Origin of the sequence: Yokenella regensburgei ATCC 49455 (assembly GCF_000735455.1) — a bacterium.
In the GTDB taxonomy this organism is placed as follows: Bacteria; Pseudomonadota; Gammaproteobacteria; order Enterobacterales; family Enterobacteriaceae; genus Yokenella; species Yokenella regensburgei.
On the sequence record NZ_JMPS01000087.1, the window covers coordinates 57,672 to 173,014 of the forward strand.

At 55.1% G+C, this 115,343-nt stretch carries 97 protein-coding genes and 3 pseudogenes (2 of these 100 cut by a window edge); 41 read left to right on the forward strand and 59 right to left on the reverse strand.

What is annotated here, in order from left to right; all coding sequences use genetic code 11:
- The 15 genes from GYRE_RS22115 to serC form a co-directional block, all read right to left on the reverse strand.
- Positions 1-495, reverse strand: partial view of an AbrB family transcriptional regulator gene (locus tag GYRE_RS22115; protein WP_006819320.1) — the start only. The gene continues 531 nt to the left of window position 1, outside the view; 495 of the gene's 1,026 nt are visible here — the first part of the coding sequence; its start codon is at positions 493-495; the stop codon falls past the left edge of the window.
- Positions 492-1,904 (reverse strand): FAD/NAD(P)-binding protein, encoded by a 1,413-nt coding sequence (locus tag GYRE_RS22120; RefSeq protein ID WP_038258566.1) that lies wholly within the window; start codon positions 1,902-1,904, stop codon positions 492-494. The genes GYRE_RS22115 and GYRE_RS22120 overlap by 4 nt, the downstream gene beginning before the upstream one ends.
- 12 nt (positions 1,905-1,916) lie before the next feature.
- On the reverse strand, positions 1,917-3,134 hold the full coding sequence (locus GYRE_RS22125) for an ATP-grasp domain-containing protein (RefSeq protein ID WP_038258568.1): 1,218 nt from the start codon (positions 3,132-3,134) through the stop codon (positions 1,917-1,919).
- Positions 3,131-3,772, reverse strand: a complete 642-nt coding sequence (locus tag GYRE_RS22130; protein WP_038258571.1) for a 2OG-Fe dioxygenase family protein — start codon at positions 3,770-3,772, stop codon at positions 3,131-3,133. Before GYRE_RS22130 ends, GYRE_RS22125 begins: the two co-directional genes overlap by 4 nt.
- Positions 3,773-4,025: 253 nt before the next feature.
- Positions 4,026-4,772: a 3-deoxy-manno-octulosonate cytidylyltransferase gene (gene kdsB / locus GYRE_RS22135; protein WP_038258574.1), complete on the reverse strand. Its 747-nt coding sequence runs from the start codon at positions 4,770-4,772 to the stop codon at positions 4,026-4,028.
- Entirely contained in the window at positions 4,769-4,951 is a 183-nt protein-coding gene (gene ycaR, locus GYRE_RS22140; protein WP_038258577.1) for a protein YcaR, read from the reverse strand. Before ycaR ends, kdsB begins: the two co-directional genes overlap by 4 nt.
- A gap of 54 nt (positions 4,952-5,005) precedes the next feature.
- Entirely contained in the window at positions 5,006-6,235 is a 1,230-nt protein-coding gene (locus tag GYRE_RS22145) for a winged helix-turn-helix domain-containing protein (protein ID WP_038258580.1), read from the reverse strand.
- A 40-nt stretch (positions 6,236-6,275) separates the two neighbouring features.
- On the reverse strand, positions 6,276-7,259 hold the full coding sequence (lpxK, locus tag GYRE_RS22150) for a tetraacyldisaccharide 4'-kinase (RefSeq protein ID WP_038258583.1): 984 nt from the start codon (positions 7,257-7,259) through the stop codon (positions 6,276-6,278).
- Entirely contained in the window at positions 7,256-9,004 is a 1,749-nt protein-coding gene (gene msbA / locus GYRE_RS22155; protein ID WP_038258586.1) for a lipid A ABC transporter ATP-binding protein/permease MsbA, read from the reverse strand. The genes lpxK and msbA overlap by 4 nt, the downstream gene beginning before the upstream one ends.
- Before the next feature lie 36 nt (positions 9,005-9,040).
- Positions 9,041-11,311, reverse strand: a complete 2,271-nt coding sequence (locus GYRE_RS22160; RefSeq protein ID WP_038258589.1) for a ComEC family protein — start codon at positions 11,309-11,311, stop codon at positions 9,041-9,043.
- A 205-nt stretch (positions 11,312-11,516) separates the two neighbouring features.
- Positions 11,517-11,801, reverse strand: a complete 285-nt coding sequence (gene ihfB / locus GYRE_RS22165; protein WP_006819309.1) for an integration host factor subunit beta — start codon at positions 11,799-11,801, stop codon at positions 11,517-11,519.
- A 153-nt stretch (positions 11,802-11,954) separates the two neighbouring features.
- On the reverse strand, positions 11,955-13,628 hold the full coding sequence (gene rpsA, locus GYRE_RS22170) for a 30S ribosomal protein S1 (RefSeq protein WP_006819308.1): 1,674 nt from the start codon (positions 13,626-13,628) through the stop codon (positions 11,955-11,957).
- A 124-nt stretch (positions 13,629-13,752) separates the two neighbouring features.
- A complete protein-coding gene (cmk, locus tag GYRE_RS22175) occupies positions 13,753-14,436 on the reverse strand; it encodes a (d)CMP kinase (RefSeq protein WP_038258592.1) in 684 nt (227 codons plus the stop codon).
- A 186-nt stretch (positions 14,437-14,622) separates the two neighbouring features.
- Positions 14,623-15,906: a 3-phosphoshikimate 1-carboxyvinyltransferase gene (gene aroA / locus GYRE_RS22180; RefSeq protein ID WP_038258595.1), complete on the reverse strand. Its 1,284-nt coding sequence runs from the start codon at positions 15,904-15,906 to the stop codon at positions 14,623-14,625.
- Positions 15,907-15,976: 70 nt separating this feature from the next.
- On the reverse strand, positions 15,977-17,062 hold the full coding sequence (gene serC / locus GYRE_RS22185) for a 3-phosphoserine/phosphohydroxythreonine transaminase (RefSeq protein WP_006819305.1): 1,086 nt from the start codon (positions 17,060-17,062) through the stop codon (positions 15,977-15,979).
- 288 nt (positions 17,063-17,350) lie between these two features.
- Here serC and ycaO point away from each other — a divergent pair, with 288 nt between their 5' ends.
- The 4 genes from ycaO (at position 17,351) to pflA (ending at position 23,655) form a co-directional block, all read left to right on the forward strand.
- Positions 17,351-19,117: a 30S ribosomal protein S12 methylthiotransferase accessory factor YcaO gene (gene ycaO / locus GYRE_RS22190; RefSeq protein ID WP_006819304.1), complete on the forward strand. Its 1,767-nt coding sequence runs from the start codon at positions 17,351-17,353 to the stop codon at positions 19,115-19,117.
- Positions 19,118-19,516: 399 nt separating this feature from the next.
- Positions 19,517-20,374 (forward strand): formate transporter FocA, encoded by an 858-nt coding sequence (focA, locus tag GYRE_RS22195; RefSeq protein WP_038258598.1) that lies wholly within the window; start codon positions 19,517-19,519, stop codon positions 20,372-20,374.
- 51 nt (positions 20,375-20,425) lie between these two features.
- The gene (pflB, locus tag GYRE_RS22200; protein WP_006819302.1) at positions 20,426-22,708 is read left to right on the forward strand and encodes a formate C-acetyltransferase; all 2,283 of its coding nucleotides are present in this window, start codon (positions 20,426-20,428) and stop codon (positions 22,706-22,708) included.
- A gap of 206 nt (positions 22,709-22,914) precedes the next feature.
- Positions 22,915-23,655 (forward strand): pyruvate formate lyase 1-activating protein, encoded by a 741-nt coding sequence (gene pflA / locus GYRE_RS22205; RefSeq protein WP_006819301.1) that lies wholly within the window; start codon positions 22,915-22,917, stop codon positions 23,653-23,655.
- Positions 23,656-23,706: 51 nt separating this feature from the next.
- On the opposite strand, the gene GYRE_RS22210 is transcribed toward pflA, so the two are convergent.
- From GYRE_RS22210 to lrp, 10 genes are all read right to left on the reverse strand, one after another.
- Positions 23,707-25,125 carry an APC family permease gene (locus GYRE_RS22210; protein ID WP_006819300.1) on the reverse strand — a complete coding sequence of 473 codons (1,419 nt, stop codon included), beginning with the start codon at positions 25,123-25,125 and terminating at the stop codon, positions 23,707-23,709.
- Between the two features lie 214 nt (positions 25,126-25,339).
- The gene (locus GYRE_RS22215; protein ID WP_038258849.1) at positions 25,340-26,497 is read right to left on the reverse strand and encodes an MFS transporter; all 1,158 of its coding nucleotides are present in this window, start codon (positions 26,495-26,497) and stop codon (positions 25,340-25,342) included.
- A 270-nt stretch (positions 26,498-26,767) separates the two neighbouring features.
- Positions 26,768-27,631, reverse strand: a complete 864-nt coding sequence (locus GYRE_RS22220) for a dimethyl sulfoxide reductase anchor subunit family protein (protein WP_038258601.1) — start codon at positions 27,629-27,631, stop codon at positions 26,768-26,770.
- 1 nt (position 27,632) lies between these two features.
- Complete coding sequence (locus tag GYRE_RS22225) at positions 27,633-28,250, reverse strand: DMSO/selenate family reductase complex B subunit (RefSeq protein ID WP_006819297.1); 618 nt, start codon at positions 28,248-28,250, stop codon at positions 27,633-27,635.
- Positions 28,251-28,260: 10 nt separating this feature from the next.
- Complete coding sequence (dmsA, locus tag GYRE_RS22230) at positions 28,261-30,702, reverse strand: dimethylsulfoxide reductase subunit A (RefSeq protein ID WP_038258604.1); 2,442 nt, start codon at positions 30,700-30,702, stop codon at positions 28,261-28,263.
- A gap of 203 nt (positions 30,703-30,905) precedes the next feature.
- On the reverse strand, positions 30,906-32,195 hold the full coding sequence (gene serS, locus GYRE_RS22235; protein ID WP_038258607.1) for a serine--tRNA ligase: 1,290 nt from the start codon (positions 32,193-32,195) through the stop codon (positions 30,906-30,908).
- Between the two features lie 91 nt (positions 32,196-32,286).
- Positions 32,287-33,630 carry a replication-associated recombination protein RarA gene (gene rarA, locus GYRE_RS22240; RefSeq protein WP_038258611.1) on the reverse strand — a complete coding sequence of 448 codons (1,344 nt, stop codon included), beginning with the start codon at positions 33,628-33,630 and terminating at the stop codon, positions 32,287-32,289.
- Between the two features lie 8 nt (positions 33,631-33,638).
- A complete protein-coding gene (gene lolA, locus GYRE_RS22245) occupies positions 33,639-34,250 on the reverse strand; it encodes an outer membrane lipoprotein periplasmic chaperone LolA (RefSeq protein ID WP_006819293.1) in 612 nt (203 codons plus the stop codon).
- Between the two features lie 118 nt (positions 34,251-34,368).
- The gene (locus GYRE_RS22250; protein ID WP_038258614.1) at positions 34,369-38,052 is read right to left on the reverse strand and encodes a DNA translocase FtsK 4TM domain-containing protein; all 3,684 of its coding nucleotides are present in this window, start codon (positions 38,050-38,052) and stop codon (positions 34,369-34,371) included.
- 135 nt (positions 38,053-38,187) lie between these two features.
- Positions 38,188-38,682 (reverse strand): leucine-responsive transcriptional regulator Lrp, encoded by a 495-nt coding sequence (gene lrp, locus GYRE_RS22255; RefSeq protein ID WP_000228469.1) that lies wholly within the window; start codon positions 38,680-38,682, stop codon positions 38,188-38,190.
- A 548-nt stretch (positions 38,683-39,230) separates the two neighbouring features.
- Between lrp and trxB the strand changes: the two genes are divergently transcribed.
- The 6 genes from trxB (at position 39,231) to GYRE_RS22285 (ending at position 45,980) form a co-directional block, all read left to right on the forward strand.
- Positions 39,231-40,199: a thioredoxin-disulfide reductase gene (trxB, locus tag GYRE_RS22260; RefSeq protein WP_038258620.1), complete on the forward strand. Its 969-nt coding sequence runs from the start codon at positions 39,231-39,233 to the stop codon at positions 40,197-40,199.
- A gap of 114 nt (positions 40,200-40,313) precedes the next feature.
- Entirely contained in the window at positions 40,314-42,080 is a 1,767-nt protein-coding gene (gene cydD / locus GYRE_RS22265; protein ID WP_038258622.1) for a heme ABC transporter permease/ATP-binding protein CydD, read from the forward strand.
- On the forward strand, positions 42,081-43,802 hold the full coding sequence (gene cydC / locus GYRE_RS22270) for a heme ABC transporter ATP-binding protein/permease CydC (RefSeq protein WP_006819289.1): 1,722 nt from the start codon (positions 42,081-42,083) through the stop codon (positions 43,800-43,802).
- A 47-nt stretch (positions 43,803-43,849) separates the two neighbouring features.
- A complete protein-coding gene (gene aat / locus GYRE_RS22275) occupies positions 43,850-44,554 on the forward strand; it encodes a leucyl/phenylalanyl-tRNA--protein transferase (protein WP_006819288.1) in 705 nt (234 codons plus the stop codon).
- A gap of 272 nt (positions 44,555-44,826) precedes the next feature.
- The gene (gene infA / locus GYRE_RS22280; protein WP_001040187.1) at positions 44,827-45,045 is read left to right on the forward strand and encodes a translation initiation factor IF-1; all 219 of its coding nucleotides are present in this window, start codon (positions 44,827-44,829) and stop codon (positions 45,043-45,045) included.
- Between the two features lie 164 nt (positions 45,046-45,209).
- Positions 45,210-45,980 carry a bestrophin-like domain gene (locus GYRE_RS22285; protein ID WP_038258631.1) on the forward strand — a complete coding sequence of 257 codons (771 nt, stop codon included), beginning with the start codon at positions 45,210-45,212 and terminating at the stop codon, positions 45,978-45,980.
- 41 nt (positions 45,981-46,021) lie between these two features.
- Here the strand turns inward: GYRE_RS22285 and clpA are convergent, their stop codons facing one another.
- Both clpA and clpS read right to left on the reverse strand, forming a co-directional pair.
- Positions 46,022-48,298, reverse strand: a complete 2,277-nt coding sequence (gene clpA / locus GYRE_RS22290) for an ATP-dependent Clp protease ATP-binding subunit ClpA (RefSeq protein ID WP_006819286.1) — start codon at positions 48,296-48,298, stop codon at positions 46,022-46,024.
- Positions 48,299-48,328: 30 nt separating this feature from the next.
- The gene (gene clpS, locus GYRE_RS22295; RefSeq protein WP_006819285.1) at positions 48,329-48,649 is read right to left on the reverse strand and encodes an ATP-dependent Clp protease adapter ClpS; all 321 of its coding nucleotides are present in this window, start codon (positions 48,647-48,649) and stop codon (positions 48,329-48,331) included.
- Positions 48,650-48,974: 325 nt separating this feature from the next.
- On the opposite strand from clpS, the gene cspD reads away from it, so the two are divergent.
- Positions 48,975-49,196 (forward strand): cold shock-like protein CspD, encoded by a 222-nt coding sequence (gene cspD / locus GYRE_RS22300; RefSeq protein ID WP_006819284.1) that lies wholly within the window; start codon positions 48,975-48,977, stop codon positions 49,194-49,196.
- Between the two features lie 71 nt (positions 49,197-49,267).
- On the opposite strand, the gene macB is transcribed toward cspD, so the two are convergent.
- The gene (gene macB, locus GYRE_RS22305) at positions 49,268-51,211 is read right to left on the reverse strand and encodes a macrolide ABC transporter ATP-binding protein/permease MacB (protein ID WP_038258634.1); all 1,944 of its coding nucleotides are present in this window, start codon (positions 51,209-51,211) and stop codon (positions 49,268-49,270) included.
- Entirely contained in the window at positions 51,208-52,323 is a 1,116-nt protein-coding gene (gene macA, locus GYRE_RS22310) for a macrolide transporter subunit MacA (RefSeq protein WP_038258637.1), read from the reverse strand. The genes macB and macA overlap by 4 nt, the downstream gene beginning before the upstream one ends.
- A gap of 165 nt (positions 52,324-52,488) precedes the next feature.
- Here macA and GYRE_RS22315 point away from each other — a divergent pair, with 165 nt between their 5' ends.
- Complete coding sequence (locus GYRE_RS22315; RefSeq protein ID WP_038258640.1) at positions 52,489-53,445, forward strand: VirK/YbjX family protein; 957 nt, start codon at positions 52,489-52,491, stop codon at positions 53,443-53,445.
- On the opposite strand, the gene GYRE_RS22320 is transcribed toward GYRE_RS22315, so the two are convergent.
- Positions 53,442-55,100 carry an ATP-dependent endonuclease gene (locus tag GYRE_RS22320; protein WP_038258643.1) on the reverse strand — a complete coding sequence of 553 codons (1,659 nt, stop codon included), beginning with the start codon at positions 55,098-55,100 and terminating at the stop codon, positions 53,442-53,444. The genes GYRE_RS22315 and GYRE_RS22320 overlap by 4 nt on opposite strands.
- A 372-nt stretch (positions 55,101-55,472) precedes the next feature.
- Between GYRE_RS22320 and aqpZ the strand changes: the two genes are divergently transcribed.
- From aqpZ to GYRE_RS22360, 8 genes are all read left to right on the forward strand, one after another.
- A complete protein-coding gene (gene aqpZ / locus GYRE_RS22325; RefSeq protein WP_006819278.1) occupies positions 55,473-56,168 on the forward strand; it encodes an aquaporin Z in 696 nt (231 codons plus the stop codon).
- 132 nt (positions 56,169-56,300) lie between these two features.
- Positions 56,301-57,200: a LysO family transporter gene (locus GYRE_RS22330; RefSeq protein ID WP_006819277.1), complete on the forward strand. Its 900-nt coding sequence runs from the start codon at positions 56,301-56,303 to the stop codon at positions 57,198-57,200.
- A gap of 144 nt (positions 57,201-57,344) precedes the next feature.
- Positions 57,345-58,997, forward strand: a complete 1,653-nt coding sequence (gene hcp, locus GYRE_RS22335) for a hydroxylamine reductase (protein ID WP_038258646.1) — start codon at positions 57,345-57,347, stop codon at positions 58,995-58,997.
- Between the two features lie 10 nt (positions 58,998-59,007).
- Positions 59,008-59,976, forward strand: a complete 969-nt coding sequence (gene hcr / locus GYRE_RS22340; RefSeq protein ID WP_038258649.1) for an NADH oxidoreductase — start codon at positions 59,008-59,010, stop codon at positions 59,974-59,976.
- A gap of 124 nt (positions 59,977-60,100) precedes the next feature.
- The gene (gene poxB, locus GYRE_RS22345; protein WP_006819274.1) at positions 60,101-61,819 is read left to right on the forward strand and encodes a ubiquinone-dependent pyruvate dehydrogenase; all 1,719 of its coding nucleotides are present in this window, start codon (positions 60,101-60,103) and stop codon (positions 61,817-61,819) included.
- Positions 61,820-61,857: 38 nt separating this feature from the next.
- Entirely contained in the window at positions 61,858-62,856 is a 999-nt protein-coding gene (gene ltaE / locus GYRE_RS22350) for a low-specificity L-threonine aldolase (protein WP_038258653.1), read from the forward strand.
- Between the two features lie 10 nt (positions 62,857-62,866).
- A complete protein-coding gene (locus GYRE_RS22355; protein ID WP_038258852.1) occupies positions 62,867-64,309 on the forward strand; it encodes an SDR family oxidoreductase in 1,443 nt (480 codons plus the stop codon).
- Between the two features lie 85 nt (positions 64,310-64,394).
- Entirely contained in the window at positions 64,395-65,408 is a 1,014-nt protein-coding gene (locus GYRE_RS22360) for an NAD-dependent epimerase/dehydratase family protein (protein ID WP_038258655.1), read from the forward strand.
- 82 nt (positions 65,409-65,490) lie between these two features.
- On the opposite strand, the gene GYRE_RS22365 is transcribed toward GYRE_RS22360, so the two are convergent.
- Positions 65,491-66,315: an N-acetylmuramoyl-L-alanine amidase gene (locus GYRE_RS22365; RefSeq protein ID WP_038258658.1), complete on the reverse strand. Its 825-nt coding sequence runs from the start codon at positions 66,313-66,315 to the stop codon at positions 65,491-65,493.
- Positions 66,312-66,635 carry a heavy metal-binding domain-containing protein gene (locus GYRE_RS22370; RefSeq protein ID WP_006819269.1) on the reverse strand — a complete coding sequence of 108 codons (324 nt, stop codon included), beginning with the start codon at positions 66,633-66,635 and terminating at the stop codon, positions 66,312-66,314. The genes GYRE_RS22365 and GYRE_RS22370 overlap by 4 nt, the downstream gene beginning before the upstream one ends.
- 106 nt (positions 66,636-66,741) lie before the next feature.
- Between GYRE_RS22370 and GYRE_RS22375 the strand changes: the two genes are divergently transcribed.
- The 7 genes from GYRE_RS22375 to GYRE_RS25385 all read left to right on the forward strand — a co-directional run bounded on the left by GYRE_RS22375 (position 66,742) and on the right by GYRE_RS25385 (position 71,516).
- Entirely contained in the window at positions 66,742-67,257 is a 516-nt protein-coding gene (locus GYRE_RS22375) for a lipoprotein (RefSeq protein ID WP_006819268.1), read from the forward strand.
- Between the two features lie 234 nt (positions 67,258-67,491).
- Positions 67,492-68,220 carry an arginine ABC transporter ATP-binding protein ArtP gene (artP, locus tag GYRE_RS22380; RefSeq protein ID WP_006819267.1) on the forward strand — a complete coding sequence of 243 codons (729 nt, stop codon included), beginning with the start codon at positions 67,492-67,494 and terminating at the stop codon, positions 68,218-68,220.
- 19 nt (positions 68,221-68,239) lie between these two features.
- A complete protein-coding gene (gene artI, locus GYRE_RS22385; RefSeq protein WP_038258661.1) occupies positions 68,240-68,971 on the forward strand; it encodes an arginine ABC transporter substrate-binding protein ArtI in 732 nt (243 codons plus the stop codon).
- 7 nt (positions 68,972-68,978) lie between these two features.
- Positions 68,979-69,695, forward strand: coding sequence for an arginine ABC transporter permease ArtQ (gene artQ / locus GYRE_RS22390; RefSeq protein ID WP_006819265.1), 717 nt, complete (start codon positions 68,979-68,981; stop codon positions 69,693-69,695).
- Positions 69,695-70,363, forward strand: coding sequence for an arginine ABC transporter permease ArtM (gene artM / locus GYRE_RS22395; RefSeq protein WP_006819264.1), 669 nt, complete (start codon positions 69,695-69,697; stop codon positions 70,361-70,363). Before artQ ends, artM begins: the two co-directional genes overlap by 1 nt.
- Positions 70,364-70,539: 176 nt before the next feature.
- On the forward strand, positions 70,540-71,271 hold the full coding sequence (artJ, locus tag GYRE_RS22400) for an arginine ABC transporter substrate-binding protein ArtJ (RefSeq protein WP_038258664.1): 732 nt from the start codon (positions 70,540-70,542) through the stop codon (positions 71,269-71,271).
- A gap of 59 nt (positions 71,272-71,330) precedes the next feature.
- Positions 71,331-71,516 (forward strand): hypothetical protein, encoded by a 186-nt coding sequence (locus GYRE_RS25385; RefSeq protein WP_373896509.1) that lies wholly within the window; start codon positions 71,331-71,333, stop codon positions 71,514-71,516.
- Positions 71,517-71,612: 96 nt separating this feature from the next.
- Here the strand turns inward: GYRE_RS25385 and GYRE_RS22405 are convergent, their stop codons facing one another.
- From GYRE_RS22405 to GYRE_RS22425, 5 genes are all read right to left on the reverse strand, one after another.
- The gene (locus GYRE_RS22405; RefSeq protein WP_038258667.1) at positions 71,613-73,097 is read right to left on the reverse strand and encodes a sulfatase; all 1,485 of its coding nucleotides are present in this window, start codon (positions 73,095-73,097) and stop codon (positions 71,613-71,615) included.
- A gap of 10 nt (positions 73,098-73,107) precedes the next feature.
- Entirely contained in the window at positions 73,108-73,431 is a 324-nt protein-coding gene (locus GYRE_RS22410; RefSeq protein ID WP_038258670.1) for a PTS sugar transporter subunit IIB, read from the reverse strand.
- Between the two features lie 24 nt (positions 73,432-73,455).
- Positions 73,456-74,781, reverse strand: coding sequence for a PTS sugar transporter subunit IIC (locus GYRE_RS22415; RefSeq protein ID WP_038258673.1), 1,326 nt, complete (start codon positions 74,779-74,781; stop codon positions 73,456-73,458).
- 310 nt (positions 74,782-75,091) lie between these two features.
- Positions 75,092-76,564 (reverse strand): sensor histidine kinase, encoded by a 1,473-nt coding sequence (locus GYRE_RS22420; RefSeq protein WP_006819259.1) that lies wholly within the window; start codon positions 76,562-76,564, stop codon positions 75,092-75,094.
- Complete coding sequence (locus tag GYRE_RS22425; protein WP_006819258.1) at positions 76,561-77,283, reverse strand: response regulator transcription factor; 723 nt, start codon at positions 77,281-77,283, stop codon at positions 76,561-76,563. Before GYRE_RS22425 ends, GYRE_RS22420 begins: the two co-directional genes overlap by 4 nt.
- A gap of 142 nt (positions 77,284-77,425) precedes the next feature.
- Here GYRE_RS22425 and GYRE_RS22430 point away from each other — a divergent pair, with 142 nt between their 5' ends.
- The 3 genes from GYRE_RS22430 to GYRE_RS22440 are packed head-to-tail and all read left to right on the forward strand — an operon-like array spanning position 77,426 to position 79,080.
- Positions 77,426-78,025 carry a cytochrome b/b6 domain-containing protein gene (locus GYRE_RS22430; protein ID WP_038258677.1) on the forward strand — a complete coding sequence of 200 codons (600 nt, stop codon included), beginning with the start codon at positions 77,426-77,428 and terminating at the stop codon, positions 78,023-78,025.
- A 9-nt stretch (positions 78,026-78,034) separates the two neighbouring features.
- Positions 78,035-78,805, forward strand: a complete 771-nt coding sequence (locus tag GYRE_RS22435) for a molybdopterin-dependent oxidoreductase (RefSeq protein ID WP_006819256.1) — start codon at positions 78,035-78,037, stop codon at positions 78,803-78,805.
- Between the two features lie 29 nt (positions 78,806-78,834).
- The gene (locus GYRE_RS22440; protein WP_038258680.1) at positions 78,835-79,080 is read left to right on the forward strand and encodes a pentapeptide MXKDX repeat protein; all 246 of its coding nucleotides are present in this window, start codon (positions 78,835-78,837) and stop codon (positions 79,078-79,080) included.
- 42 nt (positions 79,081-79,122) lie between these two features.
- Here the strand turns inward: GYRE_RS22440 and rlmC are convergent, their stop codons facing one another.
- From rlmC to nfsA, 9 genes and pseudogenes are all read right to left on the reverse strand, one after another.
- The gene (rlmC, locus tag GYRE_RS22445; protein ID WP_038258683.1) at positions 79,123-80,250 is read right to left on the reverse strand and encodes a 23S rRNA (uracil(747)-C(5))-methyltransferase RlmC; all 1,128 of its coding nucleotides are present in this window, start codon (positions 80,248-80,250) and stop codon (positions 79,123-79,125) included.
- Between the two features lie 42 nt (positions 80,251-80,292).
- Entirely contained in the window at positions 80,293-80,766 is a 474-nt protein-coding gene (locus GYRE_RS22450) for a YbjO family protein (protein ID WP_038258686.1), read from the reverse strand.
- A gap of 63 nt (positions 80,767-80,829) precedes the next feature.
- A complete protein-coding gene (gene potI, locus GYRE_RS22455; protein ID WP_006819252.1) occupies positions 80,830-81,675 on the reverse strand; it encodes a putrescine ABC transporter permease PotI in 846 nt (281 codons plus the stop codon).
- On the reverse strand, positions 81,672-82,625 hold the full coding sequence (gene potH, locus GYRE_RS22460) for a putrescine ABC transporter permease PotH (protein ID WP_038258688.1): 954 nt from the start codon (positions 82,623-82,625) through the stop codon (positions 81,672-81,674). Before potH ends, potI begins: the two co-directional genes overlap by 4 nt.
- A gap of 9 nt (positions 82,626-82,634) precedes the next feature.
- Positions 82,635-83,767, reverse strand: a pseudogene (gene potG / locus GYRE_RS22465) (putrescine ABC transporter ATP-binding subunit PotG).
- Positions 83,768-83,861: 94 nt separating this feature from the next.
- Positions 83,862-84,974, reverse strand: coding sequence for a spermidine/putrescine ABC transporter substrate-binding protein PotF (gene potF / locus GYRE_RS22470; RefSeq protein WP_006819249.1), 1,113 nt, complete (start codon positions 84,972-84,974; stop codon positions 83,862-83,864).
- A 296-nt stretch (positions 84,975-85,270) separates the two neighbouring features.
- Positions 85,271-85,753, reverse strand: coding sequence for a type III secretion system chaperone family protein (locus GYRE_RS22475; protein WP_006819248.1), 483 nt, complete (start codon positions 85,751-85,753; stop codon positions 85,271-85,273).
- An 87-nt stretch (positions 85,754-85,840) separates the two neighbouring features.
- Positions 85,841-86,743: a 30S ribosomal protein S6--L-glutamate ligase gene (gene rimK / locus GYRE_RS22480; protein WP_038258690.1), complete on the reverse strand. Its 903-nt coding sequence runs from the start codon at positions 86,741-86,743 to the stop codon at positions 85,841-85,843.
- A gap of 99 nt (positions 86,744-86,842) precedes the next feature.
- Entirely contained in the window at positions 86,843-87,565 is a 723-nt protein-coding gene (gene nfsA, locus GYRE_RS22485) for an oxygen-insensitive NADPH nitroreductase (RefSeq protein WP_038258693.1), read from the reverse strand.
- 217 nt (positions 87,566-87,782) lie between these two features.
- Between nfsA and GYRE_RS22490 the strand changes: the two genes are divergently transcribed.
- A complete protein-coding gene (locus tag GYRE_RS22490) occupies positions 87,783-88,046 on the forward strand; it encodes a GrxA family glutaredoxin (RefSeq protein ID WP_006819244.1) in 264 nt (87 codons plus the stop codon).
- A gap of 27 nt (positions 88,047-88,073) precedes the next feature.
- On the opposite strand, the gene ybjM is transcribed toward GYRE_RS22490, so the two are convergent.
- On the reverse strand, positions 88,074-88,448 hold the full coding sequence (ybjM, locus tag GYRE_RS22495; protein WP_038258698.1) for an inner membrane protein YbjM: 375 nt from the start codon (positions 88,446-88,448) through the stop codon (positions 88,074-88,076).
- A gap of 277 nt (positions 88,449-88,725) precedes the next feature.
- Here ybjM and GYRE_RS22500 point away from each other — a divergent pair, with 277 nt between their 5' ends.
- From GYRE_RS22500 to GYRE_RS22515, 3 genes and pseudogenes are all read left to right on the forward strand, one after another.
- On the forward strand, positions 88,726-90,411 hold the full coding sequence (locus GYRE_RS22500) for an aspartate:alanine antiporter (RefSeq protein WP_006819242.1): 1,686 nt from the start codon (positions 88,726-88,728) through the stop codon (positions 90,409-90,411).
- Positions 90,412-90,775: 364 nt separating this feature from the next.
- The gene (locus tag GYRE_RS22510; protein ID WP_006819200.1) at positions 90,776-91,729 is read left to right on the forward strand and encodes an acyltransferase family protein; all 954 of its coding nucleotides are present in this window, start codon (positions 90,776-90,778) and stop codon (positions 91,727-91,729) included.
- A 146-nt stretch (positions 91,730-91,875) separates the two neighbouring features.
- Positions 91,876-92,671, forward strand: a pseudogene (locus GYRE_RS22515) (SDR family NAD(P)-dependent oxidoreductase).
- A gap of 2 nt (positions 92,672-92,673) precedes the next feature.
- On the opposite strand, the gene GYRE_RS22520 reads toward GYRE_RS22515, so the two are convergent.
- On the reverse strand, positions 92,674-93,213 hold the full coding sequence (locus GYRE_RS22520) for a TetR/AcrR family transcriptional regulator (RefSeq protein WP_038258703.1): 540 nt from the start codon (positions 93,211-93,213) through the stop codon (positions 92,674-92,676).
- A gap of 81 nt (positions 93,214-93,294) precedes the next feature.
- Between GYRE_RS22520 and GYRE_RS22525 the strand changes: the two genes are divergently transcribed.
- The gene (locus GYRE_RS22525; protein WP_038258707.1) at positions 93,295-94,497 is read left to right on the forward strand and encodes an MFS transporter; all 1,203 of its coding nucleotides are present in this window, start codon (positions 93,295-93,297) and stop codon (positions 94,495-94,497) included.
- The gene (locus GYRE_RS22530; RefSeq protein WP_006819196.1) at positions 94,497-95,309 is read left to right on the forward strand and encodes a Cof-type HAD-IIB family hydrolase; all 813 of its coding nucleotides are present in this window, start codon (positions 94,497-94,499) and stop codon (positions 95,307-95,309) included. The genes GYRE_RS22525 and GYRE_RS22530 overlap by 1 nt, the downstream gene beginning before the upstream one ends.
- Before the next feature lie 45 nt (positions 95,310-95,354).
- Here the strand turns inward: GYRE_RS22530 and GYRE_RS22535 are convergent.
- Positions 95,355-96,589: pseudogene (locus tag GYRE_RS22535) on the reverse strand (MdfA family multidrug efflux MFS transporter).
- 305 nt (positions 96,590-96,894) lie between these two features.
- On the opposite strand from GYRE_RS22535, the gene ybjG reads away from it, so the two are divergent.
- Positions 96,895-97,503: an undecaprenyl-diphosphate phosphatase gene (gene ybjG / locus GYRE_RS22540; protein WP_038258710.1), complete on the forward strand. Its 609-nt coding sequence runs from the start codon at positions 96,895-96,897 to the stop codon at positions 97,501-97,503.
- Positions 97,504-97,575: 72 nt separating this feature from the next.
- On the forward strand, positions 97,576-98,334 hold the full coding sequence (gene deoR / locus GYRE_RS22545; protein ID WP_038258714.1) for a DNA-binding transcriptional repressor DeoR: 759 nt from the start codon (positions 97,576-97,578) through the stop codon (positions 98,332-98,334).
- Positions 98,335-98,362: 28 nt separating this feature from the next.
- Here the strand turns inward: deoR and dacC are convergent, their stop codons facing one another.
- Positions 98,363-99,565: a serine-type D-Ala-D-Ala carboxypeptidase gene (gene dacC / locus GYRE_RS22550; RefSeq protein ID WP_038258717.1), complete on the reverse strand. Its 1,203-nt coding sequence runs from the start codon at positions 99,563-99,565 to the stop codon at positions 98,363-98,365.
- Positions 99,566-99,795: 230 nt separating this feature from the next.
- Here dacC and GYRE_RS22555 point away from each other — a divergent pair, with 230 nt between their 5' ends.
- Positions 99,796-100,422, forward strand: a complete 627-nt coding sequence (locus GYRE_RS22555; RefSeq protein WP_006819191.1) for a glutathione S-transferase family protein — start codon at positions 99,796-99,798, stop codon at positions 100,420-100,422.
- Between the two features lie 50 nt (positions 100,423-100,472).
- On the opposite strand, the gene bssR is transcribed toward GYRE_RS22555, so the two are convergent.
- The 4 genes from bssR to GYRE_RS22575 all read right to left on the reverse strand — a co-directional run bounded on the left by bssR (position 100,473) and on the right by GYRE_RS22575 (position 106,303).
- Positions 100,473-100,856 (reverse strand): biofilm formation regulator BssR, encoded by a 384-nt coding sequence (bssR, locus tag GYRE_RS22560; protein ID WP_038258720.1) that lies wholly within the window; start codon positions 100,854-100,856, stop codon positions 100,473-100,475.
- 150 nt (positions 100,857-101,006) lie between these two features.
- On the reverse strand, positions 101,007-101,465 hold the full coding sequence (locus GYRE_RS22565) for a (2Fe-2S)-binding protein (RefSeq protein ID WP_006819189.1): 459 nt from the start codon (positions 101,463-101,465) through the stop codon (positions 101,007-101,009).
- 48 nt (positions 101,466-101,513) lie between these two features.
- Positions 101,514-104,729: a molybdopterin cofactor-binding domain-containing protein gene (locus tag GYRE_RS22570; RefSeq protein WP_038258722.1), complete on the reverse strand. Its 3,216-nt coding sequence runs from the start codon at positions 104,727-104,729 to the stop codon at positions 101,514-101,516.
- A gap of 113 nt (positions 104,730-104,842) precedes the next feature.
- A complete protein-coding gene (locus GYRE_RS22575) occupies positions 104,843-106,303 on the reverse strand; it encodes a uracil-xanthine permease family protein (RefSeq protein ID WP_038258725.1) in 1,461 nt (486 codons plus the stop codon).
- Between the two features lie 414 nt (positions 106,304-106,717).
- Here GYRE_RS22575 and rimO point away from each other — a divergent pair, with 414 nt between their 5' ends.
- Complete coding sequence (gene rimO / locus GYRE_RS22580) at positions 106,718-108,043, forward strand: 30S ribosomal protein S12 methylthiotransferase RimO (protein ID WP_038258728.1); 1,326 nt, start codon at positions 106,718-106,720, stop codon at positions 108,041-108,043.
- Positions 108,044-108,089: 46 nt separating this feature from the next.
- On the opposite strand, the gene gsiD is transcribed toward rimO, so the two are convergent.
- The 5 genes from gsiD to iaaA are packed head-to-tail and all read right to left on the reverse strand — an operon-like array spanning position 108,090 to position 114,300.
- Positions 108,090-109,001 (reverse strand): glutathione ABC transporter permease GsiD, encoded by a 912-nt coding sequence (gene gsiD / locus GYRE_RS22585; RefSeq protein WP_038258734.1) that lies wholly within the window; start codon positions 108,999-109,001, stop codon positions 108,090-108,092.
- Position 109,002: 1 nt separating this feature from the next.
- Positions 109,003-109,923, reverse strand: a complete 921-nt coding sequence (gene gsiC, locus GYRE_RS22590; protein ID WP_038258737.1) for a glutathione ABC transporter permease GsiC — start codon at positions 109,921-109,923, stop codon at positions 109,003-109,005.
- Entirely contained in the window at positions 109,923-111,461 is a 1,539-nt protein-coding gene (gsiB, locus tag GYRE_RS22595) for a glutathione ABC transporter substrate-binding protein GsiB (RefSeq protein ID WP_038258739.1), read from the reverse strand. The genes gsiC and gsiB overlap by 1 nt, the downstream gene beginning before the upstream one ends.
- Before the next feature lie 25 nt (positions 111,462-111,486).
- Complete coding sequence (gene gsiA / locus GYRE_RS22600; RefSeq protein WP_038258741.1) at positions 111,487-113,349, reverse strand: glutathione ABC transporter ATP-binding protein GsiA; 1,863 nt, start codon at positions 113,347-113,349, stop codon at positions 111,487-111,489.
- 9 nt (positions 113,350-113,358) lie between these two features.
- The gene (gene iaaA / locus GYRE_RS22605) at positions 113,359-114,300 is read right to left on the reverse strand and encodes a beta-aspartyl-peptidase (RefSeq protein WP_038258744.1); all 942 of its coding nucleotides are present in this window, start codon (positions 114,298-114,300) and stop codon (positions 113,359-113,361) included.
- A gap of 188 nt (positions 114,301-114,488) precedes the next feature.
- Here iaaA and moeA point away from each other — a divergent pair, with 188 nt between their 5' ends.
- Positions 114,489-115,343: the 5' portion of a molybdopterin molybdotransferase MoeA gene (gene moeA, locus GYRE_RS22610; RefSeq protein WP_038258750.1), read on the forward strand. It continues 381 nt past the right edge of the window; the window shows 855 of its 1,236 coding nt (coding positions 1-855); the start codon lies at positions 114,489-114,491; the stop codon falls past the right edge of the window.

Consider the following 115,343-nt stretch of genomic DNA (forward strand, 5'->3'; position numbering starts at 1 on the left):
CAGGTGCGCACCTGGGGCCCCTTCTCCCCCGGCGATCATACCGGCCAACAGTGTGAGCGTAATCAGACGCAGAGAGTGTGAAATGACGATTTTTTGCGGCGGTGCGTTGATGTGAGTGGCCAGCGCCAGTACCGCTGCCATTGCTCCCGGGACCGCGCCGAGCAGCGCCTCATCTTTACTCCAGTGCAAGCGGCGAACGCACCATTGATAATTCACCACAAACTGCAGCAGTAAGCACAAACACAGCATCAAAAGAAGCGTGAACAGGCTCCCGCTCTCACCAAACGTCATGCCGCGAAACATCAGCCCAATAGAGGTGCCAAGCGACAGCTGGATAAGTGTGATACTCCCGGGAACCGCTGGAACTGACACCCGCCAGCGTTTAAGTACCATCACCGCCACCAGTGGGCCAAACATCATGCCAAGCGGGACGTTGCCAAAGGTTAACACCCCTCCGGCCAGCAAGCAGAGCAGAAATCCGGCGGCAGTCTTCATCTCTCCTCTCCCTGAGCACATTCAGCCAATGGCGTATCATGCCAACCACTGATAACCGCCTGACGCGCCTGACTGTGCAGCACATCAATGTTACCTACTGCATAGTAATCTCCGACCGTTAATTGACCGATGCATTTGATACCGGAAACGGTACGTCCTGCGACATCCTGCAAACACAAGGAATCAGAGCACACCCTTATCCCACCAAAAGGGTGCTCGCAGGCCATACCGCGCTGCACCAGGCGCTGTGCCAGCGGGTAGCTCGCAGGGGCACTGCTGATCCCACTGGCGTTAATTACTTTACTGGCAACGATCGGCTCACGACCGGGAACAGCAATGGTAAATCCTTGCCTGCGGGGGGTTATCGCGATATCTCCATGAAGATGTTCCAGCTTACCGCTACGAAACAGCGCGGCAATCTTTTCCGCATTCGGGGAAGCAATCGGGATCCGCAACTGCTGCCATCGTGGCTGCCAGCGCAGGATAAAGTGCTGGCGCTGGTGCTCGCTCAGTTTACGCCAGGCATAGCTCACCGTATTATTCAGCGCGAGCAGGATACTCATCGCCGTAACCCCTGGGTCCGCATGCTGGATGAACTGGCTCAGGGAACAATGATGCGCGTTGAACTCCCTGCGTAATAACCGAAACAACTGAGCTACCGTGATGCGCCCGTGCGCCACCAGCAGCCTGTCGATTTCGTCTGTGGTAAAGGCCTGCGGCGTAATGTCGCAATAACCTTCTATCTGCCGAGGCAGCGCCCCTTTACGCGAAAGAAAATAGATCTTTCGGCATTTTGAAGCGAGCGCGATTGCCGCATCATGTGCCGATAATCGGCTGCCAATGATCGCGACACAGTCATCACGCGTGATATCCAGACAGCTGACTGGCCAGACCGAATCATAATAACCGGGCTGATGACGCAAGCCGTAAGGATCATGACTGGTTGCCGTTCCCAGACAAAGAAAGCAGCGATGATAGAAACGGTCTGTACCGTCTTCTGTCTGCACGCGCAGGCATGTTTCCAGGGAGAACACATCGATCACCCTCTGAGGCACAATATTAAGCTCAATGCCAAGACTGGCGGCCTGCTGCTGGCACTCCCGTAGCTGATGGCAGAGAAACTGGCCAAAGCGTGCTCGTGGTAGAAAAGCGCTATCGGTAACCGGTGCTTTCGGGTCATGCCTGGCAAGCCATGCGCCAAAATCCCCTCTCTCCCGAAAATACATAGAATTCACCGGGCGATTTAACAGGTTGGTACTGACATCCTCGGCAAAGGCGGTGCCAACCGCGAGTTTTTCAGGGACATCAAACAGGGTAATACTGGCAACGTCTCCTTTCGCGTGCTCCAGCAGTTGTGCCAGCACTGAGAGTCCGGTGTAGCCTGCGCCGACGATCGCATAACTTTTCATTTCACGTGCGCCCTATTCCCAGTGTGTATGATCCATGACCCATTGCGTTAAGGTTTGTAGGTTCGTTTCAACCTCACGGCTATCTTTACCCTCAACAATGGCGCTAACGATTTCGCCGTTGGTTAGCTTCATCGGGTCGTAACGTCGACCAACCACCCCCGTGGCGCGATAACGCAGTACAAAAGGCAAAGGACATTCTGCAGGCTGGCTTATTAACGTTCCGCTGGCTGGCGGCACGTTCAGTTGCCCAACACGTCGCTGCGCCTCACGCTGTATTACTTCCAACGAATAGTCATGATTAAGGCACGCCGCGAGCCATGTCATCCGCGGGTTTAGTCCAAAAGCGGCTCCCAGCTCTTCATTGACGAAACACCCTCCCAGACGACAGGCCAGCTCGCCAAAAATGATGTTTTGCTGTCCATCAACAAACACTTCGAGGTGTAGCAACGTATTGGATTCACAAGGGAAAACCTCTTCCGCCAGTCGACGAGTATAAGCGATGAGCTTTTGATGAAGCGGGTTGTCGTCCTCCATCACCAGCCCAAGCGTACTACCGGACAAGAAATCCAGGCACGAAACCGTAGCGCGAGAGGCCGAGATAAATACAGGCTTACCTTGCAAATAAAGCGCGTTAATTTGATAGGCTTCACCCACTATAAATTGCTCAATAAGCAAATTATGGAAGTGCAGTGGCGTGAGTTGCAGTAAATATTGGTTAAGTGACTCGTCATCTCTGACCACTACAACGCCTTGCGATCCCCGCCCATCGTTTGGCTTGATGACACAGGGGTAGCCGTGCTCCGCGATGAATACCGCTATCTCTGTCGCGCTGCTCACTCGAGCCATGGCGGGGATAGTCATCTGGTGCTGCTGCACCAATGTCTTCATTAAAAATTTATCGCGAAAAACCAGCGCCGCCTGTTCGCGACCGTGGGTTAATCTCAGACGATCGCTGATACGTGCCGCACGTAGCACGTCAATCTCCGCGAGAAAGTATACGCCGGTAACCCGCTTTGTTTTCGCAAAGTGGTACAGATCCAACTCAACCAGCGGGTTATCATTAAAATTCTCATAGAAACGAAGCGAAATATCGTTACCCAGGTGTTGAGAGACCGCCTCAAGCTGACTGCTACAGGTAGCGATGACCAATGGTGCAATACGTTGCAGCGTGCTCCATTCCTCACGCGAATGCTGAAGGAGTATCTTTGGTGGACACAATAAAATATTCATGCAGGCTCCTGTTCGCCATCAAAGGTCATCACAAAAACATCCCGATAACCTTTGCCCGGTAGCAGCGGAACAATCGCTGAAGTGTAATGCTGGTAGTTCACATCATTGAATATCACCGCATCTCCCTCATTAAGTTTAAATGTCGTCCTGGATGCTGTTTCCTCCTCACAGGAGATAAGTGTCGTATCGCCACCTGCGATATTATTTACCCCGACACAGTAGATGCCGATATATGAAAAACCATCCTGATGAATTCCCTCCGGAGCGGGATAGCCAGGACTACGGTCCTCAGTCGTAATTCTAATCTGATGAATACCAATGTTATATGATATATCAGGAAGCAGTGGCAGAAATTCATTCACTACTTGCAAAAGAATAGTGCTGGCAACGTCTGCTCGCAGCTCTGGGTATTTACGCTGGATCCCACCGGAGTAGTGGTTCAGCGTTTCTGATTGATAAAAAACAGGATCCGTTTTCAGATAGTATTCCGCCCGACGATTCACCACCGCTTTTTGAAAACTACGAAAACGAAATTTTCCGTCTTCTTCCCGGAGCCAGGGATCGGGAAGTAATTCATCAAAACTCTTTTTTATATGCGCAGAAACCTGACCAAAATGAAGATGGTTGAAAGACTGCATTTATCATTCCCCTACAGTAAAAGGCAGTATAAATGTAAATGAGATGTTTCACCTGTGAGATACAAAATCTGGGGATTATGATCGGAGTCACAAAGAATAGCGTTCAGACAAGAGTAATTTTATATTACGGCGAGAATATTCAACACCCATTAATATTTTCGCAGAATAATTTCAGAGAGATAATATTTCTTTATCAGAATTAAATTGAGACAGATGAAATAAAAAGCCCCTCCATTCGGAAGGGCTCAAAGAATTAACGTAACTCAAGTCGGACGCGTTCAAGATCTTCTGGCGTGTCCACACCGGTACCCGGTGTCACTTTTGCCACCTCAACGTGGATTTTTTCGCCGTACCACAGCACGCGGAGCTGTTCGAGCATTTCAATCTGCTCCAGCGGGCTCGGCGGCCAGCTGATGTAACGGTTAATGAAGCCGGCGCGATAGGCATAAATACCGATATGGCGCAGCAGCGAATCGCCAATCGTGTCGCGGCTTTGTGCGAAACGGTCGCGATCCCACGGAATAGTGGCGCGTGAGAAATAAAGCGCGTAGCCCGCGTTATCCATCACCACTTTTACGGCGTTCGGGTTGAAGGCTTCTTCCGCGCTGTGGACCGGTACGGCAAGCGTTGCCATGCCGCACTGGCTGCGGGCCAGGTTTTCCGCGACCTGGCGGATATTGGCCGCCGGGATCGTCGGCTCGTCGCCCTGGACGTTAACGATGATGGTGTCATCGCTGAAACCACACTTCTCCACCACTTCCGCCAGACGCTCTGTTCCCGACTGATGGTCGACGCGAGTCATGCAGACTTCGCCACCAACCGCTTCCACAGCGCGCGCCACGTCCGGATGATCGGTCGCGACAATCACCCGATCGGCACCTGATTCACGCGCACGCTCCAGCGTATGGACAATCATCGGCTTTCCGTTGATGTCCTGCAAAGGCTTACCGGGGAGGCGAGTAGAGGCGTAGCGGGCAGGAATAATGACGACAAAACTCATGGGTGGCTCTCTCCAGCATCTAAAGTACGAGCTTCGTTTTCCAGCAGTACCGGAATGCCGTCACGCAGCGGGAACGCCAGACGGTCAGCTTTGCAGATAAGTTCCTGCTTTTCCTGACGGAAGTACAGTTTTCCGTTGCATACCGGGCAGGCGATAATTTCAAGTAAACGATGGTCCATAGGTCCTCCAGAGACTCTGGCTAATTCATGGCGAAAGCATATCACAGCGCGACCTCAGGCGGGGTCTATTTCCCAGCCTTTCGGCGTCGCGGCGAAGAGCGATTTCGGGACGACGCCAAGCCGCACTTCAGCGGCATTTTGCCAGCGCGCAAAGTCGCTAATCGCCTGAACGAGCCCCTTTTCAAGCGTTGCGCTAACGCGTACGCCCTCTTCAAGGTAAAGCGCGATGATTTCCAGTACGCCGGTTTTGCGATGCATTTTGCTGTCCATCCGCCCGACCAGCTTTCCCTGATGCAGAAGCGGTAAGACAAAATAACCATATTGACGCTTCGCCGCCGGGGTGTAGCACTCCAGCCGATAGCTGAAGTTAAACAGCTGTTCCGCCCGCGTGCGATCCCAGACCACCGGATCAAACGGTGAAAGCACGGCACTGTGCGTGGCGGTCAGTTTTCCGCTCATCGCGGCATCGAGGTGTGGTAGAAGATCGGCATGCAGCCACATCTCACCAAGGTCTTCGACGGTGACGGGAACAATGCGCCCCTCCTCCTGCCACTGCGCCAGCAGTGCCGGAAGCGCAAGTTTGCGCAGCCGATAGTAGTCGGCGAGCCACTGCGGGCGGAAAATGCCAAGACTACGGGCGCTGTTTTGCAGCATTAATGCTTCTGCTTCCGGCTGCGGCAGCAGATCACGGGCATCGTCCCAGTGTGGCATCACGCGGTGAGTCACGTCGTACACGCGCTGGAACTGGCGACGTTCAATCACCATCACTTTCCCGGCGGTGAAGAGCCCTTCAAGATGGCGTTTGTGTGGTTTCCACTCCCACCAACCTGCCGCCCCTTTGCGCGGGTGCTCAAAGTCGAGCGAACGAACCGGGCCGTTCTCGGTGATATGGGCAATAAGCTGGTCAATTTCTTTGGCGTGGGTATTCATCCACTCATCGCGATATTTCCAGCCCATGTTCTGCGGTGAGAGCATCCGATGGCGCACCAGCTGGAAATCACTACGCGGAAGAAAACAGGCTTCGTGCGCCCAGTACTCCATCAGTTCACCGTTGCGCAGCGCATCATCAAGCCAGGCCTGCGGATAGCGACCAAGGCGGCTGAAAAGTACCAGGTAGGGGCTGCGTGCGACGATGTTAATCGTGTCTATTTGCAGCAGTGACATACGGGTGATAGTGCTGAGGATATCCTGCGGTTGCGCCTGACGACGCGGTTTTTTAAGCAGACCCTGAGCGGCAAGATGCAAGTGACGCGCCGCGCTCAGCGACAGGTGAATCTCCGGCATAACACTCCCCCCGTAGTTCAACTGGCGCGATGCAGCGGTATTAACGTGGCTGCGCCAGAGTCAGTAGTTTTTGCAGCAGTTGCTCTGCGCCATCACTGCCAAGTGATGCATCAACGGGCAGATACCACCAGTTTTCTTTGGCAAAGCGGCGACATTTAACCGCGTCTTTTTCCGTCATCACAAGCGTCTGCCCTTCTGTCAGCAGTGCGCTGACATCGGATTCTGACAGAGCCTGATGATCGTTCAGCGCGACGGTTTTTACCGGCGTCACGCCGCACTGCTCGAGGGTAGCAAAAAAGCGCGGAGGATGGCCGATTCCCGCCATCGCCACCACCTGAGAAAGTTCACTCATCGGGCGGGTTTCGCCGGTTAGCAGATTCACCGCATTCCCGGGACGTAGCTGCATTGGGATCTCTCCCGGACGCGCAACGCCACCGTTCACAATGATGGCATCCACGCTTTTAAGCCGCGATGCCCGCTCGCGCATTGGCCCGGCAGGCAGCCACCAGCCGTTACCGAAGCGACGCACGCCGTCGATAACAACGATCTCCACATCACGGGCCAGACGGTAGTGCTGTAAACCGTCGTCCGTAATGATGAGTTGCAGAGGATGTTCAGAAAGGAGTGCCTGCACGGCTTCGCTGCGTACGGGAGAGACCGCAACCGGCGCGCCGGTACGCTGATAGATAAGCACCGGCTCGTCACCCGCTTGCGCAGTCGTAGTGCTCTCGCTCAGCAGCAGCGGATAGCTATCGGCCTTACCGCCGTAGCCGCGAGAGACCACGCCCACCCGGATACCGCGACGTGTGAGCTGCTCCACCAGCCAGATAACCACCGGCGTTTTCCCGTTGCCGCCTGCGGTCAGGTTACCCACCACCACAACCGGTACCGGCGCCCGCCAGCTTTTCTTAAGCCCCAGGCGATAGCTCAGGCGAATGAGCCCGCTCACCAGGCCATACAGCCAGGAGAGCGGTAGCAGCAGCCGCCAGAGCGGCGATTCACCTGACCAGATGCGGGCGATCATTGGCCAAATTGCATTTTGTGCAGTTGAGCATACACGCCGCGATGCGCCAGCAGATCCGCATGACTACCACGTTCTACGATGTGACCGTCTTCCACCACCACAATTTCGTCGGCCTTTTCAATGGTCGACAGACGGTGGGCAATCACCAGCGAAGTACGGTTTTTCTGCAGTTCATCAAGTGCTGCCTGAATCGCACGTTCAGATTCGGTATCCAGCGCCGACGTGGCTTCATCAAGGATAAGGATCGGGCAATCACGCAGCAATGCACGAGCGATAGCGATACGCTGGCGTTGACCGCCAGAGAGCAGTACGCCGTTCTCACCGATAATGGTGTCCAGTCCGTTATCCATTTTGTTGATAAAGTCCATTGCATGCGCCATACGCGCCGCCTGCTCTATCTGCTCGCGGCTGTACACTTCATTACGCGCATAGGCGATGTTGTTCGCAACGGTATCGTTGAACAGATGGACATTCTGCGATACCAGCGCAACCTGGTTACGCAGCGATGACAGGGTGTATTCGCGCAGGTCGTGACCGTCCAGCAGGATCTCGCCCTTATCGATGTCGTAGAAACGGGTGATGAGACTTGCAATGGTCGATTTACCTGAACCGGAGCGCCCCACCAGAGCGACCGTTTTCCCTTCCGGGATATTCAAATCAATATTGCTCAGCGCTGGCGTTTCGCGGCCCGGGTAGGTGAAGGTAACACCACGGAACTGCAGATCGCCTTTCGCACGCTCAATAACCCGGGTCCCTTCGTCTTTTTCCTGCTCGCTGTCGAGGATAGCAAACAGCGTCTGGCAGGCAGCCATTCCGCGCTGGAACTGCGCGTTGACGTTGGTCAGAGATTTGAGCGGACGCATCAGCGCAATCATCGAGGAGAAGACGACGGTAATTGTACCGGCAGTCAGCGTATCCATCACGCTCGGGAAGCTCGCGGCATAGAGAACAAACGCCAGCGCCAGAGAAGCAATCAGCTGGATGATAGGGTCGGAGATTGACGAAGCAGAGACCATTTTCATCCCCTGCGTACGCATTCTGTTGCTGACCTTATCAAAGCGCGACGTTTCGACTTCCTGACCGCCAAACATCAGAACCTCTTTGTGGCCCTTCAGCATTTGCTCCGCGCTGGTCGTCACCTGCCCCATCGTGGTCTGCATGTTCTTACTGATGTTACGGAAGCGTTTGGAAACGATACGAATGGCAATAGAGACAATCGGCGCCAGCACGATGAGGATCACCGACAGCTGCCAGCTGTAGTAAAACATCATAATAAACAGGCCGATAATCGACGCACCTTCACGCACAACGGTTATCAACGCGCTGGAGGAGGAGGATGCCACCTGCTCAGAGTCGTAGGTAATGCGCGATAGCAGCGTACCGGTTGACTGCTTATCAAAAAACGCCACCGGCATGCCCATCATATGGCTGAAGAGCTTGCGGCGCATGGTCATTACAACCTTGCCAGATACCCATGAAATGCAATAGCTGGAAACATAGCTGGTTATACCCCTGAGGACCATCAGCCCGATAACCACCAGCGGCATCCACAGCAGCACTGAGCGGTCTGTTTTACCAAAACCGTCATCCAGTAACGGTTTAAGGAGCGATAACATGAAAGTATCGCTGGCTGCGTTGAGGACTAACGCAACACCCGCCACGATCAGTCCTGCTTTAAATGGCGCAATAGTCGGCCAGAGTCGGCGGAAGGTCTGCCACGTGGAGAGATCTTTGTCGTTCTGCATTCAAAAAACCAGCTTGTGTTGAAATAGCCGCATATTCTACCCGTTATCGCCGGACACGCCAAACCACTGATGGTACCAACGAGGTAAAATTTGATCTCGTAAGCTACGGATTTCCCAGTTTTCGCCCTGAAAGGTGACCGTGATTTGCCCCTGATGCGGCGTATCAAGCCAGCGATAGCCCTGTTGCAGATAGCGCATTTTTACTTTCTCCGAGGGTAATCGCCAGGTGTTAAATCGTGAGGCGGAGGCCAGCGCCACCGCTCCGCCTACCCGCTGAACCAGTGCAATACCTGACGACGTATTGCTACCATGGTGAGGCACCTGGATAATTGTAGACGCAAGATGCTGCCAGTAATGACTCAGCATCGCCGTTTCGGCAACGTTTTCAATATCCCCGGTGAGCAGAAAACGATGTTTCCCATCATCTACGCTGACCACGCAGGAACGGTTATTTCCCTGCATGTTGTTCCCTGCAAGCGGCCAGAGCACCCGGAATTGCAGCCCTTCCCACTGCCAGCCGTCGCCACGAAAGCAGGAGCGATGCCCTTTCCAGCCAAGTGGACTGCGGATCCAGACCGTGGGCCAGACGCGAGTTATCGAGTCCAGGCCACCGCGATGATCGAGATGCTCATGGCTGAGAATAATCCCTTCCGGCCGCAGATTCTGCCAGCGCAGCCAGGGAACGATCAGTTGCTGTCCGCTGTCCCCGCCCGGCCATGCCATCCCTGTATCATACAAAATGGCCTTATCATGGCGTGATATCACCATTGCCAGCCCCTGGCCGACATCCAGCATGGTGACTCGCCACTCATCGTCAGACGAAGTGCCCCACAGCGGAAAGAGCAGTACGATGACCGTTGTGACCAGGATTGCCGCCGCGCTTCTCCAGGCCTGAAAGCGCCAGGCTATCAGAGCCAGTAATGGTATGCACGTTGCTCCCAGCCAGCGGGCATCAATGTTTAACCACCCCTCCGGTAGCACAGTCAGAAATTTAAACAATATCGCCAGCGCACGATCGGCCACGTACCACACGCCGTGTTCCACAAAAGCCGGACCACTTAGGTGCAGCAGCATGGCAACCAGAATACAGGGGACAACCAGCAGCGTGACCAGCGGTACAGCCAGCAGATTCGCCAACACGGCCGTCAGGCTAACACCATGAAAAAGAGCGACCTGAACGGGCAACAGCAGCAAAGCCAGCCCCAGTTGCAGATGCAGATGCAGTAACTGAACCAGCTTGCCGGTTCCGCGCGGGTAAACAATGGATGGCAGCGGCACCCACTGGTACCAGAAGATGAGCGCAGCAACGGCAAAGGCCGACATCCACAGGCTTTGTGACAACACGGCCAGCGGGTCGAGGAACACTATCCCGGCAACGCAGCACAACCAGACCGACCACGGCGACCATAACCTGCCCCGCAGGCGCAAACCATACCAGATACCCAGCGCGATGATGGTTCTCATCGCTGGCGGCTGCATGCCGCTAAAAATTGCATACATCAGCGCGCAACAAAAACCGACTACCAGCGGAAAGCGCCAGCTAATCAGGCGCGCAGGCATAAAGTACTGTAATGCCCGTGCCAGCAGCCAGCCGATCCCGGCAGCAAGCGCAATATGCAAACCAGAGATAGCCATCAAATGCGAGGTGCCGGTTTGCTGCAGCCGCATTCTTGTTTCAGCGGCAAGCGTTGTCCGCTCGCCGGCTCCCAGTGCCAGAATCACCGCCCGCCAGGGGTAGTCAGCAAGCGTCGTGTTTAGCGATTGCAGAAAACGTGCTCTGGTGCTGCACCCGGCATCAATGACCTCTGCCGCAACAAAGCGTCCACTCACTGCGGTATGTTGTGCCAGTGCGTAACGCTGGCTGTCGAACCCGCCTTCATTGAGCTGGCCGTGTACCGGCCGCAGCCTCAGGATCATCTTCCAGCGCTGCCCCGCGCAGGAAGCCTCAGGCAGATAATTACCGTACAGCGCCACCCTGACCGCCGGGAACAGGCGTTTACCGTTCAGGCGGAGTATTTCTCCCTGATGTGTGGTTTGCCCGTCGGTCGCAATGAGTTGCACCTCTGCCTGCTGATTTTTCCCCACCAGCGCATTAACCGGCCACATCGACTGTCGTGCTGCCAGCGTTCCCCAGCAGAAAAACAGCACCACCAGAGCCGGGTAACGTGGAGCCCGAGGGAAGATACTGCAGAGAACGCAAACCACCAGCAGCAATCCCTGCACGACCAGGATACCCGGTAATTGGGGAAGCCAAAGAAGCGGCAAGATCCCAGTGATACAACACCCTGCGATAGCGGGTAAACGCATAAATACCTCCGTGTGCTTCCCGGAGTGTGGAACAGTTTGGATCCCGAGTCTGGTCAGAAAGAAGGAATATGCGGTGCAGGCTGGCAGGTAGTTGTGTTGTTGCCGTTATCGCACAACAGAGATGCGAGGAGGATTCAGAAAAGTGAGAGGGAACAGAAACGAAAAAAGCACCCGCAGGTGCTTTTCTCCGTCAAGCGAGATTCGCTTAACCATAAATATTGGCGCGGTCGCGTAGTTCTTTACCCGGCTTGAAGTGCGGAACGTATTTACCTTCCAGATCCACTTTATCGCCTGTTTTCGGGTTACGCCCGGTGCGAGGTGCACGATAGTGCAGAGAGAAGCTGCCGAAACCGCGGATTTCAATGCGCTCGCCCTGTGCAAGCGTCGAGGCCATATGTTCCAGCATCTCTTTCACAGCATCTTCAACCGCTTTCGCAGGGATGTGAGAATGCTGGCTTGCAAGTCTCTCAATGAGCTCTGACTTGGTCATGATACCTCCGGTTTCCTTTCAGGAATATTGCCTAACAGCTTTAAACAAGGGCGGCCGAAGCCGCCCTTTGTCATTGATTACAGAACGAATCCTGTAATCTGTCAAGTCACTCTTGAGACTTCAGGGAGTGTCTCCCCGAAGTTTCAGAATAACTTACTCGCCTTTAGCTGCTTTGAATGCTTCAGCCATTGCGTTAGAGAAGTTGCCTTCTTCCTGCTTGTTGTTCACAGAAGCGATAGCATCTTTCTCGTCAGCTTCGTCTTTAGCACGTACAGACAGGCTGATGGCACGGTTCTTACGGTCAACACCGGTGAATTTAGCTTCAACGTCGTCGCCTACGCTCAGAACCAGGGTAGCATCTTCAACGCGGTCACGGGATGCTTCAGAAGCACGCAGGTAACCTTCAACGCCGTCGGCCAGTTCTACGGTTGCGCCTTTAGCGTCAACTGCAGTGACTTTACCGTTAACGATAGCGCCTTTCTTGTTCAGAGCAACCCAGTTGTTGAACGGATCTTCAGCCAGCTGCTTAACGCCCAGGGAGATACGCTCACGCTCTGCGTCAACCTGCAGAACGACTGCTGCGATTTCGTCGCCTTTCTTGTATTCACGAACTGCTTCTTCGCCTGCAACGTTCCAGGAGATGTCAGACAGGTGAACCAGGCCGTCGATGCCGCCGTCCAGGCCGATGAAGATACCGAAGTCAGTGATAGACTTGATTTTACCTTCAACGCGGTCGCCCTTGTTGTGGGTTTCTGCGAACTGCTGCCACGGGTTAGATTTGCACTGCTTCAGACCCAGGGAGATACGACGACGTTCTTCGTCGATGTCCAGAACCATAACTTCCACTACGTCGCCAACGTTAACAACTTTGGACGGGTGGATGTTTTTGTTGGTCCAGTCCATTTCGGAAACGTGAACCAGGCCTTCAACGCCTTCTTCGATTTCAACGAAGCAGCCGTAGTCGGTCAGGTTGGTCACGCGACCAGTCAGTTTGGTACCTTCCGGGTAACGCTTAGCGATAGCTACCCACGGATCTTCGCCCAGCTGTTTCAGGCCGAGGGATACACGGGTACGCTCGCGGTCGAACTTCAGCACTTTAACAGTGATTTCGTCGCCCACGTTTACGATTTCGCTCGGATGCTTAACGCGTTTCCAGGCCATGTCAGTGATGTGCAGCAGGCCGTCAACGCCGCCCAGATCAACGAATGCACCGTAGTCAGTGAGGTTCTTAACGATACCTTTAACTTCCATGCCTTCCTGCAGGTTTTCCAGCAGCTGATCGCGCTCTGCGCTGTTTTCGGATTCGATAACGGCACGACGAGAAACAACAACGTTGTTACGCTTCTGGTCCAGCTTGATTACTTTGAATTCAAGCTCTTTGCCTTCCAGGTGCAGAGTATCACGCACCGGACGCACGTCTACCAGGGAACCCGGCAGGAACGCACGAATACCGTTCAGCTCAACAGTGAAGCCACCCTTAACTTTGCCGTTGATAACACCGGTAACAGTTTCAGCGTCTTCGTAAGCTTTTTCCAGCGTGATCCATGCTTCGTGACGTTTAGCTTTCTCACGGGACAGCAGGGTTTCACCGAAGCCGTCTTCTACTGCATCCAGAGCAACGTCAACTTCGTCACCAACCTGAATTTCCAGTTCGCCAGCTGCGTTCTTGAACTGCTCTGCAGGGATTGCAGATTCAGATTTCAGGCCCGCATCAACCAGGACTACGTCTTTGTCGATAGCAACAACAACGCCACGAACGATGGAACCCGGGCGGGTTTCGATAGTTTTTAAGGATTCTTCAAATAGTTGAGCAAAAGATTCAGTCATGTTTAATCTTCAAAAGTTAGATTAACGTCCATCTGACTTCATGTCGGATGGGGTTGTTTCACATACCCGCTCACACTCCGTTGCAGCGGGGGTACTACAAATTCAGAGGCGCTGCGTGAGTCAATCAGGCAACAGCCAGTTTTTGGCGCGCGTATTGTAGCGCTTTTTCAATCACTTGCTCAATACTTAATCGTGTTGAATCCAACACTAAAGCATCGGCAGCCGGGACTAACGGTGCCACCGCACGGTTGCGATCGCGATCGTCCCGCTCTTTTATCTCGGACAAAAGGCGCTCAAAGTTAACACTAAAGCCCTTTTCCTGCAACTGCAGCATGCGCCGGTGGGCGCGCTCTTCCGACGATGCGTCAAGGAAAATTTTGACCGGCGCGTCAGGGAAAACAACCGTCCCCATATCACGGCCGTCCGCAATCAGGCCAGGTGCTTCACGAAACGCACGCTGGCGACGCAGCAAGGCTTCGCGCACACGCGGGAATGCCGCCACCTGAGAGGCTGCGTTAGCGACTTCCTGGGTGCGAATTTCACCGCTGACGTCTTCACCTTCGAGGATCACTTCCATGTTGCCGTCGGTCGACACAAATCGCACGTCCAGGTGAGCGGCTAACGGAACCAGAGCCTCTTCTGAAGCCACATCAACGTGATGATGTAACGCCGCCAGCGCCAGTACGCGATAAATAGCGCCTGAGTCTAACAGATGCCACTGCAACGCTTCCGCCATGGCCTTGCACAGCGTGCCTTTACCTGCACCGCTGGGCCCATCAATGGTGATTACCGGGGCAATTGCCGTCATCTTTTTCTCCTTCAGCAAGGCGTAGTTACATAGACGCCGCGCATTATACCCGCCAAAGCGTCAGACCGTTACTGTTGAGTGACAAATGCAGAAAGCCTGAAGTTGATTGTAGAATAAATGTACAGACAGGAGGTCAGGAATCGTCAATCTGCGCCGCCGCTTGTGCAACGGCGCAGACGATAGTTATCAGGCAGGAGTACTAATACGGGCCAGCTGTTCGAAATAGTCCGGGAAGGTTTTCGCCGTACACTTCGGATCAAGAATGGTGACCGGGGTATCAGACAGCGCCACCAGTGAGAAGCACATCGCCATTCGGTGATCGTTATAGGTGCCGATTTCAGCAAAGGTCAGATGCGCGGGTGGCGTCACGCGAATGTAATCTTCGCCCTCTTCCACTTCAGCACCGACTTTGCGCAGCTCGGTCGCCATCGCAAACAGGCGGTCGGTCTCTTTTACCCGCCAGTTGTAGATATTACGCAGCGTAGTGGTGCCTTTGGCAAACAGCGCCGCGGTGGCGATGGTCATGGCCGCATCCGGGATATGGTTCATGTCCATGTCGATGGCGTTCAGTTCACCACGAGTACAGGCAATAAAATCATCACCCCAGGTGATAGTCGCGCCCATTTTCTCCAGCACGTCGGCGAAGCGGATATCGCCCTGCACGCTGTGACGGCCAATACCGGTCACTTTAACCGTGCCGCCTTTAATCGCGCCCGCCGCGAGGAAATAGGAAGCCGAGGATGCATCCCCTTCCACCAGATACGCGCCCGGAGACTGATATTGCTGCCCGCCACGCACCACAAAACGTTGGTAGTCGTGGTTTTCTACATCCACACCGAAGGTTTTCATCAGGTGCAGCGTGATGTCGATATACGGTTTGGAAACCAGATCGCCTTTAATCGCAATAATGGTGTCCTGCGGGGCCAGCGGTGCCGTCATCAGCAGCGCGGTGAGGAACTGGCTGGAAACGCTGCCATCCACCTCTACCTGACCGCCGCTAAAACCACCGCGCAGACGCAGTGGCGGGTAATGTTCCTGTTCGAGATAGTCAATCTGCGCCCCCCCCTGGCGTAAAGCATCCACCAGATGGCCGATCGGACGCTCTTTCATACGCGGTTCACCGGTCAGCACCACGTCGTTCTCACCCAGGCACAGTGCCGCCGCCAGTGGACGCATGGCGGTACCGGCGTTACCGAGAAACAGTTCAGGCGCCCCGGTCGCCTGCAGCGGACCGCCGTTGCCGGTCACTTCACAGCGGGTACGGTCGGCAGAAAGGGTGTAGTGAACCCCCAGCGTGCCCAGCGCATTCAGCATATGGCGTACGTCGTCGCTGTCCAGAAGATTGGTCAACACAGTAGTACCGTTGGCAAGAGCCGCCAGCAGCAGGGCGCGGTTTGACACGCTCTTCGAACCCGGCAGATTGATGGTGCCATCTACACGTGCGATGGGTTGTAACGTCAGGGATTCCATGTAACTCAACTCTCAAAAATACGTCAGTAAAACCCCGCAGCAACACTGCGGGGGTGAAGAAAGGTCAATATCAGCCGCGGCGGCGCTCGAAGTCCTGCATAAATTCTGTCAGCGTCTGCACGCCTTCCAGCGGCATTGCGTTATAGATAGAGGCGCGCATACCGCCCACGACACGGTGGCCTTTCAGCGCGTGCAGACCGGCGGCAAACGACTCTTCGAGGAACAGTTTGTCGAGGTTGCTGTCGGCCAGCTGGAACGGTACGTTCATGCGCGAGCGGTTGCTTGCAGCCACATCGTTGCGGTAGAAATCGCTACGGTCAATAACGCCGTACAACAGTTCTGCTTTTTTCTGGTTAACCGCATCCATCGCTGCCACACCGCCCTGCTTTTTCAGCCATTTGAACACCAGGCCTGCCAGATACCAGGCGAAGGTCGGCGGCGTGTTGAACATCGAGTCGTTTTCACTCAGCACGGTGTAATCGAGAATAGACGGGCAGGCAACGTGGGCTTTACCGAGCAGATCTTCACGCACGATAACCAGCGTCAGCCCTGCCGGGCCGATGTTTTTCTGCGCACCGGCGTAAATTACGCCATAGCGATTAACATCAATCGGGTGCGACAAGATGGTCGAGGAGAAATCGGCAGTGACAATGGCGTTGCCAAAGTCCGGAGTTTCGTTGATGGCAATGCCATCAATGGTTTCATTCGGGCAGTAGTGCAGGTATGCCGCGTTGTCGCTGAGCTGCCATTCGCTCATCGGCTTAACGGCACGCAGACCCTCTACGGTCACTTTGGCGTCGATCACGTTTGGCGTGCAGTATTTTCTGGCTTCTTTTACCGCGCTCGCCGCCCAGTAGCCCGCATCAACGTAGTCCGCCGTGGTTTTGTCGCCCAGCAGGTTCAGCGGGATACCGGCAAACTGACCGCGGCCGCCGCCGTGGCAGAATAAGACTTTGTAGTTTGAGGGGATATTCAGCAGGTCGCGGAAATCTTTTTCCGCTTCTTCCGCTACCTGGATAAATTCTTTGCCACGATGGCTGATTTCCATCACCGAGGTGCCTAAACCCTGCCAGTCACAAAGTTCCTGTTGCGCGAGTTTTAGTACATCCGCCGGAAGCATTGCCGGACCTGAACTGAAATTAAAGACCTGAGCCATTTCCCCTCACCACGCTTATCGCTGTAAAAAATCCTGTGGCTATCGGTTTTATCATTCAGTGACACGCGCCGCAATGGCTAATAGCGACCACCGGAAAATTGTGTCCCCGGTCACACAATACAATCTGCCGGTCCTTCGTCATAAAACAGACATATTTGCTGTTCGCCCCGCCTTCTTGTTGTTCTGACTGGCGCATTTTTTTATTTTCTCTGCCCCTCTGCTGACGATAGCGCCCGTCACGCAAAACCCGTATCATTGCGCGCTTTACGTACGAAAAAAGTGACTGCCATGACCCAAACCTTTATTCCCGGCAAAGATGCCGCGCTGGAAGACTCCATCGCTCGATTCCAGCAAAAACTGCTCGATCTGGGCTTTGATATTGAAGAAGCCTCATGGCTGAACCCGGTACCGAACGTCTGGTCGGTACATATCCGCGACAAAGCCTGCTCCCTGTGCTTTACCAACGGCAAAGGTGCAACGAAAAAAGCCGCGCTGGCATCAGCGCTGGGCGAATACTTTGAGCGTCTCTCCACCAACTATTTCTTCGCCGACTTCTGGCTGGGTGAAACCATCGCAAATGGCCCGTTCGTGCATTATCCCAACGAGAAGTGGTTCCCGCTGACCGACGATGACGAAGTGCCGGAAGGCCTGCTCGATAGCCGCCTGCGCGCATTCTACGATCCTGATAACCAGCTGACTTCCAGCATGCTGGTCGATCTGCAGTCCGGTAACGACGAACGTGGGATCTGCGGCCTGCCGTTCACCCGCCAGTCCGATCAGCAGACTATCTATATCCCGATGAATATCGTTGGCAACCTGTACGTGTCTAACGGCATGTCCGCAGGCAACACCGCCAACGAAGCGCGCGTGCAGGGCCTGTCTGAGGTCTTCGAGCGCCACATCAAAAACCGTATTATCGCTGAAAGCATCAGCCTGCCGGAAATTCCGGCTGACGTGCTGGCTCGCTACCCGGGCGTTGTTGAATCTATCAAAACGCTGGAAGCCGAAGGATTCCCGATCTTTGCCTACGACGGCTCGCTCGGCGGCAAATACCCGGTTATCTGCGTTGTCCTGTTCAACCCGGCGAACGGTACCTGTTTCGCGTCCTTCGGTGCTCACCCGGACTTCGGCGTTGCGCTTGAACGTACCGTAACCGAGCTGCTGCAGGGTCGTGGCCTGAAGGACCTGGACGTATTCACCCCGCCAACCTTCGATGATGAAGAAGTGGCTGAACATGCCAACCTCGAAACCCACTTCATCGACTCCAGCGGTTCTATCTCCTGGGATCTGTTCAAGCAGGACGCCGACTATCCGTTCGTTGACTGGAACTTCTCCGGCACGACCGAAGAAGAGTTCGCCACCCTGATGGCCATCTTCAATGCAGAAGATAAAGAAGTGTACATCGCCGACTACGAGCACCTGGGCGTCTACGCTTGCCGCATCCTCGTACCGGGTATGTCTGATATCTATCCGGCAGAAGACCTGTGGCTTGCCAACAACAACATGGGCAGCCATCTGCGCGAAACTCTGCTGGCCCTGCCGGGCAGCGAGTGGAGTAAAGAAGAGTATCTGGCGCTTATCGAGCAACTGGACGAAGAAGGTCACGATGACTTCACCCGTATCCGCGAACTGCTGGGTCTGGCAACCGGGAAAGACAACGGCTGGTATACCCTGCGTGTCGGTGAGTTGAAAGCTATGCTGGCGCTGGCCGGTGGCGATCTGGAGCAGGCACTTATCTGGACCGAGTGGACGATGGAGTTTAACGCCTCCATCTTTAGCGCAGAGCGTGCTAACTACTATCGCTGCCTGCAAACCCTGCTGCTGCTGGCACAGGAAGAAGATCGCGAGCCGCTGCAGTACCTGAACGCCTTTGTTCGCATGTACGGTGCAGATACGGTAGAGGCCGCCAGTGCAGCCCTGAGCGGTGAAGCACCGTTTTACGGTCTGCAGCCGGTCGATGGCGATCTGCATGCCTTCCCGGCACACCAGTCGCTGCTTAACGCCTATGAGAAACTGCAGCGCGCGAAAGCCGCTTACTGGAAAAAAGATCGATAAAGACCATACTGCGCGTAGGCGTAACGTTTAGTCTGATATATATTACGGGGCCAATTATTGGCCCCGTTTTTTATTTCAGAGGTAACTTACATTAAATTGTAATAATTAGGTTAAATACAGGTAAATTATATTATTGTTTAATTTCTATTGATGTTAATTTAAATGGTAAATTACTCCATTTTAATTAACTGAATCAGAGGTGGTTACAAAGAAAATTCAACTCAATTTGCAATATTTAAAAATTATTTTTATTTTGATAATCAAAAAGTTACGCCGCTATCGCTGAAAAACCATGCGATCTGCGGGCCTATAAGCCAGGCGAGATATGATCTACGTCAAATTCTCTTCTATAATGCTTTGTTAGTATCTCGTCGCCGACTTAATAAAGAGAGAGTTAGTGTGAAAGCTGACAACCCTTTTGATCTATTACTTCCTGCTGCGATGGCGAAAGTTGCCGAAGAAGCAGGCGTCTATAAAGCGACGAAACAGCCGCTGAAAACGTTTTACCTGGCCATCACTGCGGGTGTTTTCATCTCTATCGCGTTTGTCTTCTATATCACTGCCACTACCGGTACCGCGTCAATGCCCTTTGGGATTGCGAAACTGATAGGTGGTATCTGCTTCTCACTCGGTTTGATCCTTTGCGTCATCTGCGGCGCTGACCTCTTCACCTCGACGGTACTTATCGTGGTGGCTAAAGCCAGCGGTCGAATCACATGGTGCCAACTGGCGCGTAACTGGTTTAACGTCTATGTTGGAAACCTGATTGGCGCGTTACTTTTCGTGTTGCTGATGTGGCTTTCTGGCGAGTATATGACCGCCAACGGTGGATGGGGACTCAACGTCCTGCAGACCGCCGATCACAAAATGCACCATACATTTATTGAAGCCGTTGCGCTGGGCATTCTTGCTAACCTGATGGTTTGCCTTGCAGTCTGGATGAGCTACTCTGGTCGTAGTCTGATGGACAAAGCAATGATCATGGTTCTGCCTGTCGCGATGTTTGTCGCCAGCGGCTTTGAGCACAGTATTGCAAACATGTTCATGATCCCGATGGGTATTGTGATCCGTCATTTTGCAAGCCCGGAGTTTTGGACCGCCATCGGTTCAAGCCCGGAGAGTTTTTCTCACCTGACTGTGATGAACTTCATCACTGATAACCTGATTCCGGTGACAATCGGTAACATTATCGGCGGTGGTTTGTTAGTTGGGTTGACATACTGGGTCATTTATCTGCGTGGTGATGACCATCATTAATGGTTGTTCGACGCAGTAAATTCAGAATCCACTTAAGAAGGTAGGTAATATATGTCCGAGCTTAATGAAAAATTAGCCACAGCGTGGGAAGGTTTTGCGAAGGGTGACTGGCAGAAAGAAGTCAACGTTCGTGACTTTATCCAGAAAAACTACACCCCGTACGAAGGTGACGAATCCTTCCTGGCAGGCGCTACTGACGCAACCACAACGCTGTGGGACAAAGTCATGGAAGGCGTTAAACTGGAAAACCGCACTCACGCGCCAGTTGATTTCGACACTTCCGTTGCCTCTACGATTACCTCTCACGACGCGGGCTACATCAACAAAGCCCTGGAGAAAATCGTCGGTCTGCAGACTGAAGCTCCGCTGAAACGTGCGATCATCCCGTTCGGTGGTATCAAAATGGTTGAAGGTTCCTGCAAAGCGTACAACCGCGAGCTGGACCCGGCACTGAAAAAAATCTTCACCGAATACCGTAAAACTCACAACCAGGGCGTATTTGATGTTTACACCAAAGACATCCTGAACTGCCGTAAGTCTGGTGTTCTGACCGGTCTGCCGGATGCGTACGGCCGTGGTCGTATCATCGGTGACTACCGTCGTGTTGCACTGTACGGTATCGACTTCCTGCTGAAAGACAAATATGCACAGTTCGTTTCTCTGCAGTCCGATCTGGAAAACGGTGTAAACCTGGAAGCGACTATCCGTCTGCGTGAAGAGATCGCTGAACAGCACCGTGCGCTGGGCCAGATCAAAGAGATGGCAGCTAAATACGGCTACGACATCTCTGCTCCGGCAACCAATGCTCAGGAAGCTATCCAGTGGACTTACTTCGGCTACCTGGCTGCGGTTAAATCTCAGAACGGCGCTGCAATGTCCTTCGGTCGCGTGTCCACCTTCCTGGATGCTTACATCGAACGTGATATCAAAGCGGGCAAAATCACAGAGCAAGACGCTCAGGAAATGATTGACCACCTGGTCATGAAACTGCGTATGGTTCGCTTCCTGCGTACCCCTGAGTACGATGAGCTGTTCTCTGGTGACCCGATCTGGGCAACTGAATCTATCGGCGGTATGGGCGTTGACGGCCGTACTCTGGTCACTAAAAACAGCTTCCGCTTCCTGAACACCCTGTACACCATGGGTCCTTCTCCGGAGCCGAACATCACCGTTCTGTGGTCTGAAAAACTGCCGCTGAACTTCAAGAAATTCGCCGCTAAAGTGTCCATCGACACCTCTTCTCTGCAGTACGAGAACGATGACCTGATGCGTCCGGACTTCAACAACGATGACTACGCTATCGCTTGCTGCGTAAGCCCGATGATCGTTGGTAAGCAAATGCAGTTCTTCGGTGCTCGTGCAAACCTGGCGAAAACCATGCTGTATGCAATCAACGGCGGCGTTGATGAAAAACTGAAAATGCAGGTTGGTCCGAAATCTGAGCCGATCAAAGGCGACGTTCTGAACTTCGACGAAGTGATGGACCGCATGGATCACTTCATGGACTGGCTGGCTAAACAGTACGTCACTGCGCTGAACGTGATTCACTACATGCACGATAAGTACAGCTACGAAGCATCTCTGATGGCGCTGCACGACCGTGACGTTATCCGTACTATGGCTTGCGGTATCGCGGGTCTGTCCGTTGCGGCTGACTCCCTGTCTGCTATCAAGTACGCGAAAGTTAAACCGGTTCGTGACGAAGACGGTCTGGCTGTCGACTTCGAAATCGAAGGCGAATACCCGCAGTTCGGTAACAACGACTCCCGTGTTGATGACATGGCGGTTGACCTGGTAGAACGTTTCATGAAGAAAATTCAGAAACTGACCATGTACCGTAACGCTATCCCGACTCAGTCTGTTCTGACCATCACCTCTAACGTGGTTTATGGTAAGAAAACCGGTAACACCCCAGACGGTCGTCGTGCTGGCGCGCCGTTCGGACCAGGTGCTAACCCGATGCACGGTCGTGACCAGAAAGGTGCAGTTGCCTCTCTGACTTCCGTTGCTAAACTGCCGTTCGCTTACGCGAAAGATGGTATCTCTTACACCTTCTCCATCGTCCCTAACGCACTGGGTAAAGATGACGAAGTTCGTAAGACCAACCTGGCAGGTCTGATGGACGGTTACTTCCATCACGAAGCGTCCATCGAAGGTGGTCAGCACCTGAACGTGAACGTAATGAACCGTGAAATGCTGCTGGATGCGATGGAACACCCGGAGAAATATCCGCAGCTGACCATCCGTGTATCTGGTTATGCAGTACGTTTTAACTCCCTGACTAAAGAACAGCAGCAGGACGTTATTACTCGTACCTTCACTCAGACCATGTAATCGGTTTTGACTGAAATCGTACTGTAAAAAGCGTACAATAAAGGCTCCACACCCGTGGGGCCTTTTTACTAAATTGTCTCCTCCGCCCCAGCCTGCTTTGCCAGCTATCTATACTTTGGGTATCTGTCAAAACAGACTTAACACAGCCGCTTGAGCTGTGCACCTACACAGGCCCCGGATGGGCCACATCTGGAGATAACACTGCAATGTCAGCAATTGGTCGCATTCACTCCTTTGAATCCTGTGGTACCGTCGATGGGCCAGGGATCCGTTTTATCACCTTCTTCCAGGGCTGCCTGATGCGCTGCCTGTATTGCCACAACCGTGACACCTGGGACACCCACGGCGGCAAAGAAGTCACCGTTGAAGAGCTGATGAAAGAAGTGGTGACCTATCGCCACTTTATGAACGCTTCCGGCGGCGGCGTTACCGCTTCCGGTGGTGAAGCTATCCTGCAGGCTGAATTCGTGCGCGACTGGTTCCGTGCCTGTAAGAAAGAAGGTATTCACACCTGTCTCGATACCAACGGTTTTGTTCGTCGCTACGATCCGGTGATTGATGAACTGCTGGAAGTCACCGATCTGGTGATGCTCGATCTCAAACAAATGAACGATGAAATTCACCAGAACCTGGTGGGGGTTTCTAACCATCGCACCATGGAGTTCGCCAAATACATTGCCGCGAAGGGGATCAACACCTGGATCCGCTACGTGGTCGTGCCGGGCTGGTCTGATGATGACGACTCCGCGCACCGTCTTGGAGAGTTCACCCGCGATATGGGTAACGTCGAGAAGATTGAACTGCTGCCCTACCATGAGCTTGGTAAGCACAAATGGGTGGCAATGGGCGAAGAGTACAAACTCGACGGGGTGAAGCCGCCGAAGAAAGAGACCATGGAGCGCGTCAAAGGTATTCTGGAGCAGTACGGCCACAAGGTGATGTACTAAACTCTGCCCCATCTATCGCTGCCACACCCGGTGGCAGCGATGTTCCTGATGTTATTTTCTCCGCGCCAGCAGCGGGAATATCAACCCTAATCCTACCAACACAAACGGCGTTGCCACGTTCAGCGACAGCTGGAACGTCCACTCAGGCGTGAAAGCCTCCATCTTCGGGAAAATCCCGGTCAGGCAGGCAAATGCGGTGAACAGGAAACACCATAATCCAACGGTAAACGCCACCCGGCGGTTTCGAATAAACACGTACTCCGGTTTGAATTTTTCCGCCATCCGCAGCACCGCCATAAAGGCAACAAACACCCACAGATAACGCAACGGCATCACCACAGAATTCAGGTTAAGCAGCCATTTGTAGAGGTTGTTCATATCACCGATGCCGAGGGTCGGCAGCATAATCAGAATCGCCACCAGTACCAGCGTTAACAAATAACCGTTAACCGGCGTACCTTTTTTATTCAGGCGGGTGAGTTTTTCCGGCACATATTTCTTATCAGCATCCGCAAGCAGCACCTTCAGCGGCGCATCAATAGAGAAGACCAGCGCAGCCACCTGACCCAGGGTATTCGCAATCGCGTAGATAATCATCAGCGAATTGCCCATGCCATAATATTCACCCAGCTTCAGGAAGGCGTAATACTGGCCATTGGTCATCAGATCGTCCGGAATATGCCGCGAGTCAAACATCATCCCCATTGCCAGCGAGCCGAGAATAGCGCAAACCGCCACCATGACAGCCAGGCACAACATCCCGCGCGGAAACTCTTTACCAGGGTTGCGGGTATTGTTGACGTACGGTGATATTTTCTCGGCACCGCCGACGGCAAATACCAGCATGGAAATTGTCGTGATATAGGTAAAATCAAAATGAGGGATAAAGGTTTCCCAGGTAATATTGGTCGTCGCAATGTGGACTTCGGTAATGGCCGGTGCGGTGACCGCCATTACGACATACAGAATCGACATCACAAACATCGCAATCCCGGCGATGGAGCCAACCACCTTCAGCGACTTCATCCCGCGCGAAGCCACCCACATAAAGAAGACAAACAGCAGCAGCGTCAGGCCCTGCAGCGCCACCACGCCGTACTCTTTAATCAGTGAGCCATCCCCTTTAAACGCCCACCCCAGCGCAATTAAAATCGCCTGTGGTTTTTGCGCCAGATAAGGGATGTGCACGACCCAATAAGTCCACGCCGCCAGATAGGCAAGGCCCGGCCCCATAGTATGTTTAATCCAGGTACTGACGCCGCCCTTACCGTCTTTAAACGTCGAGCCCAGTTGCCCGACAATTAATGCATAAGGGGTAAAATACAGCGCAAAAATAAATACCCAGGAGAAGACAACCACCAACCCCTGGTTGGCGTAGTTATTGACGACGTTGCCAAACCCCCACACCGTAATAAACGACATGAGTGCGATGTTGTACCATCGCAACTGCTTATCTTGCTCAGCGGCCATAAGCGCTCTTTCCTTGAAGTTGTATAGACAGGGCGATTATGCAGATAGCACCGGTAAATGGATAATAAGACAGTGCAAAAGTTTAATGCTTCGCACAGCTTTAATATTTATCACCAGAAATAAGCGAAAAGTTGGCGTATGTCCGCAGAATAGCAGACAAAAATATGAATAGGGATCGATGGCGCGCCGTATTCTAGGCGCGCGAATGTCTATGTCAGGCGTGAGCCACCGGCGTCGGATGATGCCCGGCTTTGCGCAGCAGCATGAGCAGGTAGATAAATGAGACACCGGCAATCATGACGAACAGCAGATTGTCCGAATAGCTCTGCATCAGCATAGCGGTTAAGGATGGGCCAAGCAGGCTACCAATGGTGTAGCTCAGCAGCAGCGCCTGGTTCATCGCCACCAGCTGGTGATGCTCCACCTTCTCACAGGCCCAGGCCATTGCTACCGGATACAGCGTGAATCCCGCCGCCCCCAGCACAAACAGTGCCGGCGCCATTGCCGCGTGGCTCAGCATGGCCAGGCAACCCAGGATCACTACAAATACCTGTACGCGTAGCACCAAAAGACGCCCGTAGCGGTCGGCCAGGCGCCCCACCGGCCACTGCCCGACAATCCCGGCGCTGACCATCACTGCCATCCAGAAACCAATCCCGGAATCACTGACGCCCTGATGGTTCAGAAACAGCGGCATTAAGCCGTACAGTGAGCCGAGTACGATCCCGGAAATGATACAACCGTTAACGCCGAGACGCGCCTGACGCAGCTTCAGCATCGGCCAGACGTGGCTCCCTTCGTGCGTGTCCTGCCCCTCGTGTTTTTGATTCACAATGCGGGTGAACAGCAGCGGCAGAATTGCCGCAAGCGACATTCCCGTGACCCACGGCAGCACGCTCAGCAGGTCGGTCGGCAGTTTGCTGACCATCAGTTGCCCCAGCACGGTACCGACGTAATAAACCATCATATAGGCCGCCAGCAGACGCCCGCGGTTGCGGGAGGTACCGCTGCACATCAGGGCGCTTTCAACCACGACCCAAATCATGGCACAGCCCACGCCAGCCAGGAAACGCCAGGCGACCCAGCTCCAGAAACCCACCATCAGCCCCAGCCCAACGCAGGCAATGGCAAAGATCACCGAGGCAATATAGTAGCTACGATTAAAGCCAAGCCGTTTTATCAGCCCGCCGGTCAGCAGCGTACCTACCAGGTTACCGGTGAAATAAGCAGAGCCCACCACCCCAACCTGCCAGGTTGGCAGATTATCGTGAGCGAGCCACAGCGGGACAAGGGTATTTAACACCGCAATTGCCAGCGTAAGCAGGAGCAGGCCACAGAGCAATAAAAGCACTGGCCGGGTATAAGTGGTCATGAATATAAAACCGTGATGTTGCGCAGAATTCGTGCGCATCATGCCACTGCCAAAAACATTGTCAATCCACTAAAAATCAGGCCTGACGCGGTTTTGCGGGCAACAATAGAAGTTTTTTATTCAACGAAACGACAAAGGAATTATTCTTTCAATTATTCCTTTGTTTTTATTCAATTATTGGGAATTTACGGCGGAAATGTCAGTAGAAATATTTCATGGATCAATAGCACTTTTTATCGCGCCAGAGCAGAAACCCTGGCGCGATTTTTGTTAGCTGGCGATAGCCATCCCAACGGTCATGTGCAGACCGTAGAAGACGCCACGGCCGATAAGCTCACCCACCAGCACCAGCACAAAGGCGAGGCTCAGCAGCGGGATCGCGGGCTGGTAGCCCTTGAGCTGCGGAGCCACCCAGCACACCAGCGCGACAACGATAGCGACAACACGCCAGGCCATCAACGTGCCGTAGTCCGGTACCAGCGCCGAGGCCTGCTGAATTGAGCTGTGAATGGTCGCCAGTTCAGCTCCCTGCATCAGAGACATCATCACGCTAATGACCAGCCCCACCAGGGTGAGCACCGGCAGCAAACGCATTGCCCAACCGCTAACGCCTGCGGCGCGCAGCAGCAGGTACCCGAGCAGCGGGCCGCCAATCAGCAGCGTCAGGAAGAAGCCGACCGGCGTCCAGACGCTGTACCAGGTCGGCACGGTATCGATGGTGTTATAGACACGCACCATCATCCACACGAAAGCCACACCCAGCACCATCGTCAGCACCAGCCAGACGTTACGCAGCGCCACAGAGAGCTTACCGCTGAGCGCCAGCAGCCAGCCAATCCCCCCAACGGCGAAGAACAGCGCACCGCTGGCGATTTCGTTACTGAGTGAGGAAGCCCCCACGCGGTTCAGCGAGTTGAACGCCCGCAGCGGTGACCCAAGGTGCAGCGTAGAAGCGATAAACGCCAGCCCCATCAACACCCACAGCCCGAACATGCTCAGCACCACACGTTTTTGCTGCTGGTTATCAAGACCACCTTTCATCAGCGCCAGGGCCAGAACGATAAAGCCGCCCGCCACACACTGCCCAAAGACCGTGAAGATCATCAGCGGCCATTCATGCCATCCACTTCCCATCTCACACCTCCTTCGGGTTTGCCAGGTAACCGGTCGTGTCTCCACACGGACGGCTGTTGGCATTTGGTTTGATAACAATACTCGGCTTTGTGAAGTGCGCAGACGGCAGCGGCGCAACCGCCGCCAGCTGACCATGTTTCTGGCGCAGCTCTTCAATCGGGCCAAAATCCAGCGCACGCAGTGGGCAGGACTCCACGCAGATAGGCTTTTTGCCATCCGCGACGCGCTCGTGGCAGCCATCGCACTTGGTCATGTGCCCTTTTGCCGCGTTGTACTGCGGCGCACCGTACGGACACGCCATATGGCAGTAACGGCAGCCGATGCACACGTCTTCGTTCACAACGACAAAGCCATCTTCACGCTTGTGCATCGCCCCGCTCGGACAGACCTTGGTACAGGCCGGATCTTCACAGTGGTTACAGGCGATGGACAGGTAGTAGGCAAACACGTTCTGCCGCCATACGCCGTTGTCTTCCTGCCAGTCACCGCCTGCATATTCATAAATACGACGGAAGCTGACATCCGGGGTTAAGTCTTTGTAATCTTTACAGGCCAGTTCGCAGGTTTTGCAACCGGTGCAACGACTGGAATCAATAAAAAATCCATACTGGGTTGTCATCGGCTACTCCTTACACCTTCTCAACCTGAACAAGGTTTGTGTGGGACGGGTTCCCTTTCGCCAGCGGCGACGGGCGCTGGGTGGTCAGCACGTTAATGCAACCCGCCTGGTCGATGCCCTTCGCATCCGGGTCGAACCATGCCCCCTCGCCCAGGGCAACGACGCCCGGCATCATACGCGGCGTGACTTTCGCCTCAATGTGAGCCTCACCACGACCGTTGAAAATACGCACACGGTCACCGTTCGCGATACCACGAGCCCGGGCATCCAGCGGGTTGATCCACATTTCCTGACGGCAGGCCGCCTTCAGCACGTCGACGTTGCCGTAGGTGGAGTGGCAGCGCGCCTTGTAGTGGAAACCGGTCAGCTGCAGCGGATAGGTTTTAGTCAGCGGATCGTTGTAGTTCTCAAAGCCCGGGGTATAGATAGGTAACGGATCGATAACGTCCCCTTCCGGCAACTCCCAGGTGTCAGCGATCTTCGCAAGCTCCGCCGAGTAGATCTCGATTTTGCCCGAAGGTGTGGTTAATGGATTCGCCTGCGGATCCTCGCGGAAGGCTTTGTACGCGACGTGATGCCCTTGTGGATCACGTTCTTTGTACATGCCCTGCTCGCGGAACTGCTCAAAGCTCGGCAGACCCGGCATCGCTTTACGAGATTGCTCATACAGGTAGCGCATCCACTCTTCCTGAGTACGACCTTCCGTGAACTTCTGCTCGACGCCCATCCGTTTGGCGAGCTCGCTGGTCATGTCATAGATGTTTTTGCACTCAAAGCGCGGCTTGATCGCCTGATCGGCGAAGATCACGTAAGACATGTTGCCGCAGGAGGCATCCAGCGCGAAATCCATCTGCTCAGAGGCGGTGCAGTCCGGCAGAATAATATCGGCATATTTCGCCGACGAGGTCATGTGGCAGTCGATCACCACAATCAGCTCGCACTTCTTATCATCCTGCAGGATGTTATGGGTACGGTTGATGTCGGAATGCTGGTTAATGATGCAGTTTCCGGCATAGTTCCAGATCATTTTGATCGGCACATCAAGCTTGTCTTTACCGCGCACCCCATCACGCAGCGCGGTCATTTCCGGTCCGCGCTCAATGGCATCGGTCCACAGGAACATTGAAATGCTGGTCTGTACCGGGTTATCAAACGTTGGCATACGCTCGAATGCGACATCGTATGAGCCTTCGCGGGCGCCGGTGTTACCGCCATGAATACCGACGTTGCCGGTAAGAATGGACAGCATTGAAATCGCGCGGGTGGCAATTTCGCCATTTGCATGGCGCTGCGGGCCCCAGCCCTGGCTGATATAGGCCGGTTTAGCGGTGGCGATTTCACGAGCCAGTTGCACAATGCGTTCAACTGGAATACCGGTAATCGTGGATGCCCACTCCGGCGTTTTTGCTACTCCGTCATTGCCCTGGCCCAGGATATACGCCTTATAGTGGCCGTTGGCAGGCGCGCTGGCAGGCAGCGTTTTCTCGTCGTAACCGACGCAGTATTTATCAAGGAACGGCTGGTCGACGAGATTCTCGGTAATCATCACCCAAGCCAGCGCCGAGACCAGCGCCGCATCCGTTCCCGGACGAATTGGGATCCACTCATCTTCACGCCCGGCACCGGTATCGGTGTAGCGTGGATCGACGATTATCATTCGCGCATTGGATTTTTGTCGCGCCTGTTCAACGTAATAGGTCACCCCGCCGCCGCTCATTCGCGTTTCGCCCGGGTTATTACCAAACAGGACGACCAGCTGGCTGTTTTCGATATCCGACGGGCTGTTGCCATCGGCCCAGCCGCCGTAGGTATAGTTGAGCCCTGCGGCAATCTGTGCTGACGAGTAGTCGCCGTAGTGGTTCAGGTAACCGCCACAGCAGTTCATCAGGCGTGCAATCAACGTTTTTCCCGGTGGCCATGAGCGGGTCATCGTGCCACCCAGCGTACCGGTACCATAGTTGAGATAAATAGATTCGTTACCGTACTCTTTAATCAAACGCTGCATGTTGTTGGCGATGGTATCAAACGCCTCTTCCCAGCTGATGCGCTCGAACTTCCCTTCCCCGCGATTGCCTACGCGTTTCATCGGGTATTTCAGACGGTCCGGATTATAGACACGGCGACGCATGGAGCGACCACGCAAACAGGCGCGCACCTGGTGCAGGCCTTCATAGTTGTCATCACCGGTATTGTCGGTTTCTACATATTTGATTTCGCCATCAACTACGTGCATACGTAGCGGGCAGCGGCTACCACAGTTGACGGTACAAGCGCTCCAGACCAGCTTTGCGGCTGGGGTGGGAGCGATGGCCTCAGCGGCGTTCGCAATACGCGTAAACGGTAACGTCAACGCGCTGCTGGCGACCGCCAGTCCACCTATCGCTGTGGTTTTCACCAGACCACGACGGCTTACCTCGGCAGCCAGTAAAGCATCAGGAATAGTCGTTTTCATAGACACTCACTTCGGTTGCTCACATGACAAAAAACACCGCTATATAGTTATGTATATAACGAATTTATATTTTATTAGTTTTTTATGCTACTAGTGACTCGAAGGGAGTATCCCTGCTTTACTCAAGGGGATTATTGTTCGGTATCAAGATGAGAATAAAAAAAGCGCCCTCAGGCGCTTTTTTGAACCGGATTCGGTTAAATTCAGATTTTTTCAAGACCGTTCATGTACGGGCGCAGAACTTCCGGCACCACGATACTGCCATCAGCCTGCTGATAGTTTTCCATCACCGCCACCAGCGTACGACCAACTGCCAGGCCAGAACCGTTCAGGGTATGAACCAGACGGGTCTTTTTATCCGATTTGCTGCGGCAGCGAGCCTGCATGCGGCGCGCCTGGAAATCACCTACGTTTGAGCAAGAGGAGATTTCACGGTAGGTATTCTGCGCCGGAACCCACACTTCCAGATCGTAGGTTTTGCAGGCGCCGAAGCCCATATCGCCGGTGCACAGCGCAACGCGACGGTACGGCAGACCCAGCAGTTCCAGTACCTTTTCAGCGTGGCCGGTCATCTCTTCCAGCGCATCCATGGAATCTTCCGGACGTACAACCTGAACCATCTCGACTTTATCGAACTGGTGCATACGAATCAGACCACGGGTATCACGACCGTAGGAACCGGCTTCTGAACGGAAGCACGGGGTATGCGCGGTCATTTTGATCGGCAAATCGTCTTCGTCGATGATCTCGTCGCGTACCAGGTTAGTCAGCGGCACTTCCGCCGTCGGGATCAGGGCATAGTTGCTGCTGTCTGACTCTTCTTCCAGCGGACGCGTATGGAACAGGTCACCGGCAAACTTCGGCAGCTGTCCGGTTCCGTACAGGGTGTCGTGGTTGACCAGATACGGCACATAGTTTTCGCTGTAGCCGTGCTGCTCGGTATGCAGATCCAGCATGAACTGCGAAAGCGCACGGTGCATACGGGCAATTTTGCCTTTCATGACCACGAAACGAGAGCCGGTCAGCTTCACCGCAGCAGCGAAATCCAGACCGCTGTGCATTTCACCGAGGGTGACGTGATCGCGCACGTCGAAATCGAATTCACGCGGGGTTCCCCAGCGCTTGATTTCAACGTTGTCGTTTTCATCTTTACCCACTGGAACACTGTCGTCCGGCATGTTCGGGATAGCCAGCGCGATATCGCGAATTTCTGCCTGCAGAACGTCCAGTTCAGCTTTCGCTTTATCCAGCTCTTCACCGAGCTTATTCACTTCCAGGCGTAATGGCTCGATGTCTTCCCCGCGCGCTTTAGCCTGGCCAATGGATTTCGATCGCGAGTTACGCTCTGCCTGCAGATTTTCAGTTTGTACCTGCAGAACTTTACGACGCTCTTCGAGAGCGCGCAGTTTATCTACATCCAGCTTAAAGCCCCGGCGTGCCAGTTTTTCAGCGACTGCGTCTGGCTCGTTACGCAGCAGATTGGGATCGAGCATGCTTATCCTGTGCTTATCGAATTGAAATAGGAGAAAATGACCGCAGCCTGCGGCCATAAGGAACAGTAACAACATTACCGCAACGACAAGCTTAGCGGTAGCGTTTTATAGGGCTATTTTGATCCTGTCCGGCAAGCCAGGCGAGCTTTTCGCCAATCTTCCCTTCGAGACCTCTGTTTGTCGGCTGGTAGTAGCGTGTTTGTGCCATTTCCTGCGGGAAGTACTCCTCCCCGGCGGCATAGGCATTGGGTTCATCGTGGGCATAACGGTACTCCTGCCCATACCCCATTTCTTTCATCAGTTTGGTCGGCGCATTACGCAAATGCACCGGCACGTCGTAATCCGGACGCTCGCGGGCGTCGGCCATTGCCGCTTTAAAGGCGGTATAAACCGCATTGCTTTTCGGTGCACAGGCCAGATAAACGATCGCCTGAGCGATGGCGCGCTCACCTTCCGCAGGGCCCACGCGGGTAAAGCAGTCCCAGGCGGAGATAGCCACCTGCATGGCGCGCGGGTCAGCGTTTCCTACGTCTTCCGAAGCAATAGCCAGGCAGCGGCGAGCCACGTACAGCGGGTCACCACCGGCAGTGATGATCCGCGCATACCAGTACAGCGCCGCATCCGGTGCGCTGCCGCGCACCGATTTGTGCAACGCGGAAATCAGATCGTAAAAGCGATCGCCTTTGTTATCGAACCGCGCGCTACGCTCACCGGCAATTTCCGTCAGTAACGTCTGCTGCAACACGCGCTTGCCGCTGTCGTCGACCTCGGCCATATCGGCCATCATCTCAAGCGTGTTCAGCGCCCTGCGGGCATCACCGTTCACCAGTTCGGCAATCGCGCGGCGGGTATCGTCGGGAAGGACAATATCCTGACCGCCGTAGCCACGGGCGCTATCGGCCATCGCCTGGCTCAGTACCTGCTCAATATCGTCAGTGGTCAGTGACTTCAGCAGATAGACCCGCGCACGGGACAGCAGCGCCGAGTTAAGTTCGAACGAGGGGTTTTCGGTGGTCGCGCCAATGAAGGTAATGGTGCCGTCTTCAATGTGCGGCAGGAAAGCATCCTGCTGGCTTTTGTTAAAACGGTGGACTTCGTCGACAAAGAGAATGGTCTGGCGACCGGCGTTGCGGTTCTGCCGCGCCCGCTCAATCGCCTCGCGGATCTCTTTGACACCAGAGGTCACCGCTGAGAGTCGTTCAACATCGGCGTTCGCGTAGCGGGCAATCACTTCTGCCAGCGTCGTTTTTCCCGTACCCGGAGGCCCCCACAGGATCATCGAATGCAGGTGCCCTGCTTCAATGGCTCGTGGTAATGGTTTGCCCGGAGCCAGCAGGTGTTGCTGACCAATGTACTGCGCTAAATTTTCTGGCCGCATACGGGCGGCCAGTGGTTGAAACGCGTTATCGGAAAAATCGAGCGACAGATTGCTCACGAACGCCTCTACTTACGTTGATCGTCTACCGTTACGCCCTTCGGCGGGGTAAAGGTAAATTTGGACGCATCGACCGCGCCATTCTGCTGGGACTTCAGCTGGTAGCGGCTTTGTTGATCGTCCTGCTCAATTGCGCTGAACTGATGGATGGTGCCATCACGGCCCACGTTGATGGTGAACTGCTTCAGGTTGCCGTTGCTGCCTTTCGGCGTCAGCATGAAGTCATCACCATTTTGTTTGATATTGTACTGCTGCCAGTCGCTGGACTGGTTACGGGCAATCAGCATAAACGGGGTATTACCGGTGGCGTCTTTCAGCCAGGTTGCCGTTGCCTGCTCAACAAACGGGTTGTAGAACCACAGGGTTTTCCCGTCAGAAACCAGAATGCTTTCATCCGGCTGGGTCATGTGCCAGTTAAACAGATTTGGGCGTTTTACCCATAAATCACCCTGACCTTCCTGTACCGCGTTACCGCTGCCGTCGGTCACTTTCTGCGTGAAGCTCGCATGGAAGCTGCTGACTTTGTCCAGACGGCTTTTCAGGTCGCTTGCGGCATCAGCCCACACGCTGCTGGTCACGAAGCTTGCAAGTAATGCACAGGTGATGGCAACTTTTTTCATCTTGGTTCCTTAAATGCGTCACTCCCGACGCGGGTATCTTTGTCCCTACTTTAGGCGCGTTGCCGAAAGTGGGACACAAGAAAGCGCTGAATTTTTACTTATTTACCCAACTTTGCAATCATTCAAACGGTGGCGGTGCCAGCACTTCGCGGTTGCCGTTATGGCCCTGCTCGCTGACGATCCCCTGCGCTTCCATTTGTTCGATTATACGGGCTGCACGGTTATAGCCGATGCGGAACTGACGCTGCACGCCGGAAATTGACGCTTTGCGTTTTTCCGTGACAAAGTTGACCGCCTGATCGAACAGCGGATCGAGATCTTCACCGGCATCGAATCCGCCGCTGCCGCCTTCGCTTTCGCTATCGGAAGTGATGCCTTCGACGTACTGCGGACGACCACGAGCCTTCCAGTCCTGTACGACCGCATGTACTTCCTGGTCACGAACGAACGCCCCGTGGACACGTACCGGTGAGGTTGAGTTCGGGCCGGAATAGAGCATATCACCCATACCCAGCAGCGATTCTGCGCCGCCCTGATCGAGGATCGTGCGCGAGTCAATTTTACTCGATACGGTGAACGCGATACGGGTTGGGATGTTAGCTTTAATCAGGCCGGTAATAACATCTACCGACGGACGCTGAGTCGCCAGCACCAGGTGGATCCCCGCGGCACGCGCTTTCTGCGCCAGGCGGGCGATAAGCTCTTCCACCTTCTTACCCACCGTCATCATCAGGTCAGCGAATTCGTCGACCAGCACCACGATGTAAGGCAGTTTTTCCAGTACCGGATGGCTCGCATCCATGCTGTCGCCCGGTTTCCAGTACGGATCCGGAATCGGACGGCCCATGCGCGCCGCCTCAGCGATTTTCTCGTTGTAGCCGGCCAGATTACGCACGCCCAGCGCCGACATCAGCTTATAGCGACGTTCCATTTCGTTGACGCTCCAGCGCAGGGCATTGGCAGCGTCTTTCATGTCGGTCACAACTTCGGTCAACAGATGCGGGATCCCTTCGTACACCGAGAGTTCCAGCATTTTCGGGTCGATCATGATGAAGCGCACGTCTTCCGGTTGCGCTTTATACAGCATGCTGAGGATCATGGCGTTCACCCCCACTGACTTACCGGAACCGGTCGTACCGGCCACCAGCAGGTGAGGCATTTTAGCGAGATCGGCCACCACCGGATCGCCGGCAATGTCTTTCCCCAGCACCACGCTCAGCGGCGACGGATTGTCGCGGAACTTCGCGCAGTCGAGCACTTCACGCAGGTATACGGTCTGACGTTTTTTGTTCGGCAGTTCCAGACCTACGTAAGGTTTACCCGGAATCACTTCCACGACACGTACGGCGACGGTAGATAACGAACGGGCCAGATCGCGCGACAGGTTAGAGATACGCGCAGCTTTAACGCCGGGAGCCAGATTCAGTTCGAAGCGGGTGATGACCGGTCCTGGCGAGTAGTTCACCACGTCCGCTTTAATGCGGAAGTCTGCCAGGCGCGCTTCCACCAGGCGAGCCATCTGCTCGAGAGCGAAAGTATCGACCGGCTCGATTTCCGTCGGCGGTGGCGTCAGCAGATCCAGCGACGGCAGCGGCGTGGTCGGGCGCTGCAGTGGTCGGCTGTCGCCGTTACGCATCAGCAACGGGTGAATTAAACTCTCCTGCGGTGCAGGTGCTACCGGCTGCGGGGCCTGCGGCTGTTGAGCATAAGGCTGATGAGCGGGCGGCTGCTGAGTCTGCGGCTGCTGCCACTGTTGAGCCGGTGCCGGGTTTTGCGGCGGCTCAGGCATCACGCCAGGCGTAAACAGCGGCTCGGCAGGCGTATCGTCAACCAGCGCTTTCATCGGCGAGAATTCGAAATCATCCAGCGAGAACGGATTCGCCCCCGTCGGCTGTTCACCGCCGTAGCGTGCCTGCTGGGTGGCCGCAAACTGACGCGCCAGCTCGGCTTCCGCCTCTGCTTCCTCATCCCAGACTTCCGCTTCCGGCTCTACAGCGTGATAGCGCTGATGTTGCGATGCTGCAAACTGGCGAGCCAGTTCATCCTGCTGCTGCGCATCGGCCTCATCTTCGTTCATCTCAGCATCAGAGTAGTGCTGATTCTCACGGGCTTTCTCTTCCGCCATTCGCTGGGAAGGCAGTTTAATGCCGAAAGAAGCCAGCTCACGGCGTGTTGGAACGCGAACACGGTTCGGACGCGGTAGCTGCGGACCAATCCCCTCTTTCACCTGCGGACGCGGCGCGTCACCGGCAAGGCTGAATACCGGAGACGCGGCAGCGGCGGTTGCAGCCGCCGCAGCGGCAACGTTTTTCATCCCTGCTGCATTCGGGGTGATGGCCGGTGTGGGATCAATAACCGGAGTCGGCGGCACGGCGGCAGCAGGTTCAGGAATAGGTTGATACCACGCAGCCAGCTGTTCACGCTCACGCGCACGCTTCTCTTCCACTTCTTCAAAGTAGTAAAGCGGCGGACGCTGGGCTTTAATTTCTTCTTCAGGCTCAACAACCGGCGGTGCGACCTCAGGCTCAGGCTGCGACCAGGCTTGCGGAGCATATTCTGGCTCAGGTTCGGGTTGCCAGGTTTGCTGCACGGGCGTTTCAGGCTGCCAGGTTTCGGGCTGAGCGGGAACGCTCGCCTGCGGTGGCCAGTGATCGGGTGCCGGAGCAATAGTGGGTTCTGGCATCTGCGGCGCAGGAACCTGCTGCCACTCTACGGCCGGAGCTACAGGCTCGACAGACGCAGGGATAGGCTCAGCACCTGGCACATACGGTGTTTGTACGGCAGGCGCTGCCGGAGCCGCCCACGTCTGCGCAGCCGTAGTCGCGGCAGCGGCGGCGGTTAACGGCTCAGTCACTGAGTGACCGTTCAGCAGCGGATCGTATTCGTCATAGTCCATCGGTCGCGCGGCGCTGTTGCCAGAGAACAGCACATCGTCGGCCTCTGCGGCAACGCCACGAGCGCTATAGTGAATGTCCTCCTCCGGATCGTCCATGCGTTTTCCGGAGAACAGCGCGGCATCAGTTTTACGCCCCATCGGGTTAGAAAACTTCTCAGCAATGCGCTTACGGCGCGCCAGCGCACCTTTTAAAATTCGGGCACGGCGAGATTCGCGATGCTCCTGGTGCGAAGCCTCGTCGTCATACTCATCTTCTTCGTAGTCGTCTTCCACCCAGGTGTCATCGCGACGGGTACGGTTGCTGGCGAAGGTCAGGATATTGAGGATCCAGCTGCCAATTTTCTCGGCAATGCTCACCCACGACCAGCCGGTAAACAGCGTAAGACCGGCAGCCCAGATGCACAGCAGAGTAATAGTGCCGCCGCTGCTGTGCAGCATCGGCTGCAGCGCGGTGCTGAGCAGGCTGCCCACAACGCCGCCAGAAGCAAAATACCAGATATCATCGGCGTTAATAGCCGCCAGACCACAGGAGGTGAGGATCAGCGCCAGTACGCCAATCAGGCGCAGCGACACCGCAAAGTAGTCGATGTAATCTTCGCTCGCACGGTGTTTCCAGGCAAACCAGCAGCCGCCGACGATGATCACCGGAATGGTGTAAGCCATCACACCAAAGATAAAGAACAGCGTATCCGCAAGCCATGCGCCGGGAATGCCGCCGAGGTTGTGAATAGGCTCATGCCAGGCGGTCTGAGACCAACTGGGATCGGAGGGATTAAAACTGAGTAGTGCCGCCATCAGCCAGATGGCAAAAAGAGCACAAAGGAGGAGCAACGCCTCCAGTAAACGGCGCCCGCTGCTTAACTTTGTCAATCTGACGTCTTTGTCTTCAGTGTATTCCTGGCTCAAGAAAGGCTCTCCAGGTATTAGGCGTATCCTGCCTAAATGCTAAAACGGACAACAGCGCCGGGGATCCCCGGCACTGTTGCTGTATGGATTAACAGGAGTGTAATCAAACTATGTCGATTTTGCACCTGTTCCGTGTTAGCGGGTCTTAATTACCAGACGATTACTCTGTTTGACTTCTTCCATCACTACGTATGTACGCGTGTCGTTGACACCCGGCAGACGCAGCAGGGTTTCGCCCAGCAGTTTACGATACGCCGACATATCCGGTACACGGGTTTTCAACAGGTAGTCGAAATCACCGGAAACCAGATGACACTCTTGAATTTCTTCAAGTTTTTGCACAGCGGCGTTAAATTGCTCAAACACATCCGGTGCACCACGATTCAGAGTAATCTCAACAAATACCAGAAGTGATGCATCAAGATAGTGCGGGTTCAGCAGCGCAGTATAACCCTGTATAAAACCCTGTCTCTCCAGGCGACGTACGCGCTCAAGGCAAGGCGTCGGAGAAAGACCCACTCGTTTAGAAAGCTCGACGTTGGAAATACGTCCATCCTTCTGCAGCTCATTCAGAATGTTACGATCGATGCGGTCGAGATCTTTGCCTGGGCGCTTCTTGCTATCTACCATTATTATTGTCTCTCTGTATTCCTTCCCTACTCCTGTGTTGACTCCTGCCACATCACTGTTCAGAGTCTGCGCCCGTCGTGTATGCCGATCCCATCATCTGAAATACAGCATAACCCAGGGTACGTGTCGGGAAGACCGTTGCCATTCGGCAGCTATCGCTATCACGCATGGCGTCTGTCCACGCCATGCGTGGATGGCGCTAGCCCGGTTAAAAATGGTGTTCCTGTGCATGAAAATTCACCACACAGGAAACACTGATTTTTTCTTCCTAGAATGTTTTCGCAAAAGCACAGGGGATTGTCAAAGCAAAACATCGATTTTTAGTACAACATGCCAGTAATTCATTCTCAGGGTGGGCTGATCCTCATGTTTTCGTCTTATAATCGGCCCAATTTCAGTAGATTTCGTTATGTTAAACGATGAAATATTCACCAATTCATCGGTGAATTCTATTGCACAAATCGTTAACAAAATCGCTGAGGCCTTTTTTTAGCGCCATAAATTCCCTACAATCGCGTGAAATGTCTGCCAACACGAATGAGGATCTCATGGGCACGGCCAAACACAGTAAACTGCTTATTCTTGGTTCTGGACCTGCGGGATACACCGCGGCGGTCTATGCCGCCCGCGCAAACCTGCAACCGGTACTGATTACCGGCATGGAAAAAGGCGGTCAGCTGACCACTACCACGGAAGTGGAAAACTGGCCAGGCGATCCGAATGACCTTACCGGTCCACTGCTGATGGAGCGTATGCATGAGCATGCGACCAAATTTGATACCGAAATCATCTTTGACCACATCAGCAAGGTCGACCTGCAGAACCGTCCGTTTCGCCTGACCGGCGACAGCGGCGAGTACACTTGCGATGCACTGATCATCGCAACCGGTGCTTCTGCCCGCTATCTGGGTCTGCCTTCTGAAGAAGCGTTCAAAGGTCGTGGCGTGTCTGCCTGCGCCACCTGTGACGGTTTCTTCTATCGCAACCAGAAGGTCGCGGTTATCGGTGGTGGTAACACCGCAGTAGAAGAAGCGCTGTATCTGTCGAACATTGCGTCTGAAGTGCACCTGATTCACCGCCGCGACAGCTTCCGTGCAGAAAAAATTCTGATCAACCGTCTGATGGATAAAGTGGCAAACGGCAACATCGTTCTGCACACCGACCGTACGCTGGAAGAAGTGACCGGCGACCAGATGGGCGTTAGCGGTCTGCGTCTGCGCGATGTGAAGAATACCGACACCGTTGAATCACTGGAAGTCGCTGGCCTGTTTGTGGCAATCGGCCATAGCCCGAACACCGGAATTTTCGACGGTCAGCTCGAGCTGGAAAACGGCTACATCAAAGTGCAGTCCGGGATCCACGGCAACGCCACCCAGACCAGCATCCCGGGCGTCTTTGCCGCGGGCGACGTCATGGACCACATTTACCGTCAGGCGATCACCTCTGCCGGTACCGGCTGTATGGCCGCGCTGGATGCAGAACGTTATCTCGACGGTCTGGCTGAAGCTTGTAAATAATATTTACATATCAGTAACAAAGGTAAATAAGGCGACGAAAAGTCGCCTTTATTTTTGCCCCGTTGTAACATTGCCGTGCCTAAAAATTTGATAACAGCACCTGCTAAGCGCGCAATGAATAAAACCCGTCAACAAGAGCTCACTCGCTGGTTAAAACAGCAAAGCATTCTCTCCCGTCGCTGGCTGACGCTCTCGCGTTTGCTTGGCTTTGTCAGTGGAATATTGATAGTGGCGCAGGCCTGGCTGTTAGCCCGCACGCTCAACCACATGATCATGGAAAACATTCCGCGTGAGGCACTGCTGTTCCCTTTCATCACTCTGGTACTGATTTTTGTGCTTCGTGCCTGGGTGGTCTGGCTACGCGAGCGTGTCGGATTTCACGCCGGGCAGCATATTCGCTTTGAGATTCGCCGACAGGTGCTCGACCGCCTGCAGCAGGCTGGCCCGGCATGGATTCAGGGTAAACCGGCGGGCAGTTGGGCAACGCTGATTCTTGAACAAATTGACGACATGCATGATTACTATGCCCGCTATCTGCCGCAAATGGCGCTGGCCGCCTGCGTTCCGCTACTGATAGTCATCGCTATTTTCCCTTATAACTGGACGGCAGCACTGATTTTGCTGTGCACCGCCCCGCTTATTCCGCTGTTTATGGCGCTGGTCGGTATGGGTGCCGCTGACGCAAACCGCCGTAACTTCCTGGCGCTGGCGCGTCTCAGCGGTCACTTCCTTGACCGCCTGCGCGGTATGGAAACCCTGCGCCTGTTTGGCCGTGGCGAAGCAGAAACCGACAACATCCGCGAAGCATCGCAGGATTTTCGGCAGCGAACCATGGAGGTTCTGCGCCTGGCATTCCTCTCCTCTGGCGTACTGGAGTTCTTTACCTCGCTCTCTATCGCGTTAGTGGCGGTCTATTTTGGCTTTTCCTATCTTGGCGAGCTGAACTTTGGCTCCTACGGCCTCGGTGTTACCCTCGCATCAGGATTCCTGGCATTGATTCTGGCACCGGAGTTCTTCCAGCCGTTGCGCGACCTCGGGACCTTTTATCATGCCAAAGCGCAGGCCGTTGGCGCCGCCGACAGTCTGAAAACGTTCATGGAAAAACCTTTGGCACACCCCGAGGGCGGCGATAAAACGCTGAGCGATAACGAAGCTATCAGCATCACGGCAACCGGTTTACTGCTGAAATCACCGGAAGGTAAAACGCTCGCCGGCCCGCTGGATTTCGATATCCCCGCCGGAACTCGCGTGGTGCTGGTCGGGCAAAGCGGTTCAGGCAAAAGCTCGCTCCTGAACACGCTGGCCGGTTTTCTGCCTTATGAAGGTTCGCTGTTGATTAACGGTGTGGAATTGCGTGACCTCGCGCCTGACGGCTGGCGACGCCTGCTGAGCTGGGTGGGTCAGAACCCGCAGCTCCCGGCAGCCACCCTGCGGGAGAACGTCCTGCTGGCCTGGCCGAATGCGACAGAAGCACAGCTTCAGTCTGCGCTTGAACGTGCCTGGGTGAATGAGTTTGTTGCCGATCTGCCGCAGGGCATTGATACACCGGTGGGCGATCAGGCCGCTGGGTTATCCGTCGGCCAGGCCCAGCGTATTGCCGTCGCGCGTGCGCTGCTCACCCCCTGTCGCCTGCTGCTGCTTGATGAACCTGCTGCCAGCCTCGATGCTCACAGCGAACAACGCGTCATGCAGGCCTTAACCGAGGCTTCGGCCCGTCAGACGACGCTAATGGTGACGCACCAGCTGGAAGATCTCACCGACTGGGATGCCGTTTGGGTGATGCACGACGGCAAGCTGGTGCAGCAGGGTCGCTATCAGGATCTCGCACAAGTGGAAGGCCCGTTCGCCACATTACTGGCTCATCGTCAGGAGGACATTTAAATGCGCGCACTGCTTCCCTATCTGGCGCTGTATAAACGCCACAAATGGCTGCTGACTCTTGGCGTTGTCCTGGCTATCGTTACCCTGCTGGCGAGTATCGGCCTGCTGACGCTTTCCGGCTGGTTCCTTTCGGCCTCCGCGGTGGTTGGCGTCGCCGGGATCTACAGTTTTAACTATATGCTTCCCGCAGCCGGTGTTCGCGGGGCGGCAATCATTCGTACCGCCGGGCGCTACTTCGAGCGTCTGGTGAGCCACGACGCCACGTTCCGTGTGCTGCAGCACCTGCGGGTCTTTACCTTCAGCAAACTGCTCCCTCTCTCCCCTGCCGGGCTGGCGCGTTTTCGCCAGGGCGAGCTGCTCAACCGCATCGTGGCGGATGTCGATACGCTCGATCACCTCTATCTGCGCGTCATCTCCCCAATGGTGGGCGCGCTGGTGGTTATCGTGGTGGTCACCCTTGGCCTTAGCGTGCTGGATGTCACCATCGCGCTTACCCTGGGCGGTATCATGCTGTTGACTCTGTTTATCCTGCCACCGCTGTTCTACCGCGCCGGAAAGCCAACCGGCGAAAGCCTGACGCAGCTGCGCGGGCAGTATCGCCAGCAGCTCACTTCATGGCTACAGGGCCAGGCGGAGCTGTCGGTATTTAACGCCAGTACCCGTTACCGTCAGCAGATGGAACAGACCGAGATGAACTGGCATGAAGCCCAGCGTCGGCAGTCCGAGCTCACCGCCCTCTCCCAGGCCATGATGCAGCTTATCGGCGGCGCGGCGGTGATTGCCATGCTGTGGATGGCCGCCGGAGGCGTCGGTGGTAACACGCAGCCTGGCGCGCTGATTGCCCTCTTTGTCTTCTGCGCACTGGCGGCATTTGAAGCCCTGGCACCGGTTACCGGAGCCTTCCAGCACCTGGGCCAGGTTATTGCCTCCGCCATTCGCATTACGGAAATTACCGAACAACGCCCGGAGGTCACCTTCCCGGCGCATGAATCTACCGCCCCTGCGCAGGTGAGTCTCCAGCTCAACGACGTGCGTTTTGCTTATCCGCAGCAGGCGCAGCCAGCGCTGAACGGCGTGACCCTGCAGGTGAACGCCGGTGAGCATGTCGCGATTCTTGGCCGCACCGGCTGCGGTAAATCGACGCTGCTGCAGTTGCTGACCCGTGCCTGGGACCCTCAGCAGGGCGAAGTGCTGTTGAACGGTCGCCCGGTCAGCGAGCTTTCTGAAGCGGCACTGCGCCAGACCATGAGCGTGGTGCCGCAGCGTGTTCACCTCTTCAGCGCCACCCTTCGCGATAACCTGTTGCTGGCAAAGCCTGGGGCGACGGATGATGAGTTAAATGCGGTATTAGCACGGGTCGGACTGGAGAAGCTGCTGGATGACGGCGGGATCAATAGCTGGCTCGGTGAAGGCGGCCGTCAGCTCTCCGGCGGCGAGCTGCGTCGCCTGGCCATTGCCCGTGCGCTGCTGCACGATGCACCGCTGATGTTACTGGATGAACCTACCGAAGGTCTGGATGCAGCAACGGAAAGCCAGGTGCTTGATTTACTTGCCGATGTAATGCGTGAAAAGACGCTGCTGATGGTCACTCACCGCCTGCGCGGACTGGCCCGTTTTAACCAAATTATAGTGATGGACAACGGACAAATTATTGAGCATGGTAGTCACTCAGAATTGTTGGCGAAACAGGGGCGCTACTACCAGTTTAAGCAGCGTCTGTAAGCTACCATATACCTTAATTGCCTTGCTTGTTATGAGGTCGTCCTGGCATGCGTTTGGTTCAGCTGTCTCGTCACTCTATCGCGTTTCCGTCGCCAGAAGGCGCGCTGCGTGAACCTAATGGGCTGCTGGCCTTAGGCGGCGATCTTAGCCCGGCACGGCTGCTGATGGCCTATCAGCGCGGCATTTTCCCCTGGTATTCGCCGGGGGATCCTATCCTGTGGTGGTCTCCCGATCCGCGGGCCGTGCTGTGGCCTGAAGAGTTTCACGTCAGCCGCAGCATGAAGCGCTTCCATAAAACCTCACCGTATCGGGTCACCCTTAACCACGCCTTCGAACGGGTAGTGGCAGGCTGTGCCAGCGATCGTGACGAAGGGACGTGGATCACCCACGATATTGTACAGGCCTATCACCGCTTGCATGAGCTGGGCCACGCCCACTCCGTGGAGGTGTGGCAAGGCGCTGAACTGGTGGGGGGAATGTACGGCGTTTCGCAGGGCGCGCTGTTTTGCGGCGAGTCAATGTTCAGCCTCGCGGAGAATGCCTCTAAAACCGCACTGCTGGTGTTCTGTGAGGACTTTATCCACCAGGGCGGTCAACTCATCGATTGCCAGGTGATAAACAGCCACACCGCGTCTCTGGGCGCAACAGAAGTCCCCCGCCGTGACTACCTCGAGTGGCTTTCCGCATTGCGCATACAGTCGCTCAAGGAGAAATGCTGGGTCCCCAGGACACTCTTTTCCCCGCTAAGGTAAATGTTTTCGGCACATTTTCTTATCACGGTGATATAATTGTCGCGAAGAGTCGCTTCTGCATGTTGCCCCGCCGCCGTTTGGGACTGTCCGAGTCGCTTTAATCCGCTGCTCCCCCCTTTACGTTTGCGCTGTCATACGGCTATTGGTATGGCATCAGGGCAATGCGCAAAAACGACTTTTGCGTTTTTAGCGCACAAATCTTTACTTAATTGCTGAATTTCGGCATTATCTTGCCGGTTCAAAACTACGGTAGTGATACCCCAGAGGACTAGATGGCCAAAGAAGACAATATTGAAATGCAGGGTACCGTTCTTGAAACGTTACCTAACACTATGTTCCGCGTAGAACTGGAAAACGGTCACGTGGTAACTGCGCATATTTCCGGTAAAATGCGTAAGAACTACATCCGCATTCTGACGGGCGACAAAGTGACTGTTGAGCTGACCCCGTACGACCTGAGCAAAGGCCGCATTGTCTTCCGTAGTCGCTAATTGATCCCCAGCCGTAATCCTGCTGCGCACAACTGCCCGGGATTATGTAGCCTGTAACTGCTCTGTGTCACACAGGGCAGTTTTTTTATTTCCGCACCTTGCCAATCTCCCCTTCTGCAACTGTTATTACTGGTACTTTCAATAGCCTGTAAAACGGTGGCAAAATGCCTCGCCTTTCTGATTTTCCAGTGCTGGTGTTTTTTGTTTGCCTGCTGCTGTTCTGGGTGGCGAATCTCATCTCACGCCTGTTGTATCGCCGTTATCGGGATAATGAACCCGAGAAAGAGAACTATAACCTGCTGCTCGGCGCGGTTTTAAGTATCCTGGCATTGCTGATTGGCTTTACCTTTTCCATGGCGGTGAGCCGTTATGACATGCGCAAGAATTATGAGGAAGAGGAAGCTAACGCCATTGGCACAGAATGGTTACGTGCAGATTTACTGGCGGCAAGTGAATCAGGTGCCGTAAAAACGCTGCTACGACAGTACCTTGACCAGCGCATTCTGTTCTATCACTCCCGTAGTCCGGCAGAATTACAGAAAATAAATAATGATACGGCGGTCATTCAGGATAATTTATGGCGCATTGTCAGCCAGCAGGCCCGTGAATCGCAGACTCCGGTGATGCAGTTAGTGGCCAGCGGCATGAATGATGTGTTTAATCGTTCAGGATATACTCAGGCCGCCTGGTGGAACCGAATTCCGCGGTCCGCATGGACACTCTTATTTATCCTGTCGATGTTCTGTATGGGGATGATAGGGTTTCGTAATTCGGCGCAAAAGAAAGCGACCTTCCCCTGGCTGCTGCCCACCGTATTTTCCTTCGCCTTCGCGCTGATTGCCGATATAGACAGCCCACGCGGGGGAATTATTCGTATTCAGGCGCAAAACTTGCTAGCGCTGGAAGCCTCATTGCCGCCGGTCGCTAAAAAATAAAAAAGCCGGGAAAATTCCCGGCTTTCTGGAGTGCGGCAGAATTAATGTGCCGCTTCTGGTTTGTGCTTTTGCGCGGCCTGGAAGTCATAGGTCAGCGCATTTTTCTCTTTATCGAGCGATACCGTCACCTGACCGCCGTCAACCAGAGAACCAAACAGCAGTTCGTTAGCCAGCGGTTTTTTCAGGTTGTCCTGGATAACTCGCGCCATTGGGCGTGCACCCATGGCACGGTCGTAGCCTTTATCCGCCAGCCAGTCACGCGCTTCCTGGCTCACTTCCAGAGAAACACCTTTCTGATCCAGCTGAACCTGCAGCTCGACGATGAACTTATCAACCACCTGGTGGATCACGTCGGTAGAGAGGTGATCGAACCAGATAATGTTGTCGAGACGGTTACGGAACTCAGGCGTAAAGATCTTCTTGATCTCATCCATCGCGTCCGGACTGTTGTCCTGCTGGATAAGGCCAATCGATTTACGTTCGGTTTCACGCACCCCGGCGTTGGTGGTCATCACCAGCACGACGTTGCGGAAATCGGCCTTACGGCCGTTGTTATCGGTCAGCGTACCGTTGTCCATCACCTGCAGCAGCAGGTTAAAGACGTCCGGGTGCGCTTTCTCGATTTCGTCCAGCAGCAGTACCGCATGCGGATGCTTGATAACCGCATCGGTCAGCAGACCGCCCTGATCGAAACCAACGTATCCCGGAGGCGCACCAATCAAACGACTGACCGTGTGACGTTCCATATACTCGGACATATCAAAACGCAGCAGCTCAATACCGAGCGCTTTCGCCAGCTGCACCGTGACCTCGGTTTTCCCGACCCCGGTTGGCCCGGCGAACAGGAATGAACCCACAGGTTTGTGCTCATGGCCGAGGCCCGCACGGCTCATCTTGATAGCCTCGGTTAAGGCCTCGATGGCAGTCCCCTGGCCAAAGACCAGCATTTTCAGACGATCGCCCAGATTCTTCAGCGTATCGCGATCGCTTTGCGAGACGCTCTTCTCCGGGATACGCGCAATACGCGCCACCACGGATTCGATATCTGCCACGTTGACCGTTTTCTTACGCTTGCTGGCCGGCATCAGACGCGCACGGGCGCCCGCTTCATCGATAACGTCAATCGCCTTATCCGGCAGGTGACGATCGTTGATGTATTTCACCGCCAGCTCCACCGCCGCACGTACCGCTTTCGCGGTATAACGCACATCGTGGTGCGCTTCGTACTTCGGCTTCAGGCCGTTGATAATCTGTACGGTTTCTTCCACCGTCGGCTCAGTAATATCGATTTTCTGGAAACGACGCGCCAGCGCCCGGTCCTTCTCAAAGATATTGCTGAATTCCTGGTAGGTGGTTGAGCCAATCACCCGGATTTTACCGCTGGAGAGCAGCGGTTTAATCAGGTTTGCGGCATCGACCTGGCCGCCAGAAGCTGCCCCGGCACCGATAATGGTGTGGATCTCGTCAATGAACAGAATGCTGTTGCTGTCCTGCTCAAGCTGCTTCAGCAGCGCCTTAAAGCGTTTTTCAAAATCGCCGCGATATTTGGTGCCAGCCAGCAGCGAGCCAATATCGAGCGAGTAGATGGTGCAGTCGGCGATAACTTCGGGAACGTCGCCCTGCACGATGCGCCAGGCAAGCCCTTCCGCGATGGCGGTTTTACCCACCCCGGATTCGCCCACCAGCAGCGGGTTGTTTTTACGACGACGGCACAGAACCTGAATAGCGCGTTCCAGCTCTTTTTCGCGGCCAATCAGCGGATCGATTCCGCCAACGCGAGCAAGTTGGTTGAGATTGGTGGTGAAGTTTTCCATACGTTCCTCCCCGCCTGCTTGCTCTTCGTTATTCGGCTGGCTCCCGGAGTCGGAAGACTGGCTCGGCTCATCTTTACGTGTGCCGTGAGAAATGAAGTTCACCACATCAAGGCGGCTGACTTCGTGTTTGCGCAGCAGGTAAGCCGCTTGCGACTCCTGCTCGCTGAAAATGGCCACGAGGACATTCGCACCGGTGACTTCGCTACGGCCAGAAGACTGGACGTGGAAGACCGCGCGCTGCAGGACACGCTGGAAGCTGAGCGTCGGTTGCGTATCGCGCTCTTCTTCACTGACGGGCAGGACGGGTGTGGTTTGTTCGATGAAGGCTTCCAGTTCCTGGCGCAGAGCGACCAGGTCCACAGAGCAGGCTTCCAGCGCCTCACGGGCCGAGGGGTTGCTAAGCAGAGCCAGCAACAGATGCTCGACGGTCATAAACTCATGACGGTGCTCGCGCGCTCTGGCGAAAGCCATGTTTAAACTGAGTTCCAGTTCTTGATTGAGCATAGGCACCTCCCCCAATTTTCATGCCTGTCTTCAGGCTTGTTCCAGCGTACACAGCAACGGGTGCTCGTTCTCCCTCGCGTAGCGGTTCACCATCGCCACTTTGGTTTCTGCAACCTCGGCGGTAAACACACCGCAAATGGCCTTACCTTGATAATGAACCGTGAGCATCAGTTGCGTTGCACGTTCTACATCATAAGAAAAGAATTTTTGTAACACGTCAATAACAAACTCCATCGGAGTGTAGTCATCATTGACTAATATCACTTTATACATAGATGGCGGTTTCAGCGCATCGCGCAGTTTGTCTTCAACAAGCTGGTCAAAATCCAGCCACTCTCTGGTCTTGCTCATCGTCAGTCATCATCTTCAGTTGCCGGTGCTGACAGGCCAATGCCTGTCACTGACAAGAGTGTATGCACATAATTGAATCTACATGAGAACATAGATAACTATCATCTATTGTTGCCATCCGCGACATCTGTCACATTCCCCAGCAATAGCGTTAACTGCTTCAAATTTTGACGCATTTTCCACCGTTTCGCGACCCCATCCTCTTGACGCGATGCCTGATTTATCTAAATTGTACAGGCGAGAGTTGGCGAGGATTTGAACAACCCCTGACTCCACCACCGGTTCATTCCATCTACTTATAAAGATTTACGAAGGATGTCGAAGTATGGAAATGGGTACTGTCAAGTGGTTCAACAATGCCAAGGGGTTCGGTTTCATTTGCCCCGAGGGCGGTGGCGAAGACATTTTCGCCCATTACTCCACCATTCAGATGGATGGTTACAGAACGCTAAAAGCCGGGCAACCTGTTCGGTTTGATGTCCACCAGGGCCCCAAAGGCAATCACGCCTCTGTTATCGTGCCCGTTGAAGCAGAAGCAGTTGCATAGCTCTTCGCTTCATTGTGTACATCCCGCAGACAAAATGCCAGTCCTTATGACTGGCATTTTTTTATCATTTCTTACTCACGGGCCAGCGCATCGACCGGATCAAGCCTTGCGGCGTTGCGCGCTGGAAGCCAGCCGAAAAGGACGCCGGTCAGCGTCGAGCAGAAAAACGCCGTCAGCAGCGCCAGCGGTGAAAAACCGATTTCCCAGCCCGGTAAGAACAGCTGTAACACGAAAGCAATCAGTAGCGACAGCGACACACCCAGTGCGCCCCCCACCAGACATACCAGCACGGCTTCAATCAGAAACTGCTGCAGCACGTCGCTTGCTCGTGCGCCCACCGCCATGCGGATGCCAATCTCCCGGGTACGTTCCGTGACCGATACCAGCATAATATTCATTACGCCAATACCGCCCACCACCAACGAGATCACCGCGACCAGCGTCAGGAACAGCTGAAGTGTATGTGTGGTTCTTTCCGCGGTTTTCAAGAGACTGTCCATGTTCCAGGTGAAGAAATCCTTCTTCCCATGGCGCAGCGTCAGCAGGCGGGTGAGGTTTTCTTCCGCCTGCGCGCTGTCCTGGCCCTCTTTCACCCGAACGGTAATCGAGTTCAGCCACGACTGACCAATAACCCGCCCGGACATGGTGGTATAAGGCAACCAGATACGCAGCACTTTGCTGCTGCCGAACATCGACTGTTTCTCGTCGGCAACACCGATGACCGTCGCGGGCATATTACCGACCAGAATGATTTCGCCCACCACGCTCGCTTTATCAGGAAAGAGCTGTCGGCGGCTGTTGCTGTCGAGCACGGCTACCTGCGCACGCCCGTTAAGCTGGATATCGTTAAAGGTATTACCTTCGCTAAAGGTCATCCCGTAGACGTTAAAATACTGCCCGCTGACGCCTTCGGCGTTCGCCGCCACGTCGATATTTCCTTTACGCAAACGCAGGCTTTTGGAGACCGCAGGCGTTGCAGAGCTCACCCACGGCTGCTTTTGTATCGCCAGCAAATCGTCATATTTCAACGACTGCTGAAAGCGCGGATCGTCATCACCGAAATCCTTACCGGGATAGATGTCGATGGTATTGGTGCCGATAGCGCGGATATCAGCCAGTACCATCTGCTTTGCCGCGTCGCCCACCACCACGATAGAGACCACCGAGGCAATCCCAATGATGATACCGAGCATGGTCAGCAGGGTGCGCATCTTGTTCGCCGCCAGCGCACGCCAGGCCATCGACATCGCTTCACGAAAACCACTGGTAAACTGACGCCAGCTGGAGGGTTCATCGATCACCGTGTCTTCAAAAGCCTGCCCAGCGGCAGCCGATGACGGAGGATTAGCGACAATTTCCCCATCCCGAATTTCGATTATCCGCTCCGCCTGACGAGCCACCTGCGGATCGTGGGTGACAATAATCACCGTATGCCCCTGCTCTTTGAGCTGGTGCAGAATACTCATCACCTCTTCACCGGAGTGGCTGTCCAGCGCACCGGTCGGTTCATCGGCGAGGATCACCTGCCCGCCGTTCATCAGCGCGCGGGCGATACTCACCCTCTGCTGCTGGCCACCAGAAAGCTGCGATGGCTGATAATCGACCCGCTCCCCGAGCCCGAGACGCTCAAGCAGCTGGTGTGCCCGCTGCTGGCGAGCCTTTCTCTCGGTACCGGCGTACACCGCCGGGATCTCAACGTTCTGCGCCGCGCTCAGGTGCGACAGCAAATGATAACGCTGGAAGATAAAGCCAAAGTGCTCCCTTCTGAGCCGTGCCAGCGCGTCACCGTCGAGCGTCGCCACGTCGGTACCCGCCACCTGATAGGTGCCGCTGGTCGGTTTATCCAGACAGCCGAGAATATTCATCAGCGTCGATTTTCCCGAACCGGAAGCCCCGACAATCGCCACCATCTCTCCGGCGGCGATGCTGAGGGTGATGCCTTTCAGCACCTCGACGCTGTCCTCCCCGGAGGGATAGCTACGGCGAATATCCTTCAGCTCGAGCAGCGCGGTCATTTCGCCGCTCCGGGCTTGCTTTCACCGGTGATGACTTCATCGCCCTCTTGCAGGCCTTTGGTGATTTCAACGTCGGTATCATTACGCGCGCCAATAGTGACCTCGCGCGTTTTCACCTCGCCGTTACGCAGCAGGCGGACGTTGTAGCGATTATCGCCAACAACATCGCCCAGCGCCGACAGCGGAATGGTCAGCACGTTATCCACCCCGGCAAGCTGAATATGGACCTGAGCGGTCATTTCCAGACGCAGGATCCCCTTCGGGTTCGGCACTTCAAAACGCGCAAAGTAGAAAATCGCGTCATTCACTTTTTCCGGAGTCGGCAGAATATCTTTCAATACCCCTTCAAAGCGGGTCATCGGGTCGCCAAGCACGGTAAACCAGGCTTTTTGCCCCGGGCGCAGGTGAATGACGTCCGCCTCGGAAACCTGTGCCTTCACCAGCATCGTACTGAGGTCAGCAAGCGTCAGAATGTTCGGTGCCTGCTGGGCGGCAATCACGGTCTGCCCCTGCAGCGTGGTAATTTGCGTTACCTCACCCGCCATCGGCGCCACGATACGGGTGTAGTCGAGGTTCGTTTTCGCCGTATCGAGAGTGGCCTGGTTACGTTTAATTTGCGCTTCAATGGTGCCAATCTGCGCCTCTTTAACCGCCACGTCGGTGGCCGCCTGATCCAGCTCCTGGCGCGAAATCAGATTATTTTTCACCAACTGCTGCTGGCGAGTTAGGGTCACCTGTGCCAGTTTGAATTCAGCACGCGCCTGACGCAGCTGCGCACGCAGCTCCATCAGCGTGGCTTCCACCTCACGGATCTGGTTCTCCGCCTGATCGGGATCGATAACCCCGAGCAGCTGATCTTTTTTCACCTTGTCGCCAATGTTGACAGACAGCGTTTTCAGCTGCCCGCTCACCTGAGCGCCGACATCAACTTTACGCAGGGCGTCGAGTTTGCCTGTCGCCAGCACACTCTGTTCAAGCGCACCCTTGCGGACAATCAGCGTCTGATAGTGGGGCTGCGGGGCGTTCAACGTCCGCCACAGCCAGATCCCGGCGATAACCACCAGCACGGCCAGGATCCAGTAAACCTTTTTGCTTCTTCCCTTCAATTTCATAAACCGTCCAGATTCATGCGCAAGCATAGATAAAGGTTGATTGTATCTAAACATCGCTTCAACGAAAGCCTCTCTATTTAAGCAGGGCTTAATTCGTTTAGAAAACATTAACTCAGCACCTGATGAAATAGCCCCCAGTTAAATGGAAACTTCTCGGGTTTTATCATGTCTTCTGTGATTGAAATATCAGATATTGCGACGGAACAGCCAAAATCAGGTTGGCAGCTTTTTCGTTTTCTTTGCCAGGGCAAAATCACCCCCGGTAATTCATGGCGTAAAGCGTCCTACCGTCGTAAATTCATGCTGCGGTCGATGGCCATTCCTTTCAGTACCGCACGCCTGATGAAAGAGCTCTCTCGTGAGCCACGCTTACTGCAGTTGCTGCAGGCGCAACCCGGGTTGCCATGTCGTGTACATCGCCCGTGGCTATCGATGAACATTAACCGCAGACAGGCGTCCAAAGCGCTGGCGTGCCACTACCGGACGCTCAGCCGGCTTCTGCCACCCGCGGTGCTGAACGGCTACCTCACGCGTCATGGGGTCAAGCTCGCCAGCCTGACCGGCAAAGACGAGCAGACTTACACCATCCGTCTTGGTGCTGACTCTATGATGGATAAAGAAGGTGAAGCGACGCTGATGTTTTACGATGCCGAAAACACGCTGCTGGCGGAGTTGACCTTCACCCTGTGTCAGCCAGGCGGCGCGAACACGCTGTATATTGGCGGGTTACAAGGGCCGAAAGCGCACGTACCACACGAGCGCATTCAGCTTGCCACTAAAGCCTGTCACGGCCTGTTCCCGAAACGCCTGCTGGTTGAGGCCGCCATGGCATTGAGTAGCGTGCTGTCGGTAGAAGAAATTCGTGCGGTCAGCAACGAAACGCATATCTATCGCAGCATCCGCTATCGCAAGAAAAAGCAGGACAAGCTGCACGCGGACTACAACGGCTTCTGGGATTCTCTGGGAGCGGCCCCGGACAGCAAAGGTGACTTTATTCTGCCGTTGACCATGCCGCGAAAAGCCATGGAAGACATCGCCAGTAAAAAACGCGCGGAATATCGCCGCCGCTATACCCTGCTCGACAGCCTGATTGAGCAGACGGTTAACACCATCCGCCGTTAATCCGCCCTCCCGCGTGCCAGCCACAGCACGCGGGAAAACATTTTGCGCAGTAGCGTCGGAACAGCCTCCACGCCGCGACGCCCTGCCTCCATCGCCACCTCAATGGCCAGATCCGGCTTCGATGAACGATGAATCGCTTTGGTGATAACCCGGCGCATGTTCATGGGTACATCCGGTGGGATCTGCGCCACGCGATGATAAACGTCGTCAAACCCCTGCCGATACATAAAGTGTTCCATATCCATTGCCGGCAGCATGGTAAGGTGCACACGTTCCAGCTCCCGGTCACCGTCGAGCAGGCTGCGCACCGTAGCGGCGTACTTTTTCCCGGCCTCATCGCCATCAACCAGCACGTGCCACTCAATCCCCATCCGGCGGGCAAACCGAATGAGCGGCTTCAACCCCGACTGCGCAAACTCAATCACCTTAACGCCTTCGGCATCAAAGTGGTGGCCACACTGGCGCGCCAGTTCGTTAATCACCCAGGTTTCAGTCTCGCCTTCCACCAGGAGCCAGCAACGGGAGAACAACGACGAGGCGCGATTAAAGCGAATATGGAAAGCAATGCGGCGACCATCTTCCGCGTTCAGTCCCCCGGCGCCCAGGCGCCAGGCCGCCACGCGGGACGACTCTCGCACCAGACGGCAGACATGTTCGACCGGAGTCATCGACAGCAGCTCACCTGAGTTAGTGGTGGTCACCTGCTGTAACGGCAGAAGATTGAGCAAATGCCAGGCGACGGAGAGCATGATCGGGTGCAGACGAGTTTCCGGATCTTCCACCAACAGCAGCGGTCGGGCGTCTTTATCCAGCCTGACCGTCCCTTTCGCCTGCAATAGCGTGGAGAACAGCCCCAGCAGAATCACCCGGTGGCTGCGCCCACCGGGTTTATCGATCATACGGTTGATGATATCGAGATAGCGCCAGCTGCGCTGCTCGTCGTGAGAGCGGCGGCGCATCAGACGGTGGCGCGACTGCGCGGTACCCTGCTCGGAAAAATAGTGTTCCAGCAGCTGCACCATGGCAGACAGCCCCTGGCGAATCTGTCCGTCCGACAAGTTTTGCGGGCTGCTGACCAGCTCGCGGGAAAGAAAATCAAGCTGGCGGGCGGTAATTTCGACGTCCGGGACGTTGGGGACCGTACCGTTGCGGATGCGCCGCATAAAACGCGCATCGCGCAGGCGCAGCACCGGCATCAGGCGGATCAGGTGATGCGCCAGGTTGTCGATATCATCAAGGTCAAGCGCCCGACCCCGCCCATCAAGGAAGCTGCGCAGCGTCATGACGCTATCGTCTTCCGCAAGCTCCCCTTCCAGACGGTAAAAAATGCGCTGGTAACCATCATCACAAGGTACCCAGCCATCCGCCAGTGGACGATAACGCCGCACCCGATGACGGCCCGGCTCCAGCTCGCGGAAAGTCAGAATAATATGCAGATGATGTTCCCGACCTTGCACATCTCCCGGTGGAAACCAGAAGTCATCGCGCACAAAATGATAGAGCTCTTCTTCCGGTGACAGCAGCAGCGTCAGGGCATCGAGCAGGCTGGACTTGCCCCAGGCGTTTTCACCTATCAGCACGTTATTCTGCTCGAGCGTCAACGACAGGCGGTTGATACCGCGAAAACCAACAATCTCAATCCGTTCCAGAAGCATAACCCCTCCGACTTTCTCCTTTAGCTATCAGCAGTATAGCGATCCACAAAGAAACTGAACACCTGACAAAAGATGTCATTTTATTAATTAATGTCGTGAATAATTAGCCCTTATTAAACCAAGAAAGTTCTCATTTTATTGGGCGGGTTTACTTTCAGTCGAAGCATTCTACACTTACTGGTACCTCATATATTCAAAAGGAATTTTGCGGAGTTGCCAAAAATTAAACTCACGGAGCATTTTTAACTGGTTAAGGGATGGCATTCGATTCTAAAATAGCGAGTCTTTAATTATCTCGTCATCCCTTGTGACGATTAATCAACGACCAGCACGGAGTTGCCGTCGCTGTTACTCTTATTATTTGAGGTGGTTATGTTCAGAAAATTAGCAGCAGAATGCTTTGGTACATTCTGGCTAGTGTTTGGTGGTTGCGGTAGTGCTGTTCTGGCTGCAGCATTCCCGGAACTGGGAATTGGATTTGTGGGTGTTGCGCTGGCATTTGGTTTAACCGTACTGACTATGGCGTTTGCCGTAGGCCATATTTCCGGTGGTCATTTTAACCCGGCAGTCACTTTAGGTCTGTGGGCCGGTGGCCGTTTCCCGGCAAAAGACGTGATTGGTTATATTATTGCCCAGGTTATCGGCGGTATTATTGCTGCAGCCGTGCTGTACGTGGTTGCCAGCGGTAAAGCCGGCTTTGACGCGGCGGCCAGCGGCTTTGCTTCCAACGGTTATGGCGACCACTCACCGGGCGGCTATTCCATGCTGTCTGCAATTGTGATTGAAATTGTCCTGACCTGTGGTTTCCTGCTGGTTATCCACGGTGCAACGGATAAAAACGCCCCAGCTGGCTTTGCCCCAATCGCTATCGGTCTGGCATTAACTCTGATCCACCTGATCAGTATTCCGGTAACCAACACCTCGGTTAACCCGGCGCGTAGTACTGCGGTCGCGATTTTCCAGGGCGGCTGGGCGCTGCAGCAGCTGTGGCTGTTCTGGGTGATGCCAATCATCGGCGGTATTCTCGGCGGCGTGCTCTACCGCACCCTGCTCGAAAAACGCAACTAAGCCTTATACGCTTCTCACGCCCGGCCATGCTCAGCATCGCCGGGCGTTTTTTATGCGGTGGCTATTTACTGAATCAGGGGAATTCGGTAGTGTCTGGGGCGCTGTTTTTATACTCACGGGACCGGGCCGTTCATGCTTTCAGGATTGTTGATTATTCTTCTGCCGCTTATTGCTGGCTACCTAATACCCCTTCGCCATCAAGGGGCACTCAGGCTCATTAACCGTTTACTGAGCTGGATTGTTTACGTCATTCTATTTTTCATGGGCATCAGCCTGGCGTTTCTCGATAATCTCTCGAGCAACCTGCTTGCCATTCTGCACTATTCCGTCGTCAGTATAGTGGTCATTCTGTTGTGCAATATTGTGGCGCTGTTGTGGCTCGAACGTTCGTTGCCCTGGCGCCATCAGCATCAACAGGAAAAATTACCCTCGCGAATTGCTATGGCACTGGAATCATTAAAACTGTGCGGCGTGGTGGTGATTGGTTTCGCGCTAGGACTGACCGGTTTGCCTATTTTGCAACATGCGACAGAGGCCAGCGAATATACGCTGATTTTCCTGCTGCTGCTGGTTGGTATTCAGTTGCGTAATAATGGCATGACCTTAAAACAGATTGTGCTGAACCGCCGTGGAATGATTGTGGCGGTCATTGTTGCCGTCAGCTCGCTGGCGGGTGGCGTGATTAATGCTTTTATTCTCGACCTGCCAATAAAAACCGGAATGGCAATGGCCTCTGGTTTTGGCTGGTATTCCCTGTCCGGTATTCTGTTAACCGAATCTTTTGGCCCGGTCATCGGCAGCGCCGCCTTCTTTAACGATCTGGCGCGCGAACTGATTGCTATTATGCTGATCCCAGGGCTGGTTCGCCGCAGCCGTTCTACCGCGCTCGGCCTGTGTGGCGCCACCTCAATGGACTTTACGTTGCCGGTACTGCAGCGCTCCGGCGGTGTAGAAATCGTGCCCGCCGCGATTGTGCATGGCTTTATCCTCAGCCTGCTGGTTCCGCTTCTGATGGCATTTTTCTCCGCCTGATACTCCTCTGGCGGTAGTCTCACTACCGCCAAAATTGCGCTAAATCAATCTCCCTTTAAGTTGTGTCAGAAATGCCTTTTCAGCGGTTTGTCTGAGGCATAATCTCAAACATGTATATCAAATATAACTTTAAAAGGTGTGACCATGTTTTGTGTGCAATGTGAACAAACCATTCGTACCCCGGCAGGCAATGGCTGCTCTTACGCGCAAGGTATGTGCGGTAAAACCGCTGAAACGTCTGACCTGCAGGATCTGCTGATCGCCGCGCTGCAGGGGCTCTCCGCCTGGGCGGTAAAAGCGCGTGAATACGGAATTGTCGACCACGACATCGACAGCTTTGCGCCACGTGCCTTCTTCTCTACGCTGACCAACGTTAACTTCGACTCCCCGCGCATCGTCGGCTATGCCCGTCAGGCCATTGCTATGCGTGAAGCGCTGAAGACCCAGTGTCTGGCGATTGATGCCGCCGCCGCCGTTGATAACCCGATGGCGAATCTGCAACTGGTGAGCGACGATCTGGGCGAACTGCAGCGTCAGGCCGCAGAATTTACCCCAAACAAAGATAAAGCGGCGATTGGCGAGAACATTCTCGGCCTGCGTCTGCTGTGCCTGTACGGTCTGAAAGGTGCGGCTGCCTATATGGAGCACGCCCACGTTCTCGGCCAGTACGACAACGACATCTACGCGCAGTACCATAAAATCATGGCGTGGCTGGGCACCTGGCCTGCGGATATGAACGCGCTGCTGGAATGCTCGATGGAAATCGGCCAGATGAACTTCAAAGTGATGAGCATCCTCGACGCCGGTGAAACCAGCACCTACGGCCACCCGACCCCGACTCAGGTCAACGTCAAAGCGGTTGCCGGGAAAGCTATTCTGATTTCTGGTCACGACCTGAAAGATCTCTACAATCTGCTGCAGCAAACCGAAGGTACCGGCGTTAACGTCTACACCCACGGTGAAATGCTGCCAGCACACGGTTATCCGGAACTGCGTAAATTCAAACACCTGGTCGGTAACTACGGCAGCGGCTGGCAGAACCAGCAGGTGGAATTCGCTCGCTTCCCGGGGCCGATTGTCATGACCTCTAACTGCATCATCGACCCAACCGTTGGGGCTTACGATGAGCGCATCTGGACCCGCAGCATCGTCGGCTGGCCGGGTGTAAGTCACCTGGAAGGCGACGATTTTGCCCCGGTGATTGCCCAGGCGCAGCAGATGGCGGGCTTCCCGTATAGCGAAATTGAACACCTGATCACCGTCGGCTTCGGTCGTCAGACGCTGCTTGGCGCCGCCGACTCGCTTATCGATCTCGTCAGCCGTGAAAAATTGCGTCACATCTTCCTCGTCGGTGGCTGTGACGGCGCGCGCGGTGAACGTAACTACTTCACCGATTTCGCGACCAGCGTACCGGATGATTGCCTGATCCTGACCCTTGCCTGCGGTAAATACCGTTTCAACAAGCTGGAGTTCGGCGATATCGAAGGTCTGCCGCGTCTGATTGACGCCGGTCAGTGTAACGATGCGTACTCTGCGATTATCCTCGCCGTTACCCTGGCGGAGAAACTGGGCTGCGGCGTCAACGATCTGCCGCTGTCTCTGGTGCTCTCCTGGTTCGAGCAGAAGGCTATCGTTATCCTGCTGACTCTGCTGTCGCTGGGCGTCACCAACATCGTGACCGGCCCAACCGCGCCAGGCTTCCTGACCCCGGATCTGCTGGCCGTACTGAACGAGAAGTTTGGTCTGCGTTCAGTCACCACCGTTGAAGAAGATATGCAGCAACTGCTGAGCGCGTAAGGAGACAAGCATGACAATGCCAACATCACAGTGTCCGTGGCGGATGCAGGTTCATCACATCACCCAGGAAACCCCGGATGTATGGACGCTGTCGCTGCTGTGTCACGACTACTATCCGTATCGCGCCGGGCAGTATGCGCTGGTGAGTGTCCGCAACTCTGCGGACACCCTGCGCGCTTACACCATCTCGTCGACGCCGGGCGTGAGCGAATACATCACGCTCACCATCCGCCGTATTGACGACGGTGCGGGCTCCCAGTGGCTGACCCGCGACGTAAAACGCGGCGACTATCTCTGGCTGTCTGACGCACAGGGAGAGTTCACCTGCGAAGATAAAGCAGATGACCGCTTCCTGCTGCTGGCGGCAGGCTGCGGCGTGACGCCGATTATGTCGATGCGCCGCTGGCTTGAGAAGTATCGCCCGCATGCTGACGTGCAGGTTATCTTCAACGTGCGTTCACCGCAGGATGTGATCTTTGCCGACGAGTGGCGCAACTATCCGGTAACTCTGGTGGCAGAAAACAACGCCACCGAGGGCTTTGTTGCCGGACGTCTGACCCGTGAACTGCTGGCAAGCGTGCCGGATCTCACTTCTCGCACCGTGATGACCTGCGGCCCGGCGCCATACATGGACATGGTGGAAGAAGAGGTAAAAGCGCTCGGCGTGACCCGCTTCTTTAAAGAGCAGTTCTTTGTACCAGCCGTTGAAGCGGCGACCAGCGGGATCAAGTTCAGCAAACTGCAGCCAGCGCAGGAGTTCTTTGGCCGCGTGGGCACCACGCTGCTGGAAGCACTCGAAAGCAACAAGGTGCCGGTAGCTGTCGCCTGCCGCGCTGGCGTCTGCGGCTGCTGCAAAACCAAAGTGGTGTCTGGTGAATATACCGTCAGCAGCACCATGACCTTAACGGAACAGGAAATTGCCGACGGCTACGTGCTGGCCTGCTCCTGTCATCCGCAGGGCGACCTGGTTCTCGCCTGATCCTCCAGTGCCCCCGCCCGGGGGCATTTTTTATCGATTGTTGCCATCCCGCCGCTGAAACCTTTCACGCCCTCTCCTGTGGTCTACGCTTTTAAGCAGTGCTTAAAAAAGGAGATGGAAAACCATGAAACAAACCGTGGCCACGTATATCGCAAAAACCCTTGAGCAGGCTGGTGTAAAACGGATCTGGGGCGTCACCGGCGACTCTCTGAACGGCCTGAGCGACAGTCTTAACCGCATGGGCACCATCGACTGGATGGCGACGCGCCATGAAGAGGTGGCCGCGTTCGCCGCCGGAGCCGAAGCCCAGTTGACCGGCGAGCTGGCGGTCTGTGCGGGATCCTGCGGCCCGGGGAACCTGCACCTGATTAATGGACTATTTGACTGCCATCGTAACCATGTTCCGGTACTCGCCATCGCAGCGCATATTCCCTCAAGCGAAATCGGCAGCGGCTATTTCCAGGAAACTCACCCCCAGGAACTGTTCCGCGAGTGCAGCCACTACTGCGAACTGGTCTCTAACCCGGAGCAAATTCCCCAGGTACTTGCCATCGCCATGCGACAGGCAGTACTCAAACGCGGCGTCGCGGTCGTGGTGCTGCCGGGCGATGTGGCGCTGAAAGCCGCGCCAGAAAATGCCAGCAGCCACTGGTATCATGCCCCACAACCGATTATCACCCCGGAAGAAGAAGAACTGAGAAAGCTCGCCCAGTTACTGCGGTATTCGAACAATATCGCCCTGATGTGCGGCAGCGGCTGTGCCGGGGCGCATAAAGAGCTGGTCGAATTCGCCGCGAAGCTGAAAGCCCCTATCGTCCACGCCCTGCGCGGTAAAGAACACGTGGAGTACGACAACCCCTACGACGTGGGCATGACCGGGCTTATCGGCTTCTCCTCCGGTTTTCACACCATGATGAATGCCGATACGCTGGTCCTGCTCGGCACGCAGTTCCCGTACCGCCCGTTCTACCCGACCGATGCCAAAATCATCCAGATTGATATTAACCCCGGCAGCATCGGCGCCCACAGCAAAGTGGACATGGCGTTGGTGGGCGATATCAAATCCACCCTCAGCGCCCTGCTACCGCTGCTCGAAGAGAAAACCGATCGCAAATTCCTCGATAAAGCGCTGGCGCACTACCGCGATGCGCGTAAAGGGCTCGACGACCTGGCAAAACCGAGCGAAAACGCTATTCATCCGCAGTATCTGGCGCAGCAAATCAGCCACTTCGCCGATGACGACGCCATTTTCACCTGCGATGTAGGCACGCCCACCGTCTGGGCGGCACGTTATCTGAAGATGAACGGCAAACGCCGCCTGCTGGGATCGTTCACCCACGGCTCAATGGCCAACGCGATGCCGCAGGCGCTGGGCGCGAAGGCAACGGCGCCCGATCGCCAGGTGATAGCGATGTGCGGCGACGGCGGATTCAGCATGCTGATGGGCGATTTTCTCTCGGTGGTGCAGATGAAGCTGCCGCTAAAAATTGTGGTATTTAACAACAGCGTGCTGGGCTTTGTGGCAATGGAAATGAAAGCAGGCGGCTACCTGACCGACGGTACCGAACTGCACGACACCAACTTTGCGCGCATCGCCGAAGCCTGCGGCATTACCGGGATCCGCGTTGAGAAAGCCTCTCAGGTAGACGAAGCCCTGCAGCGAGCCTTCAGCATTGATGGCCCGGTACTGGTAGACGTAGTCGTTGCCAAAGAGGAGCTCGCTATTCCGCCGCAGATTAAACTCGAACAAGCCAAAGGATTTAGCCTGTATATGCTGCGCGCGATCATCAGCGGACGCGGCGATGAAGTCATTGAACTGGCGAAAACCAACTGGCTCAGGTAAAAAGGATGGCATTCCCCTGAATCAGATAAGGAAATGCCGTGATCGATTTACGTAGTGATACCGTCACCCGCCCGGGTCGCGCCATGCTTGATGCTATGATGGCCGCCCCGGTCGGGGATGACGTTTATGGTGATGACCCTACCGTTAACGAACTGCAGCGCTACGCCGCCGAGCTGAGCGGCAAAGAAGCGGCGCTGTTCCTGCCTACCGGCACCCAGGCTAACCTGGTGGCTCTGCTCACCCACTGCGAGCGCGGCGAAGAGTATATCGCCGGCCAGGGCGCGCATAACTATCTGTATGAAGCAGGCGGTGCCGCCGTGCTCGGCAGTATTCAGCCGCAGCCGATTGACGCCGCCGCCGACGGCTCCCTGCCCCTCGACAAAGTGGCGGCAAAAATCAAAGCGGACGATATCCACTTCGCCCGCACTAAACTGCTGAGCCTCGAGAACACCCACAACGGCAAAGTGCTGCCGCGCGAGTATTTACAGCAGGCGTGGGAGTTTACCCGCGAGCGCGGTCTGGCGCTGCACGTTGACGGCGCACGCATCTTCAACGCCGTCGTCGCCTATGGCTGCGAGCTCGAAGAGATAACCCGCTACTGCGACTCTTTCACCATTTGCCTGTCGAAAGGGCTGGGCACGCCGGTGGGCTCGCTGCTGGTCGGTAACGCGGACTACATTAAACGCGCCAACCGCTGGCGGAAAATGACCGGCGGCGGCATGCGTCAGTCGGGCATTCTGGCAGCAGCGGGCCTGTATGCGCTGAAAAATAACGTCAAGCGCCTGCAGGAAGACCACGACAACGCCGCGTGGATGGCGGAACAGCTGCGTGAAATCGGTGCCGACGTGATGCGTCATGACACCAACATGCTGTTTGTTCGCGTCGGGGAAGCGCGTGCCGCCGCCTTCGGTGAATTTATGCGCGAGCGCGGTGTGCTGGTCAACGCCTCACCGATCGTGCGTCTGGTGATGCACCTCGACGTCAGCCGCGAGCAGCTGGCGCAGGTGGTTAAACACTGGCAGGCCTTTTTAGCGTAGAGGTATGAGCGTGTCGCAACCCATTCTGGTGCTCGGCGCCAGCGGCTATATAGGCCAACATCTGGTGACCGAACTGAGCCAGCGCGGATACGCCGTGCGGGCGGCGGCACGGCGTATTGAGCGCCTGCAAAAGCAAAACTTGCCCGGCGTCAGCTGTCACCACGTCGATCTCAACCGCCCCGAAGGTCTGGCGGCGCTGCTGAACGGCGTGGGGACGGTGTATTTCCTCGTTCATGGCATGGGTGAAGGCGGTAACTTCATCGAGCATGAGCGCCAGGTGGCGATAAACGTGCGTGATGCGCTGCGCGACACGCCGGTTGAACAGGTGATTTTCCTGAGTTCACTACAGGCACCGGAAAGCCAGCAGTCCGATCATCTGCGCGCCCGCCAGGTCACGGCCGACGTGCTGCGCGAGAGCGGCTGCCCGGTGACCGAACTGCGCGCGGGCATTATCGTTGGCGCTGGATCCGCCGCTTTCGAAGTGATGCGCGATATGGTCTACAACCTGCCGGTGCTTACCCCGCCACGCTGGGTTCGCTCGCGCACCACGCCAATTGCGCTGGAAAATCTGCTGTTTTACCTGGTGGAACTGCTGAATCATCCGGCCACTCAGCACCGTATTCTGGAAGCTGCCGGGCCAGATGTGCTGAGCTACCAGCAGCAGTTTGAACACTTTATGCAGGTTAGCGGCCGCCACCGGCTGTTGATCCCCATCCCGTTCCCGACAAGCTGGATTTCGGTGTGGTTCCTCAACGTTATCACCTCCGTGCCGCCGACAACCGCCAAAGCCCTGATCCAGGGGCTGAAGCACGATTTACTCGCTGACGATAGCGAACTGCGTGCGCTGATCCCGCAAAAACTTATCGCCTTTGACGATGCGGTACGTCAGACGCTGAAAGAAGAAGAGCAACTGGTGAACTCCAGCGACTGGGGCTACGACCAGCAGGCTTTCGCCCGCTGGCGACCAGAGTATGGCTACTATGCTAAACAGGCAGGCTGCACGGTAAATACGTCTGCCAGCCTCAACGCCCTGTGGCAGGTGGTGAACCGCATCGGCGGCAAAGAGGGCTATTTCTTTGGCAATATGCTGTGGAAGATCCGCGGTGCGATGGATTTACTGGTCGGCCACCGGCTGGCGAAGGGGCGCCCGGCACACCCGTATCTGCAGACCGGCGACACCGTCGACAGCTGGAAAGTCATCATCGTCGAGCCGGAAAAACAGCTCACGCTGCTGTTTGGCATGAAAGCCCCCGGTCTTGGTCGCCTGAGCTTTACGCTCAGCGATAAAGGCACGCACCGGGAGCTGGACGTTCGCGCCTGGTGGCACCCGCACGGCATGCCTGGCCTGTTCTACTGGCTGCTGATGATCCCGGCGCATCTGTTCATTTTTCGCGGTATGGCGCGGACTATTGCGCGCCTGGCAGAACAAATCACAGGCAAAGTCTCAAAATAGCGAACATTCTGGAACGTTTCCCATTGCATCGGGGTGAGATTCACGGAAGAATGCGCACGAAACTTTTCAAAAACAACGGACAGATATGAAGGTTCTGGTCACCGGCGCCACCAGCGGTTTAGGCCGCAATGCGGTGGAATACCTGCGCAACAAAGGCATTAGCGTAAGAGCAACCGGTCGCAACGAAGCGATGGGCAAACTCTTGACCAAAATGGGCGCGGAATTTATACATGCCGACCTGACCGAACTGGTCTCCTCCCAGGCCAAAATGATGCTGGCGGGCGTAGATACCCTGTGGCACTGCTCCAGTTTTACCTCCCCGTGGGGCACCCAGCAGGCGTTCGACCTCGCCAACGTGCGCGCCACCCGCCGTCTGGGTGAATGGTCCGTTGCCTGGGGCGTGCGCAACTTTATTCATATCTCGTCGCCATCGCTCTACTTTGATTATCACCATCGTCGCGATATTCAGGAAGACTTTCGCCCACGGCGCTTTGCCAACGAATTTGCGCGCAGCAAAGCCGCCGGTGAAGAGGTTATCGCCCTGCTGGCACAGGCGAACCCCAATACCCGTTTTACCATCCTGCGCCCGCAAAGCCTGTTCGGGCCGCACGATAAGGTCTTTATTCCCCGCCTGGCGCAGATGATGCACCACTACGGCAGCGTGCTGCTGCCACGCGGCGGCGCGGCAACCGTCGATATGACCTACTACGAAAACGCGGTCCACGCGATGTGGCTCGCAAGCCAGCCGCAGTGCGACGCGCTACCTTCCGGCCGGGCATACAACATCACCAACGGTGAGCATCGCAGCCTGAGCAGTATTGTGCAAAAGCTCATCGACGAGCTGGATATCAAATGCCGTATTCGCTCCGTGCCCTACCCGATGCTCGACATGGTCGCCCGCAGCATGGAGCGCTTTGGCAATAAATCGGCCCGGGAACCGGCGTTTACTCATTACGGAGTCTCGAAGCTGAACTTTGATTTCACCCTCGATATCACTCGCGCCCAGGAAGAGCTCGGCTATCAGCCGGTGGTATCCGTCGATGAAGGGATTGTGCGTACCGCCGCCTGGCTACGCGACCACGGTAAACTGCATCGCTGAGAAGCCTGCCTGCTATTGCACGGACCTGCAGCATGCCAGGCCGGGTATGTGAAGCGTACCCGGCAACGCTATCTTCGGGAACTCAGCCCTGCCCATACTTCTCGAGCAGCGCTTCGGCGATGGCCTGCGTTTCGGCGTCGGCGATACCATCCCAGCGCGTCGGGCGGAAGTGCATCTGGAATGCCATGATCACCCGTTTCTGCTGGGCTTCACTCATCCCTGGCGTCACTTCATAGCCATAGCGGGAGAGCAGATCGAGCACCGAGGCGGTATCCACCGGCGCGGAGGGCGCGCGTCCGGCAAGGTAAAACGCTACCCGGTCGGCGTTCGGCCAGGCACCAATCCCAAGCTTCGCCAGCTGCTGCCATGGGAACAGCGGCCCGGGATCGTCTTTGCGCTGCGGGGCGACATCGGCATGTGCTACCACGTTCTGCGGTTCAATCTGGTAGCGAGCGATAATGTCTTTCGCCAGCGGGATAAGCGCAGCTATCTGCGCCGGAGCAAACGGAGTAAAACGCTTCACCCCGGCGGTCTTCTGCCAGCCGCGGTTCTCCAGCTCAATGCCTATCGAGGTATCATTAATCCGGGTCGCGCCGCGCCAGTAGCTGATCCCCGCATGCCAGGCAAGCTTATTTTCCGGCACCAGCTGCCAGATTCGCGGTTTGCCGTTAAAACGCGGGGGGATCTCCGGGATCAGGTAATGCGCGCTGACGTGCTTATCGGTAAGCGTTGCCAGCGACACATCAAAATCATCTGCCGTATAGTGGATAACCAGCACCTTCACCCGCGGGTACGCGTTCTGCGCGGGATGATGGGTATCCAGCTGATACCCGTCCTTATCGATAATTCCGGTCTGGTTTGCACAACCGGCAAGCAGCAGCGCAAGCAGGATCAGCAGGCGTTTCATCGGCGAGTTTTCACCGCCGTACCGCTGACGCTGACCATCAGCATACTGGCATCTTTGCCCACCGTTTCGTAGTCGATATCAATACCGACTATCGCATCCGCGCCCAGCGCTTTCGCCTCTTCGCCCATTTCCTGGAAAGCGATTTCACGCGCTTTACGCAATTCTTTCTCATAAGCGCCGGAGCGACCGCCGACGATATCGCGGATCCCGGCGAAAAAATCGCGGAAGATATTGGCGCCCATAATCGCCTCGCCGGTCACCACGCCGCAGTACTCGACAATGGTCTGGCCTTCCAGCGTTGGGGTAGTAGAAAATTGCATACTATTTCTCCTTCAATACCTTAGCTCTGTTAATCAAACACAACATTGTACCGATACGCTATGCTTGAAAACACTAATACCGTAGTCCGTTTATAAGGAAATCACCATGCGCTACTCCATTGCAGCCCTGTTAGTTCCCTGTGCGCTTCTGCTCAGCGCCTGCACCACCGTTACCCCAGCCTTCAAGGATATTGGTACCCGTAGCGGTCCTTGCGTGGATGGTGGCCCGGATACTGTGGCACAGAACTTTTATGACTACCGCATTCAGCATAAAAATAACGATCTGACCGCACTGCGACCGTACCTGAGCGACGGACTAGCGAAACTGCTGAATGATGCCAGCCGCGACAACGCTAACCGCGCGCTGCTGCAGTCTGATCCTTTCTCCAGCCAGAGCACCGTGCCGGATAGCGCTTCAGTCGCCAGCGCCTCCACGATACCGAATACCGATGCGCGCAATATCCCGCTGCGTGTTGACCTGAAACAGGGTAGCCAGAGCTGGCAGGATGAGGTGCTGATGATCCGTGAAGGCCAGTGCTGGGCCGTTGACGATGTGCGCTACCTTGGCATCAACTCCCACGCCCCGGCAGGCACGCTGCGCCAGTCGCTGGAAAACCGCTGATTATCCCACAGCATCGGGGCGCTGAAACGATAACCCCGGTAAAATGTCTGGCATTCTGCGAGGAATGCCGACATTTGTTCCCCTCCCCCCTCGCAGTCGCTATTTTGTGCTAAGTTTAATAAAGAATGTGGTTTATATTTAAGTTTTAACGCATAAATATTGCATAACTATTCTGTGAACGTTACTATTTGCCACCTCAATATCTGCCTTTTCAGTGAAGTACGAAGAGTATCGATGAGCATTAAACTAAACGGCATTAACTGCTTCTACGGCGCGCACCAGGCGCTGTTCGACATTACGCTTGATTGCCCGCAGGGCGAGACTTTGGTTCTGCTTGGCCCAAGCGGCGCCGGGAAAAGCTCTCTGCTGCGCGTACTGAATCTGCTGGAAATGCCGCGTTCCGGAACGCTTTCTATCGCCGGTAATCATTTTGATTTTGCTAAAGCGCCATCGGACAAAGCGATTCGCGATCTGCGCCAGAACGTTGGCATGGTCTTTCAACAGTACAACCTGTGGCCGCACCTCACCGTTTTGCAAAACCTGATTGAAGCACCCTGCCGCGTGCTGGGCCTGAGTAAAGATCAGGCGCTGGCGCGTGCTGATAAGCTTCTGGAACGTCTGCGCCTTAAACCTTACAGCGATCGTTACCCGCTGCATCTCTCCGGCGGCCAGCAACAGCGTGTAGCCATTGCCCGTGCGCTGATGATGGAACCGCAGGTTCTGCTGTTCGACGAGCCGACCGCGGCCCTCGACCCGGAAATCACCGCCCAGATCGTCAGCATTATTCGCGAACTGGCGGAAACCAACATTACCCAGGTGATCGTCACCCATGAAGTGGAAGTGGCGCGTAAAACCGCCAGCCGTGTGGTGTATATGGAAAACGGTCATATTGTGGAACAAGGGGATGCCAGCTGCTTCGCAACCCCGCAAACCGAAGCCTTTAAAAACTATCTTTCTCACTGATGTTTTCGGGACAATGACAATGAAAAAAGTACTGATTGCCGCGCTGCTCGCCAGCGTCAGCCTTTCCGCTACCGCCGCACAGACCATTCGTTTCGCCACCGAAGCGTCTTATCCTCCGTTTGAATCCATTGACGCGAACAATAAAATTGTTGGCTTCGACGTGGATCTGGCCAACGCGCTGTGTAAAGAGATTGATGCCACCTGTACCTTCACCAATCAGTCCTTCGACAGCCTGATCCCAAGCCTGAAATTCCGCCGCATCGATGCAGTGATGGCCGGGATGGATATCACTCCGGAGCGTGAGAAGCAGGTACTGTTCACGACGCCGTACTACGACAATTCTGCGCTGTTTATCGGCCAGCAGGGCAAGTACACCACTATTGATCAGCTGAAAGGCAAGAAAGTGGGCGTGCAGAACGGTACAACGCACCAGAAATACATCATGGATAAACATCCGGAAATCACTACCGTGCCTTACGACAGCTACCAGAACGCTAAACTGGATCTGCAGAATGGCCGTATTGATGCCGTCTTTGGTGATACCGCGGTCGTGACCGAGTGGCTGAAAGCGAATCCTAAACTCTCCCCGGTCGGCGATAAAGTGACGGACAAAGACTACTTCGGTACCGGTCTGGGTATCGCCGTGCGTCAGGGCAACACCGAGCTGCAGCAGAAATTTGACGCAGCCCTGGAAAAAGTGAAGAAAGATGGCACTTACGAAACCATCTACAAAAAATGGTTCCAGAAGTAATTCCTGAATGAACGATATGTTTCCTTTAGCAAGCGCCGCCGGCATGACCGTCGGCCTTGCCCTTTGCGCTTTGATAATCGGCCTGGTACTGGCGATGTTCTTTGCGGTGTGGGAGTCAGCCAAATGGCGCCCCGTCGCATGGACAGGCTCCGCCGTGGTAACGATTTTACGCGGGCTACCGGAAATTCTGGTGGTCCTGTTTATCTATTTCGGCTCTTCGCAGCTGTTGCTGATGCTCTCCGATGGTTTCAACATCAACCTCGGGTTCGTGCAAATTCCGGTACAGATGCAGATTGAGAACTTCGACGTCAGCCCGTTCCTGTGCGGGGTTATCGCCCTGTCGCTGCTGTACTCGGCGTATGCTTCACAGACCCTGCGCGGTGCGCTGAAAGCGGTACCCCAGGGGCAGTGGGAATCTGGCCAGGCGCTGGGGCTTTCCAAAGCGGCGATTTTCTTCCGTCTGGTGATGCCGCAGATGTGGCGCCATGCCCTGCCGGGGCTCGGTAACCAGTGGCTGGTACTGCTGAAAGATACGGCGCTGGTCTCACTGATTAGCGTGAACGATCTGATGCTGCAAACCAAAAGCATTGCTACCCGTACCCAGGAGCCATTTACCTGGTACATTGTGGCGGCCGCGATTTACCTGGTTATCACCCTGTTCAGCCAGTACATCCTCAAACGCATTGACCTGCGCGCGACTCGCTTTGAACGGAGACCAGGCTGATGCTTGATTACTTACCTGAACTGCTGAAAGGCCTGCATACCAGCCTGACGCTGACCGTGGCTTCCATTGTGGTTGCGCTGATCCTGGCGCTGATTTTCACCATCATCCTGACGCTGAAAACGCCGGTGCTGGTGTGGATTGTTCGCGCTTATATCACGCTCTTTACCGGTACACCGCTGCTGGTGCAGATCTTCCTCATATACTACGGTCCGGGCCAGTTCCCGTCGCTGCAGGAGTATCCGGTGCTGTGGCACCTGCTCTCTGAGCCGTGGTTATGCGCGCTGATTGCCCTGTCGCTGAACAGCGCTGCCTACACGACTCAACTGTTTTACGGTGCCATCCGTGCGATTCCGGACGGACAGTGGCAGTCGTGCAGTGCGCTGGGGATGAGTAAGAAAGACACGCTGGCTATTCTGCTGCCTTATGCCTTCAAACGTGCGCTCTCTTCTTACTCCAACGAAGTGGTGCTGGTCTTCAAGAGTACGTCGCTTGCCTATACCATCACGCTGATGGAAGTGATGGGCTACAGCCAGCTCCAGTATGGCCGAACTTACGACGTGATGGTGTTTGGTGCCGCCGGTGTCATCTACCTTATCGTTAACGGTCTCCTGACGCTCCTGATGCGTATGGTTGAACGCAAAGCGCTGGCGTTTGAACGCCGCAACTAATACTGCATAAACATCTTTTTTAAAGGCGGGCAATCTTTTTGATTGTTCGCCTTTTTTATTATCAAATAAAAATATTTATCCATATTTGTTGCATACAAATTCATTAAATGGCATGGTTAATCCACGCCTGAGAGACGGCACAACACATCATAAGATTGACAGACGGGAGCTACACCATGAAAAAAATACTGCTGGCGGCACTGCTCGCAACCTTCACCACAGGCACTATCGCCGCAGAAAAAATCAGCTTCGGGGTGTCAGCTACCTACCCACCGTTTGAATCGCTGGATGCCAGTAATCAGATCGTCGGTTTTGATATCGATCTCGCTAAAGCGCTGTGTAAACAGATGCAGACCGATTGTACTTTCACCAACCATGCGTTCGACAGTCTGATCCCGTCGCTGAAATTTAAGAAATATGATGCGGTGATTTCCGGTATGGACATTACCCCGGAACGTAGCAAGCAGGTCACCTTCACCGACCCGTACTACGCCAACTCGGCCGTGGTGATTGCGAAGAAAGATAAGTATAAAACCTTTGACGATCTGAAAGGCAAACGCATCGGGATGGAAAACGGTACTACCCACCAGAAGTACCTGCAGGATAAGCACCCGGAAGTGAAAACCGTCGCCTACGACAGCTACCAGAACGCCATTATCGACCTTAAAAATGGTCGTATAGACGGTGTATTTGGTGATACCGCGGTAGTCAATGAATGGCTGAAAACCAATCCGCAGCTGGGCGTTGCCACACCGAAAGTGACCGATCCGCAGTACTTCGGCACCGGATTAGGCATTGCGGTACGTCCGGATAACAAAGCATTGCTGGAAAAACTGAACGCCGCGCTGAAAGCGATTAAAGCCGACGGCACGTACCAGAAAATCAGCACCCAGTGGTTCCCTGAATAAGCCTCCCTCTGCATCAGCAGGCCAGCCATTGCGCTGGCCTTTATTATTCCAGTGAATTTTTGGGCACGACAGTGTTTTATAATAGTGATACTAACGATGTGCACTTTAACCGCCTGGAATATATCGCGGAAACCAACCAACTGATGGTTAATTCTCGTTCCAGCTGCACAATCATTGGGCTCAATATTGATAGTGGAGATATGGAGTGGATTATCGATAACCTCGACTATCCATCCGGTACTTAACAAGTCGCTCACTCTCAGCGTGGCGGATCCTGAGCGTTGATCAGCTTCGCAGCCTCATTCATTAATAAAAATGACGCCTGCTCAGCAGGCGTCTTCTCATGCTTCCAGACCCAAACGCACAAACTGCTCGGCGGGAGCATCGTTTTCTTTCATCAGACGGATTAAAAGCCTCACCATTCGCGCCTCAATGACCGCATCATGCAGCGGGTGCTGCTGGTTAGGGTCGGCATCAAGATCGAACAACAGATCGCCAAAGCGGCTTAGCCCCTGATATTTTTCCCCTGCCGGAATACGCAGGGTTTCCAGCTCTTTGGTAAAAGCGAATGGCGGCGCCAGCGTCAGCGCACGCAGCTCATCCACGCTAAAGCGGCTGTTCATTTTGGCTGGCATCAGCGTGTAATTAGCGATGCTGTCTTCATAGCCCGGACGCGCTGCCCGCATGTAGACGTATCGCCCATCCGTCACATTGACGTGCCCGCTGAATACGCCAAACAACGCGGCATCGCGCACCAGGTTGTCCTGCGCAATGGCCTGCCCTAAGGGTTTGCCCTGCATATCTGCCGGTAACGGCTGATGGAAAAACTCCAGCAACGTCGGCGCCCAGTCAATCATCTGAACCAGAGACTGCCGCGGCTCGTTACGCATCGCACTGCGCGGATCCCAGATAAACAGCGGATTATTGGCAATTTCATTGTAATAAGGCATCTGATTTTTGGCCCAGTAGCCATGTTCTCCCAGCAGAAAACCATGGTCGGTGCCCACAATCAGCAGGGTATCTCGCCACAAATCGTGTGAATCCATCAGATCCAGAATACAGCCAAGATGATGGTCACACATCGACAGTAATGCGCGATAGCGGCAGCGAATATGTTCGACCGCCTCTTCAGATTCCATGACTTTGCCGCGCGGCCAGTCGTAGTGCGGCCCCTGCCATGTATCCTCATACAGCGCCAGATAATCCTCGGTGGTAAAGAACGGCTCATGGGGGTCAAAAGTTTCAATTTGCAGCAACCAGTTGTCCTGCAAGCTGTTCTTATTAATAAATTCACAACCCGCCTGAAAAACCTGGCTTTGCGGGAAATCAGCTTCCTGCTGAATATACTCCCGGTTCACCCAGTCGTGCCGCCATAATGCCGATACGCCGCCACCGGTCTGCTTTTGCGGGACGCTAAGCACAGGGGGGATATGTGGCTCGCCCACGCTTCCCTTCCAGTGATCGCCCTCCTGACCCCGGATAATTTCCCACGAACTATAGCGAGTATGATAATTCCCTCCACCATCTTCCCAGTAGTGCAGGTGGTCGCTAATCAGGTGAGTGTACACACCCGCTTTCTTTAAAAGCTCCGGCATCGAGTCATCATAGGGCTCCAGCGGGCCCCATTCCCGATGTAAAAAATTGTAGCGCCCGGTATGCAGTTCACGCCGCGCAGGCATACATGGCATACTGCCGACGTAGCTATTTTCAAACCGAACGCTATGCTCGGCCAGACGCTGAAAATTCGGCGCCTTCGTGAGAATATCTCCATACGGCGGCAGATAGCGCTTATTCAGACTATCAAACAGAACAATAATAGCTTTCATGCCGTAACCTTTAGGTTCTGGAGATAATTTCCGGGAAGTGCGCCTCTACGACTTCATTGATCTGGCGGCCAATCGTTTCGCCATCCATAATATTTTCGATTGGGATAAGATACTGACCATGACCGGCATCCAGACTGACAACATCAATCAGCTTTTTAGAAATAGCATAAATATCGGCCCAGCCGGTAAAGCCCCCCACCTCACCTGCCGCGGTATGTTCCATCTCAAACTCGAAGCTGTATTTTTTCAACGCTTTCTGGACAACAGATTGCAACATAACGCTACTACCTACACCGTAGCCACAGACGAACAGAATATTCACTTTGGTTTTCATTTTTACATCCCTCATTTAATATAATCACATTGCGTACGGACCCAGATGTAATGTGGAAGCGATCAATTTCAGGACTTCACAAATCGCGGGCCACAATGTTGCCCAGTCGAAGATGCCTGTCCAGCCAACACCTTCTTTCGCAAGCCCGGTGAGCGGGATAGCCCAGACGGTGCCAAAGGTCTGAATAATTCCAAGCACGAAGGTGCAAATAATGACCGAACGATACCCCCCTAATCTATTGGCTAAAACGCCAATTGGCCCTCCGGAGAAAAATAACGGCACGAAACCAGGCAGTACCATAATGGGGCTATGAATGAGTAATAAAATTCCCATAGAGAATATCGTGCCAAATGTACAGAATATAAAACCTAACGTTGCCGCATTCGGCGAGAATGGGAGCAATGCAGCAACATCGACCGCCGGAATAGCATCAGGGATAAGACGATCCTGCCATCCTTTGAATGAGCCGTTGATTTCCCCGACCATCATTCTCACCCCCTGTAACAGGATGACCATATACATAGAAAATTGCAGGCCGAGGTTAATAATGTAGATAAACCACGGTTTGTTTTTGGCCATCAGCTGGACGTTATCGATGCCCGTTGCCAACAGGAATCCCCCGACAAACAACGTCATGACGATAGCAATGGAGGTCACGTTATGGTTGAAAATAGCCAGCCACCCAGGCAGTTTCAGGTTCTCGGCGTCGTGCTTTTCAGGGTCACCAAACTTGTGGGCAAATTTAGAGAAAAACCATAGCCCGAGCATCTGGTTATGAGCGATGGTGAATCCGGCATTATTCGTAATTTTAGCAATCGGTTTTACGATGAGCGTGGTCGCGAATGCCCAGAATAGTCCGGTCAGAAGCCCGGCAATAATAATTGAAGGTACCCACCCCAACCCCAGCCAGAAGACAATCAGCCATAATACGGCCTGGGAGTGTGAAACACCGGTATTTCCCGTCAGGAATATGCCCTTCGCTCCGGTATATTTTCCCAGTAGTACCAATATCAGGTTAGTAAAAAAAGCAAGTACGAAAACATACCCGACAAAACCGAAATTATCACCCAGCGCAATCTGCGTCGCCGCTTTCATCGCGTAGGAATCCATCAAATAACCGTGAACCCCATAAGCTTTACTCACTGCTTCCGCAACGGGTTTAAAGGTGGCGGAAAACTGCATCCCGCCAAACAGTACCATCATTAAGCCTACCATCGCGCTGACCATACCGGTCACGACTTTTATCGCGGGCTTTTTATCAAGTATGTAGCCTATACCAACCAGCAGGCCGATAAGAATAGCTGGTTCTGTTAGAAAAGATTGTAATACACCAATAAATTGAGCAAACATCCCCTTACCCACCCTCCATGAGTTTATTTTCCGATGAGCCATGCATGGAATAATTAAAAGCATAAATAGCAAAGGTAATAACACTATGCGTAATTTTCTTTGTCGCTTCCTCCTTAAGCAATTATCTATCGACACCATAAAGATCAAATCCAATCACATAAAGATTAAATTTGATTATTTGTGATTGGATATGCAAAAAACGGAAGGAAAATAAATGGAGTAAATAATAGGGGGTATAAGAATAATATTTATATATATAAATACAGTATGAATGAATCGAATTAATAATAACTATATATTGGTTGCCGCCTTACAGCGGCAACGAAAACTGGAAACAGGCTCCTGAATTTCCTTCCAGAAGACGAATGTCGCCGCCGTGCAGCTGCAGCATCCGGCGGACAATCATCAACCCCAGACCACCACGGGATTCCCCGGTTTTTTGCTGCTGCAGTACGGACGGGCGCTCAAACAGCGAGGCTCGCAGTTCTCCCGGGATCCCCGGCCCGTTGTCCTGCACCTCCACGACCACGTTGTTGCCTTCCACGCGGGTACGAAGCGTGATGTTGCCCCCTCTTGGGGTATGACGAACCGCGTTGTCCAGCAGGTTGGTCAACACCCGTTCCATCATCGACAGATCGGCGAACACCTGCGGCAGGCCGCGCGGTAGATCTATGTTGATGGTCAACTGACGCGTTTCTATTGCGAGATCAAACTTTTGCGCCACATCCTGCACCAGCTCAGCCATGGAAAATGTTTCACGCTGGGGCTTGATGCCACCGTGTTCAAGACGCGCCAGCTCAAACAGCTGCTGCGACAGATGGCGAACCTTATTCCCCTGGCGCAGAGCGATATTCAGATACTGCTTCGACTCTTCCGCCGTCAGGTTTCCGGCTTTCACCGATAGCGTTTCCAGATACCCCAGCAGCGAAGTGAGCGGCGTGCGTAAATCATGTGAGATGTTGGCAACAAATTCGCGGCGCTGGCGATCGCTGTCGGCCAGCTGATCCCACTGCTGCACCACCTGCTGCGCCAGTTCGATAAACGCATTGCGCAGCAGCGCCACTTCGTTCGCCGGATGACGCTCCGGCTCAAGCGTCGCCAGGCGTTTGATCGTGCTGATGCTGTCCTGATCGAGCCCCCCCACTTGCGCGGTTAGCCTTTTCACCGGGCGGGTCACCCAGTACCACAGCAGAAGCCCGGTCAGTACGCCAAAAATCGCCACCAGCAGCAGTGTCCACATCACCGTATTCCAGAACGTTTGCTGCCAGGCGGTTTCCGCCAGCGCGTTCAGCTCCTCCCCCTGCAGGATGATATACAGGTAGCCCTGCAGCTCACCGTTGAGGCGGATAGGCGCAACGCTGAAGACTTTTTCTCGATCGACACTGCGCGGATCGTCGCCATATACCGGCCTTTGCGTAGTGTTGAGCACGGTTTGTAACGGCGCGATGTTGATCTGCTGGCGTTTGATATGCCCCGCCGGAGCCGCATCGGCAAGCAGATCGCCCTGCGGCGAGACCAGGTACAGCTCAACGCTGGGGTTGAGAGTCATTAAGCGATCAAAGAGCGTTTTCAGCGCCGCACGGTTGACCTTCCCTTCGCTATCCAGCAAAGGTTCGCTCTTCACAATTTGCTGCGCCAGCCCCGCCGACAGCCGTTGCACCATCGCGTTGCCGTACTGATTGCTGCTGTAGAGCTGCACCCCGCAGGCGGCTACCGCGCAAAGCAGCAGTACCGCGGTAAATACCAGCGTCAGCCGCTGGCTGAGGCTTAACCGGCGGATCATGATTTGTGCTCCGCCGACTGACTGGCAAATTTGTAGCCTTTGCCCCATACGGTCAGGATGATTTCAGGTTCTGCGGGATCGTGTTCTATCTTGGTTCGCAGACGATTGATATGGGTGTTAACGGTGTGCTCATAGCCTTCATGCTGGTAGCCCCAGACGCGGTCAAGCAGCGACAGACGAGAGAATACTTCTCCGGGATGGCGGGCAAACCAGTAAAGCAGATCGAACTCCCTTGGCGTGAGTTCAATAAGTTCGCCGCGCAGGCGTACTTCCCGCGCCAGTGGGTCGATTTCCAGCCCGTGGCAGGCAATCATCCCCCCCTCCATACGGATGTTTTGTCCCATTGCCTCCTGGCGACGAAACAGCGCCTTCACCCGGGCAATCAGCTCCAGAACGGAGAACGGTTTTGGCAGGTAATCGTCAGCGCCCATTTCAAGGCCCAGCACCCGGTGCGTTTCGCTGGTGCGGGCGCTGATAATGATCACCGGTAGATAGCGGGTCATCTGGCGAATACGGCGGCAAATTTCCAGCCCGTCAACGCCGGGCAGCATCAAATCGAGGATCACCGCGTCCCAGACGTGTTTCTCCAGCTGAACCAGCGCCTGCACGCCGTCAGCTTCATGCACTATCTGGTAGCCTTCATCCTGCAGATTGAGCCGCAGCAGCGTGGCGATATCGCCATCGTCTTCCACCAGCAGAATTTTTTTCGCGTTGCTCATCGTCTTTCACCCGCCATGTCTTTACTACCAAGAGTAACCCAGCATGGCGCGGCAAGTTATCACATTTTATTTAAACTTCTGTGAGGAAGTGGGGACCGTTTCTGCGCCATGCTCTGAATCAGTGAAACACGGAGAAACGTTGATGAACGCCCCCCATAGTGAAACTGTCCATCCCCTCTGGCTGCGCTGCTGTCACTGGGTTAATGCCATCGCCCTTGCCGGCATGTTGTTCAGCGGCTGGCGCATCTACAACGCTTCTCCGCTGTTCGATTTTTCATTTCCTGCCTCGCTGACCCTGGGCGGGTGGCTGGGCGGTGCCCTGCAGTGGCATTTCGCCATGATGTGGGTGTGGGGCATCAACGGCGCGGTCTATCTTCTGCTCGGCGTAGTCAGCGGCCGCTTTCGGCATAAATTTCTGCCGCTCTCCCTGCGGGCGCTGTTCAACGATGTTGTGCAGGCGCTGCGTGGCAGGCTCACCCATAACAATCTTTCTCAATACAACATGGTGCAGAAAATCGCTTACCTGGGGGTGATTCTGCTCGGCGTCGGGCAGTTGCTCTCTGGTCTGGTGCTATGGAAGTCGGTGCAATTCCCCCTGCTGCGCACGCTTCTGGGCGGTTACGAAGCCGCACGCTACATCCATTTCTTCTGCATGAGCGCCATTGTGCTGTTCATCGTCGTGCACCTCGTGATGGTGCTGCTGGTGCCGCGCACGCTGCTGGCGATGTTTCGCGGACGCTAAGGATAACTGATGAAAAAGCCGACCTTTCTCTCTCACAGCGATAAAACTTACCTCCTGAAGGAGGCTGAGAAAACACTAAACCCTGCGCGTCGCCGCCTGTTACGCCAGGGCCTGACGCTGGGTGGCATTATGCTGCTCACCGGCTGCGATATCAGCGATAACGAGGATGTCGAAAAGGTGTTGTCACGCATGTCGCGCTTTAACGACCGGGTTCAGGGGTTTCTCCTGAGCGACCGCCACTTAGCCCCGGAATACAGCGCGGCGGACATTACCCGTCCATTTCCGTTCAACGCCTTTTACGGCCCGGAGGATATTCCGCAGATAGATGGCGAGCATTACGCCCTGGAGGTCCGGGGGCTGGTGCGGGATACCCATCGCTGGACGTTGCCGGAGCTGTATCGCATGCAGCAGGTGAGCCAGATAACCCGCCATATCTGCGTGGAAGGCTGGAGCGCAATTGGCAAGTGGGGCGGCGTTCCGTTCGGCCATTTTCTGACGCTGATTGGCGCCGATCTTCACGCGAAGTACGTCAGTTTTCACTGTGCCGACGGGTACTACACCAGTATCGATATGGCCACCGCGCTGCACCCGCAGACTCTGCTGGCCCTGACCTGGGACAACCAGATCCTGCCTGCGAAATACGGTTTTCCAATGAAAATCCGTATCCCAACCAAACTGGGGTACAAAAACCCAAAACACGTTCTCTCTATTGAAGTCACCAATCGTTTCCCGGGCGGTTACTGGGAAGATCAGGGTTACAACTGGTTTGGTGGCAGTTAACCCCCCAAAAAAAGTAACGAGGAAATACCATGAAAAAGATGATGATCGCCGCTGCTGCTCTCTCTGCTCTGCTGATGGCTAACGTTCAGGCTGCCGACAATATGAGCAAAGATAATATGGCGAAACCCCACGACAGCATGTGCAAAGACAAGATGTGCAAAGAGGGGATGAAAAAGGACCACATGGGCAAAATGGACAATATGAAGAAGGACGAAATGAAAAAAGAGGGCATGAAGAAGGATGAGATAGGCAAGAAAGACGCCATGAGCAACTAATTGCCATCAAATGTCGGGGGAGAGAGGCATCTCTCCCCGGATTCAGCGCCTGATAAGCAGCGTCAACACTTCATAATGAGCGGTATGGGGGAACAGATCGAACAGTTGAACGCGTTCAACGCGGTAGCCCGGTAAATGGGCGATATCTTTCGCCATCGTCTGCGCGTTGCAGCTGGAATAGATAATATACGGCGGCGCCATTTCGCTCAGATAATCGCACAGCGCTTTGCCAATCCCGCGACGCGGCGGGTTAACCAGCACCAGTTCCGGTACCTCGCCCTGCCCGGTCGCAAACTGAGTCGAATCCAGCGCCTGAAAATGCAGATTAGTCAAACCCAGCCCGGCGGCAGACTGCTTCGCGCAGGCAATCGCCTCCGGGGCTATCTCTATGCCGGTGAGCTTCATCTCGGGCGTAGCGCAGTGCAGGCCAAAGCCCCCCACACCGCAGAATAAATCCCACATATGCTGAACCGGCAAGCCACGCACCCACTCCCGTGCGGTGGCGTACAAACGTGCGGCAACCGTCGGGTTGGTCTGGAAGAAGCTTTGCGGGCGGATCCACAGCGGGACGTCGTTTAAGGTTTCCCCCAGCGCCTGCTGCCCGGTGAAGTAGATTTCCTCTTCGCCTTCCATAATTGCCATATGTACCGGCTGAATATTGGCAGTGATGACTTTTAGCTGCGGCAGCTGTGCCTGCAGCCAGGGGAGTGCCGCACGCAGCTGTGCTATTTTACTGTGCGAGCGCAGGACAAAGCGCAGCATCATGCCGCCGTCGCGCTGGCTTTCAGTGAGTAACACATATTTAAGCTCACCGCGCTTGCGCGCCACGCTGTAGGGCGTTAACCCGGCGCGGGCGATAAACGGCTTCAGGACGGCAAATACCGGTGCGAACGAGTCCGGGTACAGCGGGCAGTCGGTTAAATCTTCCGGCGTACCGTCACGATGCAGCATGCCGAGCAGCGGTTTTTCAACGCTGCCGCTGACCACCATTTTGGCTTTGTTGCGAAACCCCTGTTCCGGGCCACTGACGGGCGCGCACCACTCACCTACGGGCATCCCCGCCAGCAGCTGGCGTAAATCGTCCATTTTGGCGGAGAGTTGGTCGCTGACCGGTCGGGTTATCCACTGACAGGAGCGACAGCGGTCGGCGTCATAGAGTGCGCACTGCATACAAAAACCTTCAAAATTCCAGGGGCGGGGATTGTATCACCGTTATTGCAGTCGGAAAAACCGTCGGCTGGCGGCGGGCACGAAAAGCAGGAACAGCACCAGCATATCGGGTAATTTCTGCATCATCAGCGAGCGCAGGATTTCCCGCTTTGAGCCTCCGGCAATGCTGAACAGCTCAGGATAACCATAGCCAAGTGAGGCGGCCCACAGATAACCCGCGGCTATCACCTGGGTCATCAGGTAGATCCAGCGCGCCCAGTTGCGTCCCTTAATCAGCGAGAAAGCACACCAGATCTCAACGAACACCAGCACCAGGCTTGAGAGAAACACCAGCGTCAGGCTCCAGGTCTGTACGCTGCGATGAATAAACTCACCGGCCCCGCGAACGCCCAGCAGGTTGAAAATCATTATCAGATCGAGAGCACGAATAAGAATAATGGCGAGCGCCGCCACCTGCACAATGGCAGGAACGTTCAGGCGAGCATGTGACGCAGGTGTTTTACTAAAAAATCTCAATGTCTTACTTCCCTGAAAAACAGTGCCGCGTCATGCGCGGCACGTTGCAAGATTTTAATTCCTTCAGCCGCGTCTTGCACGCTGGATATCACGCACTCGCTGTTTTTCCGCTCGCGCCATCAGATACCAGGCGATAAAACCAATCACCCCGACCACCCCGAGAATAATGGTCGCCAGCGCGTTGATCTCCGGGTTAACCCCCATGCGCACGCTGGAGAACACCAGCATCGGCAGCGTCGTCGCCCCCGGGCCCGAGACGAAGCTTGCAATCACCAGGTCGTCGAGCGAGAGCGTAAACGCCAGCAGCCAGCCGGAAATGACCGCGGGCATGATCATCGGCAGCGTGATGATAAAGAACACCTTCAGCGGCGTAGCGCCAAGATCCATCGCAGCCTCTTCGATAGAGCGATCGAGTTCGCGCAGTCGGGAAGAGATAACCACGGCCACATAGGCGGTACAGAAGGTCACATGTGCCAGCCAGATGGTGAGCATTCCACGGTCAGAAGGCCAGCCAATCGCGTGCCCCAGCGCCACAAACAGCAGCAGCAGCGACAGCCCGGTGATGACATCCGGCATAACCAGCGGCGCGGTTATCATAAACGCAAAGCCGTTCGAGCCCCTGAAGCGACCAAAGCGCACCATCACCACCGCCGCAATAGTGCCGAGGATAGCCGCCATGGTCGCCGCCGCCGCGGCAATGGTCAGGCTCAGGCCCACCGCACTCATCATCGCATCGTCGTGGAACAGCTCAACGTACCAGCGGGTCGACCACCCTGCCCATACCGTTACCAGCTTCGAGCTGTTAAACGAGTAGATAACCAGCATCAGCATTGGCGCATAGAGGAAAGTAAACCCGAGCACCAGAATAACAATTCGCCACGGGGAGCGTACTACCGGCAACGTATTCATCCGTGATCCCCCATCTGTTTCTGCTGATATTTGTGGAACCACATGATCGGCACAATCAACAGCAGCAGCATGACAATCGCCACCGCCGAAGCCACCGGCCAGTCACGGTTATTGAAGAACTCCTGCCACAGCACGCGGCCAATCATGATGCTGTCCGGCCCGCCGAGCAGTTCCGGGATAACGAACTCCCCCACCGCCGGAATGAACACCAGCATCGACCCGGCGATAATTCCCCCTTTCGTTAGCGGTACAATCACCTTAAAGAAGGTCTTCAGCGGACGAGCGCCAAGATCCAGCGACGCCTCTACCAGCGAGTAGTCAATACGCGTCAGGGCGGTATAAATCGGCAGCACCATAAACGGCATATAGGCATACACAATGCCGATATAGACCGCGAGATTGGTATGCAGAATGGTTAACGGCTGATCGATAACCCCCAACCACATCAGGAAATTATTGAGAATACCGTTGTTTTTCAGGATCCCCATCCACGCATAAACGCGGATAAGGAACGAAGTCCACGACGGCAGGATCACCAGCAGCAGTAGAATGTTTCGCGTTGAAGGCTTACTGTGCGCCACCGCCCACGCCAGCGGGTAACCGAGCAGAAGGCAGAAAAAGGTCGAGATCGCCGCAACCTGTAATGACTGCAAATACGCTTCAAAATAGAGCGGATCGTCGGTCAATTGCAGGAAGTTGCCGATATTAAGGGTTAACGTTAGCTGGTCATCCACCCAATCAAACAGGTTGGTATAGGGGGGAATGGTACGCGCCATATCCGCGAGGCTGATTTTAAAAACGATCAGGAATGGCAGCATAAACAGCAGGATAAGCCAGATATACGGCAGCGCGATCACCAGCTTACGTCCGTGCTTCATCTGCATTCTGGCAAGCCAGGGCACAGCACTTTCCTGCCGGGTGGCACGTGATGGAGAATCTAATGTCGTCATCGCTCCTCCTTACACCGTCAACACCACGCAGCTATCCGCATCCCAGCACAGACGCACCTCATCGCCCCAGGTCGGCAGACCTTTGCGATAGCGGTGTTCGTTCTGTAGCTGGGCGCTGATCATCTGCCCGCTTTTGAGGCGGACGTGGTAGATAGAGAGATCGCCAAGGTAGGCAATATGCGTCACTTCTCCGACGGCAAAGTTATAACCGTTTTCCGGCGGCGCTTCACAGAGCATGATTTTTTCCGGTCGCAGCGCCACGTACACCGGCACGTTGTCGACCACCGATGCTTCCACATCAACCTTCAGCGGATGCACAAGCCCCGGCGATTCAATCACCAGACCATCGTCGTGGCGTTCTTTGAGCAAACCTTCAAAGACGTTGACCGAGCCGATAAACTCCGCGCTGTAGCGGGTCGTCGGGTGCTCGTAGATCTCCTCCGGTTCACCAATCTGCACGAACTTGCCGCGGTTCATAATGGCAATACGCCCGGCCATGGTCATCGCTTCTTCCTGGTCGTGGGTGACCATCACGCAGGTCACCCCTACCCGCTCGAGAATATCGGCCACTTCGAGCTGCATCCGGTCGCGCAGCTTTTTATCCAGCGCGCCCATCGGCTCATCAAGCAGCAGCAGTTTCGGGCGCTTGGCAAGGCTTCGGGCCAGGGCCACACGCTGGCGCTGGCCGCCGGAGAGCTGATGCGTTTGCGCTTTGCAAACTCCTGCATATGCACCAGCGTCAGCATCTCCTGCACGCGGCTGTCTATTTCGGCTTTCGGCAGTTTGTCCTGCTTCAGGCCAAAGGCAATGTTCTGCTCGACGGTCATGTGCGGGAACAGTGCGTAAGACTGGAACATCATGTTAATCGGCCGCTGGTACGGCGGCACATGGGAAAGATCGACACCATCGAGCACAATCTGCCCGGCGGTCGGTGGCTCGAAGCCTGCCAGCATGCGCAGCAGCGTCGACTTCCCGCAGCCGGAGGCACCGAGCAGAGCAAAGATTTCACCTTTATAAATGGTCAGGCTCACGTCATCGACGGCATGCTGCCCGTCGAAAGACTTGGTGAGATTGCGGATTTCCAGCAGCGGGGTCAGCGCTTTACGAATTTTCGCCTGTGGGCGTGGGGTCGCGTCGTTCACTTGAGTGCTCTCCGGCAAAAGCTAACAACTGTATGGACCGGTGCCATACAAAATAGTCTCACCGGGCGAGCACAATGCCCGCCCGGCGCTGGGGTTATTTCCCGCTTTTCACCTTGGTCCATGCACGCGTACGTACACGGTCAATCTTCGGATCCTGAACCTTCAACGTGAACAGTTTGGCGCGCACGTCTGCCGGTGGGTAGATCCCCGGATTATCACGTACCGCCTCGCTCACCAGCGGTGTTGCCGCTTTGTTAACGTTGGCATAGAACACGTGATCGGAGATGTGAGCAATCACGTCCGGACGCAGCAGATAGTTGAGGAACTGATACGCTTCGTCTTTGTTTTTGGCATCAGCCGGCATTGCGAAGACGTCAAAGAAGGCCAGCGCCCCCTCTTTCGGGATGGAATAAGAAATATTCACCCCATTTTTGGCTTCTTTTGCCCGGTTAGCGGCCTGCCAGACGTCGCCTGCCCAGCCAATTGCCACGCAGATATCGCCGTTTGCCAGATCGTTTATGTACTGCGAGGAGTGGAAGTAACGGATGTTCGGACGCAGCTTCAGCAGCAGGTCGGTTGCCGGGCCGGTATAGTCATCCGCTTTGGTGCTGTTCGGATCTTTGCCGAGGTAGTTCAGCACGGTAGCAAACACTTCTTCAGGCGCATCGAGGAAGGAAACTCCGCAGCTTTTCAGCTTCTCGAGGTTTTCTGGCTTCAGGATCAGATCCCAGCTGTTAACCGGCGCATCTTTGCCGAGGACCGCCTTCACTTTATCCACGTTATAACCAATACCGGTGGTCGCCCACATATACGGCATCGCATATTTATTATCAGGATCGTGACGGGCAATAAGTTTCAGCAATTCCGGATCAAGATTCTTCCAGTTCGGTAATTTACTTTTATCGAGCGGCTGAAATACCCCCGCCGTTAATTGACGCTCCAGAAAACTTGCGGATGGCACGACCAGATCAAACCCGGTGCTGCCCGCCATTAATTTACCTTCGAGTACTTCGTTGGAATCAAATACGTCGTAAACAACTTTAATACCGGTCTCTTTTTCAAAATTGGCTACCGTATCCGGCGCAATATAATCAGACCAGTTATAAACATGCAGCGTTTTTTGTTCAGCGGCTAGCGTGCCTGCAGAGACCACCATCAGCGCACCGGTCACCAGACCCGTTAACCATTTTTTACTCAATGCAGCCATATCACTTTTCCTTCTATACGAAATACAAGGTATGCAATAAATGCATATTTAATCAGTCAGCACAGGCAGTTACTGCCGGATTTTATTGTGTCGCAAGAATAACCATAGCCCGTGTCTGAGACCATAGCCCAGGTTAAAAAACGCCTTTTATCAATTTTTTACGCGGGATCACTGTATGGCGTAATCCAACAACGGCGGAATGGTGGTGAATAATGCTTAGCTGAATGGTGACAAGCAGAATAAATGCGTGGATCGTACAGCCGCTGTGGCAGCGGCTGCCTTTAAGTCAGGTGGGATCAGTGGAGAAAATGGTATTGAATTTCTTCTTTCGGCTGCTCTTCTTCCTCTTCCGGTTTATAGAGCAATTCGTGAGCAGAAGCCTCAAGAATAACCATTGAGATCTGCTCTTCGCTCTGACGGAAGAACCAGGCAAACTGCTCAAGCGCCACGCCGGCACCCACTGCGAGCGACTGGCAGACCACCAGTTTCGGCAGGTTATCGTCCTGAATGTCGAGGAACGCTTTAACCGTCAGCGAACTGGCGTTGATTGAGGAGAGATCCGCCGACAGCGCCAGCAGCCCGGAAGGCTTCACTTCGGCAAGCGCGGAAAACAGGATGACGTTATCGAGAAGATCGATTTTCGCATCGAAGATCCCATCGAAATTCTGCATATGTGGCAGATGCAACGCCTGACAGGTGTCGCACTCAAAAAAACTGATGCCAAGTTCGTCGAGCCATTGACGCAACGTATCCAGACCCGGGACGACGAGTGTATGCATATGCCTGAGACCTCTTGCTTAAAAAATACCGGGGCATAGCTTACGCAAAAAGTCCGGCACATACCATGCGTGCTGTCGAAAATGACATTATCCGCCCATTTTCAGGCAAAATCCTGGGTGAGCCTGGCGCTCCACCCACTCAATCATCCGCCCGGCGATATCGAGACCCGTCGTTTTTTCAATCCCTTCAAGCCCCGGAGACGCGTTCACTTCCATCACCAGCGGGCCGCGATCGGCACGAAGAATATCAACACCCGCCACGTCCAGCCCCAGGGTTCGGGTCGCCATGATGGCAATTTCCCGCTCGCGTTCGGTGATGTTGATAACCGTCGCCACTCCGCCGCGATGCAGGTTGGAACGAAAATCACCGTTCTTGGCCTGGCGCTCTATCGCGGCAACCACTTCATCACCCACCACCAGACAGCGAATATCACGTCCTTTTGACTCGGCAATATACTCCTGCACCAGGATATGAGCGTTCAGACCGCGAAAGGCGTCAATAACGCTTTCTGCCGCCTGGCGGGTTTCCGCGAGCACCACGCCGATGCCCTGCGTTCCCTCCACCAGCTTGACCACCAGCGGTGCGCCACCAACCATATCGATAAGGTCGCTGGTGTCGTCTGGCGAATGGGCGATGCCGGTGATCGGTAGATCAATCCCCTGACGCGCCAGCAGCTGTAGCGAGCGCAGCTTGTCCCGCGCCCGGGTAATCGCCACCGATTCATTCAGCGGATAACTGCCCAGCATTTCAAACTGACGCAACGCCGCCATGCCGTAGAAGGTGATGGCCGAACCGATACGCGGGATCACCGCATCATAATGAGGAAGCTGGCGGCCTTTATAGTGGATAGAAGAGGCCGCCGGGCTGATATTCATGTAGCAGGAGAGCGGGTCGAGGATCTCAACCACGTGACCGCGTTTCATCGCGGCATCACGCAGACGCTTACAGGACCAGAGCGTTCCGTCCCGGGACAATATGGCAATTTTCATCCTGCAACCTCTTCTGAAAAAGTTCTGGGAAAACAGCCGTATCATACCTCGTGTGTAGCCCGACCAGAACGGAAAAGTAGCGTCGACCCTGCGCGATATTTAGCGGGTTGCCCAGCCCTGCTTATGCAGATAGTCGAGAATAAACGGGCGGTTCTCTTTGATGATGGTCCGGCGAATGTGATCGGTCCAGGTATCGCGACGGTTATTACTGCCGCGGTTCAGATAATACGCCGCAAGCGCTTCGTCATAGCGCGCCAGCACGTCGTTATCTACCGGCTGATAGCGATTTTCATGCACCAGCATCTCGGCGGGCATACGCGGTTTCACATCCGGGTTATCGGCAGGCCAGCCGAGGCACAGACCAAACAGCGGCAGCACGTGCTGCGGCAGGCCGAGTAACTCAGTCACAGCGGCAATGCTGTTGCGGATCCCGCCAATAAAGACGCCGCCGAGTCCGAGTGACTCCCCGGCGAGCATCGCGTTTTGCGCCATCATGGCGGTATCCACCACGCCGAGCAGCAGCTGTTCTGCAAGCCCCAGCTGTGCCTCCGGGCAGATTTGCAGATGGCGGTTGAAGTCGGCGCAGAACACCCAGAACTCCGCCGCCTGAGCCACGTGCTTTTGCCCGCCGGTCAGCGTGACCAACTGTTCCCGCAGCGCCGGGTCAGTAATGCGAATGATGGAGGTGCACTGCAAAAAGCTCGAACTGGAGGTGCCCTGCGCGGCGGCAATGATAGAGGCGCGCTGTTCGTCGGTGATGGGCTCATCGGTAAAGTGGCGGATGGAGCGGTGGCTGCGTTGCAGCTCAATGGTTGCTGTCATCGTGGTTTCCTGTCTCATTATTTGAACATTTCACCCACCTTGCGGGAGGGTGTCGCCTTAGTATAACGAGGTCCATGACAAGGGTGATTAGCAAAAAGAATCAGAACAACAGGCAAAACCTTCTTTAACTCTCCTGCGGCTGGCGGCATTATAATCGCCATTCGCCGTCTGGCTTCGTCCGGAATTGGCAGTTTTTTTCAGTTTAAGGAGAGAAGCAATGTTCACCGTAATTTTTGGCCGTCCGGGTTGCCCTTACTGCGTTCGTGCAAAAGAGCTGGCAGAAAAACTGAGCACCGAGCGTGACGATTTTAACTATCGCTACATCGACATCCACGCGGAAGGTATCACCAAAGCTGACCTGGAAAAAACCGTCGGCAAACCGGTTGAAACCGTGCCGCAGATTTTTGTCGATCAGAAGCACATCGGCGGCTGCACAGATTTCGAAGCCTGGGCGAAAGAGAACCTCGGTCTCTTCGCGTAAGTCTTCACGACGCCCCGCCCTGGGGCGTCATCGCTGTGCGCGTCTGACCTGAAGTAAATGCCCCACGCACATGACGCAAAGCGCCCCCAGCGCGCACCAGAACACCGCACTAAAAACCCACGCCATCTCCTGCCACGCTGAACGCGTAGCCGTTGCCTGTAGCTTCATGAAAAAGAGACATACGGGTGCTGCCAGCGCAGCGCCGACGACGGCACTAAACACGCGGCGCTGATGGGAAAACATGCTGACGGTAGCGCCAGGAATGATGAAAAACAGCAGTCCCAGATCGGAGTTGCCTGTCGCCGGAATGATGCCCCTCAGATGGCGCGACACCAAAAACCATACCGCAATGAAAAGTAAGAAGCAGCAGGCGGCACTCACCCAACCGTGATTAGTTTTCAAAGGTTCCTCCTGACATTCTCTCTATCAAACTGATGTTTTGCCTCAAAAAGGCGGCGGTCAGATAAAGTTTGCTGGCATTCCATGCCAATGAATGGCGTCGTATTAATACGATTGTCCTGGCCTCGCGGAACGATTAAACTAACGCACTTCATATAATGATTATTGAGTGAGAAGTGCAGCCAGAGAACGGCTTTGCTTACGCTTCGGCACGACGTAAACAGTAGACCAAATAATCATTTCTTTCAACAACTTACTAGTAAACAAGAAGTTAGCTTCCGTGAATATAAACGTCGCAGATTTGTTAAACGGCAATTACATCCTGTTATTATTTGTGGTGTTGGCTCTGGGGCTGTGCCTCGGAAAATTACGCCTGGGATCGGTCCAACTCGGTAATTCCATTGGCGTTTTAGTGGTCTCTCTGTTATTAGGCCAGCAGCATTTCAGTATCAACACAGATGCATTAAATCTGGGCTTTATGCTGTTTATTTTCTGCGTAGGCGTGGAAGCCGGACCTAACTTTTTTTCAATTTTCTTCCGTGACGGCAAAAATTATCTGATGCTGGCCTCGGTGATGGTCGGCAGTGCGATGCTGATTGCCTTAGGGCTCGGCAAACTGTTCGGCTGGGACATCGGCCTGACCGCCGGTATGCTCGCCGGATCGATGACCTCAACGCCGGTACTGGTTGGCGCAGGCGACACGCTGAGACACTCGGGGATGAGCGGCGCTTCGCTCACCAGCGCGCTCGACCATCTGAGTCTTGGCTATGCCCTGACCTACCTGATTGGTCTGGTGAGCCTGATTGTCGGTGCCCGCTATATGCCGAAACTGCAGCATCAGGATCTGCAGACCAGTGCGCAGCAGATTGCCCGTGAGCGCGGTCTGGACACCGACGCAAACCGCAAAGTCTTCCTCCCGGTTATCCGCGCCTACCGCGTGGGGCCGGAGCTGGTCGCCTGGGCCGACGGTAAAAATCTGCGCGAGCTGGGCATTTATCGCCAGACCGGCTGCTACATTGAGCGTCTGCGTCGCAACGGCATTCTGGCAACCCCGGACGGCGACGCGGTTCTGCAGCTGGGCGATGATATCGCACTGGTAGGCTACCCGGATGCCCACTCCCGCCTCGACCCGAGCTTCCGTAACGGTAAAGAAGTGTTCGACCGCGATCTGCTCGATATGCGCATCGTCACCGAAGAAATTGTGGTGAAGAATCACAATGCCGTTGGCCGCCGTCTGGCGCAGCTGAAGCTGACCGATCACGGCTGCTTCCTCAACCGCGTCATTCGCAGCCAGATTGAGATGCCTATCGACGATAACGTGGTACTCAATAAAGGTGATGTACTGCAGGTGAGCGGCGACGCCCGCCGTGTGAAAACCATCGCTGACCGCATCGGCTTTATTTCGATTCACAGCCAGGTAACCGACCTCCTCGCCTTCTGCTCGTTCTTCATCATCGGTCTGATGATTGGAATGATTAGCTTCCAGTTCAGCAACTTTAGCTTCGGTATTGGTAACGCTGCCGGGCTGTTGTTCGCCGGGATCATGCTCGGCTTCCTGCGAGCCAACCACCCGACGTTCGGTTATATCCCGCAGGGCGCGCTGAACATGGTGAAAGAATTTGGCCTGATGGTGTTTATGGCCGGCGTAGGCCTGAGCGCGGGTAGCGGCCTGCAATATGGCCTGGGCGCAGTAGGCGGCCAGATGCTGGTGGCGGGCCTGATAGTCAGCCTGGTGCCGGTGGTGATTTGCTTCCTGTTTGGCGCCTACGTTTTACGTATGAACCGCGCGATGCTGTTTGGCGCGATGATGGGCGCACGTACCTGCGCTCCGGCAATGGAAATCATCAGCGATACCGCCCGCAGCAACATCCCGGCGCTGGGCTATGCGGGCACCTACGCTATCGCCAACGTGCTGCTGACTCTCGCCGGTACCCTGATAGTGATCATCTGGCCGGGATTAGGATAAAACCGAAGTTTGCAAGCAGCAGAAAAAATTTTTGTGAACTACGAAACTTTTTCCTAAGGCATCAGTCATAAGTAATGCCACTGCTTTTCTTTGATGTCCCCATTTTGTGGAGCCCATCAACCCCGCCGTTTCGGTTCAAGGTTGATGGGTTTTTTGTTGCCTCGCATTTACCCCTCTTCAACCTACAGACTCTCATCCCCCATCTAAAACCGATCACTCAAGAGTCTGCCGTTGGCAATGTTTTCTCTTTCTTTATCTCAGTAAACTTTGTTAACCCTTTTAGTCTCATTGTATATAAAAAAACTAGTCGCCTCGTAAGGATTGTTTTACAATGCATTTATAATCAACTATTTATATTTAAACTATGACTACCAAAAACTATAGCATAGACGCGCTAAGAGTCATCATGGCTGTACTTGTCATTATGATTCATTCAACCCTGGTAATATATGATAAAAAAATCGGCATATTCATTCTTGTTGAAGGCTTTGGCAGAATAGCTGTACCATTCTTTTTTGTAGTCAGTGGTTTTTATCTTGAGCAAACGTTACAAAAAGACAAATTGTCCTCATGGTTATCCAAAATAGTAAAAATGTATGTAGTGTGGAATATCGTATACCTTCCATTTCAGATTCATTTAATTGATGCGATTTTTGACAGAAACATCGAAGACCTCAACATAAACAATCTGGCCTTCGATATGATATTCGGATACTGGCAATTATGGTTCCTACCGGCGATTATCATTGGCGCACTATTAATTAATGCTTGTACATCATTCTCAAGCCGTAAACTGCTTTCGCTGGCAATCGTCACTTTCATCTCAGCCACCACCCTCTGGTATCTTGCGATGAACAAAATCATTAACATGCCAGGGTTCTGGGCAAATCCTGTGTCGCTAAGAAACGGTGTTTTTCTTGGTTTCCCATTGATGGCTATTGGTTATGTCCTGGCGAGAGAAAAGAAAAATCATGTTGTCACCAATTACCTGGCGTCAAATAAAGCCCTGATCTTATCAATTTTATTTGTAATCTGCGAGGGAGTATTCGGATATTATACCCATAAAGGTTTTTACGACTTCACTTTCTCTTCGGCAATCCTTTCAACATGCCTGTTGGCATTTTGCCTAAAAAACCCAAAAAAGATAGAGATTAATATCGATGGCTCCAGTCTATCAACTTATTTATACATGGTTCACGTCATATTTTATCTTATCTACGTACGTTTCACGCAAAATGCACTAATATTATTTGCCGCTGTTCTGGCTTCATCCTGGCTTACGGCACATATCATCATGAAAGCCAAAAATACCAAATAAAAAATACTCGCAGAACTTATTAATACTTCCTGTGGGGTAACATATACCCCACAGGCTTTATCGTTAAATCTAATCTCCCCCACCTTGCATCCCCCCTAATCTCACACATACTTTCGAAGGGTTTCGACCATAACGAGGGGGCGAGCATGCTGGCAGGTAAGGTCGTGGTGATTTTCGGCGGTAGCGGGGCTATCGGTAGTGCAGTAGCGCGAGCAATGGCACGAAACGGCGCGCAGGTGTATCTGGGCGCCCGCCGTTCGGAAAAGCTGGAAGGTGTTGCTGAGCACATCCGGGCGACAGGCGGTGTGGCGGACACGTTTATCGTTGACGTGCTTGACGAGCGCGCCACCCGCGAGCAAATCGAAAGGCTCGCGCAGAAGACCGGCGGATTTGATGTGGTGGTGAATGCTACCGGGTTCGTTCACGATCAGGGTAAAGGAATTGCGGAGCTTACCCTCGGTGAATTTATGCAGGGCATTACCCCTTTCCTCTCCTCTTTTTTTTACGCTCTCTCAGGCGGTGTTGCCGCATATGGGCGGTGAGCGGGCCGGAGCCATTCTTACCGTTGTCGCTCCCGCTGGCCCGCTGGCGGTGCCCGGGCACCTCGGTCATATCGTGGGTTGCGCCGGAACGGAGGCCTTCGTGAAAGCCCTCGCCAGCGAACTGGGGCCAAAGAATATTCGCGTCGTCGGTGTGCGCTCGCACGCTATCGCCGATGCGGTACAGGCCGGCTCGTATACCAGAGAAGTATTTACGCCTAAAGCGCAGGCGATGGGGCTAACGGTCGAGCAATGGGTCGGTGGGGCCGCGCATAGTACCATGCTGAATCGCCTGCCGACGCTTGCGCAGGTCGCCGAGGTGATGACCTTTCTGGCATCGGATAACGCCAGCGCGATGACGGCCACGATGGTGAACGTGACGGCGGGCACCACGACCAGTTAACGTCACCCCGCCAGCCGCCCTACCATCTCGCGGATAACCGTGCGGGAAAGCGGTGCCCGGTCGGTGACAAAATGCAGAGTCATCCCTTCGATAAACGCATCCAGCGCCCGCGCGGTGGGCGCATCAAACCACTGCTCCAGCGTCTGCTGGCTACGCTCCATCCACTCCTGCATCACCACTTTTAAAGAGGGCTGGCAGCCAATCCAGGCGTACAGCTGATACATCAGGTTCATGTTGCGGGTGGTGGTCACCTGGGCGCTGAAAATCAGGTCGGTGATGGCTTCACAGGCTTCATCCGGGGTAGTCACCGCAGTAAAGAAGTCCTGATACTGCTGCGACATCGTAGTGGTGAAGTGATTAAACGCCTCGTCCAGCAGGGCATCTATTCCGCTGAAATAATAGGTAAGCGAACCCAGCGGCACGTCTGCGCAACTGGCGATTTTACGGTGCGTCACGGCCTGGATGCCATGATTTGCAATGGTGTCCAGCGTGGCGTGGAGAATGCGTTCCCGACGCAAAGGGTCGTTCGGTCGACGGGCCATATTTTTCCTCATCCGGTTTATGTACAAATGTACACAACCTTGTTAGTGTTGTCTCTATTCCTCTCTTTTTAGTGATCGCCCATGACCGCACTCTCGCCGCGAAAAGCTCTGCAACTGCGCCTGTGGGCGCTCTTTATGTTCTTCTTCCTTCCTGGCCTTTTAATGGCGTCATGGGCCACGCGCACCCCGGCTATTCGCGATATTCTGTCCGTCTCTACCGCTGAGATGGGCGTGGTGCTGTTTGGGCTTTCCGTCGGTTCAATGAGCGGTATCCTCTGCTCCGCGTGGCTGGTGAAGCGCTACGGTGCCAGAAGCGTTATCCGCACCACTATGTCCTGCGCGGTAATCGGAATGATTATTCTGAGTATCGCGCTGTGGCTCGCCTCTCCGCTGGTATTTGCCTTTGGCCTGTGCGTGTTTGGCGGCAGCTTCGGGGCGGCGGAAGTCGCCATTAACGTCGAAGGCGCAGCAATTGAGCGTGAGATGAAAAAAACCGTACTGCCGATGATGCACGGTTTTTACAGCTTCGGGACGCTGGTGGGTGCAGGCGTCGGGATGGCGGTGACCGGTTTTGGTCTGCATGCGCCGCTGCACATTCTGCTCGCCGCGCTGGTGGGTATTGCGCCCATTTTTATCGCCATTCGCGCTATTCCGGAAGGTACCGGGAAAAACCCGGTGCAGGAGTCGCACCATCAGCATAAAGGCATGCCGTTTTACCGTGACATACAGCTGATGCTGATTGGCGTAGTGGTGCTGGCGATGGCGTTTGCCGAAGGCTCCGCCAACGACTGGCTGCCGCTCCTGATGGTGGACGGTCACGGCTTTAGCCCAACGTCAGGCTCACTGATTTACGCAGGCTTCACCCTTGGCATGACCCTCGGGCGCTTCACCGGCGGCTGGTTTATCGACCGCTATAGCCGGGTGACGGTGGTACGCGCCAGCGCTCTGATGGGCGCGCTGGGGATTGCGCTGATTATCTTTGTCGACAGCGCCTGGGTGGCGGGCGTGTCGGTCATCCTGTGGGGACTTGGCGCATCGCTTGGCTTCCCGCTGACGATTTCTGCTGCCAGCGACACCGGCCCGGATGCTCCTGGCCGCGTCAGCGTGGTGGCGACCACCGGCTATCTCGCCTTCCTCGTAGGCCCACCGCTGCTGGGCTTCCTTGGTGAAAATTATGGTCTGCGTAGCGCCATGCTGGTGGTACTGGCCCTGGTTCTGGTCGCCGCCCTGGTGGCGCGCGCCGTTGCTAAACCCGAAGCTGAACTTGTGATGGAGAATAGCTGATGAGCATTAAACTTATCGCCGTCGATATGGATGGCACGTTCCTGAGCGATGCCAAAACCTACAACCGCGAGCGATTTTTACAGCAGTACCAGCGCATGAAACAGCAGGGTATTCGCTTTGCCGTGGCCAGCGGCAACCAATACTACCAGCTCAAATCCTTCTTCCCGGAGATCGCGAGCGAAATTGCCTTTGTTGCCGAGAACGGCGGCTGGGTAGTGAACGCCGGAGAGGACGTCTACCACTGCGACCTACCGCAAGCGCATTTCGAGCGGGTCGTCGGCTGGCTGCAGACGCTGCCAGAAATTGAAATTATCGCCTGCGGCAAAAACAGCGCCTACACCCTGCGCCGCTACGATGATGATTTTAAAACCATGGCCGCCCGCTACTATCACCGTCTGGAGGCCGTCGACAGCTTTGATAATCTCAATGACACCTTCCTGAAGTTTGGCCTTAACGTCGATGACCGCAAGGTGCCGGAGATGCAGAAAATTATCCATGCCGAGCTCTGCGACATCATGACCGCCGTGACCACCGGGCACGGCAGCATCGACCTCATCATTCCGGGCGTTCACAAGGCTCATGGTCTGGGTCTGCTGCAGAAGCGTTGGGGCATTGCCGATAGCGAAGTATTAGCCTTTGGCGACAGCGGTAACGATATTGAGATGCTGCGTCAGGCCGGATTCAGTTTCGCCATGGCCAACGCCGCGGAGCCGGTAAAGGCCGTCGCGCGCTATTCGGCGCCGCATAACAATCAGGAAGGGGTTCTGGAAATAATAGAAAAGGCGCTCAACCAGCAAGCGCCTTTTGCCTGAATCTGAACAGAGCCCGACGCAGGTCGGGCTTCTTTTCGGCTTGCGCTAGTCAGGCTTTGTGGAAGCCCCCACCGTTTTGTCTTTCAGGAAATAGACAATCAGCACCAGCCAGACGAGCCCCCCCGCAGATTGAACAGGCTGAAAAGGCCGTTGCCGCCAAGCAGGTACGCATGCTTGCTGACCTCAATCCCGACGGTAAAAATCATCATCTGCAGCATGCCCATCGCCGCCGCTACCGTGCCTTTACTCATGTCGCTGGCAAAGAGGGTCAGGCGCACCAGTCCGGCGTTCGCCAGACCGATACCAAAAGCATACACGCTGAGCCCCGCCGTCATCCACAGGTAGGCGTGGCTTGAAACCACCGTTGCGGCAGCCGCAAGGATAAGCCCTGCCACAATCGGCCAACCGCCCATAATAATCAACGAGCGCACCGAACGGCGGGAAGTGAGACGCGCCAGCACCAGATTACCGATAATCAGTGCACCAAAAATCGGCACCTGCAGCATACCGTACTCATAGCTGCTGGCATGTTCACCGCTCATGATAATAACCGGAGACTGGGCAATCCACGCCAGAAGCGGCAGGCTGACAAAGCCCGTTGCCAGCGCGCCGGCAACGAAGCGCAGGTTTTTCAGCACCGCACTGTAGTCACGCCCCAACTCTTTGAGCGACAGCTTTTCGCCTATGCGGGTCGCCGTTTCCGGCATTGCACGCTGCAGGCCGAAGAACGAAATCGCGGCCAGCGCGGCAAACAGCACGAACATGGTCTCCCACGGCGCGAAGTGGATCCAGGCCGCGCCCACCAGCGGACCGAGCAGCGGCGCAATCAACGCCACGTTCGCCATCAGCGCGGTGATTTTGATACACACCGCCTCCTCAAACGACTCCTGGATGGCGGCGTAGCCCACAGCACCAATGAAGCACAGGCTCACCCCCTGCAGGAAACGCAGGAACGTAAACTGCTCAATATTCTGCGCCAGCAGCGTCGCGAGGCAGGTCACAATGAACCAGACCACCCCGGTTAACATCACCGGACGACGGCCAATACGATCCGACAGCGGCCCCAGGAGCCACTGCAGAAATATCCCGCCCGCCAGATAAGCGGTCATGGAAGTAGGAACCCACTCAATACCTGCCTGATACTGCTCCACCACCGCGAGCATGCCCGGCTGGATCATGTCGTTTCCGATATAGGTGGAGAATTCATACAGTACGAGGCAAAGCGGGAAAAGTAACGCCTGACGTCCCAGACGTTTGCCGGAAAGGGTATGATTTTGCATGCCATCTCTTATTCTAAAAAATCGTGCAGAGTGTAATGAAACCCGGCCTATGGCGATAGTAAATTGTGGCCGAAAATCCGAAATTCAGCACGTTGCCTGTTCGTTTAAGGTTCGCTTAAGTTACACCACCTATACTGCCGATTATTGGCTGTACAACCCATTTTTGCCGACTTCAGATTGTTCGCAAACTACGGACAACTAAGACAAAGTCCGTTTACCGCGGCAGCAGAGGCTTTTAGGGTGATGGTCAACGACGTCCGAACTACGCGGATAATTCTGCCCCCAATGTAATGAGTCTGGAAAGTATGCTGGAAAATCTGAATTACACCCTGTTTGAGCTGGTTAACGCGACCCCGGCTTCGCCGCAGTGGGCCATTTCGCTCGCCACTTTCCTGGCTAAAGATCTCATTATGGCCGTTCCACTGCTGGCCGTGGTGATGTGGCTGTGGGGACCACGCGCGCAGGTGAGCGAGCAGCGTAAACTGGTGATTAAAATTGCCCTTGCAATGGCGGTCAGCATGGCGCTGTCGGTGTCCATCGGCTATCTCTTCCCTCACGACAGACCATTCATGGATAACGTGGGCTACAACTTCCTGCACCATGCGCCGGACAGTTCGTTCCCGAGCGATCACGGTACGGTGAGCTTTACCTTCGCCCTGGCGTTCCTGTTCTGGCACCGCCTGTGGACCGGCGTTGCCCTGCTGGCTGGCGCCTGTGCCATTGCCTGGTCACGCGTTTACCTTGGCGTACACTGGCCGCTGGATATGTTCGGCGCGTTCATTGTCGGCCTCTGCGGTTGCCTGGCGGCACAACTCCTGTGGCAACGTTTTGGCACCGCGCTGTACCAGCGTTTGCAACAGCTTTACCGTCTGTGCTTCTCCGTGCCTATCCGTAAAGGTTGGGTGCGTGACTAAGCCCCATCAGCCGGGTAAAATAAACGACGACGCCCTGCCTGTGCAGGGCGCGTTTTTCTCTGGCGGGGACATATGGAAACACGGCGGGACGCGAGGATAAACCAGCTTATCCAGGCGCTAAAGCGTAGCGATAAGCTCCATCTTAAAGAAGCCGCAACGCTGCTCGGCGTGTCAGAAATGACCATTCGCCGCGATCTCAATAGCCACAGTGGTCCGGTGGTTCTGCTGGGGGGTTACATCGTCCTGGAGCCACGTGCGGCCAGCCATTACCTGCTAAGCGATCAGCAAACGCGCCTGGTCGATGAAAAACGTCTTGCAGCACGCCATGCGGCGAGCCTTTTAGAAGCCCATCAGATGGCTTTTTTCGACTGTGGCACCACCACGCCGTGGATTATTGACGCCATCGATAATGAGCTACCCTTCACCGGTGTTTGCTACTCGCTGAATACCTTTCTGGCACTGCAGGAAAAACCGCTGTGCCGCGTTATTCTCTGCGGCGGCGAGTTTTACGCCAGCAACGGCATCTTCAAGCCCATTGACGGCTACGACACCCTGAACCACCTCTGTCCGGACATTGCCTTCTACTCGGCGGCTGGTGTGCATCCGCTGCAGGGCGCTACCTGTTTTAATCTGGAAGAGTTACCGGTGAAGCACTGGGCGATGCGCCAGGCGCGCTATCACGTGCTGGTGGTTGATCACAGTAAGTTTGGCAAAATTCGCCCGGCGAAAATGGGCGAACTGAGTGCGTTTGACGCGATTGCCTGCGATCGTCGTCCGGATGACGAAATGCTCACACTGGCAAAAGCGCAAAAAATGACGCTGCTGTACTGATCCACACGGACCAGTACAGCGCTAAAGATTAAGAGAACCAGCTACCGAACCAGGCGTGGAACTTCATCAACACGAAGTCCACCATCCGGCTGAAGAATCCACCCTCTTTCACTTCTTCCATCACCACCAGCGGGCGCTGCTCAATGGTTTTATCATTGAGTTTGAAGTCGATGGTACCCACGACCTGTCCTTTCGCCAGCGGCGCGGTCAGCTGTGGCTCATTGAGCGCGAAGCTGGCCTTCAGGTTTTTCAACTGGCCCCGCGGAATGGTGACCGACCCCGCCTCGCCGGCGCCGAGCTTCACGTTGCTGCTATCGCCGTACCAGACGCGCTGCTCAACAAACGTCGCATCCGGTTTGATAGGCGTCACGGTTTCGTAGAAGCGGAAGCCCCAGGTCAGCAATTTCTCAGATTCGTTAAAGCGGATACGGTCGGTTTTGGTGCCCAGCACCACGGCAATCAGACGCATATCCCCCTGGGTCGCCGAGGAAACCAGGTTGTAGCCCGCCCCGGCGGTGGTGCCAGTCTTCACGCCGTCGGCGTTAATGTTGGTGCTCCACAGCAGGCGGTTGCGGTTCGGCTGGCGAATTTTATTGAAGGTAAACTCTTTTTCCTTGTGAATGGCGTACTCTTCCGGCACGTCGTGGATCATCGCTTTCGTCAGCAAGGCCATGTCACGTGCGGTACTGAACTGCCCCGGCGCATCCAGGCCGTGTACGGTTTTGAACGTGGTGTTGGTGAGCCCAAGCTTCGCGCCGTAGCTGTTCATCAGGTCAACGAAGGAGTCCTGACTGCCCGCAACGTAATCAGCGATGGCAATACTGGCGTCGTTACCGGACTGGATGATGACCCCTTTATTGAGATCCTCAACCGAGACCTGATCGCCAGGTTTCAGGAACATCACAGAAGAGCCGCGCAGTGCCGGGTTCCCGGTCGCCCAGGCATCTTTGCCAACGGTTACCATATCCGTTAGCTTGATTTTCCCTGCCTTCAGCGCCTGCCCAACCACGTAGCTGGTCATGATTTTAGTCAGGCTCGCCGGATCCAGTTTTTCATCGGCGTTGCCTTCCGCCAGCACCTTGCCGCTGGCGTAATCCATCAGGATCCACGCTCGCGCATCAACCGGCGGTGCGGCGATGGTCTGTTCTTCCGCATGCAAAGACGGAGCGACGAGAAGTAAAAGTACGGAGCCTGCAGCCAGGCTGCGAAGAGAGAAAGCAGTACGCGTCATAAGAGCCACCCAAGTATCCTTTCCAAAAAACACACCATTACGCAACAAACGCTGAGTAATAACGTAGAAATGATCTTAAAGAAACAGTGAGTTGGTAAAGTTTTTAAAGTTTACGCAATAACGAGACGACTTGCTGAAAACAACACGTTTTTTTTGATCGTGATTGCTTAACGGTTTACTTTCCCTCAACATATTTACATTCGCATCGTCACAAAAAGCTGGAGTTTTTTATGATTACGCTGTGGGGCAGAAATAACTCAACCAACGTTAAGAAGGTTCGCTGGACGCTGGAAGAGCTGGAATTACCGTATGAGCAAATCCTGGCAGGCATGCATTTTGGCCTGAACCACGATGCAGCCTATCTGGCAATGAACCCGAATGGCCTGGTGCCGCTGCTGCGCGATGCCGAAACGGACCTGGTGCTGTGGGAATCAAACACCATCGTGCGTTACCTGATAGCCCAGTATGGTCAGGGTCGTCTGTGGGTCGATTCACCGGCACTGCGCGCGCAGGGTGAAAAGTGGATGGACTGGGCTAACAGCACGCTGACCCCGGCGCATCGCGGGATCCTGATGGGGCTGGTGAGAACGCCGCCTGAGCAGCGTGATATGCCAGCCATTGAAAAAGCGATCCTCGACTGTGAACCGATGCTCGCGATCCTCGATGAAGAGCTGTCGAAGCACACCTGGCTTTCCGGTGAGCACTTCGGCGCAGGCGATATCGCCGTCGGGCCATTCGTCTACAACCTGTTAGAAACCGTCCATACCTGGCAACCGCGTCCGCATCTGCAGCGCTGGTACCAGCAGCTGAAGGCGCGTCCGGCGTTCCAGCAGGTGGTGGGGATCCCGGTTAGCTAAGTGTTTTAGATATATAGCTTTCGAGCAGGGGGAGATAACTCCCCCTGATTTCAGACATGCGCGGGCGAAGAGAATGCATTCAATTTATGAATGCTATTTGTCAGATTATTCAGACAGCGTTCGAGCGTATCTACGTTTACGGCGATATATAGCGGGCAATCATGATGCCCGGATAGCAGGCAAACCGCAGCCGATGCGATCGCCTCACCGGCCTGACGCAGGTTTTCCTGCTCCTCCGGAAGCAAAGCCTGTTTCAGTAAACCGGCGTTGTGACGCATTTCGTCACAGAGTTCAAACAAGTTCTCACGCAGATGGTCATTCTCGCTGACCGACATATATCCCTTCGCTTTCCGGAGCTGCAGATAAGCGGCAAGATCGATTCGCGCATTGATGAGCTTATTCATCAGGTTACGTCTCAGTCTGTCAACGTTCATACTATTTTCCTCCTCTGTCATCCATTGACACGATCATAGTATGGTCATTTTTTGTACAGAATGATGCGCGAGGTCAACTTTTCTACGTTTTTTAACATCATTTACAATGTTACAACACCCGGGGCTCCGCTCCCGGGTGTCGACGTTGTATTACGATTTTAAAGCATGATGAATGGAGTCGAGTATTGGCTGGTAACCCGTGCAGCGGCAGATGTTGCCTTCCAGCACGTCTTTCAGCTGCTCATCCGTTGGCTGCGGCACTTTCTCGATGAGCGCGGTGGCGCTGACCAGTACGCCTGGAGTACAAAAGCCGCACTGTACGCCGCCTTTCTCAACAAACGCGTCCTGCAGTTTTTGTGTGACCGGATGGCTGTTCAACCCTTCGAGGGTGGTGATTTCCGCATCATCACACTGGGCCGCCAGCACCAGGCAGGAGCAGACCGCATTGCCGTTCATGATAACGGTGCAGGCACCGCATTCACCGATGGAGCAGCCCTCTTTGGTAGCCTTCAGCTGCAGCGTGTCGCGAACTAAATCCAGAAGGCGCATATTGCCTTCAATTTTGGCCTCAACCAGTGTGCCATTCACTTTGACTTTAATTGTGCTCATAACGCTATCCTGTATGCAGGGCGCCGGGCGCCCTGTCTGCTGTATTTTTTATTTCCCTGACGACTGTTGTGCTTGCGCCATCATGTCACGGAACATACTGACAAAGACCGGCTGTTTGTACGCCGCCGACCAGCGCTTGCCGATGGCGGCGTAGATCAGGCTGTCGAGTATTTCGCAGGCGCTGTCGATGGTCTCAGCGCTCAAACGATGCCCCAGCAGGCAGCGTTCAACGTCGAGCAGACGCTGCGGCTTGCTGAACAGCGCGCCGTCGACCAGGCGGCAGTACTCCACCACCCCGTTGGCATCGAATTTCATCAACGCGGTCAGGCTCTGGCGGGTAATATTCAGGGCGTTACGTCGGCCAAGCTGATGGTAGAAACCTTTTGCTTCCGGCACCGCCGGCGGCGGCAGGATAACTTTCGTCAGCAGCTCGTCCGGCTGGCGCTGGGTCTTGTAGCCTGAGAGTAAGAACTCGCCCAACGACATGTTACGTACGCCGTTTGCTGAGCGCAGTTCGATGCGCGCGTCGTAAATAATGGCCGGGGGAATAGAGTCACCGCAGGGTGCCGCGTTGACGATGTTGCCGCCAATCGTCGCGCGGTTACGGATCTGATGCGACCCCACCGTGTGGCAGGCCTCCACCAGCAGCGGATAACGTTCACGCAGCAGAGGGTGGTCGGTGATACGGTTGAAGGTCACCGCGGCACCAATGATCATCTCGTGAGTTTGTGGGTCCTCGCTAATCTGGGTTAGCTCCTCCAGATGCGAGATATCCACCAGCTTCACCGGGCGGGTCTGCAGGCGGCCCTGCACGATAACGTCGGTGCCCCCGGCAATGGCGGAAACGCCCTCCACCGCCAGTAATCCCAGCGCTTCGTCGAGGTTTTTCGGCCGGGTCACGGAGACATCGGTCAGACGCAGCACCTGTTTTTTGTTGTCCTGCTCAATCATCAACTCGCTTTGACGCGCCGGTTTCTTCAGGTTGTAGCCCAAAATCACCTGCTCAAGCGTCAGCGGCAGTTTATTAAAACGGGTATCGAGGGCGAAACTCACCGCGTTATTGATGGCGGCTGCGGCCAGTTCAGTGGCCGGTTCACCAATCCCTTTAGCGCCCAGCGGCCCGGCAATATCCGGGTTCTCAACGCCAATCACGGTAATGGAGGGAATATCTTTGATGGTCGGGAGCAGGTAGCTGTCGAAGTTTTCCGACTTCACCTGGCCGTGTTCGATGTTGAAATCTTCCAGCAATGCGTAGCCAAATCCTTGTGCCACGCCGCCGCATACTTGTCCTTCGAAACCGACCGGGTTAAGCACGTGTCCGACATCGTGGGCCGCAGTAACATGCAGAAGATCGGTTTTGCCGGTACTGGTATTCACCCGGACTTCGGCCACCTGGCAACCATAGACCCAGGTGAAATACGGGCTGCCGCAGCCCTTCTCTTCGTCCCAGTGGATCGGCGGTGGAACGTACCACCCGTATTCGGTCAGGCTGATACTCGCCCATTTGGTCTGATGAACCGCTGCTTTGAAATCCAGACGTCGGCTTTCATCATTCTTGTTGATGATGAAGTTGTCCTGCCACAGCGTATCAGCAAGATTTTTGGTACCAATGCTGTCGCCCACTACGCTCAGAATACGCTGTTTGATTTTATCAGCGGCGTCAAGGATAGCGCCACCACCGACCATGGTGCCGCGCGTTGCCGCCGTCGAGCCACCGTCGCCAATTACCGAGGTCGGCGGTTCGCAGAAGTGGATCTCCTTCATGTCGATACCGAAGGCTTCCGCCGCAATCAACGACATGGTGGTTTGCAGGCCCTGACCATTCTCGGATACCGATGTGGCAAGGTTGACGCTGCCGTCTTCGTTGACCTGAATCAGCGCCGTGGAGGTATCTACCCCTTCCGCACCGATAGAGCAGCCGCGATAGCTCAGCGCCAGACCAATGCCGTAGCGCCAGACGCCGCCTTTCTGGTTCAGTTCGCGATAGTGTTCGCGTTTTGCCATGTATTCAGACGAAGTGGCCGCCTTTTCCAGCACTTCTACCGCCGAAACGGTGTGTTTATCAAATACCTGCCCGGTAACAGAGGCATCCCCCTGACGCAGGGCGTTGATGTTTCGCAGCTCAACCGGCGACATCTTCAGCGTTTCGGCAATTTCATCCATAAAGGATTCGTTGGCGTACACCACCTGCGGAGAGCCAAACCCGCGCATCGCGGAGGTATAGCTGTTGTTGGTGTAGACCGCGGTAACATCGATGTACACGTTAGGGATGTTGTACGGGCCCGCGGCCTGTACCGATGAACGCCAGGTCACGAACGGTGAAGAGGCCGCATAGCCGCCGCTGTCGGCGAGGATATCGATTTTTATCGCCAGAATGCGACCGTTCTCGTCGAGACCCGCTTTGTACTTCATTTTATACGGATGACGTTTGCAGCTTTCGATGATCGACTGCTCGCGGGTGTAGTTGAATTTCACCGGACGCCCGGTCAGGCGGGTCAGCAGCGCTGAACGGCAGGCCAGGTGATCGATAACGTCATCTTTACCACCAAACGAACCGCCCATCACCGCACGTTTGACGTTGATCTGGCTTTGCGGACAGCCCATGAACTTCGCCACAAAGCTACGCACGCGGTGCGCGTTCTGTATCGAGCCGGAAATGATGAGGCTACTGTCGGAAGGGTCAAGCCAGGTCAGCACCACTTCGGTTTCAATATAAGCGTGTTCCTGGAACCCGACTTCATATTCACGCTCCACCACGTGAGTCGCTTTCGCGAAGCCTTCGTCGATGTTGCCCTTAATGGTGTGGTGATGCGCGGCAATGTTGTCACTACGTTCGGGATGGATACAGCGGGCGTCCGGCGCCAGCGCGGCTTCCACATCCGTTAATGGAGTATACGCCGTGTACTGCACGCGAATTTTATCGGCAGCTTCACAGGCGGCAGCATAAGTGGTCGCGGCCACCACGGCGATAACGTCACCGTGGAACACCACTTCATCTTTGACGATAGGGAGGTAGTCTTTAACAATAATGCCCACTACCGGCGTACCGGGGATATCTTCCCAGGTGGCGATTTTCACCACCCCTTCTACCGCCAGCGCTTCGCTCAAATCGATATTTTCGATTTTCCCGGCTGGAATATCGGCATAGCGGCAAACTCCATAGAGCATTCCCGGCATGGTAATGTCATCACCGTAAACCGCTTTCCCCTTTACTTTTGCGAGTCCATCCACGCGTCCTGGCGACGCTGAACGTATGGCACACATAATATTTCCCTTCTTGCAGTCCGTTAATGGAGAGCCAGACGTTGCTTATGAGTTGTTATCCATAAGCCCTGACATCGTAATTAATTGCTCTACGCCCACATGGAACGGCGCTTTTACTCGTTCTCTTTGCCTTTCACTTTGCGCAGCAGCAGCCACATTCGAACGGTTCTCACCGCCACGCGTCGTGCCGCCGTACTTGAAGGCGGCAAATCTGGTTCACTGGTTTCATGGTTGGTGCTCAGCACCGAGCTGCCTTTGCCGTTCAGCGTCAGGTTGGCGAGAATGGCCACGACCGTTCCGATGGTGATACCGCTATGCAAAAACATCTTCAGCAGCGGCGGGAACTGTTCGAACAGGTTAGGGACCAGCACCGGCATCAGGCCCAGACCAATCGTCAGCGCCACCACCATCCCGTTATTGTTATTGCGATAATTGACGCTACCCAACGTGCGAATACCGGCCACAACCACCATGCCGAACATCACCACACCCGCACCGCCTAACACGGGTTTCGGGATAACTACCACGAGGGCTGCCATTTTTGAGAACATGCCCATCAGCATCAAAATGATGCCGGAAATGGAGACCACAAAGCGGCTGCGTACCCCGGTCAGGCCAATCAGACCCACGTTCTGGGCGAAGGCGGAATAAGGAAAGAGGTTGAAGAACCCGGCGATGGCGGTCGTAAGACCGCAGGCGGTCAGGCCGTTGCGCAGGGTGTCGGCATTGGCTTTTTTACCGACGATATCGCCGGTGGCCATGATGGACGACATGGTTTCCAGCATCACCACCACCATGGTCATCGACAACAAGGCGATAGGGATAATGTGAAACTCCGGCGTCGCCATGCGCATCACGTGCGGGAAACTAATCCAGGCGGTAGTGCCGACAATCGTGAAGTCGATGGGTTTAAACATCCACCAGATAAACGACCCGATAATCAGGCCAATCAGCACGGCGGTGTTTTTGATGGTCCCGCTGCCAAAGGTATAGATATTGAGGATGATAAACAGGGTAACAGCGGCAATCGCCAGCGAAGTCAGATCGCCAAAAGCCGCGCCGCCACCTCCGCCCTCGCCTATCCAGTTTCCCGCCACCGGCATAATCGAAAGGCCGATCAGGGTCACAATGGAGCCCATCACCGCTTTGGGGAAAAAACGCACCAGGCGGCTGATCCACGGTGCGCATATCAGAGTAAAGATGCCGCAGCAGATAACCGCTCCGGAGATCCCCCCAATGCCATACTGCTTTCCTATCAGGATCATTGGCACCATGGCCGCAAAGGTACATCCCTGAACCAAAGGCAGGCGGCACCCCAGCCAGTTTCCGACACCCAGCGACTGGATAATCGTCGCCGCGCCGCAGATAAAGAGATCGGCGCTAATAAGCAAGATTATCTGTTCTAACGGTAAACCGACGGCATTCCCCACCACCAGCGGCACGGCAACGGCACCGGCATACATGACCAGTACATGCTGCAAGCCATACAGAACCATTTGCCCTAGTGGGAGAATTTCATCTACGGGTGAGTGGGAGGTGCCTGCATGTTGATTGATTAAAGCTGATTCATTCATAAGAGACATTTTCCTTTGCGGCCAGGATGCTGACATCCCGATGACAACCTGAGGGCCAAAAGCTGGCTAAAGTACTCAACAATGATTCAAACCAGGCTAGCTATGCTTGATGTGTGCCAACATTGCCGTGAGACCGTCCGACAGTTAAATAATCGTGATGTGATTCATAAAAAGACGTAAAGAGAAACGCGGTTTCGTGGGGATATGTGGCGGTTATATAAGGGAAAGAACGGGGTGATAATGATAAATTATCACATTGATAAATAGTTTCTCCGTGGTTGGGTCGTCTCTATCCGGTGTGATAAAACGCCGTCTCGCCGTCAGTACGGGGCTGCAAACTTCAGTACAATTTCTCCGCCAATCTCTGTAGAATCCCTGCCCTGACCATTCCAATAATTGAACACTTTTTAAGCTATGAGCAATGTTATGCAGCAGCCGAAAATCGGCTTTGTCTCTCTGGGTTGCCCGAAGAACCTGGTAGACTCCGAACGCATCCTCACCGAACTGCGTACCGAAGGTTATGATGTGGTGCCTCGCTACGATGATGCCGATATGGTTATCGTCAACACCTGCGGCTTTATCGATAGCGCAGTACAGGAATCGCTCGAAGCTATCGGCGAAGCGCTGAATGAAAACGGCAAGGTCATTGTTACCGGCTGCCTCGGCGCGAAAGTCGACCAGATCCGTGAAGTGCACCCGAAGGTGCTGGAAATCACCGGCCCACACAGCTACGAGCAGGTGCTCGAGCACGTGCATCACTATGTGCCAAAACCACAGCACAACCCCTTTACCAGCCTGGTACCGGCACAGGGCGTGAAGCTGACGCCGCGTCATTACGCCTACTTAAAAATTTCCGAAGGCTGCAACCATCGCTGCACCTTCTGCATTATCCCGTCCATGCGTGGCGATCTCGACAGCCGCCCGATTGGCGATGTGCTTTCTGAGGCCAAACGTCTGGTCGATGCGGGCGTGAAAGAGATGCTGGTTATCTCGCAGGATACGTCAGCCTACGGTGTGGACGTGAAGCACCGCACCGGTTTTTACAACGGCGAGCCGGTCAAAACCAGCATGGTCAGCCTGTGTGAACAACTGGCCAAACTCGGCGTCTGGGTCCGCCTGCACTATGTTTATCCGTACCCGCACGTTGATGACGTGATCCCTCTGATGGCGGAAGGCAAAATTCTGCCGTATCTCGATATCCCGCTGCAGCACGCCAGCCCGCGTATCCTCAAGCTGATGAAGCGCCCGGGCTCCGTTGACCGCCAGCTGGCGCGCATCAAACAGTGGCGTGAGATTTGCCCGGAGCTGACCCTGCGCTCCACCTTTATCGTGGGCTTCCCGGGTGAAACCGAAGAAGACTTCGAGATGCTGCTGGAGTTCCTGAAAGAAGCGCGCCTGGATCGTGTCGGTTGCTTCAAATACAGCCCGGTCGAAGGCGCAACCGCCAACGAACTGCCGGACCAGGTACCGGAAGAGGTGAAAGAAGAGCGCTGGAACCGCTTCATGCAGCTGCAGCAGCAGATCTCCGCCGAGCGCCTGCAGGAAAAAGTGGGCCGTGAAATCATGGTGATTATCGATGAGGTCGATGAAGAAGGCGCGATTGGTCGAAGTATGGCGGATGCCCCGGAAATCGACGGCGCGGTATACCTGAACGGTGAAACCGCTGTGAAACCGGGCGACGTTATCCGCGTGAAAGTGGACAACGCCGACGAGTACGATCTGTGGGGGACGCGGGTTTAATCTTTAGCCCCTACCCTGACCCTCTCCCACCGGGAGAGGGTCAAACCTACCCCTTAATCTTCGGATCCAGCGCGTCGCGCAGTCCATCCCCCAGCAGGTTAAACGCCAGCACCGTCAGGAATATCGCAATGGCCGGGAACATCGCCACGTGCGGGGCGATAACCATGTCTGCCCGCGCTTCGTTGAGCATGGCCCCCCACTCCGGCGTCGGTGGCTGAGCTCCCAACCCCAGAAACGACAGGCTGGCGGCTGAGATAATCGATACTCCGATTCGCATGGTGAAAAAGACTACGATTGATGACACCGTTCCCGGCAGAATATGGCGGAACAGAATAGTGCTGTCGCCGGCGCCGATGCTGCGCGCGGATTCAATAAAGGTCTGCTGCTTGAGCACCAGCGTGTTACCCCGCACCAGACGCGCAAATGCCGGAATGGAGAATATCGCCACCGCGATAATCACGTTGGTCATCCCGCTGCCCATCACCGCCACCACCGCAATCGCGAGCAGAATACCGGGGAAAGCAAACAGTACGTCGCAGATGCGCATGATAACCCTGTCCCACCAGCCTTCATAGAACCCGGCAAGCAGTCCCAGCACCGTGCCAATAACCGCACCAATCAGTACCGCAAACACGCCTGCGGTGAGCGAGATCCGCGCCCCAACCAGCACCCGGCTGAAGATATCCCGCCCCAGTGAGTCGACGCCAAACCAGTGCATCATGGAAGGGCCATCGTTCAGTCGGTCATAGTCGAAATAGTTTTCCGCATCGAAGGGCGCAATCCACGGCGCGACAATCGCGACCACTATCAGCAGCAAAACGAAGATCCCGGCGGTCATCGCCACCGGCTGATGACAAAATTTGCGCCAGAAGATGTGCCATGGCGTACGCACCTGGCCGGGGGTTACCGCAGGCATGGTCGCCATAATGGCCCGTCGGCGCCAGTTTAAGAGTCGCATCTTATTTGTACCTGATTGCCGGGTTAATGGCGGCATACAGCACATCCACCACTAAGTTGATAAGAATAAACTCCAGAGAAAACAGCAGTACTTCCGCCTGGATCACCGGATAATCGCGCATCTCTACCGAGTCAACCAGCAGACGCCCGAGCCCCGGCCAGTTAAAGACCTTCTCCACCACAATCGAGCCACCAAGCAGGAAACCAAACTGCAGCCCCATCATGGTGACGACCGGGATCATCGCGTTACGCAGGCCGTGCTTTAACACCACCTTCGTTTCGCTGACCCCTTTCGCCCGCGCGGTACGCATGTAATCCTCGTTCAGTACATCGACAAACGAAGCGCGGGTAAAGCGCGCCATGACCGAGGCAACGGCCGCACCGAGCGTAATCGCCGGAAGAATGTAGTGCTGCCAGCTGTCGGCCCCCACGGTCGGCAGCCAGCCCAGCTCAACGGAGAAGATTTGCATCAGGAACATCCCCAGCGCGAAAGCCGGGAACGAAATACCGGTCACCGCCAGCGCCATGCCGAGCCTGTCCGGCCAGCGGTTACGCCAGACGGCGGCGACAATCCCCATCGCCATGCCGAAAATGACCGCCCACATCATGCTGGCAAGCGTCAGCCACAGCGTTGGCAGGAAGCGGCTGGCAATCTCTTCCGACACCGGACGCCTTGAGACCATCGAAGTGCCAAAATCGCCCTGCAACACGTTGCTGATGTAGTGCCAGAACTGAACGTACAGCGGTTGATCGAGCCCGAGCTGCTGGCGCACCATCGCCACCACCTGCGCATCGGCCTCCGGCCCGGCAATAAGCCTTGCCGGATCCCCGGGCAACAGGTGCACAAACAGAAACACCAGCACCGCCACGATAAGCAGAGTCGGAATAAGCCCCAGCAATCGTTTGATAATGTAGTTAAACATTACTTCAAATCGGCCTCGTCAAAGCTGAACCCGGTATCCGGCATAATGTAGAACCCGGTCAGGTTTTTGCTGTGCGCGGATACCAGCTTCTCCACCACCAGCGGGATCCACGGCGACTCTTTCCAGATGATGTCCTGCGCGTCTTTATACAGCTTTGTTTTTTCTGCCGTATCGTTGGTTTGCAGGGCCGCGCTCAGATCCTTATCCACCTGCGGATTACTGTAGAACGCGGTATTAAACAGGGTTGGTGGCCAGTTCTGGCTTGCAAACAGCGGTGAAAGTGCCCAGTCGGCTTCGCCGGTAGAGGCAGTCCAGCCGGTATAGAACATCCGTACGCCGCTCTCTTTCTGCCCTTTCCCTTCCACTTCCGCAGCGCGCTGCCCCGCATCCATCGCCGTGACCTGGGCTTTAATGCCCACCTGCGCCAGCTGCTGCTGGGTAAACTGCAGCACCTTCTGGGCGGTACTGTGGTTATGTGATGACCATAGCGTGGTAGTGAATCCGTTCGGGTAACCCGCCTCCTTCAGCAGCGCCTTCGCTTTGGCTGGATCGTACGGCCACGGCTGATACTGCTGTGAATAAGCAATGGTCGGTGGCACCACGCCGGTTGCCGGAGTGGCATAACCGGCAAACGCCACCTTCACCAGCGCCTGACGGTTGATGGCGTAGTTCAGCGCCTCACGAACCTTCGGGTTGTCGAACGGTTTTTGCGTCACGTTCATACTGATATAGCGCTGCATGATAGAAGGGCTCGCCACCAGCTCCAGTTTGCTGTTTTTTTGCAAAATGGCCGCCTGCTCATAGGGGATCGGGAAGGCAAACTGCGCTTCGCCGGTCTGCAGCATCGCCGCGCGGGTGTTGTTATCAACCACCGGACGCCAGGTGATGGTGTCGAGCTTCGGCAGGCCCTGCTGCCAGTAACCCGGGAATTTCTTCACTTTGACGTAATCGGTTTGATTCCAGGTTTCCAGCTGATACGGACCGGTGCCGACCGGATGGAAACCAATATCCTTACCGTACTGCTTTAGCGCCGCCGGGGAGATCATCGCCGTCGCCGGGTGCGCCAGAGTATTGATGAAGGCCGAGAACGGCTCTTTCAGCGTGATTTTCACCGTCGTCGGATCTACCGCCTCGGTGCTGGCGATATTGCGGTACAGTCCGGAACGCTTGAGATGGCTCTGCGGGCTGCTGGCACGGTCGAGGTTCACCTTCACCGCTTCGGCATTAAAATCGCTACCGTCCTGGAATTTAATGCCGGAGCGCAGCTTAATGGTGTACACCAGGCCATCGGGAGACACGCTATAGCTCTCCGCCAGCACGTTCTGCACCTTCATATCTTTATCAAGGCCAAACAGCCCCTGATAGAACGACTTCGCCACCGCCTGCGACAGCGTGTCGTTCGCATCATACGGATCGAGCGTGGTGAAGTTTGAACCAACCGCCACCACCACGTCTTTCGCCGCGAAGGCGGGAGACGCCGCCAGGGCAGAAGTTACCCCCAGCGCGAGCAGCCATTTTCCTGTCATGCGTTGTGTCATCTTATTCTCCTGTTATCCCTGTCGATTATTGCGTTAGCGGGTTGGTTGCCGGGTCGCGGGCAACAAAATGCCCCGGCCCGACCTGCTGCAACGGCACGCTATCGCGCTCTTCACCGCGCTTATAGATATTGCCCGGCAGTTCGTCCGACAACAGTACGCGCTGCGGTCGACGATGCGCCGGATCGGCAACGGGTACCGCTGCCATCAGTTTGCGGGTGTAAGGGTGCTGCGGGTTTTCAAACACGGCGCGACGAGGGCCAATTTCAACAATACGCCCCCGGTACATCACGGCGATGCGGTGGCTAATTCGCTCCACCACCGCCATATCATGTGAGATGAATAAAAAGGCGATGCCCATTTCGCGCTGCAAATCGAGCAGCAGATTAATTATCTGCGCGCGAATAGAGACATCCAGCGCCGACACCGATTCGTCGGCAATCACCACTTTCGGGTTCAGCGCCAGCGCCCGTGCAATGCAGATACGCTGGCGCTGACCACCGGAAAATTCGTGCGGGTAACGCCCGGCATATTCTGCCGACAGCCCGACGCGCTCCAGCAGCCAGCTGACGCGACGGGCAGCGGCGTCTTTATCCATCAGGTTATGTACCAGCAGAGGTTCCATGATGGAGTAGCCCACCGTCTGGCGCGGGTCGAGAGAAGCGTAAGGATCCTGAAAAATGAACTGAATATCACGCCGCAGCGCCTGCAGCTTCGTACCGGAGAGCTTGTCTATACGCTTCCCGAGAAAAGTCATGGTTCCGCCGCTCGCTTCTACCAGCTTCAGCAGCGCCCGCCCGGTGGTCGATTTCCCACAGCCGGACTCCCCGACCAGCGCCAGCGTTTCGCCGGGCCAGAGGTCAAAGCTCACCTTCTCAACGGCGTGCACTTCACGGGTGATGCGATTGAGAATACCGCTGCGCAGCGGGAAGCGTGCGACCAGGTCGCGAACCTGCAAAATAGGCTCACCGGGCACCACGGTATTCTGCTCCTGCGCAGATTCCGTTACTGATTCTTCATGCGCCTGAGGGAACCGGCGCGGATAGTCGCTGCCCTGCATCGCCCCAAGGCGCGGCACGGCGGCGAGTAGCGCCCGGGTATACGGGTGCTGCGGCGCGGTAAATATCTGGCTGACGCTGCCGGTTTCTACCGCTTCCCCCTGGTACATCACCAGCACCCGATCGGCAATTTCAGCCACCACGCCCATATCGTGGGTGATAAAAATCACCCCCATCGACATCTCTTTTTGCAGTACGTCGATAAGCTGCAGGATCTGTGCCTGGATAGTAACATCCAGCGCCGTGGTAGGCTCGTCGGCGATCAGTACCGCCGGACGGCACGACAGCGCCATGGCGATCATCACCCGCTGGCGCATCCCGCCGGAAAGCTGATGCGGATAGCGGCTCAGTACCGCCTGCGACTCAGGAATGCGCACCTGGTCGAGCATCTTACGGGCCTCCACCAGCGCCTGGGCATGGTTCAGGCCCTGATGCAGCCGAATGGACTCTGCAATCTGCTCGCCGATGGTAAACACCGGATTGAGCGAGGTCATCGGCTCCTGAAAAATCATCGCGATATCCGCACCACGCACCCGCCGCATCTGCGTCGGGTTCTGCTCCGTGAGCTCAATAACCTGCCGGTTGCGGCGGCGCAGCAGCATCTGCTGGCTGTGCATCTCGCCGCCCGCCTGCTCAATCAGGCGTAGCAACGACAGCGCGGTAACCGATTTGCCCGAGCCAGACTCGCCGACGATCGCCAGCGTCTCGCCGCGTTTCAGGCGAAAAGAGAGCGAGCGTACCGCAGGATATGTCTGCTGTTCGTGCTGGAAAGCGACGTTCAGATCGCTGACCACCAGGACATCGTCGGCATCGATTTCATGACTGTGTGGCAAGCTGGATCCTTATTCTCGGTAGATGCCAATGCTCGGTGCATCACCGGCAAACGCAAAGGCGCGGTACATTCCTTCGCTGTTGAACGGTAGCGAAACATTGCCTTCGCGATCGACGGCAATCAGCCCCCCACTACCGCCCAGCGCCGGGAGTTTTTCCATCACAACCCGCTCACTGGCTTCCTGCAGGCTGAGCCCACCGTACTCCATCAGTGCAGAAATATCGTAGGCGGCAAGGGTGCGCATAAATACTTCACCGGTGCCGGTACAGGAGACCGCGACGCTGGCGTTATTGGCATAGCAGCCGGCGCCGGGGATCGGGCTGTCACCGACGCGGCCCGGCAGTTTGTTGGTCATGCCACCGGTTGACGTTGCCGCCGCGAGATTGCCCATCATATCGAGCGCCACAGCGCCGACGGTGCCGGTTTTGTTCTGCTCATCAAGCGGTGCTGAGGCATGATCAAGACTCACCTCACCCACTGAGCGCGCCTGCTGTAATTGCTGATAGCGCGCTTCACTGTCAAACAGGCTGTTTTCCACCAGCGGCAAGCCTTCGCGTTCAGCAAAACGCTCGGCCCCTTCGCCAATCAGCAGAACATGGGGGCTGCGCTCCAGCACCAGCCGTGCTGCCAGCACCGGATTTTGCAGATGACGCACACCTGCTACGGCACCAGCCTGCAGCAGGTTGCCGTCCATTACGCAGGCGTCCAGTTCATGCCGGGCATCGGCGGTATACACCGAGCCGATTCCGGCGTTAAACAGCGGACACTCCTCCAGCAGGCGTACCGCTTCAGTGACTACGTCGAGCGCGCTCTCATTGGCTTCCAGCATCGCCTGAGCCGTTTCGACTATTCCCGCCAGCGCTTCGACGTACTCCCGTTCACGCTCGGGAGAAAGCTGCCCACGAGAAATAGCCCCTGCGCCACCGTGAATGGCAATCACCGCTTTGTTCATGTCGTCATCCTGTGAAAGTCGGGTCCGCTTTTCCTATACATATCATTACTCTGCTTACAATCTTAGATGTTTTTTGAATATAGAAAGCGTAATCCGTGATGTCTACACGAAATACCATGGTGGCATACAGACAGTACCGCTTTTCTGCCATAATGGGCGCATTGTCGTTTTATCAGCAGGAGTTACTCATGGATTTTACCGCCGGACTGATGCCGCTTGACGCCGCTCTGACGCAGATGCTTTCCCAGATTACCCCCCTCGCGGCCTGCGAAAATGTGCCGCTGGTGCAGGCTTTTGGCCGCGTGACGGCGTGCGATGTCACTTCACCGCTGGACGTACCGGGTTTCGATAATTCTGCGATGGATGGTTATGCGCTGCGGCTGGCGGATCTCAAGAGTCACGCCGTGCTGCCGGTTGCCGGTAAAGCCTTCGCCGGGCAGCCCTGGCAGGGGGAATGGCCGGAAGGCACCTGCATTCGCATTATGACCGGCGCGCCGATCCCAACGGGCTGCGACGCGGTGGTGATGCAGGAAGAAACCGAGCTCACCGACGAGGGTGTCAAATTCCTTGCGCCGGTCAGCGCCGGGCAGAATATTCGCTACCGTGGCGAAGATATTGCCAAAGGCGCGGCGGTGTTCACCAAAGGTACCCGCCTGACGGTTGCTGAGCTGCCGGTACTGGCCTCGCTCGGTATTCCGGAAATCAGCGTGGTACGTAAGGTGCGCGTCGCACTATTCTCCACCGGTGATGAGCTGCAGCTGCCGGGCCAGCCGCTGGGCGACGGACAAATTTATGACACCAACCGCCTGGCGGTACATCTGATGCTGGAACAGCTCGGCTGCGAAGTTATCAACCTTGGCATCGTCCGCGACGACCCGGAGCAGCTGCGTAATACCTTTATCGCCGCGGACAGCCAGGCCGACGTCGTCATTAGCTCCGGCGGCGTTTCCGTGGGTGAGGCCGATTACACCAAAGCAATTCTGGAGGAGCTCGGCGAAATCAGCTTCTGGAAGCTGGCGATTAAACCGGGTAAACCTTTCGCC

Bases quoted from the DNA above. Each gene is read 5' to 3' on its own strand.
- GYRE_RS22120 (WP_038258566.1), bottom strand. From the start codon at position 1,904: ATGAAAAGTTATGCGATCGTCGGCGCAGGCTACACCGGACTCTCAGTG.
- GYRE_RS22125 (WP_038258568.1), bottom strand. From the start codon at position 3,134: ATGAATATTTTATTGTGTCCACCAAAGATACTCCTTCAGCATTCGCGT.
- GYRE_RS22130 (WP_038258571.1), bottom strand. From the start codon at position 3,772: ATGCAGTCTTTCAACCATCTTCATTTTGGTCAGGTTTCTGCGCATATA.
- kdsB (WP_038258574.1), bottom strand. From the start codon at position 4,772: ATGAGTTTTGTCGTCATTATTCCTGCCCGCTACGCCTCTACTCGCCTC.
- ycaR (WP_038258577.1), bottom strand. From the start codon at position 4,951: ATGGACCATCGTTTACTTGAAATTATCGCCTGCCCGGTATGCAACGGA.
- GYRE_RS22145 (WP_038258580.1), bottom strand. From the start codon at position 6,235: ATGCCGGAGATTCACCTGTCGCTGAGCGCGGCGCGTCACTTGCATCTT.
- lpxK (WP_038258583.1), bottom strand. From the start codon at position 7,259: ATGATCGCCCGCATCTGGTCAGGTGAATCGCCGCTCTGGCGGCTGCTG.
- msbA (WP_038258586.1), bottom strand. From the start codon at position 9,004: ATGCAGAACGACAAAGATCTCTCCACGTGGCAGACCTTCCGCCGACTC.
- GYRE_RS22160 (WP_038258589.1), bottom strand. From the start codon at position 11,311: ATGCGTTTACCCGCTATCGCAGGGTGTTGTATCACTGGGATCTTGCCG.
- ihfB (WP_006819309.1), bottom strand. From the start codon at position 11,801: ATGACCAAGTCAGAGCTCATTGAGAGACTTGCAAGCCAGCATTCTCAC.
- rpsA (WP_006819308.1), bottom strand. From the start codon at position 13,628: ATGACTGAATCTTTTGCTCAACTATTTGAAGAATCCTTAAAAACTATC.
- cmk (WP_038258592.1), bottom strand. From the start codon at position 14,436: ATGACGGCAATTGCCCCGGTAATCACCATTGATGGGCCCAGCGGTGCA.
- aroA (WP_038258595.1), bottom strand. From the start codon at position 15,906: ATGGAATCCCTGACGTTACAACCCATCGCACGTGTAGATGGCACCATC.
- serC (WP_006819305.1), bottom strand. From the start codon at position 17,062: ATGGCTCAGGTCTTTAATTTCAGTTCAGGTCCGGCAATGCTTCCGGCG.
- ycaO (WP_006819304.1), top strand. From the start codon at position 17,351: ATGACCCAAACCTTTATTCCCGGCAAAGATGCCGCGCTGGAAGACTCC.
- pflB (WP_006819302.1), top strand. From the start codon at position 20,426: ATGTCCGAGCTTAATGAAAAATTAGCCACAGCGTGGGAAGGTTTTGCG.
- pflA (WP_006819301.1), top strand. From the start codon at position 22,915: ATGTCAGCAATTGGTCGCATTCACTCCTTTGAATCCTGTGGTACCGTC.
- GYRE_RS22210 (WP_006819300.1), bottom strand. From the start codon at position 25,125: ATGGCCGCTGAGCAAGATAAGCAGTTGCGATGGTACAACATCGCACTC.
- GYRE_RS22215 (WP_038258849.1), bottom strand. From the start codon at position 26,497: ATGACCACTTATACCCGGCCAGTGCTTTTATTGCTCTGTGGCCTGCTC.
- GYRE_RS22220 (WP_038258601.1), bottom strand. From the start codon at position 27,631: ATGGGAAGTGGATGGCATGAATGGCCGCTGATGATCTTCACGGTCTTT.
- GYRE_RS22225 (WP_006819297.1), bottom strand. From the start codon at position 28,250: ATGACAACCCAGTATGGATTTTTTATTGATTCCAGTCGTTGCACCGGT.
- dmsA (WP_038258604.1), bottom strand. From the start codon at position 30,702: ATGAAAACGACTATTCCTGATGCTTTACTGGCTGCCGAGGTAAGCCGT.
- serS (WP_038258607.1), bottom strand. From the start codon at position 32,195: ATGCTCGATCCCAATCTGCTGCGTAACGAGCCAGACGCAGTCGCTGAA.
- lolA (WP_006819293.1), bottom strand. From the start codon at position 34,250: ATGAAAAAAGTTGCCATCACCTGTGCATTACTTGCAAGCTTCGTGACC.
- lrp (WP_000228469.1), bottom strand. From the start codon at position 38,682: ATGGTAGATAGCAAGAAGCGCCCAGGCAAAGATCTCGACCGCATCGAT.
- trxB (WP_038258620.1), top strand. From the start codon at position 39,231: ATGGGCACGGCCAAACACAGTAAACTGCTTATTCTTGGTTCTGGACCT.
- cydD (WP_038258622.1), top strand. From the start codon at position 40,314: ATGAATAAAACCCGTCAACAAGAGCTCACTCGCTGGTTAAAACAGCAA.
- cydC (WP_006819289.1), top strand. From the start codon at position 42,081: ATGCGCGCACTGCTTCCCTATCTGGCGCTGTATAAACGCCACAAATGG.
- aat (WP_006819288.1), top strand. From the start codon at position 43,850: ATGCGTTTGGTTCAGCTGTCTCGTCACTCTATCGCGTTTCCGTCGCCA.
- infA (WP_001040187.1), top strand. From the start codon at position 44,827: ATGGCCAAAGAAGACAATATTGAAATGCAGGGTACCGTTCTTGAAACG.
- GYRE_RS22285 (WP_038258631.1), top strand. From the start codon at position 45,210: ATGCCTCGCCTTTCTGATTTTCCAGTGCTGGTGTTTTTTGTTTGCCTG.
- clpA (WP_006819286.1), bottom strand. From the start codon at position 48,298: ATGCTCAATCAAGAACTGGAACTCAGTTTAAACATGGCTTTCGCCAGA.
- clpS (WP_006819285.1), bottom strand. From the start codon at position 48,649: ATGAGCAAGACCAGAGAGTGGCTGGATTTTGACCAGCTTGTTGAAGAC.
- cspD (WP_006819284.1), top strand. From the start codon at position 48,975: ATGGAAATGGGTACTGTCAAGTGGTTCAACAATGCCAAGGGGTTCGGT.
- macB (WP_038258634.1), bottom strand. From the start codon at position 51,211: ATGACCGCGCTGCTCGAGCTGAAGGATATTCGCCGTAGCTATCCCTCC.
- macA (WP_038258637.1), bottom strand. From the start codon at position 52,323: ATGAAATTGAAGGGAAGAAGCAAAAAGGTTTACTGGATCCTGGCCGTG.
- GYRE_RS22315 (WP_038258640.1), top strand. From the start codon at position 52,489: ATGTCTTCTGTGATTGAAATATCAGATATTGCGACGGAACAGCCAAAA.
- GYRE_RS22320 (WP_038258643.1), bottom strand. From the start codon at position 55,100: ATGCTTCTGGAACGGATTGAGATTGTTGGTTTTCGCGGTATCAACCGC.
- aqpZ (WP_006819278.1), top strand. From the start codon at position 55,473: ATGTTCAGAAAATTAGCAGCAGAATGCTTTGGTACATTCTGGCTAGTG.
- GYRE_RS22330 (WP_006819277.1), top strand. From the start codon at position 56,301: ATGCTTTCAGGATTGTTGATTATTCTTCTGCCGCTTATTGCTGGCTAC.
- hcp (WP_038258646.1), top strand. From the start codon at position 57,345: ATGTTTTGTGTGCAATGTGAACAAACCATTCGTACCCCGGCAGGCAAT.
- hcr (WP_038258649.1), top strand. From the start codon at position 59,008: ATGACAATGCCAACATCACAGTGTCCGTGGCGGATGCAGGTTCATCAC.
- poxB (WP_006819274.1), top strand. From the start codon at position 60,101: ATGAAACAAACCGTGGCCACGTATATCGCAAAAACCCTTGAGCAGGCT.
- GYRE_RS22360 (WP_038258655.1), top strand. From the start codon at position 64,395: ATGAAGGTTCTGGTCACCGGCGCCACCAGCGGTTTAGGCCGCAATGCG.
- GYRE_RS22365 (WP_038258658.1), bottom strand. From the start codon at position 66,315: ATGAAACGCCTGCTGATCCTGCTTGCGCTGCTGCTTGCCGGTTGTGCA.
- GYRE_RS22370 (WP_006819269.1), bottom strand. From the start codon at position 66,635: ATGCAATTTTCTACTACCCCAACGCTGGAAGGCCAGACCATTGTCGAG.
- GYRE_RS22375 (WP_006819268.1), top strand. From the start codon at position 66,742: ATGCGCTACTCCATTGCAGCCCTGTTAGTTCCCTGTGCGCTTCTGCTC.
- artP (WP_006819267.1), top strand. From the start codon at position 67,492: ATGAGCATTAAACTAAACGGCATTAACTGCTTCTACGGCGCGCACCAG.
- artI (WP_038258661.1), top strand. From the start codon at position 68,240: ATGAAAAAAGTACTGATTGCCGCGCTGCTCGCCAGCGTCAGCCTTTCC.
- artQ (WP_006819265.1), top strand. From the start codon at position 68,979: ATGAACGATATGTTTCCTTTAGCAAGCGCCGCCGGCATGACCGTCGGC.
- artM (WP_006819264.1), top strand. From the start codon at position 69,695: ATGCTTGATTACTTACCTGAACTGCTGAAAGGCCTGCATACCAGCCTG.
- artJ (WP_038258664.1), top strand. From the start codon at position 70,540: ATGAAAAAAATACTGCTGGCGGCACTGCTCGCAACCTTCACCACAGGC.
- GYRE_RS22405 (WP_038258667.1), bottom strand. From the start codon at position 73,097: ATGAAAGCTATTATTGTTCTGTTTGATAGTCTGAATAAGCGCTATCTG.
- GYRE_RS22410 (WP_038258670.1), bottom strand. From the start codon at position 73,431: ATGAAAACCAAAGTGAATATTCTGTTCGTCTGTGGCTACGGTGTAGGT.
- GYRE_RS22415 (WP_038258673.1), bottom strand. From the start codon at position 74,781: ATGTTTGCTCAATTTATTGGTGTATTACAATCTTTTCTAACAGAACCA.
- GYRE_RS22420 (WP_006819259.1), bottom strand. From the start codon at position 76,564: ATGATCCGCCGGTTAAGCCTCAGCCAGCGGCTGACGCTGGTATTTACC.
- GYRE_RS22425 (WP_006819258.1), bottom strand. From the start codon at position 77,283: ATGAGCAACGCGAAAAAAATTCTGCTGGTGGAAGACGATGGCGATATC.
- GYRE_RS22430 (WP_038258677.1), top strand. From the start codon at position 77,426: ATGAACGCCCCCCATAGTGAAACTGTCCATCCCCTCTGGCTGCGCTGC.
- GYRE_RS22435 (WP_006819256.1), top strand. From the start codon at position 78,035: ATGAAAAAGCCGACCTTTCTCTCTCACAGCGATAAAACTTACCTCCTG.
- GYRE_RS22440 (WP_038258680.1), top strand. From the start codon at position 78,835: ATGAAAAAGATGATGATCGCCGCTGCTGCTCTCTCTGCTCTGCTGATG.
- rlmC (WP_038258683.1), bottom strand. From the start codon at position 80,250: ATGCAGTGCGCACTCTATGACGCCGACCGCTGTCGCTCCTGTCAGTGG.
- potI (WP_006819252.1), bottom strand. From the start codon at position 81,675: ATGAATACGTTGCCGGTAGTACGCTCCCCGTGGCGAATTGTTATTCTG.
- potH (WP_038258688.1), bottom strand. From the start codon at position 82,625: ATGACGACATTAGATTCTCCATCACGTGCCACCCGGCAGGAAAGTGCT.
- potF (WP_006819249.1), bottom strand. From the start codon at position 84,974: ATGGCTGCATTGAGTAAAAAATGGTTAACGGGTCTGGTGACCGGTGCG.
- GYRE_RS22475 (WP_006819248.1), bottom strand. From the start codon at position 85,753: ATGCATACACTCGTCGTCCCGGGTCTGGATACGTTGCGTCAATGGCTC.
- rimK (WP_038258690.1), bottom strand. From the start codon at position 86,743: ATGAAAATTGCCATATTGTCCCGGGACGGAACGCTCTGGTCCTGTAAG.
- nfsA (WP_038258693.1), bottom strand. From the start codon at position 87,565: ATGACAGCAACCATTGAGCTGCAACGCAGCCACCGCTCCATCCGCCAC.
- GYRE_RS22490 (WP_006819244.1), top strand. From the start codon at position 87,783: ATGTTCACCGTAATTTTTGGCCGTCCGGGTTGCCCTTACTGCGTTCGT.
- GYRE_RS22510 (WP_006819200.1), top strand. From the start codon at position 90,776: ATGACTACCAAAAACTATAGCATAGACGCGCTAAGAGTCATCATGGCT.
- GYRE_RS22520 (WP_038258703.1), bottom strand. From the start codon at position 93,213: ATGGCCCGTCGACCGAACGACCCTTTGCGTCGGGAACGCATTCTCCAC.
- GYRE_RS22525 (WP_038258707.1), top strand. From the start codon at position 93,295: ATGACCGCACTCTCGCCGCGAAAAGCTCTGCAACTGCGCCTGTGGGCG.
- GYRE_RS22530 (WP_006819196.1), top strand. From the start codon at position 94,497: ATGAGCATTAAACTTATCGCCGTCGATATGGATGGCACGTTCCTGAGC.
- ybjG (WP_038258710.1), top strand. From the start codon at position 96,895: ATGCTGGAAAATCTGAATTACACCCTGTTTGAGCTGGTTAACGCGACC.
- deoR (WP_038258714.1), top strand. From the start codon at position 97,576: ATGGAAACACGGCGGGACGCGAGGATAAACCAGCTTATCCAGGCGCTA.
- dacC (WP_038258717.1), bottom strand. From the start codon at position 99,565: ATGACGCGTACTGCTTTCTCTCTTCGCAGCCTGGCTGCAGGCTCCGTA.
- GYRE_RS22555 (WP_006819191.1), top strand. From the start codon at position 99,796: ATGATTACGCTGTGGGGCAGAAATAACTCAACCAACGTTAAGAAGGTT.
- bssR (WP_038258720.1), bottom strand. From the start codon at position 100,856: ATGAACGTTGACAGACTGAGACGTAACCTGATGAATAAGCTCATCAAT.
- GYRE_RS22565 (WP_006819189.1), bottom strand. From the start codon at position 101,465: ATGAGCACAATTAAAGTCAAAGTGAATGGCACACTGGTTGAGGCCAAA.
- GYRE_RS22570 (WP_038258722.1), bottom strand. From the start codon at position 104,729: ATGTGTGCCATACGTTCAGCGTCGCCAGGACGCGTGGATGGACTCGCA.
- GYRE_RS22575 (WP_038258725.1), bottom strand. From the start codon at position 106,303: ATGAATGAATCAGCTTTAATCAATCAACATGCAGGCACCTCCCACTCA.
- rimO (WP_038258728.1), top strand. From the start codon at position 106,718: ATGAGCAATGTTATGCAGCAGCCGAAAATCGGCTTTGTCTCTCTGGGT.
- gsiD (WP_038258734.1), bottom strand. From the start codon at position 109,001: ATGCGACTCTTAAACTGGCGCCGACGGGCCATTATGGCGACCATGCCT.
- gsiC (WP_038258737.1), bottom strand. From the start codon at position 109,923: ATGTTTAACTACATTATCAAACGATTGCTGGGGCTTATTCCGACTCTG.
- gsiB (WP_038258739.1), bottom strand. From the start codon at position 111,461: ATGACACAACGCATGACAGGAAAATGGCTGCTCGCGCTGGGGGTAACT.
- iaaA (WP_038258744.1), bottom strand. From the start codon at position 114,300: ATGAACAAAGCGGTGATTGCCATTCACGGTGGCGCAGGGGCTATTTCT.